97 protein-coding genes (1 of these 97 running past the window's edge) are annotated in these 115,343 nt (G+C 40.8%); 38 read left to right on the forward strand and 59 right to left on the reverse strand.

Annotated features, from left to right (window positions below; all coding sequences use genetic code 11):
* Positions 1–549: 549 nt before the first annotated feature.
* Complete coding sequence (locus QX565_RS06205) at positions 550–1,158, reverse strand: response regulator transcription factor (protein ID WP_025867149.1); 609 nt, start codon at positions 1,156–1,158, stop codon at positions 550–552.
* Positions 1,148–1,852, reverse strand: coding sequence for a hemerythrin domain-containing protein (locus QX565_RS06210; protein ID WP_044095111.1), 705 nt, complete (start codon positions 1,850–1,852; stop codon positions 1,148–1,150). Before QX565_RS06210 ends, QX565_RS06205 begins: the two co-directional genes overlap by 11 nt.
* Before the next feature lie 255 nt (positions 1,853–2,107).
* On the opposite strand from QX565_RS06210, the gene QX565_RS06215 reads away from it, so the two are divergent.
* The 3 genes from QX565_RS06215 (at position 2,108) to QX565_RS06225 (ending at position 4,352) form a co-directional block, all read left to right on the forward strand.
* The gene (locus QX565_RS06215; RefSeq protein WP_289291924.1) at positions 2,108–3,283 is read left to right on the forward strand and encodes a phosphoribosylaminoimidazolecarboxamide formyltransferase; all 1,176 of its coding nucleotides are present in this window, start codon (positions 2,108–2,110) and stop codon (positions 3,281–3,283) included.
* Positions 3,284–3,456: 173 nt separating this feature from the next.
* Positions 3,457–3,963 (forward strand): flavodoxin FldA, encoded by a 507-nt coding sequence (gene fldA / locus QX565_RS06220; RefSeq protein ID WP_221649960.1) that lies wholly within the window; start codon positions 3,457–3,459, stop codon positions 3,961–3,963.
* 26 nt (positions 3,964–3,989) lie between these two features.
* A complete protein-coding gene (locus tag QX565_RS06225; RefSeq protein ID WP_025867146.1) occupies positions 3,990–4,352 on the forward strand; it encodes a DUF2023 family protein in 363 nt (120 codons plus the stop codon).
* Between the two features lie 94 nt (positions 4,353–4,446).
* Here QX565_RS06225 and QX565_RS06230 read toward each other — a convergent pair whose 3' ends face one another.
* Complete coding sequence (locus QX565_RS06230; RefSeq protein ID WP_289291926.1) at positions 4,447–5,349, reverse strand: hypothetical protein; 903 nt, start codon at positions 5,347–5,349, stop codon at positions 4,447–4,449.
* A 316-nt stretch (positions 5,350–5,665) separates the two neighbouring features.
* Here QX565_RS06230 and QX565_RS06235 point away from each other — a divergent pair, with 316 nt between their 5' ends.
* The 6 genes from QX565_RS06235 (at position 5,666) to QX565_RS06260 (ending at position 12,889) form a co-directional block, all read left to right on the forward strand.
* A complete protein-coding gene (locus tag QX565_RS06235) occupies positions 5,666–6,967 on the forward strand; it encodes a porin (protein ID WP_002559812.1) in 1,302 nt (433 codons plus the stop codon).
* Between the two features lie 31 nt (positions 6,968–6,998).
* Entirely contained in the window at positions 6,999–8,231 is a 1,233-nt protein-coding gene (locus QX565_RS06240) for an imelysin family protein (RefSeq protein ID WP_122201557.1), read from the forward strand.
* Positions 8,232–8,328: 97 nt separating this feature from the next.
* Positions 8,329–9,714, forward strand: a complete 1,386-nt coding sequence (locus QX565_RS06245; protein WP_122201606.1) for a di-heme oxidoredictase family protein — start codon at positions 8,329–8,331, stop codon at positions 9,712–9,714.
* Positions 9,715–9,807: 93 nt separating this feature from the next.
* On the forward strand, positions 9,808–10,989 hold the full coding sequence (locus QX565_RS06250) for a porin (RefSeq protein WP_182416631.1): 1,182 nt from the start codon (positions 9,808–9,810) through the stop codon (positions 10,987–10,989).
* Positions 10,990–10,995: 6 nt separating this feature from the next.
* Positions 10,996–11,718, forward strand: a complete 723-nt coding sequence (locus QX565_RS06255) for a hypothetical protein (protein WP_122201555.1) — start codon at positions 10,996–10,998, stop codon at positions 11,716–11,718.
* A 19-nt stretch (positions 11,719–11,737) separates the two neighbouring features.
* Positions 11,738–12,889 (forward strand): Rid family hydrolase, encoded by a 1,152-nt coding sequence (locus QX565_RS06260; RefSeq protein WP_263662339.1) that lies wholly within the window; start codon positions 11,738–11,740, stop codon positions 12,887–12,889.
* Positions 12,890–12,991: 102 nt separating this feature from the next.
* Here QX565_RS06260 and QX565_RS06265 read toward each other — a convergent pair whose 3' ends face one another.
* The 3 genes from QX565_RS06265 to QX565_RS06275 form a co-directional block, all read right to left on the reverse strand.
* Positions 12,992–14,122 carry a cytochrome-c peroxidase gene (locus QX565_RS06265; protein ID WP_195449865.1) on the reverse strand — a complete coding sequence of 377 codons (1,131 nt, stop codon included), beginning with the start codon at positions 14,120–14,122 and terminating at the stop codon, positions 12,992–12,994.
* A 373-nt stretch (positions 14,123–14,495) separates the two neighbouring features.
* Entirely contained in the window at positions 14,496–16,841 is a 2,346-nt protein-coding gene (locus tag QX565_RS06270) for a TonB-dependent receptor (RefSeq protein ID WP_289291933.1), read from the reverse strand.
* A gap of 150 nt (positions 16,842–16,991) precedes the next feature.
* The gene (locus tag QX565_RS06275) at positions 16,992–17,342 is read right to left on the reverse strand and encodes a DUF8478 family putative metalloprotein (protein WP_122201552.1); all 351 of its coding nucleotides are present in this window, start codon (positions 17,340–17,342) and stop codon (positions 16,992–16,994) included.
* A 662-nt stretch (positions 17,343–18,004) separates the two neighbouring features.
* Here QX565_RS06275 and QX565_RS06280 point away from each other — a divergent pair.
* Positions 18,005–18,679: a hypothetical protein gene (locus tag QX565_RS06280; protein ID WP_002559804.1), complete on the forward strand. Its 675-nt coding sequence runs from the start codon at positions 18,005–18,007 to the stop codon at positions 18,677–18,679.
* Positions 18,680–18,692: 13 nt separating this feature from the next.
* Here QX565_RS06280 and QX565_RS06285 read toward each other — a convergent pair whose 3' ends face one another.
* The 3 genes from QX565_RS06285 to QX565_RS06295 are packed head-to-tail and all read right to left on the reverse strand — an operon-like array spanning position 18,693 to position 22,064.
* Positions 18,693–19,505 carry a DUF4846 domain-containing protein gene (locus QX565_RS06285; RefSeq protein WP_025867134.1) on the reverse strand — a complete coding sequence of 271 codons (813 nt, stop codon included), beginning with the start codon at positions 19,503–19,505 and terminating at the stop codon, positions 18,693–18,695.
* Entirely contained in the window at positions 19,505–21,103 is a 1,599-nt protein-coding gene (locus QX565_RS06290) for an aspartate:alanine exchanger family transporter (protein ID WP_002559802.1), read from the reverse strand. Before QX565_RS06290 ends, QX565_RS06285 begins: the two co-directional genes overlap by 1 nt.
* A gap of 55 nt (positions 21,104–21,158) precedes the next feature.
* Positions 21,159–22,064: a cation diffusion facilitator family transporter gene (locus QX565_RS06295; protein WP_221649951.1), complete on the reverse strand. Its 906-nt coding sequence runs from the start codon at positions 22,062–22,064 to the stop codon at positions 21,159–21,161.
* A 740-nt stretch (positions 22,065–22,804) separates the two neighbouring features.
* On the opposite strand from QX565_RS06295, the gene QX565_RS06300 reads away from it, so the two are divergent.
* From QX565_RS06300 to QX565_RS06310, 3 genes are read left to right on the forward strand one after another with little or no spacing between them, the layout of a single operon-like run.
* On the forward strand, positions 22,805–23,044 hold the full coding sequence (locus QX565_RS06300; protein ID WP_025867132.1) for a hypothetical protein: 240 nt from the start codon (positions 22,805–22,807) through the stop codon (positions 23,042–23,044).
* A 9-nt stretch (positions 23,045–23,053) separates the two neighbouring features.
* A complete protein-coding gene (locus QX565_RS06305) occupies positions 23,054–23,827 on the forward strand; it encodes a threonine/serine exporter family protein (protein WP_195348755.1) in 774 nt (257 codons plus the stop codon).
* Positions 23,824–24,339, forward strand: coding sequence for a threonine/serine exporter family protein (locus tag QX565_RS06310; protein ID WP_025867131.1), 516 nt, complete (start codon positions 23,824–23,826; stop codon positions 24,337–24,339). The genes QX565_RS06305 and QX565_RS06310 overlap by 4 nt, the downstream gene beginning before the upstream one ends.
* Before the next feature lie 221 nt (positions 24,340–24,560).
* Here QX565_RS06310 and QX565_RS06315 read toward each other — a convergent pair whose 3' ends face one another.
* From QX565_RS06315 to QX565_RS06325, 3 genes are all read right to left on the reverse strand, one after another.
* Positions 24,561–25,229 carry a bifunctional 4-hydroxy-2-oxoglutarate aldolase/2-dehydro-3-deoxy-phosphogluconate aldolase gene (locus QX565_RS06315; protein WP_002559797.1) on the reverse strand — a complete coding sequence of 223 codons (669 nt, stop codon included), beginning with the start codon at positions 25,227–25,229 and terminating at the stop codon, positions 24,561–24,563.
* Positions 25,230–25,294: 65 nt separating this feature from the next.
* On the reverse strand, positions 25,295–25,654 hold the full coding sequence (locus QX565_RS06320) for a four helix bundle protein (RefSeq protein ID WP_251236999.1): 360 nt from the start codon (positions 25,652–25,654) through the stop codon (positions 25,295–25,297).
* A 50-nt stretch (positions 25,655–25,704) separates the two neighbouring features.
* Positions 25,705–26,730, reverse strand: coding sequence for a sugar kinase (locus tag QX565_RS06325; protein WP_002559795.1), 1,026 nt, complete (start codon positions 26,728–26,730; stop codon positions 25,705–25,707).
* Positions 26,731–27,069: 339 nt separating this feature from the next.
* Here QX565_RS06325 and QX565_RS06330 point away from each other — a divergent pair, with 339 nt between their 5' ends.
* The 5 genes from QX565_RS06330 to ispE all read left to right on the forward strand — a co-directional run bounded on the left by QX565_RS06330 (position 27,070) and on the right by ispE (position 33,571).
* The gene (locus tag QX565_RS06330; RefSeq protein ID WP_221649949.1) at positions 27,070–28,134 is read left to right on the forward strand and encodes a LacI family DNA-binding transcriptional regulator; all 1,065 of its coding nucleotides are present in this window, start codon (positions 27,070–27,072) and stop codon (positions 28,132–28,134) included.
* Positions 28,135–28,178: 44 nt separating this feature from the next.
* Positions 28,179–29,669 (forward strand): UxaA family hydrolase, encoded by a 1,491-nt coding sequence (locus tag QX565_RS06335; protein ID WP_289291947.1) that lies wholly within the window; start codon positions 28,179–28,181, stop codon positions 29,667–29,669.
* A gap of 219 nt (positions 29,670–29,888) precedes the next feature.
* Positions 29,889–31,187 (forward strand): Na+/H+ antiporter NhaC family protein, encoded by a 1,299-nt coding sequence (locus QX565_RS06340; RefSeq protein ID WP_289291949.1) that lies wholly within the window; start codon positions 29,889–29,891, stop codon positions 31,185–31,187.
* 183 nt (positions 31,188–31,370) lie between these two features.
* A complete protein-coding gene (locus tag QX565_RS06345) occupies positions 31,371–32,366 on the forward strand; it encodes a GAF domain-containing protein (protein WP_289291951.1) in 996 nt (331 codons plus the stop codon).
* Between the two features lie 377 nt (positions 32,367–32,743).
* Positions 32,744–33,571, forward strand: coding sequence for a 4-(cytidine 5'-diphospho)-2-C-methyl-D-erythritol kinase (gene ispE, locus QX565_RS06350; RefSeq protein WP_289291953.1), 828 nt, complete (start codon positions 32,744–32,746; stop codon positions 33,569–33,571).
* 70 nt (positions 33,572–33,641) lie between these two features.
* Here the strand turns inward: ispE and QX565_RS06355 are convergent, their stop codons facing one another.
* The 11 genes from QX565_RS06355 to QX565_RS06405 form a co-directional block, all read right to left on the reverse strand.
* A complete protein-coding gene (locus QX565_RS06355) occupies positions 33,642–34,166 on the reverse strand; it encodes a chromate transporter (protein WP_221649945.1) in 525 nt (174 codons plus the stop codon).
* Positions 34,163–34,711, reverse strand: a complete 549-nt coding sequence (locus QX565_RS06360) for a chromate transporter (protein WP_221649944.1) — start codon at positions 34,709–34,711, stop codon at positions 34,163–34,165. Before QX565_RS06360 ends, QX565_RS06355 begins: the two co-directional genes overlap by 4 nt.
* A 299-nt stretch (positions 34,712–35,010) precedes the next feature.
* Complete coding sequence (gene galE, locus QX565_RS06365) at positions 35,011–36,045, reverse strand: UDP-glucose 4-epimerase GalE (protein WP_221649943.1); 1,035 nt, start codon at positions 36,043–36,045, stop codon at positions 35,011–35,013.
* 218 nt (positions 36,046–36,263) lie between these two features.
* Positions 36,264–36,836 carry an electron transport complex subunit RsxA gene (gene rsxA, locus QX565_RS06370; RefSeq protein WP_002562594.1) on the reverse strand — a complete coding sequence of 191 codons (573 nt, stop codon included), beginning with the start codon at positions 36,834–36,836 and terminating at the stop codon, positions 36,264–36,266.
* Between the two features lie 124 nt (positions 36,837–36,960).
* Positions 36,961–37,545 carry an electron transport complex subunit RsxE gene (gene rsxE, locus QX565_RS06375; RefSeq protein ID WP_221649942.1) on the reverse strand — a complete coding sequence of 195 codons (585 nt, stop codon included), beginning with the start codon at positions 37,543–37,545 and terminating at the stop codon, positions 36,961–36,963.
* 17 nt (positions 37,546–37,562) lie between these two features.
* Positions 37,563–38,201, reverse strand: a complete 639-nt coding sequence (locus QX565_RS06380; protein WP_221649941.1) for an RnfABCDGE type electron transport complex subunit G — start codon at positions 38,199–38,201, stop codon at positions 37,563–37,565.
* A complete protein-coding gene (locus tag QX565_RS06385) occupies positions 38,198–39,193 on the reverse strand; it encodes an RnfABCDGE type electron transport complex subunit D (protein ID WP_221649940.1) in 996 nt (331 codons plus the stop codon). The genes QX565_RS06380 and QX565_RS06385 overlap by 4 nt, the downstream gene beginning before the upstream one ends.
* Before the next feature lie 6 nt (positions 39,194–39,199).
* A complete protein-coding gene (gene rsxC, locus QX565_RS06390; RefSeq protein WP_289291962.1) occupies positions 39,200–40,537 on the reverse strand; it encodes an electron transport complex subunit RsxC in 1,338 nt (445 codons plus the stop codon).
* Positions 40,538–40,572: 35 nt separating this feature from the next.
* Positions 40,573–41,472: a Fe-S cluster domain-containing protein gene (locus tag QX565_RS06395; RefSeq protein WP_289291964.1), complete on the reverse strand. Its 900-nt coding sequence runs from the start codon at positions 41,470–41,472 to the stop codon at positions 40,573–40,575.
* Between the two features lie 7 nt (positions 41,473–41,479).
* Complete coding sequence (locus QX565_RS06400; protein WP_289291965.1) at positions 41,480–41,899, reverse strand: SoxR reducing system RseC family protein; 420 nt, start codon at positions 41,897–41,899, stop codon at positions 41,480–41,482.
* A 181-nt stretch (positions 41,900–42,080) separates the two neighbouring features.
* Positions 42,081–43,526, reverse strand: a complete 1,446-nt coding sequence (locus QX565_RS06405) for a DUF3078 domain-containing protein (RefSeq protein ID WP_289291967.1) — start codon at positions 43,524–43,526, stop codon at positions 42,081–42,083.
* A gap of 234 nt (positions 43,527–43,760) precedes the next feature.
* Between QX565_RS06405 and pyrG the strand changes: the two genes are divergently transcribed.
* The 6 genes from pyrG (at position 43,761) to QX565_RS06435 (ending at position 52,822) form a co-directional block, all read left to right on the forward strand.
* A complete protein-coding gene (gene pyrG / locus QX565_RS06410) occupies positions 43,761–45,365 on the forward strand; it encodes a CTP synthase (protein WP_221649936.1) in 1,605 nt (534 codons plus the stop codon).
* Positions 45,366–45,395: 30 nt separating this feature from the next.
* Positions 45,396–47,246, forward strand: coding sequence for a membrane protein insertase YidC (yidC, locus tag QX565_RS06415; protein WP_289291969.1), 1,851 nt, complete (start codon positions 45,396–45,398; stop codon positions 47,244–47,246).
* 127 nt (positions 47,247–47,373) lie between these two features.
* Positions 47,374–48,705, forward strand: a complete 1,332-nt coding sequence (locus tag QX565_RS06420; RefSeq protein WP_289291971.1) for an MATE family efflux transporter — start codon at positions 47,374–47,376, stop codon at positions 48,703–48,705.
* 76 nt (positions 48,706–48,781) lie between these two features.
* Positions 48,782–50,869 carry a dipeptidyl-peptidase Dpp5 gene (gene dpp5 / locus QX565_RS06425; RefSeq protein WP_289291973.1) on the forward strand — a complete coding sequence of 696 codons (2,088 nt, stop codon included), beginning with the start codon at positions 48,782–48,784 and terminating at the stop codon, positions 50,867–50,869.
* A gap of 164 nt (positions 50,870–51,033) precedes the next feature.
* On the forward strand, positions 51,034–52,281 hold the full coding sequence (locus tag QX565_RS06430; protein WP_025867120.1) for a hypothetical protein: 1,248 nt from the start codon (positions 51,034–51,036) through the stop codon (positions 52,279–52,281).
* Between the two features lie 328 nt (positions 52,282–52,609).
* On the forward strand, positions 52,610–52,822 hold the full coding sequence (locus tag QX565_RS06435; RefSeq protein WP_221649931.1) for a DUF6132 family protein: 213 nt from the start codon (positions 52,610–52,612) through the stop codon (positions 52,820–52,822).
* 140 nt (positions 52,823–52,962) lie between these two features.
* Here the strand turns inward: QX565_RS06435 and QX565_RS06440 are convergent, their stop codons facing one another.
* The 4 genes from QX565_RS06440 to QX565_RS06455 all read right to left on the reverse strand — a co-directional run bounded on the left by QX565_RS06440 (position 52,963) and on the right by QX565_RS06455 (position 56,106).
* Entirely contained in the window at positions 52,963–53,469 is a 507-nt protein-coding gene (locus QX565_RS06440) for a flavin reductase family protein (RefSeq protein WP_044095616.1), read from the reverse strand.
* A 75-nt stretch (positions 53,470–53,544) separates the two neighbouring features.
* On the reverse strand, positions 53,545–54,543 hold the full coding sequence (locus QX565_RS06445; protein WP_289291977.1) for an MBL fold metallo-hydrolase: 999 nt from the start codon (positions 54,541–54,543) through the stop codon (positions 53,545–53,547).
* A 135-nt stretch (positions 54,544–54,678) separates the two neighbouring features.
* Complete coding sequence (locus tag QX565_RS06450; protein WP_289291979.1) at positions 54,679–55,758, reverse strand: PspC domain-containing protein; 1,080 nt, start codon at positions 55,756–55,758, stop codon at positions 54,679–54,681.
* Between the two features lie 21 nt (positions 55,759–55,779).
* Entirely contained in the window at positions 55,780–56,106 is a 327-nt protein-coding gene (locus QX565_RS06455) for a PadR family transcriptional regulator (protein ID WP_002562628.1), read from the reverse strand.
* Between the two features lie 273 nt (positions 56,107–56,379).
* On the opposite strand from QX565_RS06455, the gene QX565_RS06460 reads away from it, so the two are divergent.
* Positions 56,380–56,877, forward strand: coding sequence for a GNAT family N-acetyltransferase (locus QX565_RS06460; RefSeq protein ID WP_289291982.1), 498 nt, complete (start codon positions 56,380–56,382; stop codon positions 56,875–56,877).
* Between the two features lie 117 nt (positions 56,878–56,994).
* On the opposite strand, the gene QX565_RS06465 is transcribed toward QX565_RS06460, so the two are convergent.
* From QX565_RS06465 to QX565_RS06500, 8 genes are all read right to left on the reverse strand, one after another.
* A complete protein-coding gene (locus QX565_RS06465; protein WP_289291983.1) occupies positions 56,995–58,197 on the reverse strand; it encodes a T9SS type A sorting domain-containing protein in 1,203 nt (400 codons plus the stop codon).
* 68 nt (positions 58,198–58,265) lie between these two features.
* Positions 58,266–59,843, reverse strand: coding sequence for an FISUMP domain-containing protein (locus QX565_RS06470; protein WP_289291985.1), 1,578 nt, complete (start codon positions 59,841–59,843; stop codon positions 58,266–58,268).
* Positions 59,844–59,872: 29 nt separating this feature from the next.
* Entirely contained in the window at positions 59,873–61,141 is a 1,269-nt protein-coding gene (locus QX565_RS06475) for a DUF4302 domain-containing protein (protein ID WP_289291987.1), read from the reverse strand.
* A 5-nt stretch (positions 61,142–61,146) separates the two neighbouring features.
* Positions 61,147–62,004: a zinc-binding metallopeptidase gene (locus tag QX565_RS06480; RefSeq protein ID WP_195348792.1), complete on the reverse strand. Its 858-nt coding sequence runs from the start codon at positions 62,002–62,004 to the stop codon at positions 61,147–61,149.
* Between the two features lie 12 nt (positions 62,005–62,016).
* A complete protein-coding gene (locus QX565_RS06485; RefSeq protein WP_195348793.1) occupies positions 62,017–63,507 on the reverse strand; it encodes a RagB/SusD family nutrient uptake outer membrane protein in 1,491 nt (496 codons plus the stop codon).
* Between the two features lie 18 nt (positions 63,508–63,525).
* Positions 63,526–67,137, reverse strand: a complete 3,612-nt coding sequence (locus tag QX565_RS06490) for a SusC/RagA family TonB-linked outer membrane protein (RefSeq protein WP_289291991.1) — start codon at positions 67,135–67,137, stop codon at positions 63,526–63,528.
* Between the two features lie 115 nt (positions 67,138–67,252).
* A complete protein-coding gene (locus tag QX565_RS06495) occupies positions 67,253–68,344 on the reverse strand; it encodes a FecR family protein (RefSeq protein WP_221649927.1) in 1,092 nt (363 codons plus the stop codon).
* 123 nt (positions 68,345–68,467) lie between these two features.
* A complete protein-coding gene (locus QX565_RS06500; protein WP_289291992.1) occupies positions 68,468–69,067 on the reverse strand; it encodes an RNA polymerase sigma-70 factor in 600 nt (199 codons plus the stop codon).
* A 470-nt stretch (positions 69,068–69,537) separates the two neighbouring features.
* Between QX565_RS06500 and QX565_RS06505 the strand changes: the two genes are divergently transcribed.
* Complete coding sequence (locus QX565_RS06505; RefSeq protein ID WP_289291993.1) at positions 69,538–70,788, forward strand: phosphatase PAP2 family protein; 1,251 nt, start codon at positions 69,538–69,540, stop codon at positions 70,786–70,788.
* A 352-nt stretch (positions 70,789–71,140) separates the two neighbouring features.
* Here the strand turns inward: QX565_RS06505 and QX565_RS06510 are convergent, their stop codons facing one another.
* The 4 genes from QX565_RS06510 to QX565_RS06525 all read right to left on the reverse strand — a co-directional run bounded on the left by QX565_RS06510 (position 71,141) and on the right by QX565_RS06525 (position 77,113).
* Positions 71,141–72,661 carry a peptide MFS transporter gene (locus QX565_RS06510; RefSeq protein WP_289291995.1) on the reverse strand — a complete coding sequence of 507 codons (1,521 nt, stop codon included), beginning with the start codon at positions 72,659–72,661 and terminating at the stop codon, positions 71,141–71,143.
* A 76-nt stretch (positions 72,662–72,737) separates the two neighbouring features.
* On the reverse strand, positions 72,738–73,217 hold the full coding sequence (gene ybaK / locus QX565_RS06515; protein WP_002562639.1) for a Cys-tRNA(Pro) deacylase: 480 nt from the start codon (positions 73,215–73,217) through the stop codon (positions 72,738–72,740).
* Between the two features lie 367 nt (positions 73,218–73,584).
* The gene (uvrA, locus tag QX565_RS06520) at positions 73,585–76,410 is read right to left on the reverse strand and encodes an excinuclease ABC subunit UvrA (protein ID WP_221649924.1); all 2,826 of its coding nucleotides are present in this window, start codon (positions 76,408–76,410) and stop codon (positions 73,585–73,587) included.
* A gap of 7 nt (positions 76,411–76,417) precedes the next feature.
* Positions 76,418–77,113: a T9SS type B sorting domain-containing protein gene (locus tag QX565_RS06525; protein ID WP_221649923.1), complete on the reverse strand. Its 696-nt coding sequence runs from the start codon at positions 77,111–77,113 to the stop codon at positions 76,418–76,420.
* A 143-nt stretch (positions 77,114–77,256) separates the two neighbouring features.
* Between QX565_RS06525 and QX565_RS06530 the strand changes: the two genes are divergently transcribed.
* Positions 77,257–79,044: a LysM peptidoglycan-binding domain-containing protein gene (locus QX565_RS06530; RefSeq protein ID WP_221649922.1), complete on the forward strand. Its 1,788-nt coding sequence runs from the start codon at positions 77,257–77,259 to the stop codon at positions 79,042–79,044.
* A gap of 1 nt (position 79,045) precedes the next feature.
* On the forward strand, positions 79,046–79,750 hold the full coding sequence (locus QX565_RS06535; protein ID WP_221649921.1) for a porin family protein: 705 nt from the start codon (positions 79,046–79,048) through the stop codon (positions 79,748–79,750).
* 127 nt (positions 79,751–79,877) lie between these two features.
* Here the strand turns inward: QX565_RS06535 and QX565_RS06540 are convergent, their stop codons facing one another.
* The 5 genes from QX565_RS06540 to QX565_RS06560 form a co-directional block, all read right to left on the reverse strand.
* Entirely contained in the window at positions 79,878–80,324 is a 447-nt protein-coding gene (locus tag QX565_RS06540) for a DUF4293 domain-containing protein (RefSeq protein ID WP_289291999.1), read from the reverse strand.
* A gap of 150 nt (positions 80,325–80,474) precedes the next feature.
* The gene (locus QX565_RS06545; protein ID WP_221649919.1) at positions 80,475–80,810 is read right to left on the reverse strand and encodes a DNA-directed RNA polymerase subunit omega; all 336 of its coding nucleotides are present in this window, start codon (positions 80,808–80,810) and stop codon (positions 80,475–80,477) included.
* 15 nt (positions 80,811–80,825) lie between these two features.
* Positions 80,826–81,629: an outer membrane protein assembly factor BamD gene (locus tag QX565_RS06550; RefSeq protein ID WP_007485988.1), complete on the reverse strand. Its 804-nt coding sequence runs from the start codon at positions 81,627–81,629 to the stop codon at positions 80,826–80,828.
* A 181-nt stretch (positions 81,630–81,810) separates the two neighbouring features.
* On the reverse strand, positions 81,811–82,236 hold the full coding sequence (locus tag QX565_RS06555; protein WP_221649918.1) for an ACT domain-containing protein: 426 nt from the start codon (positions 82,234–82,236) through the stop codon (positions 81,811–81,813).
* 27 nt (positions 82,237–82,263) lie between these two features.
* Positions 82,264–83,562 (reverse strand): phenylacetate--CoA ligase family protein, encoded by a 1,299-nt coding sequence (locus QX565_RS06560; RefSeq protein WP_221649917.1) that lies wholly within the window; start codon positions 83,560–83,562, stop codon positions 82,264–82,266.
* A 439-nt stretch (positions 83,563–84,001) separates the two neighbouring features.
* Here QX565_RS06560 and uvrB point away from each other — a divergent pair, with 439 nt between their 5' ends.
* The gene (gene uvrB / locus QX565_RS06565; protein WP_122201535.1) at positions 84,002–86,032 is read left to right on the forward strand and encodes an excinuclease ABC subunit UvrB; all 2,031 of its coding nucleotides are present in this window, start codon (positions 84,002–84,004) and stop codon (positions 86,030–86,032) included.
* Positions 86,033–86,236: 204 nt separating this feature from the next.
* Here the strand turns inward: uvrB and QX565_RS06570 are convergent, their stop codons facing one another.
* A complete protein-coding gene (locus QX565_RS06570) occupies positions 86,237–87,796 on the reverse strand; it encodes a toll/interleukin-1 receptor domain-containing protein (RefSeq protein ID WP_289292003.1) in 1,560 nt (519 codons plus the stop codon).
* A 567-nt stretch (positions 87,797–88,363) separates the two neighbouring features.
* On the opposite strand from QX565_RS06570, the gene QX565_RS06575 reads away from it, so the two are divergent.
* Both QX565_RS06575 and QX565_RS06580 read left to right on the forward strand, forming a co-directional pair.
* The gene (locus tag QX565_RS06575; RefSeq protein ID WP_289292005.1) at positions 88,364–88,837 is read left to right on the forward strand and encodes an alanyl-tRNA editing protein; all 474 of its coding nucleotides are present in this window, start codon (positions 88,364–88,366) and stop codon (positions 88,835–88,837) included.
* Between the two features lie 230 nt (positions 88,838–89,067).
* Complete coding sequence (locus tag QX565_RS06580; RefSeq protein ID WP_025867749.1) at positions 89,068–89,496, forward strand: Hsp20/alpha crystallin family protein; 429 nt, start codon at positions 89,068–89,070, stop codon at positions 89,494–89,496.
* Between the two features lie 102 nt (positions 89,497–89,598).
* Here QX565_RS06580 and QX565_RS06585 read toward each other — a convergent pair whose 3' ends face one another.
* From QX565_RS06585 to QX565_RS06605, 5 genes are all read right to left on the reverse strand, one after another.
* Entirely contained in the window at positions 89,599–90,753 is a 1,155-nt protein-coding gene (locus QX565_RS06585) for an ABC transporter permease (protein ID WP_289292011.1), read from the reverse strand.
* 90 nt (positions 90,754–90,843) lie between these two features.
* Positions 90,844–91,947: an ABC transporter permease gene (locus QX565_RS06590; protein WP_289292013.1), complete on the reverse strand. Its 1,104-nt coding sequence runs from the start codon at positions 91,945–91,947 to the stop codon at positions 90,844–90,846.
* Positions 91,948–91,950: 3 nt separating this feature from the next.
* Positions 91,951–93,411, reverse strand: a complete 1,461-nt coding sequence (locus tag QX565_RS06595) for an ATP-binding cassette domain-containing protein (protein WP_221649910.1) — start codon at positions 93,409–93,411, stop codon at positions 91,951–91,953.
* Between the two features lie 63 nt (positions 93,412–93,474).
* Positions 93,475–94,374: an HlyD family secretion protein gene (locus QX565_RS06600; protein ID WP_289292016.1), complete on the reverse strand. Its 900-nt coding sequence runs from the start codon at positions 94,372–94,374 to the stop codon at positions 93,475–93,477.
* Positions 94,375–94,386: 12 nt separating this feature from the next.
* A complete protein-coding gene (locus QX565_RS06605; protein WP_289292018.1) occupies positions 94,387–95,643 on the reverse strand; it encodes a TolC family protein in 1,257 nt (418 codons plus the stop codon).
* 191 nt (positions 95,644–95,834) lie between these two features.
* On the opposite strand from QX565_RS06605, the gene QX565_RS06610 reads away from it, so the two are divergent.
* Both QX565_RS06610 and QX565_RS06615 read left to right on the forward strand, forming a co-directional pair.
* A complete protein-coding gene (locus QX565_RS06610) occupies positions 95,835–96,725 on the forward strand; it encodes a helix-turn-helix domain-containing protein (RefSeq protein WP_221649907.1) in 891 nt (296 codons plus the stop codon).
* Between the two features lie 141 nt (positions 96,726–96,866).
* Entirely contained in the window at positions 96,867–97,415 is a 549-nt protein-coding gene (locus QX565_RS06615; RefSeq protein ID WP_289292022.1) for a 30S ribosomal protein S16, read from the forward strand.
* Positions 97,416–97,863: 448 nt separating this feature from the next.
* On the opposite strand, the gene QX565_RS06620 is transcribed toward QX565_RS06615, so the two are convergent.
* From QX565_RS06620 to QX565_RS06640, 5 genes are all read right to left on the reverse strand, one after another.
* On the reverse strand, positions 97,864–98,574 hold the full coding sequence (locus QX565_RS06620; protein ID WP_289292024.1) for a DUF3784 domain-containing protein: 711 nt from the start codon (positions 98,572–98,574) through the stop codon (positions 97,864–97,866).
* A 66-nt stretch (positions 98,575–98,640) separates the two neighbouring features.
* Positions 98,641–100,665, reverse strand: coding sequence for a class A beta-lactamase, subclass A2 (gene bla / locus QX565_RS06625; protein ID WP_289292026.1), 2,025 nt, complete (start codon positions 100,663–100,665; stop codon positions 98,641–98,643).
* A 23-nt stretch (positions 100,666–100,688) separates the two neighbouring features.
* Entirely contained in the window at positions 100,689–101,363 is a 675-nt protein-coding gene (locus QX565_RS06630) for an HAD family hydrolase (RefSeq protein WP_025867744.1), read from the reverse strand.
* Positions 101,363–102,556: a glycosyltransferase family 87 protein gene (locus QX565_RS06635; RefSeq protein WP_221649903.1), complete on the reverse strand. Its 1,194-nt coding sequence runs from the start codon at positions 102,554–102,556 to the stop codon at positions 101,363–101,365. Before QX565_RS06635 ends, QX565_RS06630 begins: the two co-directional genes overlap by 1 nt.
* Before the next feature lie 35 nt (positions 102,557–102,591).
* Positions 102,592–103,539 carry a glycosyltransferase family 2 protein gene (locus QX565_RS06640; RefSeq protein WP_289292028.1) on the reverse strand — a complete coding sequence of 316 codons (948 nt, stop codon included), beginning with the start codon at positions 103,537–103,539 and terminating at the stop codon, positions 102,592–102,594.
* 290 nt (positions 103,540–103,829) lie between these two features.
* Here QX565_RS06640 and QX565_RS06645 point away from each other — a divergent pair, with 290 nt between their 5' ends.
* From QX565_RS06645 to QX565_RS06665, 5 genes are all read left to right on the forward strand, one after another.
* Positions 103,830–105,092, forward strand: coding sequence for a TolC family protein (locus QX565_RS06645; RefSeq protein ID WP_289292030.1), 1,263 nt, complete (start codon positions 103,830–103,832; stop codon positions 105,090–105,092).
* A gap of 43 nt (positions 105,093–105,135) precedes the next feature.
* A complete protein-coding gene (locus QX565_RS06650; protein WP_289292059.1) occupies positions 105,136–106,194 on the forward strand; it encodes an efflux RND transporter periplasmic adaptor subunit in 1,059 nt (352 codons plus the stop codon).
* Positions 106,195–106,209: 15 nt separating this feature from the next.
* A complete protein-coding gene (locus QX565_RS06655; protein WP_289292032.1) occupies positions 106,210–109,335 on the forward strand; it encodes an efflux RND transporter permease subunit in 3,126 nt (1,041 codons plus the stop codon).
* A gap of 320 nt (positions 109,336–109,655) precedes the next feature.
* Positions 109,656–110,333, forward strand: coding sequence for a response regulator transcription factor (locus QX565_RS06660; RefSeq protein WP_221649898.1), 678 nt, complete (start codon positions 109,656–109,658; stop codon positions 110,331–110,333).
* Positions 110,334–110,360: 27 nt separating this feature from the next.
* On the forward strand, positions 110,361–111,701 hold the full coding sequence (locus tag QX565_RS06665; RefSeq protein ID WP_289292035.1) for a sensor histidine kinase: 1,341 nt from the start codon (positions 110,361–110,363) through the stop codon (positions 111,699–111,701).
* Positions 111,702–111,703: 2 nt separating this feature from the next.
* On the opposite strand, the gene QX565_RS06670 is transcribed toward QX565_RS06665, so the two are convergent.
* The 4 genes from QX565_RS06670 to QX565_RS06685 all read right to left on the reverse strand — a co-directional run.
* Complete coding sequence (locus QX565_RS06670) at positions 111,704–113,233, reverse strand: MutS-related protein (RefSeq protein WP_289292037.1); 1,530 nt, start codon at positions 113,231–113,233, stop codon at positions 111,704–111,706.
* Between the two features lie 89 nt (positions 113,234–113,322).
* Positions 113,323–113,670, reverse strand: a complete 348-nt coding sequence (gene rbp, locus QX565_RS06675; protein WP_221649895.1) for an RNA-binding regulator — start codon at positions 113,668–113,670, stop codon at positions 113,323–113,325.
* 222 nt (positions 113,671–113,892) lie between these two features.
* Positions 113,893–114,501, reverse strand: coding sequence for a DUF481 domain-containing protein (locus QX565_RS06680; protein ID WP_289292040.1), 609 nt, complete (start codon positions 114,499–114,501; stop codon positions 113,893–113,895).
* A 306-nt stretch (positions 114,502–114,807) separates the two neighbouring features.
* Positions 114,808–115,343, reverse strand: the 3' portion of a protein-coding gene (locus tag QX565_RS06685) for an ABC transporter substrate-binding protein (RefSeq protein ID WP_221649893.1). Its footprint extends 802 nt past the window's final position; only the last 536 of its 1,338 coding nucleotides appear in the window; its start codon lies beyond the right edge, outside the window; its stop codon occupies positions 114,808–114,810.

Consider the following 115,343-nt stretch of genomic DNA (forward strand, 5'->3'; position numbering starts at 1 on the left):
CCTGAAGGTGTAAAGTGAAACAGTAAAACAATCAAGAAACTGTGAAGGAAAACAGTAGATATTAACCAAAATGTGTAAAGTGAATACAGGCATAGTCAAAGTGTACATTTTTGTCATGCAAGAGTGTACACTCTTGTTATATAAAGATGTACACTCTTGCATGACAAAAGTGTACATTCTTATTTTAATTGATTATCAGCACTTTACATCGAAATAATAAAATAAAAAAACGAGCAAATTCTTTTAAAGAATTCCTCGCCTCTGATAAGAAAAGCCATAAGGCTTTTCTTTTGTTTTCCTCTTTTTTCCTGAATTACAATCTTCTTTCTTACCTAAAAAAACTTCAATTACCTATTATTCTATTGTTATCCTTATTAATCTTTTACCTTTTATTTGTACCTATTGAAGCTTTGTTTATACCTTAAATTCTAATACCTTAATTTCTTATTTTTACCTTTTAAACTAATAACAATTTCTCAATTGCACTGCAAAGATACAGCTTTTTTCCGTGTGCGCAAACGGTTTTGCGTTTTATAACACTTTTTAAAGCTATAAATCTTTCACATCACTCAGTTCAACCAACTTATTTACAATAGCATAGATAGTCAAACCGGCAGCGCTATGTATCTGCAGCTTTTTACTGATATTTCTTCTGTGAGTGATTACAGTATGGATAGAAAGAAACAGTTTTTCGGCTATCTCTTTGTTTGTCATCCCCTTCACTACACATACCACAATTTCTTTCTCCCGCTGACTTAGTGTCTCCTGTCCGTCTTCCTCTATATCAGGCTCAATATTCTCCAAACGGGTTATCTTGTTGGAAAGTGTCTCCAGGTCATCAAAAATAGAGATGGAATCGTCGTATTTACTTAGCAGGTTTGCATCAATAAACGAACTGACCAGTGCCACCACCCGAATTCCTTTTCCAGTCGTTTCTTCACGAAATCGCACTACATCAAAATAGTCACCAAATGTTGGGTTTACTACCAATATATCGGGATACTGCGTACGCAGACAGTCATGTAATGCTTCAACAGAAAGAAGTTCTACCGGCTGGACTTTCAGATTAGGCAAACGTTTTAATGCCAGTGTCAACCCACTACGGATAATCACAGAATTTTCTGCAACAGCTATGCGAATTGCTTCGTTATTTTTCATTGTCATTCATCCTCCTTTCCAACTTCAGAATAGCAGGAACAAAAATATAATCTTCTACTTTACAATGAGACTCAAGCCCCTCTTCACAAGCATATATATCAAACAATGCAGCATTAAGCAAATTGGTGTTTGCCTTAGCAGGACAGTATTTAATAATAATATTTTTAAGTTCAGTCAACTTCTCTCCTACCTGATCATGGTGTTTGGAGAATGTACTGATTTGATAATTCTTTGGTGCGTTATTCTCAAGCAGCGCATCTACATACTTGAACACCGTTCTCTCCTCATACTCCATGTGTTTGCGTACTTCCCGCATATATTCGTCGAAGAATTTAAGAATAAGAAAAGATACATCGTTCTCTGAACAATCAATAGCTTCCAGTAGTTTGCGCCGTATAGCAGGCAGACAGAACTCCAAAAAATAAATATGAGCCTGCCGCAAGTAGTCAACCAATGCCGGAATAGACAGACCATCTGTCTCACCATCCATACGCGAAAATCCCTCGGCCATAAAATTCACTACCGCAAGAAACGTCGGACAATCGACTCCATTCATCTCACAAACTTCTTTTACCGTTTTGTCTCCAAAGCCCAAAGACAACCCAAAACGGCTCATAACCTGTAACAGAGAGTAATTATCACTGATAAGATCAATCATCTTATCGGAGGATTTATATTTTTGTAATCTGTCCATCTATACCTATTTTTATATTACGCGTACAAAGGAACGGATATTTTTTCGCGCACGCAATCCCCATTTATAGGTATTTTGGGGATTTAAAAATTAATAATTAAAAATTAAAATGCTTATCTTTGCGACGTTAGTCCGGGAAGAAACCTTGACGGTAAAGTTCATACAAGCCTGTAATAAGGCTCATAATCAGAAAGAATTTATCAAGCTACAACACCGGTCTTTTAATTTTCAATCTTTAATTTTTAATTATAAATCATGGCAAAAGAATTAGAACTGAAATACGGCTGCAATCCTAACCAGAAGCCTGCCCGTATCTTCATGAAAGACGGAGAACTGCCCATCGAAGTATTAAACGGACGTCCCGGATTTATCAATTTACTGGATGCATTCAACAGCTGGCAATTAGTAAAAGAGCTGAAAGAAGCTACCGGACTTCCGGCTGCCACTTCCTTCAAGCATGTCAGCCCGGCAGGTGCTGCCGTAGCGGTAGAAATGAATGAGACGCTAAAGAAGATTTACTTTGCAGACGATCTCCCCCTTTCTCCGCTGGCTACTGCTTATGCCCGTGCCCGTGGTGCAGACCGTATGTCATCTTATGGTGATTTCATTGCTCTTTCTGACACGTGTGATGAAGAGACGGCACGTCTTATCAATCGCGAAGTATCCGATGGGGTTATAGCGCCTGATTACACACCCGAAGCACTGGAAATTCTTCGTAACAAACGCAAAGGTACTTACAATGTTATAAAAATAGACCCGGCATACCGCCCTGCTCCTATCGAGCATAAGGATGTTTTCGGTATCACTTTTGAACAAGGACGCAATGAATTGAAAATAGACGAATCTCTGCTCAAAGAGATGCCGACCCGGAATCAGGAGATTCCTGCCGATGCCAAACGCGATCTGCTTATTGCCCTCATTACATTAAAGTATACACAGTCCAACTCCGTATGCTATGCCAAAGACGGACAGGCTATCGGTATTGGTGCCGGACAACAATCACGTATCCATTGCACCCGCCTTGCCGGAAATAAGGCTGACATCTGGTATCTACGTCAACATCCGAAAGTAATGAACCTCCCCTGGAAAGATAAAATACGCCGTGCCGACCGCGACAATACAATAGACATTTACATCTCTGAAGATTATATGGATGTATTGGCAGACGGCAGTTGGGAACAATTCTTCACCGAAAAGCCGGAAGTACTGACCCGCGAAGAAAAGCGTGAGTGGCTGGATACGCTAACCGGAGTAGCATTGGGTTCAGATGCCTTCTTCCCTTTTGGTGACAATATTGAACGTGCACACAAAAGTGGTGTAAGTTATATTGCACAACCGGGAGGTTCGGTACGCGACGATCATGTGATTGAAACTTGTGATAAGTATAATATTGCCATGGCATTTACGGGTATCCGTCTGTTTCATCATTAATATAATTAATAAGGTGTAAAAGCATCTATCTGGCTCCAACATACTTATTAATAATCAATAGTAACATCCCCATTTATAATGAGAACCAATGTGTTATTCCATTATAAATGGGGATTTTCTATTTCATCCGGCTACCCTATCTTTGCACCATCATAATAAAACAGAAATTGAAAATGAATAAAATTGGTGTATTTTACGGTTCTACTACAGGAACTACAGAAGACGTGGCCCGTCGCATTGCAGAGAAGTTGAATGTCCCTCAGGGAGATATTCATGATGTTTCAGTATTGACTGATGCTCTGGTAAAAGAATATGATGTATTGGTATTGGGTACTTCAACCTGGGGCGCAGGCGAATTGCAGGACGACTGGTATGATGGCGTTAAAGTTCTGAAGAAAGCAGACCTGGCGCATAAGTTTGTGGCACTATTTGGCTGTGGTGATTCCGATTCATACGCCGACACCTTCTGCGATGGAATCGGTATCTTATATGAAGATCTGAAAGCCAGTGGTTGTACATTTGTTGGTGCAGTAGACACTGCAGGGTATACTTTCGATTCATCCGTAGCAGTAGTGAACGGCAAATTTATGGGGCTCCCTATTGATGAAGTGAACGAAGACGGTCAGACAGACGAACGTATCACTCAATGGGTGGAAATACTCAAAAAAGAAATTAACTAATACTTTTTATTATATATACTTGCATTATGGCCACTGAAAGAACAATCCCCGGAGAGGTAAGAATTTTCCTGAATCACATTTATGAATTTAAGAAAGGAGTACGCAACATGGTACTCTATACCATGAATCGTGAATATGAAGAATTTGCAGTGCGCCGACTGGAGAATCAAAACATCAGTTATATGATTCAGAAAGTAGGGCCAAACAAAATCAACCTGTTCTTTGGTAAACCGGAGTGTATGGAGGCTATCCGCCATATCATCATCCGTCCGCTCAATAAACTGACTCCTGAAGAAGATTTTATCTTAGGAGCTATGTTGGGGTATGATATCTGCCAGCAATGCAAGCGATATTGTGGTAAAAAAGGAGGTATTAAGATTGCCGTTTAGTATAGTTTTTTTGTATGTGTTAGCTTATTTGCATGTCTTTTTGGGGAAAGAAGCCGCTTCGTTAGGGAAAGCGGCTTCTTCTTTTATCTACAGATTACCTTTCTTCTGAACATATCAAATTCATTGAAGATATTTTCTCTAATTTATTACCATCCCAAATGTATTCAACAGTAGTTATTGGTAAATTCAGATAATCACGGTTACCATGATAGAACTCGTCTCCATATTTAAAAACAATAAAGTGAATTATGTTATCTTCAACAAAACAACTTCTTCTATCTTTCGACAAACTTAAAGTTTCTTCCAACACCTTTTCATTTGTAACATCGATAAATAACCAATGATAGAAATTCGTAGCAAGCCCTGTTGCATCAATCATAGTAGAAGATAGTATAAGATATTTGACTACATTATTATTTATAGTATAAACAGAAAGTTCATCTTCATTCATCCCGGAAAGCCATTCTTTTATCTTCTCATTCCGCTTAACGAGTTCCATATAATCTCTTACATTTACAAGCTTCATAGACTCTTTTGTTCCACACTTCACTTGTAAAACAGAGTCAATACAAGGTAAAATCATTAATGGAAATGGAATTGTATTGTGCATAAGGGTTATAGGATTTTCATGTCCCAAACAGAATAATGTATCATTCTTTACTTGATAATAATACATCGTAGAATGTTCTTTGCCAATAATTAAATTGTTGATATCTGAATTCTCCTTTAAAAGAGTATCACATCCCATAATATAGATACTATCATTAATAAGACAAGGAGAATGAAAACTCAATTTATATTTAGAATTAATCGTTTTAAGTTCACTGAAATTCCAGATAACATTTTCACCAGATCTTCCTGGATCCTTAAATTCAACTTGCTCTTTTATGATTTCATCTCCACTACGAATACAATTATTCTTATAGGTTATTTGACTAAAAGCCCAAAAAGTAGAAAAAAAAGAGAATGATAATAGTAATAGCAATGATTTTCCCATAGCAACAGTATTTAAGTTACAAGATAAAGTACTCCTTATCATTCAATTGTTAAAGAATATGCTTTACCATTAACAAAGATAACAAAAAACTGAGATACAGACGTAAATCGGCAAAATTATTTATACACATCTACCTCATTTTGTAGCCTTTCTTTATAAAAAAGTCATAAATAACTTCCTTTTCATAATTATTCTGATCTTTTAAATCTTAATTACCTATTTATACTGATAACCGACTATAACATTCATTATTTGTGGGTATTGTCGCCCTTTTTAATCTCATCTACCTTTGCCCCCAGAAAAATTTATATAAAACATGAGAAAATTAACAAGTTTATTTATCCTCTGTTTCCTGATGTCTTTCGGAAAAACAGTTGCACAGGGAAAAGACTCTACTAAGAAAGAAGAAAAGAGTTCTTCTTACACAGAAGAATATAATAAGTTCCGTTTTGGCGGATATGGTGAAATGGTAGCAAGCTACATGGATTACGGACTCAACCGAATGACCGAAAAGGGTAGTGTGAAAGAGAACCGGGGTACAGTTGCAATCCCGCGCTTTGTACTCGCCTTTGACTATAAGTTCTCTCCCACCTGGATATTAGGTGCCGAAATCGAATTTGAATATGGAGGAACAGGAAGCGCACGCGAGATAGAATGGTACGAAGAAAACGGGGAGTATGAAGTTGAAATAGAAAAAGGAGGTGAAGTAGCACTCGAACAATTCCATATTACCAAATTGATTCATCCTGCTTTCAACATCCGCGCCGGACACATGATTGTTCCCGTTGGTCTGACTAACTCACATCACGAACCGGTTAATTTCTTTGGAGTCTATCGCCCCGAAGGAGAAACTACCATACTTCCTTCTACCTGGCACGAAACGGGTATCGCATTCTTCGGTAAAGTATATAAATTTGATTATGAGTTGCAATTAGTAGCCGGACTGGACCCCCAAAACTTCCGTAATACAAACTGGGTAGGTAAAGGACGCCAGGGAGCATTCGAAATTGACAATTTCACAAGTCCTGCATTTGTGGCACGACTCAATTACTCCGGAATACGCGGACTTCGTATCGGCGGTTCTTTCTATTATAACCAAACAGCAAAAAACAGTAGTAAACCAAGCAGAAATATAGGACATAAGTTCCCTGTAACAATTTTTACAGCAGATGCACAGTATAAGAGTCCGAAAAACACTTTCATAGCTCGTGCCAATATGGTTTATGGTAATCTCGGAGAAGCTGCCAGCCTTTCGGAAATCAATCGTAAATCGCCAAAAGCGACCGGATATCCTACCACAGACGTAGCTAAAAATGCAGTAAGCTATGCAGGAGAAGCAGGCTACAACATCGGATCTTTCTTCGGTGAAAAAGCACCGCGCATTTATCCGTTTGTTCGCTACGAATATTATAATCCTATGGAAAAAGCCGGTTATTTGAAAACGCCGGATGCCCGCCTCAAAACCTCTATGTGGACAGTAGGACTAAACTACTATGCACTGCCCAACCTCGTAGTAAAAGCAGACTACAGCAAACGCAGAATTGGCGGTGGTAAATACAACAACGAAAATATAACCTCAATAGGTATTGCCTATGTGGGTTGGTTTGTAAAGAGATAACTTTAATAATAAACAAATAGAAAGTAAAAAGATGAAGACAAGAAATTTATTTCCAATCTTGTTAATGGGACTTACATTAACGTTCAGTGCATGTAGTGATGATGATGAAAAAAAGACGGGTGAAACAGATACCTATGAAAATCCATTCGAAAAATACAAAGCAGAGATTGCAGCAGCCGACACAAAGATCAAGTTGAATGATGATGTACTGGATCCTGCCATTGCCACTTATGTAGATGATGTAGTACTCCCCACTTATGCAATGATGCTGGAGAAAATCACAACGTTCAATACATTGGTACAAGCCATGCAGTATGGTTCATTAAGCAACAACCAGATTGCCGACATATGTGAAGCCTGGAGAGCAGCACGTATTCCATGGGAAGAGAGTGAAGCTTTCCTGTATGGACCCGCAGCTTTGAAAAAACTCGACCCGAGCCTTGATAGCTGGCCATTGGATAAAGACGGTATACAGCAGGTACTTGAAAAAGGAGATTTCTCTCATGTGGATGATGAAGTAGACGATGATGACAATGCTCCTACCAATGCAGCGCAAAACGTACGTGGTTTCCACACTGCCGAATATCTGTTGTTTGCAGATGGTAGTGCCAAAGCGGCTGATGCCTTTACAGAAAATGCAGTATTGTTCCTGAAAGTAGTAGCCAGACACATGCTGAAAGATACTAAAGAACTGTATACAGCATGGAAAGATGGCTTAGGAAGTTCCGATGCTGATGTGCCAACTGCTTATGGTGAAATGATGAAAAGACATAGCAGCACAGATCTCTATAAAACTGCTGCCGCAGCTATCGCCGATATTTTTAATACAGAAGGCGGAATGCCGGCTATTGCCAACGAAGTAGGTGAAGCTAAAATTGGTGATCCGGTTAATGAATGGAATGCCGGTAACAAAGAGGAAGCTGTACTCAAAGTAGAATCATGGTATAGCTGGAACTCATTGGATGATTATGAAAACAACATCATCAGTATCCAGAACGCCTACCTTGGCAAAAGAAACAACGATTATAGCACAGATGCTACTGCCAATAGTTTCTCCAGCGTAGTGAAAAGCCTCAACCCAAAACTGGATGAGCTTCTGAGAGCACAAATCATTACTACCCGCCGGGCTATCAGAAATATCCCTTATCCATTCCGCAGCAACCTGGATCAGAAGGCAGCTATCACAAAAGCTCAGAAAGAGTGTGCCAGCCTGGTAGACGGATTGGAACTTGCCGGTCGTAAAATAGCATCTGCAGCCGAATAAAAACAGTAACTAAAAACATTCTAAAATGAAATTGTTTGTCGATAAACACTATTTGGCAAAAGAGCAACATACATACAAAGCCTGTGCAAGGCTTTGTATGTATGTGTTATTCGGAAGTCTGTCCCTCAGCGGATGTGACAACTCTATGGATGACAAGCTCATACTCAAACCGGACGGAAGTGTAGCATTACCTGCCGAGCTATCAGCCGGATACTCTACGATCTTTGCTACCGCATCAGATGCTTACGACATCAATGCAGACTGGGTAACCGGAGAGTTGGAACACCGGTTCAACCGGGGCAATAATCTATACGACCGAACCAGAGGAACGGATAATTCTTCAGGCGGAGGATTGGGCCCTGTATATGCCGGATACTCATGTTCCAGCTGCCACAAAGGTGCCGGACGTTCAAAACCTTCAACAGCCGTGGGAGGCAGTGAGAACGGATTTTCATCCATGCTGGTTTATATCCTGAGAAAAAACGGAGGGTACTATCCCGAATATGGGCGTGTATTGCATGACCAGGCCATCTATGGCGTAAAACCAGAGGGGAGACTAAAGGTTACCTACACGGAAGAAACCTTCAACTTCCCTGACGGAGAAGAGTACAAGCTACAGACACCTCATTATGAAATTACCGATTGGTATGCCGAGAATATAGCTCCCGAAGATTTGCGTATCAGTGTACGCATCCCCCTACGCCACGTAGGCATGGGACAAATGATGGCACTGGATCTGGACGAGCTGAAACGTCTCGCAGCCAAAAGTAACTATCCGGAATATGGTATTAGCGGACGCCTTAATTATATCACCGAAAGAGGGATAAAACAGATTGGCGTATCGGGCAATAAAGCACAACATGCCGACCTGACCGTAGAACTTGGTTTTTCTTCTGACCTCGGTGTAACCAACGACCGCTATCCGGAAGAAGTATGCCAGGGACAAAGCCAGATGATGGGATTTGCCAATTATGGTATTCAGGTATCCACACAAGATATGGAAGACGTTGACCTCTACATGCAAACCCTCGGTGTACCTGCACGACGGAACGTGACAAATGAAACCGTAAAGAAGGGAGAAGAGATGTTTTATAAAGCCAAATGCCAGTTATGCCACACGCCAACACTGCATACACGCCCCCGAGGCACTGTATTGCTCAATGGTACACAGCTCCCCTGGTTAGGCAGTCAGACCATCCACCCCTACTCCGACTATCTGCTACATGACATGGGCCCCGGACTTGACGACGGTTATCCCAGCGGGTTAGCCGCAGGATGCGAATGGCGTACTACTCCATTGTGGGGTATCGGCCTTCAAGAGGTCGTAAACGGACATACCTACTTCTTACACGACGGACGTGCACGCAACCTGACAGAAGCAATCATGTGGCATGACGGTGAAGGTGCCGCATCACGTATTCTTTTCTCCAGAATGAGTAAAGAAGAACGGAGTGCATTACTCACTTTCATTGAATCTCTCTAAAACAAAAAGACCTAATCAGACAAAAAAGCAACAAAAATGATACATCAAATAACAAAAACAACCGCCATCCTCGCGTTCAGTGCCCTTACTGTAATGCCGGCTATGGCACAAGAGAAAGAAGTAGACGACAAATATGTAGAAAATGATGTCGTATCACTTGCCGGCAAAAAAGGATTCTCATTCAGTACCAGAGCCGGAGACTTTTTACTAAAACCCTATGTACTGGTACAAACTTCGGCGCGCTTCAACCGCTACGATGACGAAGGACTCGAAAACATGTATGCTGACAACATCGCCAATACCGGTTTTGAAGTTCCCAATGCCATTCTGGGTTTCACTGGAAAAGCTTTTGGAAAGATTACCTTCAACCTTTCACTCAATGCAGCCAAAAGTGGAGGTGCGTTATTGCAACAAGCCTGGTTTGATATCGCTTTCAAAGAATCTCTCCGCTTCCGTGTCGGTAAATTCAAAACACCGTTCACGCATGCTTATCTCTCTACACTGGGCGAGACACTCTTCCCCGTTCTTCCCCCATCAGCCAGTACAATAGTCAACCTTCCCTACTCCCTCAACAGCGTGGGACCTACTTTTGCTACCGGTTTTGATCTGGGTGCCGAACTTCACGGACTCATTAATAACCGCTGGAATTACCAGATAGGTATCTTCAACGGAACAGGGATCGATGTAAACACAGCCACCAAAACAATGGGGCGTGACCGTAAATGGCTACCCTCACTTTTGTATGCAGGACGAATAGCATACATGCCTAAGGGTGAGATGCCTGCCACTCAGGGTGATCCGGATAATCTGTATACAGACAAGATGATGATCGGCCTTTCTACCTCATACAACGCCGAAGCCGAATCACAAAGTAGTAACGACTGGCGTGTCGGTGCAGAATTTGCCTGGATAAAAAACAGACTATATCTGGCCGCAGAAGCCTATTATATGAATATGAACTTCACCAAACGCCAGAATATCTCCAATGACTATCACTTCTGGGGAGCTTATGTTCAGGCAGGATACTTCATCACCAATAAGTTACAGGGAGCTTTACGCTATGATCTTTTCGACCGTAATGGTACGGATGTGGACGGTTTACTGAATATGCCTGCCGTAGGTATGAACTATTATTTCTGGGGATCGCACCTCAAACTGCAAGTAATGTACCAGTATATGGGACGTACCAAGCACAACACACAGAATGACCGCGAAGAGGACGGACTGGGTATAGCACGTCATAGTGCCACAGCTATGTTACAATTCACATTCTAAACGACTATGAACAAAATATTCAAATATGGAATAGCTCTTCCCTGTTGTAGCCTCCTGTTGAGTGGTTGCGATGACGGGAAGATCTACCCGGACGACTCTATTGATGCGGGAAGAACAGTCACCATCCAGGTTTCCTTTACCGGTGTGCGTGCCTATCCCGACTATAACATGCTGACATTTGCAGCCTTTGGCGAAGATGCCCATGAACCGCTTCTGACGCAGCGCCTCTCCCGCCCCACCGAAGGCAGGGTAGAAGAATACACACTAATGGGGCTTCCGGAAGGGACAAAAGCCGTCGGCATTGCCCTCGTCAGCAGAGGACAGACATTGATTTATAAATACTGCTCCGTAGATATTGACACATCGGTAAAGGAAACGATTCTTCCGAAAACGACTGTCAACCTGGCCACTTATGACCGGATACAAGAACAGGTGTTCGATGCCCACTGCATCGCTTGCCATGGGAAAAGTTCGGGCCAACCGGCAGGTAATCTGTTTCTCACCGAAGGAAAAAGTTACTCAGCTCTGGTCAACGTAAAAGCCGGGGCTCCCGTAGCCAATGAGAAACCATATGTAACTCCCGGTGAACCGGATAACAGTTTTCTGATGGATATATTATCCGAGAACATATTAAGCCACAACCATACGGACATCTTCAACGGTAGTGAAACCACCGAAGTTAATAATCTCCTTAATGCCTGGATAAACAACGGCGCCAAAGAAGAATAAATTAGAAGAAAGACAAGTTATGAAATACCAACATCACTCTTTTAATGAGAAAGAGGTAGAAGTACAAATAGCTTCGTTCTCAAACGGAAACGAAGTATCCGAATACCACATTATACTACAAGGCACTCAGCCAACTCTCACTTATAAGGAGCAACTGAATAACCTGACAGATGTTTACAACTCACTACTGACGGGAGAGCTTAAAGGTGCCAGTGCCCTGTTTAAGCGTTATTTTCTCAGTGATGCTGCCAATCAGGAGGAGATGCTGTTGGCCATGGCCACCGAATATTCGGACTGTGCCCTCTCCATTGTAGAGCAATCGCCACTGAACGGCACTAAAATTGCTTTGTGGGTATATCTGCAAACGGATGTACAAAGCCGTGCCCTGCCCAACGGATTGTTTGAAGCTGTCCATGGCAATTACCGCCACTTCTGGGGAGGAAGTGCCTTTAATCGTGCAGCAAACTCCGAATATCAGACACGGTTGTTGCTCAATGACTATGTGATGCAACTCATGGAGCAAGGATGCACGTTGGCAGACCACTGCATACGTACCTGGTTCTTCGTACAGAATGTAGATGTCAATTACGCCGGAGTAGTAAAAGCCCGCAACGAAGTATTCGTTACACAAAACCTGACGGAACATACGCACTACATAGCCAGTACAGGCATTGGGGGCCGGCATGCCGACCCGAAAGTAACTGTGCAGATGGATACCTATGCAGTGGATGGTATCTCTGCCGCACAAGTACAGTATCTCTATGCTCCCACACATCTCAACCCGACTTACGAATATGGAGTTAGCTTTGAGCGGGGTACTTGTGTCAAGTACGGTGACCGCCGGCAGGTGTTCATCTCCGGCACAGCAAGTATCAACAACAAAGGAGAAGTGGTACATCCCGGAGATATCCGCCTGCAAACCCACCGGATGTGGGAGAATGTAGAAGTCCTGCTACAAGAAGCCGAATGTACATTTGACGATCTGGCACAAATGATTGTGTATTTGCGCGACACCGCAGATTACCAGATAGTGAAGCAATTGTTTGACGAACGTTTCCCTCAAATACCCAAAGTGATTTTGCTCGCACCAGTCTGCCGTCCGGGATGGCTCATTGAAATGGAGTGCATCGCCACAAAGGCAGACTGGAACGAAAACTTCGCAAACTACTGATGAAAACTGAAAAATAATTCGCTAATATGACAACTGCCAATTAGCGAATTATTTAAAACCATACAATAACCAGGTAAACTGTATGCACAGTTATGCCAATAATCAGTCTTTATTATGCTGGTGGGTAGGTTTATCCCCGTGATGATCATATCCGTCCGTCAACGTTTTCATGAAAGCAACAAGAGCGGCTTCCTCTTCAGGAGTCAATCCCAGGTTACCCAATTCATCTTTATTCACCGTAGCAGGATATTCGGCTGGTGGAAATTCATCACTTACGTCACGTACATTATAGAAATGTACAATCTCTTCAAGTGTTTTAAAATACCCGTTGTGTCCGTATGGCGCTGTCAGTTCCACATTACGAAGCGTAGGTACACGAAACTTTCCGTTCTCCTCCGCCTTTCGGACAATAGCTCCCAATCCAAGGTCTATAGAATCCGGAGTCAGCAGAAAATATTCCTGAGGAATACAGTAATGGGGGTTTTCGGGATTTTTAGGAATGCCCAGATTATCATAAGTATGATCAGTAAACAGCGTACGGCGGGCAATAACATCCCGTTCCAGAATATGGCACTTGGCACAAAGCCCTTTGTTTTCAAAAAGATCAAGTCCCAGTTTCTCCTGTGCAGTAAGCGTATAGTTGCCTTTCTTATATGCGTCAAACCTGGAAGAGAAAGGATTTACCTCTTTTGAAGACTGGTATGCCGCCAATGCATCGGTAATATAGGCATACAGGGAGTCTACGTCTTCCGTCTCACCATAAATGCGTATCAACTGCGGATAATAAGAAGTGCGTTTTACTTTGTCTACCACCATACGCTTGTCATGATTCCCCATTTCAACAGGATTGAGAAAAGGTTCGCTTGCCTGAGCCTGTAATGAAGGCGAACGCCCGTCCCAGAACAGACCGCCTACATAAGTTCCCTCCTTTTCATCGTAATACAGATCGGGAATGAATTTTGAATAAGAGATGGTCATCGCATTGCGTTGAGAGTAGAGCCCTTTCACCGCGCCTTCGGATACGGCACGGGAATCAATGTCTGCAAAACCTTTAGTCAATGTATGGCAAGTGGCACAGGACTGTCCGGCAGGTTCGGAGAGCGTAGCATCATGGAACAACCGGTTGCCAAGTAACTCTTTCTGTTTATAATAATGGGTAGGATCGTGCATGCAGGATGCCAGGCTGAATACGCCCAACAGCAACACAGCATGAAGCAATGGTGTGTGTTTCATAGATGTTTCAGTTATAAATATGTCTTAATAATGGTATACAAAAATATATATTTTATCTGAACTATACAAAAGAAAGGAAATAAGAGATGGGAAAAAGGAGAGAAAAAAGAGGACAATCTAAAATGAGGTCAATCGCTTGCTGAAGGTAATTATAACAGCGTAAACAGTAAAGGCGCAGGCTGCATGTAGTAAAGGCGTTCCCTGCATGCAGTCTGCGCCTTTACTACATGCAGGGAACGTATCAACTGTACAAAAGAAATTTCGCCTCTAAAAGTATAAAGAAAATATGCTACATATATCTAAGATGCACAAAGATGCACTCCATTACCCGGTACACTTCTATGCACAGAAAGCAATGCCGGAAAAATTCTACTTAATAGGTTATTTTCACTCCGGCAAAGTAACTCCTTGGCGTTGCCGGACCATAAATATAGTTGGAGTCGCGGTTTGCCCCACGGTCAAAGTCTTTCTGATATGCCTGAAAGATGTTTTGTACGCCACCATTGAGTTGCAATACCGCTGCTTTATACAATTTAAAGTCGTAAGCTACTTTCACACCAAGATCAAAGAATTTGGGTGTAGTGAGAGCTACTGCAGGACGTTCGGGCATCTCCCCCATCGCTGCATTCTCAGCAGAGATAGCAGCACGCTGTACAAGCATACTACCAGTGTACGTGCCCGATAAAGCAATACTTAACGGCTTTATCGGTGCATAGGTAGCCGTAAAGTATCCGTAAGTATTTGGGGTACGAAACATTTTCTTTTCAGCCGGAGCGTCATCGTCCCATTGATGCGGTTCGTCGTAATGGCTCCGTTGCAAAGTGATACCAGCCTGCAACTGGAATTGTGTCAGATATGCCAGCTTTCCTTCCAAAGTCAGTCCCATGACTTTTGCACCCGGTCCGTTACCGCGTGTCCGTATCAATACTCCATCTCCACGGTCCTCATACGGTCCAAGCACGAAAACATCTTTCAGACTCGTATAAAACCCTTCGACCAGAAAATTCACTTGCCAGGCTCCCAAACGGTGATACATATCGGCAGAGGCACTCAGGCTCTGCGACTTCTCTTCTTTCAATCCTTTAGCGCGTTCAATCATAGACACTGTACCACCCACATTCTCAATATGCAAATCCTCATCAAAGGCTTGTGGAGCACGAAAACCGGAAGCATAACTCAGGCGGAAGTTAATATCCTTCGTCGGATTAAAACGCAGATTGGCACGCGGACTGAAAATGACATGATTCACCAGATTATGCTTATCCAGACGACCTCCGAGAAGAATACCCCACTTATCATTCTTCCATTCGTTCTGGAGAAAGCCACTGTAAATATTCACCGTCTGTTCCGTCTGGCGGTTGTATCCCCACATATTGTCTTTCAGACGGTCACGGTTATATTCCAGTCCGGCAGTGAGATCGGCAGGCATAAAGAGGCAACGCCCGAAACTGTACATATACTGTGCACCCCCCATGGCCGTAAGATCTGTGGTTTTGCCGTAGGCATTCAGGTCTTTCCCACCGCCATAATAACTGTCACGGTCTGTATTCAAAGCCGAAGCGAAAAGGCTCAGGCGATGTTTTTCATCGGGCGAGAAGTAATCGAACTTCAGGCTACCGCCATCAATAGCATGTTCCAATTGTTCGGCTATATTAGCTTCGTGAGGCGGACGATTCAGCAGATCCCCTCCCCGGCGGAACTCCTGTAAATGATGATACTCAAAAGTCAGCTTAGAGTAAGTGCTCGTCTTGAAATAAGAACGGAAACCTACAGTCTGGTTCTTCAGTTTGGGCAACTCCGTATAGCCGTCTCCATCGTAATCATACCCCGAACGATGGCGGTTCTGACCGAAGATATAAACTCCTGCGCGATGATCGTCCGTCACCAGAGAGACATTTAAAGAGGTATTATTATCGAAAGAGTTACCGCCCCCAAATCCGGTAATAGTATGAGACAACTGGCCGGAGTTGCGCAGTGGCTCTTTTGTAATAATGTTAATCGTTCCGGCTATTGCAGACGATCCGAACAAAGCCGAACCACCTCCGCGCATTACTTCTACCCGTTCAATCATACTGGCAGGAATCTGCTCCAACCCATACACCCCCGAAAGAGCACTGAACACCGGACGAGAGTCTATCAGGATCTGTGTATACGGCCCGTCCAGTCCATTGATACGTACCTGCTGAAAGCCACAGTTCTGACAATTGGTTTCTACCCGCACGCCCGGCTGAAAGTTTAACCCTTGCGAGAGAGTACTGGAGTTGGTAGATTCAAACAGTTTCAGATCGACCACATTGACCAATGTAGGTGCCATACGACGGGTTGTTTCGTTACGATTGGCAGAGACAACCACCCCGTCAAGAGCAATAGCGTCTTCTTCCAGTTCGAAATTTTCTTCCAGCGTCTTGCCCTTTTTCAAGGTTACGTCGCGGGTCAGGGTTTTGTATCCCACAGAACTGACTTCCATCCTGAAATTGCCTTCGGGAAGATTCTTCAGAAAATAGTGTCCCGTAGCATCTGTTACCGTACCTATGGTAGTCCCTTTAAGGGCAATCGTAATATATGGTAAGTGCTCGCCGCTATTCTTATCAAGTACATGCCCGATGATATTGGCGTCAGATTTCTTCAACTCAGGGAATTCAGGATGTTCGGGTTGTGTGGCCATTGCTGAGAAAAAAACATAGCATAGGCCAACGAGAATAAAGATATATTTTTTCATTTTCGTTTGTAGTTAGTAGTAACCACCCGGCAATGACAAAGGATGGAGACAGGACAATCGTACAGTCCTTTCCCCAACCACCATCCGGTAGTTACTTATTATTAATAGATGATTAAAAAAGAGGTTCTTTCGCGTTGAGACGGAAAGAGCTTACGATAGATAAAGCGAAGGAGGTGCCCTCAATGACACCACTCCTGCACAAGAAGCATGACGGCCTATACGTTGAGGACACCATAGAAGCGTACACAACAACAATGCCGTAAATGCTGCAAAAACCGGGATAATACCCGCATCTGTAGTTTGAACGTGGGTTAAGAAGTGAATTAGCTGAAACTCAACACTCGTATGTTCATGTTTTGTTCCTTTCTTAAAGGGATGTGAGTGAACGATTGTCACCCCGTTCACCACGTGCGAGTGAGTGAACAGCGTAATGCCTGCCATGTACGAAATAAACAGTACAGGGAGGAACCACTTCAGAATAGACAGGTACAATCGTTTCATCTAAGTTTGTTTTCGGCAAAGATAAGGGGAATAATTATATCAGACAATCCCCATTAATGATGATTTGTCAACAAATACCGACTAACAGGCAGAAAAGCCTGGATTTTCACTATTATTAGGTATTTCATATCTCAAAGAAGCTCCTCATCTTTACAGTGAAATAGTAATAACACTCAGCCTGATGCAAAAGTTGCCAATGTGCTGATGTACCAATTGGCTGCGCTGTTTTATCGCAAGACATTGGTATATTGACATATTATTACAATGAAGAGGTTCCAAGGGTCCCCCTAAACAGTATCATTACGTTTATCCGGTATCGTACTTTGTTTTTCTCAGAAAGGAATGTTCCTTTTCTCGACATGTATTACTGTTTTACATGTACATGTCGTACTGTTCCACATGCACATGTCGTACCGTTCCAAATGTACATGTCGTACTGCTTTACATGTACATCTAAAACAATCTTACACACCGAGACTTCATACGTTCCTCTATGAGACACTTTGCGAGAATTTGCGCTCACCTGTGTTTCAATGTACTATCGCCTGTCGTACCTCCCCGGCCGGGAAGGCCCTATGAAAACTTTTCATACGTTTCTCAACGGATATTAACAGATTAACAGTACATTTGTCGTATCATATTTATTTAATAATAAAACTACAATGAGAACGAAAGACTGGAAAGCGATAAATACCCCCAGGATACTTGTGATAGGAGAAGATTCAAACTTGCAGTGGTCGGAAACCGTAGCAAAGTACGCTATGTTTGCCGATTATTATTTTCGCGGATTTCCGGAAGATCACGGAGAGCGCAGTAGAAACGTGGAGTCACGCAATCTCTTCAACTATGTAATGAGACTCACCGATCATCAGTTAACTCCCGAAGATGTGTACATCACCAATTTGTGCAACGATGATGTAGAACCGGCTCCCAAAGGAAAAAGAACTTTCATACCCGAAGAAAAAGCACAAAAAGGCATCGAACATATCAAATGGATTTTGTCGGAGAATCCTTCCATAAAATGTATATTAGCAATGTCTTTGCAAACAAATTACTGGCTTCAGCAACTCGGTTTCTACGAAGGGGATGCCGATTTTTTACGGGCTGCCGAACCCAGACGCAACGGAAAAGAAAGCCTGTCGCCTTTCTATCAGCCGGTAGACGGTAAAGCATTTACCATGATCTGCGGTAAAGCTTATGACGCTACGGACTTCCCGGTAAAAGTATTCCCTGTGCTTCCTGCAAAAGACTATCCCTTGTCCGATCAGAATCTGGATCGTTATGCAAAAGCTCTGGACCAGGTAGTTAATTACTTTAGAACGAATAAGATATTTTAAACTCCGGAGCTTTTTATTCGTTTCCGGAGATAAAACGTTTTAAATCACTCTTATTGAAGACCCATTCGGGGGTATAGAGTTTGCCGGTAGTTTCGGATGAAAGTTCGTACCACGGAGAGAGTGAACGATTTTGAGGATTAACCAATAAATGTATCTGCTGCGCAGGCATATAGCTTTGTGCCAGCAGATATACTTTTTTCCGGGTTTGCGGATTCACCGCCACATCCATCACAATAACAGCATGCCCGGGAGAACCGCCTTGTATAAATACATCACCGGGAGACAAAGAGGCATAAGGAACAACAACAAGCTCTTTTGACAAGGAAGCCGTACCGGCATACATAAATACTATATCCAGATATTTGCGGAAAGTCTTATAAGAATAATCGGGAGCAGTTGCGGCATACCACTGTACCTTGTTTCCGTTTACTTTAATACGATTACCCTCTGCCCACTTTTTATATTCGGCAGGGAAACCACTGGTGAAGTTAAACTTTATCTCATCATATCGTTTCTGTGCCCACAAATATTCAGCACGCAATCGTATCACAGCGTCAGCACACTGCTGCAAGTCACGATTACCGATCTCCATATCGATCACAGCGTAAGCCGCAGCCTGGTTCCGCTTCACCTGCCCGTTGTAAAGCAACACTTTACTCCCTGCCGGTAATAAAGACAGTGTCCGCAAATATGCTGTAAACGAATGGAGATCACAGGCTTCACGAACATATCCCGCAGGAGGTGTCACACGCCTTTCAATACTTTGCCCGGATACGGACAAAGCAGAAAGCGTAAACACAATGCTTATAAGAAAAAGCGTCTTCATTAATATACAACCGTTGATATAATCTGTATAAAGAGAATAAGAAATACCATTGCAATCGGATAAACCGTAGCATAAGCCACACTTGGGATATTACTGTCTACCATTGAGTCGGCAGCAGCAAGCCCCGGTGTACTGGTCATGCCTCCGGTTATGGTTCCCAATAAGTCGAGTACATTAATTTTAAAAACCAGCCTGCCTACCAATACGGCTACCAGCATAGGCACTATTGTAATAGCTGCCCCTACCCCGAACATCAGCAATCCGCTCTCCTGGAAAGTAGCTACAAGAGTCTTTCCGGCAGAGGTACCGACTTCAGCAAGAAAGAGCAACAACCCTAATTGGCGCAATAACTGATTGGCAGGTCCGGACATTGACCAAAGGATTGGTCCGGTTTTACCTACTGCACTAAGCACCAGAGCCACTATCAGTACACCACCCGTCAATCCCGGAGAGAAAGACAATCCACCGGGGAAGGATATATTGAGCTTTCCAAATAATACGCCAAGTACGATCCCCATCGCAATAGGAAAGAAATCGGTATCCGACAGCTTTTTGGCATCATTGCCCAACAAACGCGCCACTCCCTGTATACCTTCTTTCTCGCCTACCACCATTAACTTATCACCAAACTTCAGCGCAAGATCCGGTGACGGAGAAAGGTCAATACCACTTCGGCGAACACGGGTCACCGTACAACCAAAGTTGCGTTGCAGATTTAAGTCGCCCAACTGTTTGTTTATCATATCTTTCTTAGTGAGCAGCAACGACTCAATCTCTTGAGTCTTATCCAATGGGAGTTCACCCTCTTCACGCTTACCAATCAACACGGCAAGCTGATTCAAAGACTCATCACTCCCCACAGCCTGAATATAATCTCCTTCACGAAGCACCGTGTGGGCAGTAGGGATCGAAATTTCTTCGTCGTGCTTCAGCCGGGAAATAACAGCTCCGGTCATTGCACGGGCATTGATTTGCATCAGGCTACGGCCGAACACACTTGGATTGGTGACGCGATAAATACAGGTTCCCAATTCAGGAAATTGTCCGCGACGTTCTATTTCGAGACGGCGTGCCTCCTGGTCGAGGTTCACCCGCATGATCTTAGGAAGCAGTTTCACAAACAAGATAACTCCGATAACACCGAACGGATAAGCAATACCATAAGCAATGGAGGCCATCGGAGAATTTGTACTGTCAATAGCTACAGCAAGTCCCGGAGTACTGGTCAGTGCACCGGCAATCAGTCCCACAACACTCGGGGTATCAATATCAAAAGCATACTTCAGCCCTACAGCCGTAAGCGAAGCCGAACAGATAATGAGCATCGTAATAAGAATCAGGGTCTTTCCTTTGCTTCGGAAAGAATCAAAAAATCCGGGACCGGCCTGGATACCAATCGTAAATATAAAAAGTACCAATCCGAAGTTACCCAACTCTTTGGGGATAATTACACCAAAATGTCCGAAAAGTAAAGCAATAAAAATGACCGCCGATACATCGAGCGATAGCCCCTTGATCTTGATTCTTCCCAACATGAAGCCTAAAGCAACAATCAGAAAAAGTGCAAAATAAGAGGAGTTCAATAAATCAGTAAGCATAGGTTTTAAAGGGTTTGTTAGTTTAGGGCGGCAAAGGTACGTAAAAAAGCCTCAATCAACAAGTTTCTTCGTCGCAGGTGGCACCTTCACACTCAAACTCAAGCGTAATATGATGAATGCCCGCATCCTCTAATACACGCCTGATGAGATGCTTAGCTTCCTCCATATGATTCATTTCATCCAATACAATATGTACAGTCAATGCAGTTTCAGTGGTACTCAACGCCCAGATATGAAGATGATGATACCCCACAACGCCGGGTTGTGAAAGTATAAGCTGTTCTATTTTCTCCGTATCTATTCCTACAGGTACTCCATCCAATGAAAGCCGAAGACTGTCATGCAACAACCCCCAGGTAGATATAACGATAATAACTGCGATAACCAGCCCGATAACCGGATCGACAATGGTCCAGCCGGTATACATGATGATAATACCCGAAATCACTACTCCTACAGAGACCAGCGTATCAGCAGCCATATGCAGATATGCTCCCTTTACATTCAGATCTTTCTCTTTATCTTTCATGAAAAGCCAGGCAGTGACAGCGTTTATTACAACGCCTGCCCCGGCTGTCCAGGCAATAGCAGCACCCTCTACAGGAGTAGGATGAAGTAGCTTGCCTATACTTTCGGTAATAATGATACCTACAGCAACCAATAGAATTACAGCATTGAGCAGAGAAACCAATACCGTACTCTTTTTATAACCATACGTATAGCGACTATTAGGATGTACTTTTGCCAAACGAAAAGCAAGCATAGCGAGCACAAGGCTCGCTACATCTCCCAAGTTGTGTCCGGCATCGGAAAGCAAACCCAAAGAATCATAATAAAAACCGATGCCGAACTCAACAAGGACAAAAAGTATATTGAGCGTAATTCCTATAATGAACGATTTATTAAGCGACGATAACTGATGTACGTGCTCATGCGAATGATGTTCGTGATTGTGTACCATTATTATATTCTATTTTAGCCTGTTATGAAAAACAGATCTCTATTTAAAAAGGAAACATTTCATATCCTGAATTGGTTCAGGAAAACAAGTAAATAAGAATTCACCTGATAAGCTTATACCCATAAATAAGTATTGTTCTAAGAGGATTCATCATATTTAGGTATTGTCCTTTCTTTGTTTCACACGTAACTTTGCAACGATAAATAATAACAAAACAATGGTTCTTATCTCAAAACCAACTTCCAAACGAACACATTATCGCAGAAACTTGACAATCCTTTTGTTATTTCTCATAATCGGTATTGTTACATTTTGCCTATGCCTTATTTCACACAATGATTCCAACATCCATTGTCACTGTTTACAATGCCTTATGAATCATATCCCTGAAGATGGTGAATACCTTTATAATCGCTACCTGCCTCTTATCAGCCTTCTCTGGATATTACTGATATTCCTTCCGATCTACTTTTTCAGACACAGAAAAAAATAAGCTTCCGGTTGATACAGAAATGAACCGAAAACTTATCCAAAAGAAATTCTCTTCTCTCTTTTGTCTACTGTTTTTTTGATTACCTTTGCCGCCGAAATAGCGCTTTTTCATCTTGAAACAATCGATATTTAGCCGGAATTAAACTAAAATCTAAGAACTGTGTTATAGACATCAGGGACCTAACTCTCTTTGCAGAGAAACAATTGTGTTATTTTAGATTTAAAGATTTAATAAGGAGAAAAGATTTATGTTATCAGGAGAACAAGTGGAAGAAACTTCCAACACAGACAGTTGCCAGGCAACCGCAACATCTCAAGAGGCAATACAAACTGTTACCACCTATACCACCGGCACAGTAGCTACAACACCTGTACGCAGAACATTTGAAGAACAAAAACCATTCATCTTCGGAATTGTAGGTTTCGCGGTATTGTACATTATTACACTTATCATAACCCGGATTGTAAAGAATCAATTAGCACGTTAAAACACCCCCATGGATATCCATCAAGAATTAAAAGAGCTTTCTAAATTCCTGTCGGAGTACTCTACCAGCCTTATGGCTGTAGGAGTACAAACTTCACGTATTGTACGCAACACCGCGCGTATAGCCGAATCATTCGGGTTCCTCTGCGATATGACGATCTTTCAGAAAACGATCATTATGACATTGCGTGACGCCGACAATTCACATTCATACAGTACTGTGAACAAAATAAAGCCTATGGGATTGAACTTTGCCATCAATTCAAAGCTTAGTACCCTTAGCTGGCAAGCTTATGATGAACGACTCTCATTGCCGGAATTGCAACGCCGTTATCTGGACATTGTCAGCAAGCCACGCGAGAGCAAATGGCTGGTACTAATCCTTGTTGCATTTGCCAATGCATCCTTTTGCCGCTTGTTTCAGGGAGACTTTACTTCGATGGGAATTGTATTTGCAGCCACTCTGGTAGGTTTCTTTGTCCGTACCCTACTGATGGAACATCACTGGAACCATCTGGCGGTATTTATAATCTCCGCTTTCGTGGCTTCAATGATTGGCAGTACAGGCTATCTGATGCATTGGGGCAATACTCCCGATATGGCACTGGGTACAAGTGTTCTCTACCTTATTCCGGGGGTGCCATTGATTAACTCCATCATGGACATTATCGACGGGCATGTATTGGCAGGGACTTCAAGATTTATCAACGCTTGTCTGCTTATCATTTGTATAGCGATAGGTCTGTCAATGACTCTTTTATTAACCGGAATCAGCGCCTTATGACAGCACAGTTTATCACAGAGATCATACAAGATGGGGCCTTTGCCGCTATTGCTGCTATCGGGTTTGCCATTATATCCAATCCACCCCGTAAAGCCATATTAATATCCGCTTTACTGGCCGCCATAGGTCACGGATTGCGTTATTTCCTTATGCACACTGCTATGCCTTTGGAGATTGCAACGGCTTCGTTCTTCGCCGCCTTCTCTATCGGTCTGCTGGCTATCCCGTTTGCAAAAGCCATTCATTGCCCGGCAGAAGTTTTTTCGTTCCCATCTTTACTCCCTATGATTCCGGGAATGTTTGCTTATAAGAGTATTCTTGCATTAACTCAATTCATGCAAACAAAAGATGACACCGCTTCATTAAAATACCTGGTGGAGTTTTGCCACAACGGAGCTACCACTATCTTCGTGCTTTTTGCCCTGGTAGTAGGTGCAGCCATACCGGTATTTATCTTCCATCGCCAATCATTCACAGCAACCCGCTTGCTGAAGAAACTGGTGAAGAAATAAACATAATAAAAACAAGCCACCGGAATGATTCACTAACAATGTCATTCCGATGGCTGTCCCCTTTAAACACCTTTAAACAAAATGAAAAAAATATGCCTCAACTAACTAAACTAACTAACCCTTAGAGGCATATTTTAGATTTACGATTGAACGATTTACGATTCTATGATTGAAGTAACCCCAATTATAAACTGTAAATTGTCTAATCGTAAATTTTTTCTTTATTTACGAGCCTCAGCAATGTAACCCAATGCTTCAGCACATTTAGCTGTAACATAAGCCCAATCTTCGGCAGCTACTTTATCTTTCGGGAAGAGTTTAGAACCCATACCTACGCAGAATACGCCAGCCTTAATCCAGGCAGTCAGATTTTCTTTAGTCGGCTCAACTCCGCCGGTCACCATTAATTTAGACCATGACATCGGAGCCATCAGACCTTTTACAAAATTAGGACCATATACATCACCCGGGAATACTTTGCAAAGATCACAACCTACCTCCTGTGCGAAACCTACTTCTGATACCGAACCACATCCCGGAGTATAAGCTACCAGACGACGGTTACAGATCTTAGCGATTTCAGGGTTGAACAACGGACCTACTACGAAGTTAGCACCTAACTGAATATACAGTGCAGCTGTAGCCGGATCAACAATAGAGCCAATACCCATAGCCATTTCCGGACATTCCTTTGCTGCAAATTTCACTATTTCAGCAAATACTTCATGAGCAAAGTCACCACGATTCGTGAATTCGAAAGCACGAACACCACCTTCATAACAAGCTTTTACTACTTTTTTTGCAATTTCTGCATCTTTATGGTAGAATACAGGAACCATGCCGGTTGAACCAATCTTGTTCAGAACCGCTATTTTATCAAATTTTGCCATCTTCTTATTTACAATTTGACGATTTACTATTTACTATTTAAATGTTTTGCACATCAGACAATTTACTATTTATTGAGTTTGGCTTTCATTGTTGTTATAGAACTAACTATAATTTTAAGTAGTTCTTTATTCTCTTCATATAAAGCAGACAATAAATCTGACTTTATCATTTGAATTTCCATAATCAGCTCCAACCAATATAATGTTTCATCTAACTCTTCCTCCACTATTTTCAGTTTATTCAAAAAGTCTTTATCTGACTTACCCAAACATGCAGCTCTATAATTTGCAGCAGGCGATGTTCCCGAACGAATAATCTGATTGCCAATTGCTCGGCCAGCAGGAGTATTAGGTAATTTATCTACTAATTTAATAACACGTACGGCCAAATTTTTCAGCCTCATTTTCATTTCCTCTGCGGTCATTAGCCCTGACATTAAATAGTAAATAGTAAATTGTCCAATAGTCAATCTCTTTATCTTTGCACGCGTCCGCTTGCATCACCTCCTGCCAGCGCTTCTACCTCTTCTACTGATACAAGGTTGAAGTCACCATTGATAGTGTGTTTCAATGCAGAAGCAGCAACAGCAAATTCAAGAGCCTCACCCTGGTTCGGTTTCGTCATCAAACCATGGATGATACCTCCGGAGAATGAGTCACCACCACCTACACGGTCGATGATAGGATCAATATCATAACGCTTTGAAGTATAGAACTCCTGACCATTGTAAATCATAGCTTTCCAACCGTTATGTGTAGCAGAGAAAGACTCACGCAATGTAGAAATTACATATTTGAATCCAAACTCTTTCATCATCTGCTGGAAGATACCTTTGTAACCTTCAGCATCCGTATGTCCTGCTTCAACATCAGCATCCGGCTTGAAACCCAGACAGAGTTCTGCATCTTCTTCATTACCAATACATACATCTACATATTTCATTAACGGCTTCATGATAGACTGTGCTTTTTCTTTAGTCCATAGTTTCTTACGGAAATTCAAGTCTACAGAAACTGTTACGCCATGACGTTTTGCAGCCTCACAAGCCAAACGAGTCAGTTCAGCAGCTTTATCAGAGATAGCCGGAGTGATACCAGACCAGTGGAACCAGTCAGCACCTTCCATAATAGCATCAAAATCAAAATCAGCAGCATCAGCTTCAGCGATAGAAGAATGAGCACGGTCATAGATTACTTTACTTGGACGCATAGAAGCCCCTGTTTCAAGATAATAGATACCTACGCGATCACCACCACGGGCAATAAAGTCTGTCTTTACACCATATTTACGCAATGCATTTACAGCAGACTGACCGATTTCGTGTTTAGGCAATTTTGATACGAAGTATGCATCGTGGCCATAGTTTGCACAGCTCACTGCAACGTTGGCTTCTCCACCACCGTATACTACATCAAAAGAGTCAGATTGAACAAAACGAGTGTTACCTGGAGTTGATAATCTAAGCATGATTTCGCCTAACGTAACGACTTTCTTTCCCATAATTCTATGTTTTAATGAAATAAGTAATTAATATTATTAAGTTTCAATTTATCATCATAAGCCCATTTTGCAGCTTAACACACTGATACTATGCAATATATACAAACAACAAACGTACGCCACATAGCTTTCGTGTGCGGGCACAAAGATACAACAATTTTCGTAATTACAAAAATTGTTATATATTTGTGTCGAAAATATTAATATTATTATTGTGTACGAGCACAATATTGATTTACGATTTGATCATTTACGATTTACGATTGATAAAACTTCGTTCATTCAACCATAAGTCTGATGTCTTTTCAATCGTAAATCGCAAACAGTCAAATCGTAAATATGAATAAGTTGCCTGATAGAATCAGAATCAAAGATATCGCCCGTCTGGCCGATGTATCAGTAGGAACAGTAGACCGCGTCATTCATGGACGTAGCGGAGTTTCCGAATCAAGCCGGAAACGCGTTGAAGAGATCCTAAAACAGTTGGACTATCAGCCCAATATGTATGCAAGTGCATTAGCTTCCAATAAAAAGTATTCTTTTGCATGTCTCCTCCCTCAACATTTAGAAGGGGAATACTGGACAGATGTAGAAAAAGGTATCAGTAAGGCACTTAGTACCTATTCCGATTTCAATACTACAGTAAAAACCACCTATTATGATCCTTATGATTACCAGTCATTCGTTAACGCAAGTGATGCTATTATAGCACAGCATCCGGATGGAGTGATGGTGGCACCTACCGTACGCGAATATACCCGGATTTTCACCGGGCAATTAACAGAACTGGATATACCTTATATATATATAGATTCAAATATTAAGGATATACCCCCACTGGCTTTCTTCGGACAAAACTCACGCCAAAGCGGATACTTTGCTGCACGCATGCTGATGTTACTGGCTGGAGCTGAAAAAGAGATCGTCATCTTCCGCAAAATACATGAAGGTATCGTAGGGTCCAATCAGCAGGAGAACAGAGAAAAAGGATTCAGACAATATATGAAGGAACATCACCCTGCATGTAATATATTAGAACTGGACCTTCATGCCGAACGTAATGATGAAGATGCTCTTATGTTGGACAACTTCTTCCGGGAGCATCCTACTGTGCGCAACGGAATCACATTTAATTCGAAAGTGTACATTGTAGGAGAATATCTGCAAACCCGGGAAAAGAATAACTTCAACCTGATCGGTTATGACCTTCTGGAGCGAAATGTAGCCTGCCTGAAACAAGGAAGCGTGTATTTCCTTATAGCACAGCAACCGGAACTACAAGGATACAACGGTATCAAGGCATTATGCGATCATCTTATTTTCAAAAAAGAGGTAAATTGCATTAACTATATGCCTATTGATCTGTTGACAGTAGAAACAATTGACTATTACAGCAATAAATAAAGAAGGTTCTTCAATCGTAAAAACAGTAAATATAAATAAGCATCATGGAAACAAAGTATCTAAAAATCAACCCAGCTGACAACGTAGCCGTAGCTATCGTTAACCTACCCGCAGGAGAGAAACTTTCAGTGGATGGCATTGAGATAATCCTGAACGAAGATGTTCCGGCCGGGCATAAATTTGCCTTGAAAAACTTTGCTGAAGGAGAGGACGTCATCAAATACGGTTATCCTATCGGGCATGCCAAAATGGTAAAGAAGCAGGGTGATTGGATGAATGAAAATAATATAAAGACCAACCTGGCCGGACTTCTGGAATATACTTATAATCCGGTAGAGGTATCACTCGATATTCCAAAGAAAGATCTGACCTTCAAAGGATATCGTCGTAAAAATGGCGATGTAGGTGTACGTAATGAGATATGGATTATTCCTACTGTAGGCTGCGTCAATGGTATTATCAATCAGTTGGCCGAAGGTTTACGCCGTGAAACGGAAGGTGAAGGCGTGGATGCCATCGTAGCTTTTCCACACAACTACGGTTGTTCGCAATTGGGTGATGACCACGAAAATACAAAGAAAATCCTTCGCGATATGGTACTTCATCCCAATGCAGGTGCAGTGCTTATTGTGGGATTGGGATGTGAAAACAATCAACCGGATGTATTCCGCGAATTTTTAGGTGACTATGACCAGGATCGTGTGAAGTTTATGGTTACTCAGAAAGTGGGTGACGAATACGAAGAAGGTATGGCAATCCTGCGCGAACTTTACGCTAAGGCTTCTAAAGACGAGCGTACCGAAGTTCCTTTGTCAGAACTGCGTGTAGGCTTAAAATGTGGTGGTTCTGATGGTTTCTCCGGCATTACAGCCAATCCATTGTTAGGCATGTTCTCAGACTTCCTTATAGCACAAGGTGGTACAAGTGTATTAACTGAAGTCCCTGAAATGTTCGGTGCCGAAACAATTCTGATGAACCGTTGTCACAACAAAGAGTTATTTCAGGAAACCGTTAAACTAATTAATGATTTTAAAGAATACTTCCTCTCACATGGTGAACCTGTAGGAGAAAACCCCTCACCGGGAAATAAAGCCGGAGGTATTTCTACACTGGAAGATAAAGCACTGGGATGTACACAGAAATGTGGTAAGAGTTATGTAGAAGGTGTATTACCATACGGAGAACGCTTACAGGTGAAAGGTCTCAACTTGCTTTCTGCACCAGGCAATGATCTGGTGGCAGCCACTGCCCTTGCTTCCTGTGGTTGCCATATGGTGTTATTTACTACCGGTCGCGGCACTCCATTTGGTACCTACGTACCTACTATGAAAATCTCTACCAACTCAACTTTAGCTAAAAACAAGCCGGGATGGATTGATTTTAATGCAGGCGTTATCGTTGAAAATGAACCAATGGAAAAGACTTGCGAACGTTTCATTGACTATATTATCAAAGTTGCAAGTGGTGAATTTGTAAACAACGAGAAGAAAGGATATCGCGAAATCGCTATATTCAAGACAGGAGTAACGCTTTAAATCAGAAGTTAGAAGATAGTAGTTAGAAGATAGAAGTTAGGAGTTAGAATAAAAGAGCCGGTAGTTAAATCTATATTAGTATGTAAATCATAAACACGCTGTATAGATTCTGACTACCGGCTACTATATTCCAACTACTATATTCTAACCCCTATTACTCCCATTCTTAACTACTAATTATTATCTTTGCGTTCCCAAAACAAGTACAACCCTATATAAATGAACGAAGAAAAGAATAGTAAGCATATCTCCGGCTGGTGGGCACTCAGCCCGCTATTTGTTTTCCTGTGCCTCTATCTGGTAACCTCCATTATAGTCAATGATTTCTATAAAGTCCCTATTACAGTAGCTTTTCTGGTATCTTCCTGTTACGCTATCGCCATCACACGTGGTTTAAAGCTGGATCAACGGGTCTATCAGTTCTCTGTAGGAGCCTCCAATAAGAATATTATACTGATGATCTGGATCTTTATCCTGGCCGGGGCTTTCGCACAAAGCGCGAAAGAGATGGGAGCCATTGATGCAACAGTAAACCTCACTTTACACATTCTTCCCGACAATTTGTTATTGGCAGGCATCTTTATAGCTTCCTGTTTCATCTCCCTTTCTATCGGAACCAGTGTGGGAACGATTGTAGCTCTTACCCCTGTTGCCACTGGCCTGGCACTGAAAACCGGCATAGATATTCCGTTTATGGTAGCTATCGTTGTAGGTGGTTCCTTTTTTGGCGATAACCTGTCTTTTATTTCCGACACCACCATTGCTTCTACCAAAACACAAGGCTGTGTAATGCGTGACAAATTTCGCGTGAACTCAATGATCGTTGTACCTGCTGCACTTATTGTGCTGATTATCTATATTGTTCAAGGGTTATCAATCACCGCTCCTCCCCAGGTACAAGATATCGAATGGCTCAAAGTCATCCCTTATCTTGTCGTATTGGGTACAGCCATAGCAGGTATCAACGTGATGATCGTTCTCTTGTTAGGCATCATCTCCACAGCCATCATAGGACTTGCTACAGGAAGCTTCGGTATATTCGACTGGTTTGGAGCAATGGGAAACGGTATAACCGGAATGGGCGAGCTCATCATCATCACCCTGCTTGCAGGCGGTATGCTCGAAACAATCCGTTATAACGGAGGAATTGATTTTATCATTGGAAAGTTAACCCGCCATGTCAATGGCAAGCGTGGAGCAGAACTTAGTATCGCCGCCCTGGTCAGTATAGCCAACCTCTGTACAGCCAACAATACAATTGCTATCATCACTACCGGACCTATTGCCAAAGATATCGCCGGCAAGTTCAACTTAGATCGTAGAAAAACAGCCAGTATCCTCGATACATTTTCATGTTTCATACAAGGCATCATCCCTTACGGAGCACAATTACTCATGGCGGCAGGGCTGGCTAAAATTTCTCCAATCAGCATTGTAGGCAATTTGTATTACCCGTTTACTATGGGGACATTTGCATTATTGGCTATCCTTTTTCGCTATCCGCGAAGATATTCGTAGCATTCTTCTAAGAAAAGTCACAAACAGCATCTTCTGATGAAGATAACTTTACGATTTATAGTGTTTTATCACATATGAATCTTAATAAGATCCGAAAGTATTATCTATATTTGTGTTTAAATCTACAGACAACAGGAAGATATGTCAAATCTGAATTCCGATAAACTTCTCAGATTAACCTCCATGGCACAAATTGGATGGTGGGAAGCAAACTTTAAAAACCAAAGATACACTTTATCAGAATTTATAGTAGACCTTTTGGATCTCGAAAGTGATACTATTGAATTCAAAGATCTTCATAATCTTGTTCACGAAGACTACCGGGACAAATTGAAAGAGGCATCTATGACTCTTAAAAATCAGCGTACCTATGAACTGATCTTCCCTCTTTATACTAAATATGGAATAACCTGGGTATTATCTAAAATGGAATTCAACAAGAATATTGAGCAAGATAATCTAAAATCTTTTGGTTACATAAGATGCCTTGATGATATTGAAGTCAATGAAAAGAAACTATCCACAAGAGATGAGCTTAATAAATTACTCTATCGTCAAATCAGTATATCCCATTCTCTATTTTCATTTTTGCAAACAGATGATATCTCCGAAACAGTGCAGAAAATACTGAAAGATATACTAATGCAATTTAATGGAGACCGGACTTATATTTTCGAAATACTTCCGGAGAAAAACATACAAAGTTGCATTTATGAAGTGACAGCGGAAAATGTTTCAAAGGAACAAGAATTTCTTCAAGACCTCCCCATTAACCAGACTTCGTGGTGGAGCCAACAAATATTAAGCAAAAAGGCAATCATTCTGAACACACTCGATGATATGCCTCCGGAAGCTGAATATGACAGGGATATTTTAGAACCACAAAATATAAAATCACTTATGGTGGTCCCACTGTTATCCAAAAAAGGAGTATGGGGATATATGGGCATAGATATCGTTAAACGATATCGTAACTGGAGCAATGCAGATTACCAATGGTTTACCTCTTTGGCAAACATTATCAGCATCTGTATTGAACTGCGTAAATCCGAGCAAAAAGCAAGAGAGGAGCGGCAAGATCTCAACAACTTATACCGCCATATGCCCATGGGTTACCTCCAGATGCAAATTGTCTATAAAAATAATAAAGTAATCGTTCACAAATGGGAGGAGAAATAGGAGTAGAATCAACAGAAGATACAGGTTCTTCTTTCTGGTTTACACACCCTTTATAATATCTTATCAGAGTGAAAATCAAGCAATAAAGAAGTACGTACTTTTGAGGTGTAAAAGTACGTACTTAACACACTGTTAATATGCATTTTAAGTCAACATTAAATACGTACTCTTTCAATTAAAAGAATACATAGTGTACAACACAAGAGTATCTTATCCTTTACTTGTAAGAAATTAATTCCTCAACAGATTAAAACATAGAATATAATAATGAAGAATTTGCTAACTTTGCATCGTCATTCATAAACATCGTAAACGTACCTATGTTATTACCCTCCAATGAGAGTCATAACTGCAGGGAATAAATCGTAAATAAAAAGATGATCACATTTCCAAATGCCAAAATAAACCTGGGACTAAATATTACAGCAAAGCGTCCGGACGGATATCATAATCTGGAAACCGTCTTCTACCCTGTACCTATAGAAGATGCATTGGAAATCCATGTGCTAAATAATAGTACAGATAAGAAGTTTGCTTTGCATCAGGCTGGTATGGAAATAGCAGGAAATGCAGAAAACAACCTTGTGGTAAAAGCCTATTTATTATTGGATAAAGAATTCGATCTCCCTCCGGTAGATATTCATTTATACAAACATATTCCATCGGGTGCCGGCTTGGGGGGAGGATCCTCAGATGCAGCTTTCATGTTAAAACTCTTGAATGAACGATTTGAATTGAAGCTAACAGATGAAAAATTAGAGGAATATGCAGCTACATTAGGAGCCGACTGTGCTTTTTTTATAAAAAATACCCCAACTTATGCAGAAGGAATAGGAAATATCTTCTCCCCTCTTTCACTCTCTTTAAAGGGTTATCAGATTCTGTTGGTCAAACCGGATATCTTCGTTTCCACCCGGGAAGCCTTCTCACTGGTCAGGCCTCATGAACCGGAATATTCATTAAAAGAAATTATAACTCATCCCGTCAGTGAATGGAAAAAACAAATGGTGAATGATTTTGAAGCAAGTGTATTCCCGCAATATCCTGTTATTGGAGAAATAAAAGAAGAATTGTATAAAAATGGAGCGATATATGCCGCTATGAGTGGTTCGGGATCATCAGTCTTTGGATTGTTTGCTCCGGATATCGCAATACCGGATATTAACTTTGGCGAACGAAGTTTTGTATTTAAAGGAAAACTATAAACTTTGAATAAAAAAAATAAGGAACGCAGGTGTACAGTCTGCGTTCCTTATTTTTTTTAATCTGAATCCTTCAATACAGAATAAATCCCATTACTCCCGCCAATAGAATCATCAGAATCGGATGAACCTTATATTTCCAGGTCAGCAAAAAGGCTGCAACAAAGATCAGGATACTTTTGTAATCAATGAAGTTATCCTTATTCATCAATAACAAAGCAGCCGCCCCAATCAAAGCTACAGACATAGGAAGCAACCCCGACATGGCGGCATTGACATATTTGTTGTTTTTGAATTTCACAAAGAAATAAGAGATAAACAATACCATCAGAAAAGAGGGCAGACAGACCGCTACAGTAGCAATAACGGCACCCCATATATTACCTGTTACCGTATAACCTATGTAAGTTGCACTGTTTATGCCGATTGGACCAGGAGTCATTTGCGAGATTGCTACTACATCTGTAAACTGTTGAAGCGTCAACCAATGATAACGCTCTACTATCTCAAACTGAATAAGAGAGAGCATTGCATATCCACCACCAAACCCAAATACTCCAATTTTCAGATAAACACATATCAGTTGCCAGTAAATCATACGCTTCTTCCTTTCAATTTATCTTTTAGCCACAGTGTATATACCAATCCCCCAACGATGCCAGCCAACACAATATATACCGGCGATACACCGGCTTTCCATATCAATACCGTACCTATTGCCGGAGCAATCAACTCCATATATCCCATGCGAATAGCCTTTATAGCCGAAAGACAAGGTACCAGTATCAATGCCACAACAGCCGGACGAATACCATTGAATATTCTGATAACATATGGATTATCCTGAAACTTATCAAAAAACAAAGCAATAATCAGGATAATAACAAATGAAGGCAAAATAGTACCCAAAGCACAAACTAAACTTCCCCAGAAGCCTCTCAATCTATAACCAACAAAGATTGATATATTAACAGCAAAGACTCCCGGCAAAGATTGTGTAATAGCAAACATCTGCATAAAATCTTCCTTAGTCATCCATTGCCGCTTCACTATCTCGCGTTCGATAAGAGGAATCATTGCATATCCTCCTCCTATGGTAAACATCCCTATTTTTACAAAATTGAGAAAAAGTGTCAGATACATATCGTATTCATAAAAGTAATGCTTACAAAGGTAAGAAAAAAAGAAATATCAAAACTAAATAAGATAGGATATAACATAAAACGGTACCACGACTCACGTCGTAGTACCGTCACAACACAAACACAAAATAAAACACGACAAAACTACTATGCAATCTTACCTGTCTATGCCGGGGAGGCATATGTACCGAGTATGGATATTCACATATACATAAATGGCTTCAGGCCGATTTGCACTATATAAACAAATAACTCATGTATTTGTTTATTTCTTGTATGTTAATGTAACATAAACTCTTTTTATTGTATGCCTCTCTCACGGAGTTTCAGCTGCCAGTTCCATGCAGAACGTAAAGTATCTTCAATACTTTCTACAGCTTTCCAACCCAGTTCTTTATTTGCATAATCCGGGTTAGCCCATACTTTTTCGATATCACCGGCACGGCGTCCTACAATCTTATAGTTCAACTTCACACCGGTAGCTTTTTCAAAAGCATTTATTAACTCCAATACAGACAAGCCACGACCTGTACCAATATTGAATACTTCTACTTTCTCTTTTTGTTTTTGCTCAAGAATACGCTTAATAGCAATTACGTGCGCCTTGGCAAGGTCTACAACATTGATAAAGTCGCGGATACAAGAACCGTCAGGAGTATCATAATCGTCACCAAATACGCTCAGTTCCTTACGAATACCGATAGCAGTTTGAGTCAGATAAGGAATCAGGTTTTGAGGAACTCCGTTAGGAAGTTCACCCAACAATGCAGTAGGATGCGCACCTATCGGATTGAAATAACGCAACAGGATAGCATTGATCGGTGCACCGGAAGCTACTGTATCACGAACGATTTCTTCGTTTATCTGCTTGGTGTTACCATAAGGAGATTCAGCTTTCTTGATAGGAGCCTGTTCTGTTACAGGAAGTTCATCTGGCTGACCATAAACAGTACAAGAAGATGAAAATACAATACCACCTACATTATGCTTAGGCATCAATTCAAGCAGATTGATCAAAGAAACAAGATTATTGCGGTAGTAAAGCAATGGCTTCTGAACAGATTCGCCTACTGCCTTGCTGGCTGCAAAATGAATGATTGCTTTAATACCCGGATATTTGGTAAACACGGCATCAAGGCCATTAAAATCCAAGCAGTCAAGTTTTTCAAAAACGGGACGTATACCAGATACTTTCTCGATATTATCAACTACGTCAGCATTTGAGTTTGAGAGGTTATCAATGATGATTACTTCGTATCCACTGTTTTGAAGTTCTACTACAGTGTGAGAACCGATATAACCAGTTCCACCGGTTACTAAAATTCTTTCTTTCATATATTTATACTTGGTTAGTTCTTTCGGTTTTGTCCTTTTGTTCTGTTTGCAAATTTAGAAAAATTAATTTAGAAAAGCAGGATTGGTACAAAAAAAATCACCACAAAATAAAAAAGTTACGAGCTACAAGCCACGAACTATAAATAGCTGTGTATAAAACACAGACATTTAATTATTCGTAACTGTAGCCCGTAACTTATAATGAGTAGCTATAACTACTACACTACTCCGGAGAATCCCATAAATGCCATAGCCAGCAAACCTGCTGTAATCAAAGCAATCGGTGTCCCTTTCATCCCTTCAGGAATCTTCACAAGACTCATCTGTTCGCGTAAACCGGCAAACAGCACAAGAGCAAGTCCGAAACCAAGAGCTGTAGAAAATGCATATACAACACCCGTCAACAGATCAAAGTCTTTCTGGATAACCAAAATAGCAACACCCAGGATACAACAGTTGGTCGTAATCAAGGGAAGAAATACTCCCAGCGCCTGATACAATGCAGGAGATACTTTCTTTAAAATAATTTCTACCATCTGTACCAAAGCGGCGATTACCAGGATGAAAGTAATAGTCTGCAAATAACCGAGTCCGAAAGCATCGAGTACAAACTTCTGAATCAGAAAGGTTACGATAGTAGCAATGGTAAGCACAAATGCTACTGCGGCACTCATACCTAACGCAGTTTCTACTTTCTTGGAAACCCCCAAGAAGGGGCAAATTCCCAGAAACTGTGACAATACGATGTTGTTTACAAAGATTGCCGATATAAATATCAATATATATTCCATAAACCTATTAATTAAAAATTATAAATTAGAATTCAGTAGTTAGTAGATAGAATCTATGCAGTATGTCAGTTACTATGCCGGATGGATTCTAACTACCAGCCACCAACTACTAAATTTAATTTTCTTAGTTTTTCTTCAAACTGTTAATCAATGCAATAAGGTATCCCAATGCAATGAAAGCACCCGGAGCCAATACAAATACCAACATACCGTACTCTTCCGGGAAGATAGCAAAGTCAAATACTTTACCAGTACCCAAGAATTCACGCATAGCACCCAGCAGAGTCAAAGCAAACGTAAAACCAAGGCCCATACCAATACCATCGAACAAAGAGGATACCGGGTTATTCTTAGCTGCAAAAGCTTCGGCACGTCCTAACACAATACAGTTCACAACAATCAACGGAATGAAAAGCCCCAGTGTGGCATACAATCCCGGAACATAAGCCTGCATCACCATCTGCAACAGAGTCACAAAGGATGCAATAACTACGATAAAGGACGGAATACGCACCATATCGGGAATCAGATTTTTGATCAGCGAGATAACGACATTGGAACAAATAAGTACAAACATCGTGGCCAGTCCCATACCCATACCATTAATGGCAGAAGAGGTAGTTCCCAACGTAGGACACATACCCAGCAGGAGCACAAATGTAGGATTCTCTTTGATAATCCCGTTCATCAATACTTTAAAGTTATTCATTTCTTAATACTCCTTTCTTAATTAGCACTGATGGATTCAGCAGGTTCAACAACTTTTTGTGTAGCACCAGTAGTTCCGTTGGTGTCATCATTGCCCTTGTAAGCGGCATAGGCAGCATTCACTGCATTAAGAAATGCACGTGAAGTAATAGTCGAAGCGGTAATAGCATCTATCTGACCACCGTCTTTACTCACTTTCAACGGAGCTTCACCCGGATTCATACCTTTAATGCTTCCTTTGCCACCTTCCTTAAACCAGTCAGCAGCTTTAGAGCCCAATCCCGGAGTTTCTGCATGAGACAGCAAAGAGTAATCATAGATTTTACCATCGGCATCAAAACCTACCAGAACTTTCAGTTCGCCACCAAAGCCCATAGTAGTAGATTCTACAGCAGCACCTACCCACTGACCGTCTTTTTTAGCAGGATAAATAGTATATTCAACCCCATCTATAGTTTGCTTGGTAGCTTCTGTAGTAGGGTCATTATCAAATGCAGGTACAACAACACTAATAGCATCGCTCAATATCTTAGCATTGGCTTCGGCTATCGGTCCTTTGGTAAGTTCATTTACATAAGCCAGTAACGCCACCGAAATAGCAGTAACCCCGGTAAGTACCAGCAACATATTCTTTAATGATGATTCTAATTTTTTCATTTTTTCTTCGCTACCTCCCCAAAGCGTTTAGGTTTGCAATATGTATTTATCAGCGGAGTAAATGCATTCATAATCAAAATAGCGAACGACATACCCTCAGGATAAGCACCAAACAAACGGATAATGACAGTCAGCAGACCGATACATACACCATAAATCAACATACCTTTCTTACTCATCGGAGAAGTAACATAATCCGTTGCCATAAAGATAGCTCCCAACATCAAACCACCGGTAAGTAATTGAAGAACCGGAGATACATACAATGCCGGATTCACCAAATGCATAATGCCGGAGAACACAAATACAGTAACCAGAATAGATACCGGAATGTGCCAGGTAATAATCTTCTTCCACAACATATAAATAAGTCCGAGTAGCAATGCAGCAGCACTTACTTCGCCCAAACATCCGCCATTCTGACCAATAAGAAGAGTCAGAGCATCAGGAAGCTGATCCAGTGAAACACCGGGAGCACCATTGATAATCCCCTTCATAATAGCCAGTGGAGTAGCTCCCGTAGTAGCATCAGCATAAGCTGTAAGCTGGCCTACAACCGGCCATGTAGTCATCTGCACCGGGAATGAGAGCAATAGGAATACACGTCCTGCCAATGCCGGATTAAAAGGGTTATTACCTAAACCTCCGAATGACATCTTGCCTACACCAATAGCAAACAGTGCACCCAAAATGATAATCCAGACAGGAAGGTTAGACGGAAGATTGAAGGCAAGCAACACACCGGTGATGATAGCCGAACCGTCACAAATAGTAGTAGTTTCTTTCTTCAGCAGGTACTTACCGATAGCCCATTCAAAAAAGACACAGGCTACCACAGAAGTAGCTGTAACAATAAGGGCACCCAACCCGAAAAAGAGTAGCGACACGATAAAGGCAGGGAATAATGCAATTAGTACACCATACATATTCTTCTGTATGCTGTCTCCGCCATGAACGTGAGGTGATAGTGATACTATAAATTTATTTTCCATACTTCATTATTTTTTAGCTTGACGTGCACGAATCATAGCCCCTACCTTACCTTTGCCTAAACGACAATAGTCGAGCAACGGACGGTAAGCCGGACAAGTGAACTGGCAGGAGCCACATTCAATACAGTCCATGATTCTCTCAGTTTCCATTCTTTCAAATTCTCCGTTTTCGGCCAATGCAGAAAGCAGATAAGGTTCCAGTCCCATCGGGCAAGCACCTACACACTTCGCACAACGAATACAATTTTGTATCTCGCCACGCTTCGCTTCTTTCTGATTCATAATGAGAATACCGGAACTACCTTTAGCAGTAGGAACGTCAATATTAACCAATGCTTTCCCCATCATCGGACCACCACCGATTACCTTACCTGTATCTTCGGGTAAACCACCACAAGCATCAATCAACTGACGCATCGGTGTACCTACACGTGCCATAAAGTTAGAAGGTTTGGCAAGCGACTTACCGGTAACGGTAATAACACGCTCAAACAAAGGTTTATTTTTCTGCACAGCCTGATAAACAGCAAAAGCAGTACCCACATTCTGCACTACAGCACCGGTAGAGATAGGAAGCGCTCCACTCCCAACCTGGCGTTTGATAACGGCATCAATCAATTGCTTTTCACCTCCCTGCGGATATTGCACTTTCAAAGCTACGACTTCAATGCCGGCATAACCAGAAGCTATTTTGGTCATCAGTTCAATAGCGTCAGGTTTATTATTCTCGATACCAATAAATGCCTTATTCACCTTCACAGCCTTCATCAGGATAGAAACACCTACCATGATTTCTTCAGCATGTTCCAGCATTAGTTGATGGTCGGCCGTCAGATAAGGTTCACACTCTACTGCGTTAATAATAACACATTCTGCCTTGAATGAAGGAGGAGGACACAATTTTACCTGTGTAGGAAAACAGGCACCACCCAAACCAACAATACCTGCATCGGCTATCTTTTTTACAATCTCTTCAGAGCTCAGTTCGCACTCTCTCACCAGTGTTTCACTACGATCGATACTTTCTTCCCATTCGTCTCCTTCTACATCAATGAAAATGGCAGGTTTGGCATAACCGCTTGCATCAACGATCGAGTCAATTTTGGTTACCTTTCCGCTGACAGAAGAATGAATAGCTGCCGAAACAAAACCAGCAGGCTCGGCAATCTTTGTGCCCACTTTCACCACGTCACCTTTAGCCACAACAGGCTTTGCCGGAGCACCAATGTGCTGGCTCAGCAGAATTACCGCTTTTGACGGAACCTCTGCCGTAATGATGGGCTGATGTGCTGAGAGTTTATTTTCCTGTGGATGAACACCACCAATTGAAAATGTCTTCAACATACAATTCTGTATTTTATCTGTTATTATTCTATTATTTACGCTTCGGCTGCGGGAGCTGCTTTAGGAGTCTCCGCTTTGGGAGCCTCTGTTGCAAGAGTCCCTTCAGCCTTTGGTTTACGCGGCGGGAAATTTAACTCAATAATTGTTCCTTGCGGACAAACTTCCACACACTTACGACATGATTTACACTTATTGGGATCAATGTAAGCCAGATTGTTCTCGAGCGTGATAGCTTCGAACGGACAAGTCTTCACACATTTACCACAACCGATACAACTAACAGTACAAGCCTTGCGTGCCACTGCACCCTTGTCTTTATTAACACAAGACACATACACACGACGCGACTTTTTACCTTGCGGACGGATTTCAATAATTGCTTTCGGACAAGCTTTTACACAAGCACCACAAGCGGTACATTTTGCCTCATCTACTTCCGGAAGCCCGGTCTCCGGATTCATGTGGATAGCATCGAACTGGCAAACAGCTACACAGTCGCCACATCCCAGACATCCAAAACTACAACCTGTTTCTCCACCATAAAGAGAAGCAGCTATCGCACAGCTCTTTGCACCGTCGTACAGATTGGTACGAGGACGATTAGCACAGGTTCCGTTACATCTCACCACCGCAACCATTGGTTCGGCTTCACCGGCATCGAGTCCGAGGATAGAGGCCACTTGCGCCATAACATCCTGTCCACCTACAGGACAGAATTTACCTTCGAGCGAACCAGCTTTCACACAAGCGTCAGCAAATCCACTACATCCCGGATAGCCACATCCACCGCAATTGGCTTGGGGCAACACTTCGGACACCTGGGCAATACGCGGGTCTTCATACACGGCAAATTTCTTGGAAGCGGCATACAGAATGGCGGCTGAAACCAGCGCAATGGCTCCCAATGAAATTACTGCAATCAGAATCAAATTCATAAATTAGTTATTTTATTGGTTTTATAGTAAATGAAAATTTCTGTTTCAATCGGTTCTTATTCAACCACAATACACAATAATAAGGAATAAGAAGAGCAAGCGATGTAAGTGACGCATAGAGCTCGTCGTTCATCACTGCCATAAATAAGAAAAGGGAAAGTATTAAAAGTACAAAAGGAAATACGAAAGCCAAAGCAACAGCCATCATCCCCATAGAGGTTTCGCCGGTCACCATTACCTGTTCTCCAATCTGATAAGAAGATGCCGAAGGATCAACAATGTCGATAACCTTCTCTTTACTGTCTGCAGAGGAACAATGCCCTTTGACACTGCATGCCGAGCATGCTGATGTCTGGATAATTCTCACTGAAAGATGAGAACCATTTATGTTTTCCACAATACCTTGATGCTTTATTGTATTAGCCATTTTGCAAACTGAACATTACAAATTGCGGCAAATTTAAGCATTATTTGTGAACTACGAAGCGTTAGGCTGTTTTTTCTATGTGTTAAAGTGTTATTTTTACGTTTTTTGTTATCGCACACAATAAATAACGAAGGGCGACCTATATGGCCGCCCTTCGTTAATATGCTTACAAAAAGTTAACTTACCATTGATAATTGATACCAAAACTGAGCAATTCCTTTACTTGAAAATAGCTACTTCCCTCAGTTGGTTTCGAACTGTCATCATAACGTGCATGTACATAAAGTTTAGTAGACAGATAACGGTTCAGAACAAAGTTTACTGTATTTTCCCACTCTATACGCACCCATTTGTAACTGGTGAGGTAATTTAAACGAGAGTCAAGAGTCACGGAAGGAATGATCGTCCAGGTCAGAGTCGGCTGAAATTGTGAACCAAAATCATTTTTAGAACATTTGCCTTCATCCAGACCGAATTTTGTTTCATTTACTTCACTGTTACCTATATAACGGAGGTTATAAGTCAAAGGAGCCAAGAACAGAGAGAAGTTAAATTTCTTCTTCTTCAATTTATAATCCATACCAATGCTGACTGCCAGATCTGCCGGAGCAAAGAAAGCAGAAACGAGTTCTTCACTATTGGCTTTATAACCATTAGCAAACTGAGTTTTGAATTCAGCGGAAACAGTATAATACCAGTTATGAGCAGCCTGAATACCCAGTTTACTATACAAACGAAGCTGGTCTGTATTCACTAAATATTTATGGTACTTATCCGACGGAGTAGAGTTGAATCCTAATTTAGCTTCCAGCATATTCTCAAACTGCACCTTCTCACGGTCATTGTAATTAGCAAACAGTTTCAAATTGGCAAGCAATGCATTATTGCTTTCTCCTCCTTTATACCAGTTATCCGAAATATAGTTTTGGGTAATCTGCAAAGAACCATTACCACCAGTTACCCACCAGTTAGGTTTACTGATTTTCAGTTCAGCCTCTCCTACTGCAACATCCATCGGCTCTTTATCAAACAAACGAAGCACCTCTGTTTTTGCCTTAGGCTTCACATCTTCACGGAACACCTTTCGGCTTCTGATACGATCTTCTGTTGTGCGAACCAACTGAGGAGCATTCAAGTAAACCCCCATCAATGACTGGTCAACAATCTTGTTGGCGCGTTCCAAAGTCGTGAAACGATCTTTATCATAAGGTAACCAATTAGAATAATCCACAGAAACAGAATCCAGTTTAGGCATCTCCCAATCAATTTTAGAGTAATATGCAATCGGAGAATAATAATATGCCAACGGCACAAAAAGACGATAGTATTTCGGATGAACCGGAATATAACGTTCCGGCACAGCAGGATCATTCAAATAATCTAACTCTCCAATATACTTTTGATACAAATAAGAAACTGTATCCAGTTTATTGGTCTCAGTATTCAATTTCAAAAAGAGATAAGGCTGAAGTCCTTCCGAAAGCGTATCAGGTTTCATGGTCAACAGTGTATCAGCTTTTATTACATTAGTCCTGTTTTTCGACACAGTCCCGACTACATCTTGCGCCACAACAGACGAAGAAAAAATAATCGCCAATGCGAATGATGAGATATAACTATTTTTCATAATTCATGCTATTTGAGCGCAAAAATACATCAAAAACTTCAGAAAACATAGAAAAAGTAAAAAGTTGTTTTCACCAACCTTTTTGTAAGGCTTTAAGGAGGGAATTGCATTTTTTAATAAATTTGTTTCTGTGAATACTTACTACTTCCTCATTTTTTTGTAATTTTGCAGTTTTTAATGCGTTAGATTCTTTAGAATACTACTAGTAAACAAATAATTAAAACAGTTATAGCTGTGGGAGAAACAAAGTATATTTTCGTCACCGGTGGTGTAGCTTCCTCGTTAGGAAAAGGTATTATCTCATCATCCATCGGTAAATTGCTGCAAGCAAGAGGTTATAATGTAACCATTCAGAAGTTTGACCCGTACATCAACATCGACCCGGGAACACTGAACCCTTATGAACACGGAGAATGTTACGTGACTGTAGATGGACACGAAGCTGACCTCGATTTAGGACATTACGAACGCTTCCTAGGAATTCAGACAACAAAAGCCAATAACATTACTACCGGACGTATTTACAAAAGTGTAATTGACAAAGAACGTCGTGGTGACTATTTGGGCAGAACCATTCAGGTAATCCCACATATTACAGACGAAATTAAACGCAACGTCAAACTATTAGGTAATAAATACAAATTCGACTTTGTAATTACCGAAATTGGCGGAACAGTAGGCGATATTGAATCACTTCCTTATGTGGAAAGTATTCGCCAGTTAAAATGGGAATTAGGTAAAGATGCATTATGTGTACACCTTACTTATGTACCTTATCTGGCTGCAGCCGGTGAACTGAAAACCAAACCGACTCAGCATTCGGTAAAAGAGTTACAAAGTGCAGGTATCCAACCGGATATTCTGGTATTACGTACAGAGCACGAACTTACCGCCGGACTTCGTAAAAAAGTGGCATTGTTCTGCAATGTAGATGAGAATGCAGTAGTACAAAGTATTGATGCTCCTACTATCTACGAAGTACCTTTGCTGATGCAGGCTCAGGGATTAGATGAAACAATCCTGAAAAAGATGGGACTTCCTGTTGGAGAAACTCCGGGATTAGGTCCGTGGCGTGCATTCCTCGAACGTCGTCATAAAGCAGAACAGAAAGAACCCGTACATATTGCGTTAGTTGGTAAATACGACTTGCAAGACGCATACAAATCTATCCGTGAAGCGCTTTCACAAGCCGGAACTTACAATGACTGCAAAGTTGAGGTGGATTTCGTAAACAGTGAAACACTTACAGATGACAATGTAGAAGAAGCATTGAAGGGAATGTCCGGCGTAATGATAGGTCCCGGATTTGGCCAACGTGGTATTGATGGTAAATTTGTAGCTATCAAGTATACCCGTACCCACAACATTCCTACATTCGGTATTTGTTTGGGTATGCAGTGCATTGCTATCGAATTTGCCCGTAACGTACTTGGATACAAAGATGCCAACTCACGTGAAATGGATGAGAAAACACCGCACAATGTTATCGACATCATGGAAGAGCAGAAGGCAATCACTAATATGGGAGGAACCATGCGTTTGGGTGCATATGAATGTACATTGGAAAAAGGTAGTAAAGCTTACGAAGCCTATAAAACAGAACACATTCAGGAACGTCACCGTCACCGCTACGAATTCAATAACGACTTTAAAACTGAATATGAAGCAGCCGGCATGAAATGTACTGGTATCAATCCTGAATCAGGTCTTGTAGAGATTGTAGAAATCCCTACCTTGAAATGGTTCGTAGGTACTCAGTTCCATCCGGAATATAGCAGTACGGTATTGAATCCACATCCATTGTTCGTATCATTCATCAAGGCGGCAATCGGAAAATAAAAATAAATCATAATTCATAACTCTAAAAAAATGGATAAGAACACCATTACGGGTCTCGTTTTAATAGCGCTATTATTAGTGGGTTTCAGTTTCTTTAGTCGTCCGAGTGAAGAACAGCTTGCTGCACAAAAGAGATACTACGACTCCATTGCAGTGGTGCAAAAACAGGAGGAAGCTCTAAAAGCTAAAACTGCCGCTGCATTGGCTAATGAAAAAGAAGAAACAACAAGCGTAGATTCTACTTCACTCTTTTTTGATGCCATGGAGGGTAAAGAGTCCTTCACCACCATTCAGAATAATCTGGTAGAAATTACATTTGTCAATAAAGGAGGCCGTGTTTACTCTGCCATGCTGAAAGATTATAACGGGCAAGATGGCAAACCAATCGTATTGTTCAATGGCAGTGATGCTGAGATGAGCTTTAATTTCTACAATAAGAAAGAAACAGTACAAACCAGGGATTACTATTTTGAAGTAGTTAATAAGACCGATAGTAGCATTACGATGCGTCTGGCTGCTGATAAAGACAGTTATATTGATTTTGCTTACACTCTGAAACCAGACAGTTATCTACTTGGATTTACCATCCAGGCAACGGGTATGACTGGCAAACTTGCTTCAACAGACTATGTAGATATCTCATGGTCGCAACGCGCCCGTCAGCTTGAAAAAGGATACACTTACGAAAACCGTCTGGCTGAATTGATGTATAAGGTAGCAAATGATGGAACCGATAACCTCTCAGCTGCCAAGGACGATGAAAAGCAGATTGAAGGCCGCGTAGACTGGGTTGCCTTCAAAAATCAATTCTTCTCTTCCGTATTTATTGCTAATCAGGACTTCGACAAGGTAGTAGTAAAATCAAAGATGGAGAAACAAGGAACCGGTTATATCAAAGACTATTCTGCTGAAATGAATACTTTCTTTGATCCGACAGGTAAACAGGCTACTGATATGTACTTCTACTTCGGACCGAATCATTACAAAACGCTTAAAGCACTTGATAAGGGACGTGATGACAAATGGGAACTCGACAATCTGGTTTATTTGGGGTGGCCTCTGATTCGCTGGATTAATAAGTATATTACAATCAACGTGTTCGATTGGCTTTCGGGCTGGGGACTGAGTATGGGTCTTGTATTATTGCTATTGACCATCATGGTGAAAATTGCAGTATATCCGGCAACTTGGAAAACCTATATGTCATCTGCCAAGATGCGTGTATTGAAGCCGAAAATTGATGAAATCAATAAGAAGTATCCGAAGCAGGAAGATGCAATGAAGAAGCAACAGGAAGTAATGAGCCTGTATAGCCAGTATGGCGTCAGCCCAATGGGAGGATGTCTGCCGATGTTATTACAGTTCCCGATTCTTATGGCATTGTTTATGTTTGTACCGAGTGCTATTGAACTTCGTCAACAGAGCTTTTTGTGGGCACCGGACCTCTCTACGTATGATGCCTTCATTACATTCCCGTTCCATATCCCATTCCTGGGTAATCACCTCAGTTTGTTCTGTTTGCTGATGACAGTAACCAATGTTTTGAACACTAAGTATACTATGCAACAACAGGATACCGGTGCACAGCCTCAGATGGCAGCAATGAAATGGATGATGTATCTGATGCCGATAATGTTCCTTTTCGTATTGAACGATTATCCTTCGGGATTGAACTATTACTATTTCATTTCAACATTGATCAGTGTGGGTACAATGATCGTATTGCGCAAAACAACGGATGAAGACAAGTTGCTGGCTATCCTTGAAGCAAAGAAAAAAGACCCGAAACAAATGAAAAAGACCGGTTTTGCCGCTCGCCTGGAAGCTATGCAAAAGCAACAGGAACAAATGGCAAAAACAAGACAACAACAGAAGAAATAATAAAAATTAATTCTGTATGATGTAGAAAGCCGGGCAAATCCAAAAGGGTATTTGTCCGGCTTTATGCTTGTGCTTCCCGCACGGGAAAGTACGCCAAGCGATAAAACGACTATAAACAAACAAAGAGATGAAAACTAAATATACTTATAAGGAGATATGGATTATCTCCTACCCTATCCTTATCAGCCTTATCATGGAGCAGATGATAGGAATGACGGACACAGCCTTTTTAGGACGTGTCGGAGAGATTGAATTGGGTGCATCTGCCATTGCCGGAATCTATTACCTGGCTATCTTTATGATGGCATTCGGTTTCAGTATCGGAGCACAAATCATGATTGCCCGCCGCAACGGAGAACAACGGTACAACGAAATAGGTCCTATCTTCTATCAGGGAATCTATTTCCTATTAGCATTAGCCGCCGTCATGTTTACCTTATCGATATGCTTTTCACCGCATATACTGAAGAATATTATCTCTTCACCAAACATCTATGAAGCCGCCATCAGTTACATCAACTGGCGTGTATTCGGTTTCTTTTTCTCGTTCATAATGGTGATGTTCCGCGCTTATTTTGTAGGTACTACGCAGACAAAAACCCTAACCCTGAACTCCATTGTAATGGTACTGTCAAACGTTGTATTCAACTATATCCTGATCTTTGGTAAATTCGGTTTTCCAAAACTTGGTATTGCCGGAGCAGCCATTGGCTCATCACTGGCAGAATTGGTATCAGTACTGTTCTTCGTCATCTATACCTGGAAACGGATTGATTGCCGGAAGTATGCACTACACAAGCTCCCGGCCTTTCAATCTAAAACACTGAAAGCTATATTAGGAGTGTCTTTCTGGACTATGATACAAAACCTGCTGTCCATGTCCACCTGGTTTATGTTCTTCCTCTTTGTAGAACATCTGGGCGAACGGGCACTGGCCGTTACAAATATCATCCGCAATGTCTCAGGCATACCATTTATGATGACAATGGCATTTGCTTCTACCTGTGGTTCATTAGTCAGCAACCTGATCGGAGCCGGAGAAATACAATGTGTACAAGGCACCATTCGTCAGCATATCCGCATCGCATATGCTTTTGTATTACCACTGTTGATATTCTTTGCTCTGTTCCCCAACCTTGTACTGAGTATTTACACCGATATTCCGGAACTGCGGGAAGCCTCCATACCATCATTATGGGTACTATGCACGGGTTATCTGATAATGATTCCGTGTAATGTATATTTCCAGTCCGTATCCGGAACCGGTAACACGCGAACTGCATTAGTCATGGAAATGTGTGTGTTAGCTATTTATATTGCATATATCACATACATCATCCTGTATCTGCGAGTAGACGTAGCTATCTGCTGGACAACAGAACATCTGTATGCCACTCTCACGTTGATACTATGCTGGTGGTATATAAAGAAAGGAAACTGGCAGAAAAAGAAAATATAATTCAATTTATCTGTCACCCAATCCATGAATAAAATTTAATCGTTATCTTCGCACATCTTAATTTAACTGAAAAAATATGAGACAAGCCAAACTGTTAGTTATGTCAACAACAATGATGTTAGCAGCCTGCGGTGGAACAAAAGATGCAGGACAGAGCGCAGAAGCACTCATCGGCAAATCGGATATCAAGATTGAAGGAATGCGTATGACACCCGAAGCACTATGGGCCATGGGGCGCATCGGTGAGGTATCCGTATCACCCGACAATCAGAAAATTGTGTATAGTGTAGCTTACTACAGTGTACCGGAAAACAAAAGTAACCGCGAACTTTTCACCATGAAAGCGGACGGAAGTGACAACAAACAGATCACTCACACCCCCTATCAGGAGAATGGAGCCATCTGGATTAAGGATGGAACTAAAATAGCTTTTCTAAGCAATGATAACGGAAGCAGCCAGATTTATGAGATGAATCCGGACGGTAGCGGACGTAAACAACTCACCAACTATGACGGGGATATTGAAGGCTTCTCTATTTCACCGGATGGAAAAAAGATTCTTTTTGTCTCACAAGTGAAAACAGTAAAAAGCACAGCTGATAAATATCCGGATCTGCCCAAAGCATCGGGTATCATCGTTACCGACCTGATGTATAAGCATTGGGATGAATGGGTAACAACTGCCCCACATCCGTTTGTAGCCGATTTTGACGGAAACTCAATCTCCAATATCGTTGATATCCTGGATGGCGAACCTTATGAAAGTCCGATGAAACCCTGGGGTGGTATGGAGCAACTGGCATGGAATACTACTTCAGATAAGATAGCTTATACCTGCCGTAAAAAGACGGGATTAGAATACGCTGTTTCTACCAATTCGGATATTTATGTGTATGACCTGAAAACAAAGCAAACGACTAATATTACCGAAGAGAACAAAGGATATGATACCAATCCGCAGTATTCTCCGGATGGTAAATACATTGCCTGGCAGAGTATGGAACGCGACGGTTATGAAGCAGATCAGAACCGCCTTTTCGTAATGAACCTCGAAACAGGCGAAAAACGGTTTGTCAGTAAAACATTTGAATCAAACGTAGATGCTTTCATCTGGAGTGCAGATGCACAAACGATCTATTTCACCGGCGTATGGCATGGAGAAGTACAGATATATGCCCTCAACCTTGCTGATGATTCTATCAAACCGATCACCGAAGGAATGTATGACTATGATGCTCCTGCCCTTTTCGGGGATAAACTAATTGCCAAACGTCATTCAATGAGTATGGGCGACGAAATTTATGCCATCTCCCTGGACGGAAAAACCACTCAACTGACACAGGAGAACCAACAGATCTACGATCAGCTTGAAATGGGTAAAGTAGAAGAACGTTGGATGAAGACTACAGACGGAAAACAGATGCTGACTTGGGTAATTTATCCCCCTAAGTTTGATCCGAACAAAAAATATCCAACCTTACTCTTCTGTGAAGGTGGTCCACAAAGCCCCGTTAGTCAGTTTTGGAGTTATCGCTGGAACTTCCAGATTATGGCAGCTAATGACTATATCATCGTTGCCCCGAATCGTCGCGGACTTCCCGGCTTTGGTAATGAATGGAACGAAGCTATCAGCGGCGATTATGGCGGCCAATGCATGAAAGATTATTTCACGGCAATCGATGAAATGACAAAAGAGCCGTTTGTTGATAAAGACCGTTTGGGCTGCGTAGGTGCCAGCTTCGGTGGTTTCTCTGTGTACTGGCTCGCCGGACATCATGATAAACGTTTTAAAGCATTTATTGCACACGACGGTATCTTCAACATGGAAATGCAGTATCTGGAAACAGAAGAAAAATGGTTTGCCAACTGGGATATGGGTGGCGCCTACTGGGAGAAACAAAATGCAACAGCGCAACGTACCTTTGCCAACTCTCCACATCTGTTCGTAGACAAATGGGATACCCCTATCCTTTGCATCCATGGAGAGAAAGACTACCGTATCCTTGCCAATCAGGCAATGGCTGCATTCGATGCTGCGGTAATGCGAGGTGTTCCTGCAGAATTACTTATCTATCCGGATGAAAACCACTGGGTACTCAAGCCACAGAATGGTATCTTGTGGCAACGCACATTCTTTGAATGGCTGGATAAATGGTTGAAATAAAGAACCAATCCGATAAATAGTAAAAGTCTCTTTGATTCATCAAAGGGACTTTTTTCATTTTATAAGAAAAAGAACGAGGAATGTGTTTAGCACTAACGTCGTGTCAGGTGTATTTATAATAGATATAATGAAACCCTCTGATTAACTTTACATAAAATAGAACTATGAAAACAATTCTTTTAAAACTACTTCTCATCTGGGCACCTGCTTTCCTACCTCTACTTTCTTATGCACAAAGTAATTATCGTCCCGGACTGATTATTACGATCCAAAACGATACTGTATATGGACAGATAGACTTCCGGACAGATAAGATGAATGCCAAACGATGTGTGTTTAAGCCAGAAAGGAGTTCGGATATTATAACCTATTATCCAAATGATATACAGGGATATAGATTCACGGATGACGGAAAATATTATATTTCATATACGATAGAACTAAAGCACAGTGAAGCACCTCAGCCTGTTTTTCTAGAATACCTTCTTCAAGGTATAAAAAGTCTGTATTATTATGAAACAGAGAATTATGAGTCTATCTACTTTGTAGAGAGTGGTGATAAATTGATAAAAGTAGATGCACCCAAGATCATTACTAAAAGAGAAAATGGCAGCCAATATACTGGTAATGTGAAACGCTATATTCCAATATTACAATATGCCTTTGGAGACTGCCCAGCTTTGGAACATAAAATCAGAAGAACATCATTTACTCATAAAGGCCTGATTGATATTGCAAAAGATTATCATTATGCAATGTGTACCAGCAATGAAGATTGCATTGAATTTGAGACTAAAGAAGACAAACACTCCCTAAGACTGTATGTGACTCCTTATGCCGGAATACAACAATACAGTTTCCCTTCAAGAGGCCCTTGGCATAATTTTAGTAAACCTGATTTATCCTATCTGTTTGGTGTAAACCTGGCATTGAACAGCCGACGTTGGATGAGCTCTTTAAGCGCATCTATGGATATTTCCATTTCTCATTTCAACAGTGTAGAACAAAGATCTTATCAAACCTATAAGATGGTAGATGGCAGTATTTCTGAAACTTATCTTCATCATTATACCAGAAGTAGCTCACTAACATCACTCTCTGCAAAATTAGGTATCCGCTATACATATCCAAAAGGCAGAATACGTCCTTTTATAGAAGCCGGTGGAGCATTTGCAGGTATGATTGGCAGAAAGTTCGGTCCGGAACAGGAAGGAGATTATAGCTCTATAGCAGAAAACGTTGCAGAAGATACAGCTTTAGGATACTATGTCAATGCAGGCTTACAATTCAAACCGGTAAAGCATAGAGATCAATATATTGTATTGCGGGCACAGTTTGAAGCTGCTCACCATGCAGGTCTTGGCCTTCCACTCTACAATGCATGGTCGGGTGCTATAGGATATACTTTTTAATAATGACCTATTGAGGGTAAAGATTATTACTTATTCTTACTATGGTCTTTTACAATGACTTTACATACTCAGGAGACAAGCTATTCTCTTCTGTCAGAACTCCATTTTATAACTGATGAACGGAATTACACTATCAAAATAGAAATCAAGCAAGTTTATACACAACAAAGTTGATCCCTTTTTCTTAATTCTTATCAAATCCATGAATTATTAGCAAATAAATGTTGCTATACAAATATTTTCCGAAGGAAATTTGTTTTAATAGAAAAATAGTTAAGCTGATTACATAACTATATGCTTCAAAACGAAGCTTTAATAACAGAATAATATGATAAGAAATTTCTTTAAAAGCCAGTGGCTTACTTTGACAGGAATAGCAGTTGGTGCATTGGGTGGTTTTCTGTACTGGAAATTTGTAGGTTGCGCCACCGGGAGTTGCCCTATCACATCTTCACCTGTTAATAGTGCTTTATGGGGGGCACTTATGGGTGGACTACTCCTAAGTTCTTTTAAAGTGACAACTAAAGAAAAAACAAAATGAAAAAAATGGCTAAAAGTGGAAAGGAAACAAGGAAAAATAAAAATAGGTTTTAGGTGATTTGATTATTCATTTCTTCTGAGAAGGATGAGGTTGAAAAGTTATACCAACTGCATCCTTCTCAGAAGAATAACAGACCAGTATCAACGCATCCACACGCTCTCTATTTCAACCACATACATTTTGTGAAAACCACCATGTGCACCTCCATACCATTTATCAATCAGTTTCTTATCAAAGAAATTTTCAGGATCAATAGCATCCGCATAGAGCTTTTTACATTCTAAACTCAGACGGGACTGTTCAAAAAACACATTTCCTTGCTCTGTAAACAACGGCTTCAATCCGGTTTCTTTCACTTTATCTACTTCTCTACCTGACTTTGATCCGCAAACGGCATGAATCTTTTTATTTTCTTCTCCCAGAAAAGAGAGGGTGAGATAATCGCCTTTCTCAATAAACTCATACGTATATCGTTCGGGGCGAACAAAGACAAAGGCTACCGGTTTGTTCCACAACCAGCCAATACCTCCCCAACTAGCAGTCATGGTATTAAAACCATCTTTGTTACCGGCTGTCACCAACATCCACTCTTTGCCAATGGCTTCAAAAAAATTCTCCGAAAGCTCTTTTATTTCTACCTTTTTCATTGCTATTTCTATTTGTGCTTCCCGCACAGGGAGGTGCGACAAGCGATGTTCTTTATAAAAATAATAATACAATCTTTACTTCTGTCTTTTCAACTTCACAACCTCTCCAAGTGCAGGAATAACCACATTGACCTTCCGTTTTTTTGCCTCAGCAGCAAATACCTGAGGAGGATCATGAAGTGGCTCATCTGATAAATCGAATGTTCCGTAATGCATCGGGATAGTCAATCCTGCCTGCATCTCTTGTGAAGCCGTCAATGCTTCATGAGGAGAAATATGATTGGGACGCATAAACCAGCGGGGCTTGTAAGCACCAATCCCCACTAATGCATAATCGGGAGCACCGAAAAGTTCCGGTATCTCCGAAAAATGTTGTGAATATCCGGTATCACCACTATAATAAACAGACATACCATCTCCCTGAATCATAAATGCACCCCAAAGGCGCTGTCCGCCATCACGCACCGAACGTTTACTCCAATGCTGGGCAGGCAGAAAAGTGATTTTCAATCCTTCATCCATTATCTGCTGATACCATCCGGCCTCTACCATCTCAATCTCCGGAAACCAGCTTTTTATCAACTCTCCGGTACCCAAGCCGCAGAAAAGTTTCATCTGAGGATTGCTCTTTAATAGACAACCGACACTCTGTTTATCCAAATGATCAAAATGATCGTGACTAATCAACAGATAATCAATTCCGGTAAAAATGTCCGTATTGGCAGGAAACTGACTTCTTCGACGTACAAAGGGAATACTCCCGAATACCGGGTCAAACATAATACGTTTCCCTGCCAGTTGCAGAAAAAAAGAATTATGCCCAAGCCATATCAATGAGTTTCCCGTAACTGCATCCAATGAACGAAGATAGTTTACTCTCGGTTCCCACTTAACGGTACGTTTCTCTTTCCGTTGCGAATTGGGAGACAAACGCCATTTCAACACACTGCCCATTCCGGGCCGAAAACGATGCTGCCGATTGAAGAACCGCCCTTTTACCATTGGATTTCCCCTCCAATAGGGGTTTATAGTGGCCAGACGCTCGTTACGTCTGAAACATATATGCTCACCCATATTTCTCTAAACCAAATAAGATATCACAAACTTAAATAAAAATCATTGACTTACAAATAGAATAAACAAAAAATGTGCCCCGGACACACTAAACGGGGCACATTTTATAAAACTAACTAAATATTTAACAAATGCTTAGATTGAATGGATACCATAAAGCGGAAATTGCCATCCCAAAGCAGAGAGATTTACCAGGAAAATAACCAGTCCGAGTATCCAGAGAACCAGTAAAGACCACTTCAGACCAGTTGCCATCGGTGGCCAATGGAATATTTGCCGAAGGATCGTATAAACGATACACGCCAACGGGATACCCATCAAAACCACACCGGCTAAACTGCCTGCCACCGTCATAAACGGAGAGATAGATGCCAAAGGTGCCCAGTCGACTGCTGGAAGCATTTCATACAGAACGGCTCCCCCACCAATGGCTGCCGCAATGGCAGCAATAACCAATGCCACAAAGACAATAGCAAGTACAAACAACACCGGACTGAAAACAATGGCCAACACTACCAGACAGGCTTTCAAAAAGAATCCTGCAACCGCAACAAACGCATCTCCCAGTTTTTGAAGAAAGGTACGCGGTTTATCTGAATGCATATAGCTATTCACACCATTGGCAACTTTTTCAAAACCATCGGTCACTGTCTTTCCTATATTCTCAACAGTTACCGCTTCGCCACGCATACTAAGCTTCTCTGCCGCAGTACGGGCCTCCGGAATAACAAGCCAGCAAATGATATATACAGGAATTAATGTACCATATCCACAAATAAGAATGACCAGTGCCAACAGACGCAACAAGGTCGGATCCCATCCCAGATAGGCAGCCAGCCCACTCAATACTCCGCCCAACAACTTATCATCCGGATTACGATACAACCGGCGCCGGGTAGTATAGGTATAAGAAGTAGAATTACTTGTTGAAGTTTTCTTTTCTTCTTCATCGGTAGTTCCGAAATCCTCAGGTTTTCCCACACGGGCAATTACCTCTTCTACATCAGTAAGTGTAATCACCTGCGAACCTGCATTCAGTTTTTCCAGAAACAATTCCGAAATACGGTTCTCAATATCATCTACTATTTCTTCGGCACCCTCTTGCTTACGAAAATGAAGTTTGAGGTTGCACAAATAGTTGTCCAGCAATCGGTAGGCATCCTCATCTATATGGAAGACAGTTCCACCTAAATTTACAGTCAATGTCTTTTTCATTGTTATTTCTTTTTAATCGGATTATCTGTTAGCTATATGATTCACAGTTTCATTAAGTTCTTTCCAGGAAGTTTCCAGCTCTCCGAGAAATCCCTCTCCTTTCTCTGTCAGTTTATAATATTTGCGTGGAGGTCCTTGTGTAGATTCTATCCATTCGTAACTTAGTAAATCATCATTCTTCAACCGGGTAAGCAATGGATACAATGTACCCTCTACTACAATCAGCCGGGCTTCCTTCAGCTTCTGGATAATGTCCGAAGCATAAGCAGGCTCTTTATGCAATAACAGCATGATGCAGTACTCCAACATCCCTTTCCGCATCTGCGACTTTACATTATCTACATTCATAAACTTCTTTTTTTAGTTTGACGAAACAAATATATGCATTACTTTAGTACTATGCAATGCAAAGTACTATAAATTAATAATAATTAAGTCATTAACAGTTGTACACCTTATTATATATTCGTTCATCCCAAAGTACGTATTTAAGTCTCTGTTAAAATACTATTTAAGTCTGTCTTAAAATGGATATTAACTCACATTTAAATACGTACTTTTGCAATCATACTTATTTATCTCTTATATTTGCGTTTTATAAAACCAAAATACAATACATATATGTTTACTATCAGAAAAGCTACAACAGCAGATTGCGGGTTGATTCACGATATGGCCTCCATCGTATTTCCCGCTACTTATAAAGAGATCATTTCAGCAGAACAAATGGAATTCATGATGGATTGGATGTACTCTCACGATAATATCCGCAAGCAAATGAAAGAAGAAGGACACATCTACTTCATTGCCTACAAGGGAGAAGAACCTTGTGGATACGTATCGGTACAGCCTCAGGAGGAAAATATATTTCATTTACAAAAGATATACGTGCTCCCCTCTTTTCAAGGACAGCATTTGGGTAGCTTTCTTTTCCGTGAAGCGATAAAATACATTAAGGAAGTACATCCCGCCCATTGCCTGATGGAACTGAATGTAAACCGCAACAACAAAGCATTGCAATTTTATGAACGGATGGGAATGAAAAAGTTGCGTGAAGGAGATTTCCCGATTGGAAACGGGTATTATATGAATGATTACATCATGGGAATGGAAATATAACAGGATTAACTGCCCGATAACAATATATGAAATGCCCCTTTACATTATTTATTATGCATGATAACAATATATGTAAAGGGGCATTTGCTCTAACGTAAAGTAAAACTTGAGAGAGACTTATCTTTTAATGAATTTCTTTATGCTTGTTTTGCCATCTTTTGTAGCAACCTTAACCAGATAAACACCCTTATTAAGAGAAGCTATTGACAGATTATTCACATCTCTTTGTTCCATCACAGGAGTGCCCGAAACAGCATAAACTGTTATGTCGGATATTTCTTTAGAAACAACTTCAGAATCGGTAATATAAAAATCAGAAGTCAGATTTTCCTGGGTAATTCCGGTAATAGCACCATTCAAACTAAAATAAGAAGAACCGATACCTTTTATGGTAGCAGGAGTGGTAGTGATTACTTTCTTATCATAATCAACGGTTAACGCTGTTGCAGTCAACGGCATGGTATAAAGCTCAGTAGCCGGATTTGCAAGAGCATACACATTTACTTTATAGCTCAGACTATTAGTTATGGTAAACTGACCGGTTGTAGCTCTCAATCGGACTGACTTAAATGAGAAAGCCTTATTTGTATATGATCCGCTAATCAGACAATCTTTCAATGTATATTTGGAAGAAGCATTTGCCGCAAAATTAATGATATCTTTACTACCAGCAAGTCCGGCATCAGCATCACCACAATCTATAAAGCTAACTTTCTCCATTGAAAAATCAATCGGAGTTGTTGCATCATTAGAATAATAACCACCACCCTGGCACTTGTAAAAAGTAACATTATTGAAAGTAGCTTTACTAACTTTAGCCTTCTGAAGCATTATAGCTGCATTGGTAGGATTGCCGGTATTCAAGTCATGCACTACAGTATTCTTAACCGAGATAGTTGGAATTTCTGTTTCTCCCAATGCTTTAAGGAAACAGATTGTATAATCATAAACTTCACAATCTTCAACTGTCAAAGAAGATACTTTAACAATGTCTTTCGGAATATTCACTAATATCTTAGAAGGAGTCTTTTCTTCCGATGAACAAAATGCAATAATTCCCTTCATAGAGAAATTAATATCACTTTCTATGGAAAACAATACATTATCCATTTTGACTCTTCCGCTTTTTGCTGATATATTCACATCTTTAGTCAACGTAATACTACTCAATGTAGCATTTTCCAAATCAGCAGTAACCACAACATCACCCCCTGCCTCTACTGCAGTTTTAAAATCGGCAAATGTAGAAACTTCAACAGCATTCAATCTCAAACCACCTATTAATAACAGGCAAAGAATAAAAGTAATCTTTTGTTTCATAATAATTATATTTTAGTTTAGTTATTAATATGCTCCCTTCATACAATGTGAAGGGAGCCCCTGCATATTTACCTCTTAATGCAACGAACAGACATGCCGAACACTTTACCCAAAGGTCCTTGGGTACTATTATCCGTATTATAAGCTGCTCTCATTACATAGACGCTATTTCTACTAAACGGATCTTCTCCCGAATATTCAGTAGTACTCCAGAAGTAGGCTTCATAGCCAAATCTGTCAAATGAATAGGTAAAGTCTGAAGTATCCAACGTTCTCCATCCTGCCGGTTGCATAGAAAAGCCGGTCAGATTATTGGGTGTAACACTTGTAGAAGATTGCCAATACCCATCGGTTGCTTTTAAATAAGCAGTACATTTGATGGCTTTAGTAGGATCGGCACCCGGAACAATATAAGTTTTCAGAGATAAGAAATCCTGCTGAGTAGGTATATCCCATCCTTCCGGAGCAAGTTTATTACTGTTTACAACTGCATTCCAATTATACAAAGCTCCAAATACCTCTTTGTAATTCGTCGGATCATTGTTTACATAACAGAAAGCCCCCTCCGTATCATTCTTCCAATCCGCGCCACTGGTTATTTTATTAATAGGAGATCCATTGCTATATCTTTCGCATTTAAAATTATCTGCAATCCAATATTGAGTACCAATTTTAACAACACGGTATTTGTTATAGTCTAAATCAACCAATATATCTGCCTTAGCACTCGTGTTTCTCTGTAGTTTAGAAGCAGAAGTCGCTACCAGCTTATCTTTTTCAAGATATACTTTTTGTAAAGGACTTCCAGCTGTTCCGGCTGTATAAGTACAACTGTTTTTAGCAATATCCCACACTACATTACCACCGTCTTTCACAGCAAGCCCTTTAGTCAAGTCAGCCTTTCCGGAAACAACCGGATATATTACAACCATCTGTTCGGAAACAGTACTTGTTTTAATAAACTCTTTACATACCTCAGCAATCTGTACATCACCATACATTATTTTCTGTACATAGCTAGCCGAAAAATCAGCAGGTACATCAATAGCATATGCCATACCCGTATTGCTCTGGGTTACAGTGATGTCCTTGCTCAAAGAACCGGCTTTAACAGTAATAACAGCAGATCTTGGTTCACCATCCGTATATTCATCTGCCGAAACGGATAATACATCTCCATTGCGAGATACATTACACCACGTTTTATCAACATTGTAAGTCCATGAATCTGTATTCGTCGTTATGGTTACATTCACAGTTTCTCCACTGGCATCCAGTTCCACTTTATCCGGCACAAATGATAATACTTCATTGGCAGCTGCTTGCTCCACCGCAATACTTTTTGTGATATTACCTGCATATACGGTAACCGTTGTTGTACGTGACTGCACTTTCAAATTATCGTCCACCTCAATAATCAGTAAAGCACCTTCAAACCTTAAACTACACCAATCGTCTTTTTCGGGACGTACAGCTTTCCAGGTAGCCTGATTAGTACTTACAGTTATTATTTCTTCATCAGCCGAAGCTGTAAAGTTCACTGTTTCTTTCGAAACAGACAGTGAAGGTTCGTCTTCCTTCGAACAACTAACGAATGAGACAAGCAGCAACAGCATTACGCCTACCCATTTAAATTCCTTTTTCATAAAATTCTCATTTAGTTTATATCTGTAATTTATTTGTTCACTTTCTCAAACTCCATCCAAACCCAGTTCTTCTTTGTGTTTACCAGATAGAGTTTATTGTCCTTCAATACCACAGAGTGCCCGGTTGAATCAAAAAAGTAAGAGTACATCTGAATGCCAATGATATTATCGTAGATATTGATTACCTCATCTCCAATCCACCCTTCCGGTTCATCTTTCCCATACCTCACAAAGACAGCAATGTCATCTCTCTGCTTTTTTATCTCTTTGGCCAATACAGTTTGAGGTGCATCTTTACCATCAATGCTAAGCAATACGGAGAAACCGGTTTTACCGTCTACATCCATAGTCAGCTGGGCACCGGCATAGTTCGGATATTTATATTTGTATAATTCAACCCAACCCTGAACATCATAACTTCCTCCGATCAGCCTGTAAGTGTTTCCGGCAGCCTGTTGTAAAGTAGGATATACAATTAATGGAGTTTTGGATGTCATCAATGTATCTGTATTCTCGGCTACAAACCTGGCCTTGGCATTGTTCCATACAAAATGCTGAATACTCTTACTATTGACCGTCACCGGAGCAGTTAAATCAAATCCTGTATCTGTAAAGGTAAAAGCAGCAGATGATGTCTTTACCGTTTCTCCCTGCATTTCCTTAAATACCAGTTCTTTCTTATCATCTGATAGCGCCACATCTGCCGTAGCTGCCGTAGGAGACTTCAGACAATGAAAAAACGAATTATTGGAGATCGAGGCAATATCCATTTCACGGATAAGGCGAATCTTATGTTGTTCTCCCACACCTACTTTCTTAAATACCACCCGGTCCTGATTTTTACGTCCTTTGCAAACCAGAGAGTCCTGAGTCAATTCCATAATAATAAACTCAAAGTCACCTTTATACCCCTCACCCAAAGGAGTAGTAGAAGGATCGGCATAAGTATGGATCACTGAGTATGTATCAAATGACAGCATCGGTCCTTCACCCGAATTGAGATTATAGGTGGTAGTAGATTCATCTTCATAGTTGGACCACATATAAACCCTGTCTTTACCCGTAAACTTCATGATGAAGCTAACGTAAGAAACAGCATTAGCCGGTTGGTAATCCAGTCGCCAGCCATTAGGAGCTGTTTGCAGTATATCATCGCATTGCTTTAAGAAAGTCTTCATTCTTTCACTTGCCGATTGTGCAAACACATCATCCACCTCATTTTTGCATGAAGTGAAGAATAGAGCCATGAAAGATAGCATCCATATTCCTCTATTCAGATATTTAGTCAATTTTCTCATAATTCCTAATAGTCTCCTAATACCACATTCTTTATTACTTCATCCATTTTCGCCTGAAAATGATACAAATCAATGTCCCATACATCCTTTAGATACCCCACCACAATTGCTTCTTTTTTGCGTAAAGCAGAACGGGCATCTTCACTTTTGATCGTATTGATCATTATATCCCAGTCTCTTTTATTATTTGTCAGCATAGTAGCTATCATTTCCACAAAGTCTTCATCGGGTGCAGACATGGCATAATTTGTTATAAATCCTCTTTCCTGAGCATATTCATTGGAACGCAGATACCAACTGGAAGAATATCCGGTCGTTATAGTACGATAATCCCGGCTATAAGCTACTTGCTGATGCATTATATGGGCAAATTCATGGTGCATCACATGAATAAACCTCTTCAACTTCGTGACATTCTGCGGACTAAAACTGTTTATTTCGTACAATACCATTTTACGTCCTCCCTCTGCAGTACCTTGTGTTACCGTTTCGTCGGGATTATAACTTGCACTTCCTATCAATAATATTTGTTTCGGTATCAAACCTTTAAGAAAATTGCTGCCTGCCTCTTCCACATAAGGATCAACCCAAACAGTTTTTAAAATTTCAAGGAAAGGTTCTACCTTCTCTTCCTCCGGCGGAACCAGATTCTTGGCAACATCCGTCTCACTATCTTTCCAGCGATAAATCACTTCGACATTATAGGGTTTCGTATAATTTTTATAGATATACAAATCCGTAGGACTCAAATCTTTGAGATTGAATTCAGGAATTTCAATACCTGATTCTCCCAAATCTTCTGAGCATGAGTGAAATAGTCCCATACTCAATGCACAAACCAATAGTAACAATACTCTTTTCATAATCATACGTATTTATCTGGGATTAGGTGTTAAACCATAGGCAATAGCATCACTCGGTACCTGAACGGCTCTACGAAGATCGCGTTTGACCAACACATCCTTTTGACTGGGCATGCCATATGGATAATGAACGATTTCTATGCCAAACCGCTTCACATCAAACCACCGCATGCCTTCCATCACAAACTCCACCCGGCGAAGTTCTACAGCACATTGCACAAATGCTGCCTGCTCCGTATCCATCTCATAGAAAGGATTCAATGGAGCATAATCCGCATAGAACTTTGTTATATCTTCGGCTTTTACGTTTTTAGAAACATCATAAGACAAAGTCCGTTTGCTATAAAAAGCATTGATGTCTGCCAAAGCTTCCGTATACCTTTTCTTCATGGCATAAGCCTCTATACGGTTAAGCAGCACCTCATCTTTAGTAAGAATGGGAATCATGGCATACAAATAACCAGTCGTTGCATTGATGCCTATCTGTTGGAAATACTCCTTCCATTTGAGCATGGTAATCGGATCACCTTTATCTGCCTGCCACTTCTCAAGTACATACGCCCAGGGCAAACCTATCGCATTTACCTTGGCACTACGAAATAGCTTCGACTCCAAAGAACTGTTAAAACCATATCGATAGAACTCCTGGTAACGGGCAATCTTTGTCAAAGATGAAGCCAACAATAAAATAGAGGGCTGCTCGGCAGATGTATATTCTTTCTCACGAACAGAAGTAGACAGTTGTCCATGAGTGATCCAGTCACGCAACTGAGAAGCAACATCTCCTGTACCAAAAACGGCATTAGCATGTTCGATAACCTTGTCCCAATCACCTTTATACAGATAGAATCGACTGGCAAAAGCATGTGCGGCAGCCTTCGTAAAGTGATATTTAGGAACGGTATAAGTGTGATCCTGAATAAGAGAAAGACCTTCTTTCAAATCCTGCTCTATCAATTCGTACACTTTTGCTACACTCTCCCTCTTGTAATCCTTCAACACAACAGTCTCGGGTTCAGTAACGTATGGAACGCCTAAATCTTTATCGGCTGTTGCCGGATCATAATGTTGAGAAAAAATATTCACCAACATAAAATGGCAATAGGCCCTTGCTACCAAAGCTTCACCACGCTGGGCCTGCGTATCCATCCCACCCAGCTTATCCAAAGCTTCCAAAGCATGATTGGCAGCAGCAATAGCTTCATAACATGAACTCCAATAACCTGTAGGAGAATCCTGTAAGGTATACGAAACATCTTTCCACTTAAAAGACTCTTCAACAGCCCTGTCTGATTGAATGGCTACTCCTTTATCTTCGGCATTGTCACTCATAGCCTCGCAGAATTCAACATAAGCTCTGTTTGGATATGCCGAAACCAATAGCTCGGATATAGTTTTGGCATTATCCAGTTCTGTTCTATTATCAGGCACTTTATCCAGGAAATCATTGCATCCGGACAAAAGAACCGCAGCTGAGATAAATATATAATATCGTACTTTCATATCTTGATTTTATCATGGTTAGAAACTTGTTCGCACAGACAAGGTAAATTGTCTCGGAGTAGGCATTGCTACACCACCCGAACGGAAAAATTCAGGGTCCTGTCCGTTCAACTTTTTATCGGAATAAATCAGCCATAAGTTAGAAGCAACGCAACGTAACTGCAAATTATTCATCCCGACCACCTTCATCCAGTTTCCTTTGAAATCATAAGAAAGAGAAATTTCTTTCAAACGAATAAAAGAACCATTGGCAACCCGCGCATCCGAGTAGTTATAAGCATTATAAGCCACATTGAGATTCTCTATATTAGACACTTGCCTTTTCGAAGGAATACCCGGTACGTCGGTATACTTCTCATTTCCTGCCTGCATCCATCTGTTTTTCATCTCTTTCGGCATAGCACTCATATCCGAATATACAGCAGAGAACTCCGGATACAGACGAATCACATTACCAAACTGATAAGTGAAATACACGTTCATCTTCCAGTTTTTGTACGTAAAACCGTTGTCAAATCCACCGGTTACTTTCGGATCAATAGAACCTTCATACTTCAGATGGCCGATATTATTATTTTCCTGAAAATTAATATCAGTAGAAGTCAATTCTCCGTCTTCATTGATAAAGGTGGGAAATCCGTTGCTATCCAATCCTTTGAACTGATACGAAAACAGTCCTCTCACAGGATAACCTTGCAAAGGGCCTCCTTCTTCTTTCACCAGGTCGATGACTCTGGGCATTGATTTTAGATTCGTAATCTCATTATGGTTGAATGAGAAAGTCAGATTAGAAGTCCAGTTGAAATTCTTCGTAACGATGTTCTTTGTATTTAATGTAAATTCTACACCACGGGATTTCATATCTGCATAGTTCGCAGCTTTCATCGCTTCTCCCCCGATTCCGGATGTACGCATATAACCAATCAGGTCGAATCCGTTGCGGAAATAAACGTCTGCGCTCAAACTTATCCGGTTACGCAGGAATCCCATATCAATACCTACATTCGTTTCGTATTGTTTCTCCCAGGTAAGTTCCGAATTCTGCAATGAGCTTATTAAAACCTGATTCTCTCTGTTTCCTTGCGTATCGCGAAAAGTAACCTGATTTCTGAAAATAGCCAAAGCATTGCTGGCTGGTCCCATACTGGCTGTCAATCCATAAGTAGCTCTCAATGTCAATGCAGAAAAAAGAGTCTGGGTTTTCATGAAACTTTCTTCCAAAGCATTCCATGAACCACTGACATTCCAGGTAGGCAACCAACGGGAATCACGCGCACGTCCCAAACGATTCGAACCGTCATAACGTCCGGTTAAGTTCAAAGTATATTTCCCATTATACGAAAAACTGGCAGTTCCAAAGAAGGCAACAAAACGATCATAATTTTCTTCCATTCCATAATAATCAAAACCTCCTACCAATATCTGCTGCAAGATGCGATAGTCAACAGAAGGAACACCCCCCTTATCCCATTGATATCCGTAACCATTATTAAAACCGTTTTTACGGTCGGCAGACTTTACTTCCTGACCAACCATCAAATTAAAAGGGTGCTTCCCAAACAACATTTTATTATAATTGGCCGTTGCCCGGAAGTAGTAACTTAGCATCGTATTATTAGTCGTATTATAAAAACCGCCTTCGGGCATTACCACTTCAGGCAATGCATCCGGGTTATCCGGGTCTTTATAAAGGAACTTATTTTTATCACGAATGGTAGCATCATCTGCTGCACGATAGGCCATTGCCATATTAGAATTACCGTATATTTTATGTTCCTGTGTAGACTTAACATACCTTATTGCGCCCAAAGCATTCAGCTCCAAACTCTTGAAAGGCTTATAATTCAATTCCATTTGCAACTTCAGGTCCATCATATCCATATCAATGAAGTTGGAATTCATTTCATTCAGAATACTAAAAGGAGCATAGTTCATCCGGTAATACTCAGGATCCCCATTAACTGTACGATCTGACATTGTCCTACTCGTATTCAATGCATAACTGAAAGGATTGATATCAAAATCACGTGTATATTCTCCATTCACGGCATCCATGTCACGATCCATGGTTCCCGGAACCCTCTGGTTACGAATTGATCCGCTGGTATTTACTCCGAAAGTCAGGTATTTATTCAAATCAAATGAAGCATTCATGTTGGCAGTATAGCGGTTTACCTTATCTGCATCTGTCCAACCCGGATCATTATAAAAACTAAGAGAAGTATAGAAACGGGAACGTTCATTTCCTGATGAAATACTTAGTGAATGATTACTTTGAAGAGTTGGTTTAAACAAAATACTAAACCAATCTGTATTACGCATCTCTGCTGACTGCAAAAAACGCGAACGGGATTGAGGTGTATTCATCAACCCGAACTGTCCGTTAGTCTTGTCAAACTGGTTAATAAGATCATACATCTGAAAAAATACCCCTCCATTCTCAGCCCGTGAAATTGTAGCATGATCCAGCCAACCTTTCTGCTCCATATCCAGATAGACAGACATCTGATCTTTTGAGTTCATAATATTATATTGCGAGTACGAAGGACGGGTACGCATGGTAAACTCTCCTGTATAACTAATGGATGCAGTGCCTTTCTTACCCCTCTTTGTCGTCACAACAATTACTCCGTTCATTGCACGCGCTCCATAAAGTGCAGTAGCCGAAGCATCTTTCAATATTTGAAAACTCTCAATATCGTCAGCATTCAATCCGGCAACAGCTGAACTGATAAGAGTAGCTGCATTTCCGGAAGACAAATCATCCGGAGATACTTCCACCATATCTTCGAGGACTACCCCGTCAACTACCCATAAAGGGCTTTGGTTACCATATATGGAAGATGCACCACGAACGCGTATCTTCGGAGCGGCACCAAATGTACCGGATACAGACTGTACCTGCACTCCTGCCGTTTTCCCCTGTAGCATTTTACTAATGTCGGTTACTCCGTCAACCTTTGCCTTATCACCCGAAATACGATCGGCAGCTCCAGTAAACAATCTGCGGTCTATCTTCTGGTATCCGGTAACAACAACTTCATCCAATTCCTGAGAATCCGAAAGTAATACTATTTTAGTAAAACCGGGAGCTATATTGAGTTCCTGAGTTTTCATTCCGACGTATGAAACAATAAACCTTCTGGCATTATCAGGAACATCTAATTGGAATTTCCCATCAAAATCTGTAATTGTACCCGTAGAGGTACTTCCTTCTATCTGTATTGTCACGCCTGGCAATACCTCTCCGCTCTCATCGGTAACCTGCCCGGTTATATTTTTGACTTTCTGTTTCGGCTTTTCTGCATTTGTTTTATGCTTAAAAATCTGTATACGCTTATTTTTAACTTCAAAATTCAGATTCTGACCGTCCAAAATAATCTTCAAAGCATCTTCAATGCTTTTATTCTCTAACTGTACAGTGACAATTTTAGATAATTCTACATCATTGACATTGAACCACAATGAAAATTTTGTATCATTTTTCAACTGCTCCAGTGCTTCTTTGACTGTAACATTTTTAAGATTCAGAGATAATGTAACATCCTGAGCCAATAAATTCTTACTACATAATAAAACTATTAAAATAGTACTAATTTTCAGGATGCTATTCAACTTATTTTCATACATTTGTAACATCTTTATATATTAAACAATATGTTTTTATATGCTGAGACCGGAGTCGGGAGTGCGCCAACAGAACCCGACTCTTTGTTTTTATATCTTATTCCTCATAGATTCCCTCCTATTTTCTTGATATTACTATTTTATTATTATCGACAACATAGTGTAAATTGTTACTTTCTGCCATCATTTTCAAAATATCATACAAAGTTTCTTCATTTCTAAAATCTCCATAGAATTTTTCATACTTCAACTTTTCATCTTTTATTTCAATCTGTACATTAAAAACCCTTTCCAGATCACGGACAATCTGAATAAGAGATTCCTCATCAAAAAATAAAGTATTCCGTAGAGTTATATTCGGATTTTCTGTTTTTGTCAGGACCTTATCTACGTTTATTTGTTTCTTATCAATAGGCTCTTCTTTAGGTAAAGTCCACATGGCATACAGATCGGCCTTCACATTTTTCACCTTCATATCCTTTTTTGCCTTATCAAAAATAGCCTGCTGATTAGGAACCAGATGAACTTCTTGTTTCTTATCCTCAATTCCTACATTCAGGCTTCCCTCAACAAGAGTCACTTTAGCACTTTCATCATCCGAATAAGACTTAAAATTGAATTTGGTACCCAATACTTCTACCTGTACCTTACCCGAAAAAACTTTGAATGGCAAATTCCGGTTCTTAGTTACTTCAAAGTAACCTTCGCCGCTTAACTTTACGTCACGGTTATTTTTTCCAAAATTATTTTCATACGAAAGAATACTCCCTGAGTTTAACCAGACGGTTGTACCGTCCGGCAAAACAATTTTTGATTTAGAACCAAACGGAATTTCTATCGTTTGTGTTAGCCGAGTCTGAATATAGTGACTTTGAATGAAATAAAAGGTAGTACCTCCCAAACCAAAAACAAGTAATAAAATAGCCGCATAACGCAAAGTTCTATACAGAGAGAGTGTACGATGCTTCCTGCTTACAGTTCCTATTCTGACCACAAAGCGCTTATAGGCAGATTCAACCGAAGGTCTAAAACGCTTTTTGCTATTCAGAACATGCAGATATTTTTTTAAGATACAATACTCCTCATACTGTTTCTTATTTTCCGGACTGGCATTATACCATTGCCGCAAATAAGTATACTCTTCAGAAGACAGAAGCCCTGAAAGTTGCTTATCAATAAGTTCTTCAATTATATTATTATTTTCACCCATATTAAGTCCTTTTAATAGGGAGACGAGATTTTTAAGATGTAGGGGTAGTGAAATTCTAAAAAAAATTTCAAGAAAAAACAATTATGGAGAATTTAATCACACAAAGAGCTGTATTTTCAGATATTAGTGTCTAAACAAAAAGACAAATGCAACAACTATAGCAAAAAGATAGTCACCAAGCCCTTCTTTTAGTACGGATAGGGCCTTTTTAATATGATATTTAACTGTATTGATAGAGATATTCAGACGTTCTGCTATTTCCTGATTAGAAAGCCCTTCAAACCGGCTCATTTGGAATACAGTCCGGCATTCAATTGGCAATGTTGACACTATCTCTTCTATTTTATCCTCCAGCTCCAATAAAGCTATTTTATCAAACAACTCTTCGTCAGCAATAAAACAAGTTTCATATTCATCAATAGTACTCATGCGCACAACCTTGGTTTCCTGCACATTACTACGCAAATAATCAATACTCCTGTTACGCACCGAACGGATTAAATACCCTTTCAACGAAATATTAATGTCAAGTTGCTTCCGTTTTTCCCATACCGATAGCAATACATCTTCGGTTATACCCTGGCATATATATTCATCCTCTATATATTCATAGGCTATAGCGCACATCAATGCATAATAGAGATCGAACAAACGGCGAAAAGCATTGTGTTCTCCATTCCTTAATTGAATAAGTAATTCGGTTTCTATATGATAAGGATTCATTTAATTGTTTACCTTGCAATTTTATCTTGTGCCACAAAGTTATACGAAATTTAATTTAATATGTAAGAAAACACAGATAAAAAACAAAATAAAGAAACAAATCGCCTAATTTTATCTACAAAGTGAGAGAAACCCACCTAAATAATCAGAAAAAAAATAAAACAATGCAGTACTTTATGATTCTTAGTTTATCAAACCTTCTTTATACAGTAATATGTGTAATAGTCCATAACAAAACATATACCGAATCATCACATATACCAGCATTTTATTTATATACACACCAGTTTATATACTTATAAAGTTTACTGTAATACAACAACTTAAAACTGATAAAAGAAAAAACAATAATACAACACAGATTAGTATACTATCATAGTAAACGATAAATTGAATTTATTTCTGTATAAATTCAGTTTTCTTACAGAATTGCCTTATATCTTTGTAGCGATTAAAACTACTACTAGATTATGAAGCTTATTCTTATATTATTGCTATGCTATATCTGTCCGTTCTTACACTCTGCAAATGAGCCAAATCTGACTGATTCATTGCCATCACTCACTCCATCAGTACCGGCAAACCGCTTCCAGTATACAATGCATAAAATAGCCAATTCACGAGTCTACCAAATGACTTATGTAGGTGTACCACTTGTAATAGGCGGTCTTATTGTGAAAAGTGAAGACGATCATTTTCGTGGATTACGTAACAGCCGTCTGCCCTCTTTCAAACAACATTATGACGATTATCTTCAATACCTCCCCGCTGTAACAATGTTAAGTATGAAGATTGGCGGTGTAAAAGGACGTAGTTCGTGGGGACGCATGCTTGTATCCGATGCTTTTTCTGCCATTATAATGACTTCAATAGTTAACGGATTAAAGACACAGACCAGAGTAACACGTCCCGACAATTCCAACAATCATTCTTTTCCCTCCGGACACACAGCCACGGCCTTTATGACGGCTACTATGATGCATAAGGAGTATGGAGAACGTAGTCCATGGTATAGTATCGGCGCCTACTCAGTGGCTACAGCAACGGGACTTACCCGTATGGCAAATAACAAGCATTGGTTGAGTGACGTATTGGCAGGAGCCGGGTTTGGCATTTTATCAACAGAACTTGGGTATTTTCTGGCTGATCTTATATTCAAAGATAAAGGTATCCATAACTTTTCTACTTCGAGTGATTTTGAATGGAAAATTAATCCTTCTTTCTTTGGCATTTATCTGGGACTCAATGTTGCCCCAGGTACTTACACTCTATCCGATAAAGACCGATTCCACTTTTCATCCGGTAGTACTGCCGGACTGGAAGGAGCCTGGTTTCTCAACCCATATATAGGATTAGGTGGGCGCTTCTCGGCAATCAACATGGCAGTGATATTCAATAATGAGGCACTGGAAGAGTCAACCGATCTTTTAGCTGGGCATGTAGGAATCTATTTCTCATATCCCATCACACCACGCCTACTGGTAGGAAGCAAGGTTCTGGCAGGCTATAGTTACTATTCATCCTGTAACTTGCCTGTAGCAGTGATAGGTAGCAGAGGTGGATTCAGTATGGGGACAGGTGTTTCGTTTACTTTCCTGGCAAAACAAAATCTGGGAGTAAGATTCTTTCTGGATTATAATCTGCTACCTACTCCTGTGAAGTCTGATAAGACATGTACACAGATTATGACATTAGGCAGTGCTGTATCTGTGATTTTTTGAAGAAAGACACAATGATATTTACTATTAAACTGATCAGAAATGAACTCACCACAGAGTAACACAGAGTTTAAATCTTTATTAAAACGCAGATGAACGCAAATTTTCACAAAGGGAAACAAATATATGATAAAGAACTACAGTCTTTTAATCTGTGTTCATCTGTGTTAATCCGCGTTTCATCAGATAAAGACTACTCTGTGGAACTCTGTGTTACTCTGTGGTGAAATACACTCAAAACCGTACAGAAAGGAAGACTGGGTTCACATTATGAACAAGGAGCAAAATAAAAAAAACGAGGATATCTAAAAAGATTAGATACCCTCGCCATATTCTATGGTAATAAAACTATTTCTTATTTAGCCACTCTTTCCAGCCATTTCAGCATAAAGAGCATTGTAATCATCGAAATACTACAAGCCACCACAAATACTGTCCATGTCATCCAAATAGGAATTGTCTCATACAGCACAGCACCGATGAAAAGCAACTGATTACCTATAGCAGTAGCACCAAGCCATCCACCTTGCATGATACCCTGATATTTAGGAGGAGCCACTTTGGAGACAAACGAGATTCCCAACGGAGAAATATACAATTCAGCAACTGTAAGGATAAGGTAAGTCAACATCAACAACAACGGAGTGACTTTCACCGGTGAAGTTCCTACAGCCAGGATTTCTTTATGCAGAGGCAAATCGGCAACATAAGAGCCAATGGCCATTACAACAAATCCCAAAGCTGCTATTCCCATACCGATTGCTATCTTTTTCGGAGTAGACGGTTCACACCCACGCGCACGCTGACGAGCAAATACAGCCATTATCACCGGAGTAAGGAACACCACAAAGAAAGGATTCAACGATTGGAACAATTCAGCCGAGATAGGCATTCCGAAGAGATTAAGATCGGTGTATTCTTTTGCAAAGAATGTCAACGTCAAACCATTCTGATGGAAAGAGAACCAGAAGAAAATAACAACACCAAATACAGCAAACAAAGCATAAATACGCTGCTTTACCTCTTGTGCACTCATCTCTACTACAGTTACAGCAGTATTGCTCTTATCAGCAACAGCTTTCTTACTTGGATCCGGGAAGTTCTTCTTATTCAACATATAGATAAGAAGTGAAACAGCCATTGCTACAATAGCAACAGCAAAAGCATAATGGAAACCGGTAGTAAATACATTCAGATAATCAGCAGCAAAAGTTGTAAGATCGGTTACAGGAGTAGAAGAAGACTCTGAGGCCAATCTGGTATAAGTTTCGATAGCTTCCGGAGTTAAAGTCTGAGCCAACTGCCCATGGCACAAAGCAGGCAGATCGGCATTATAGGCATAACCGAAAGTAGACAACCACCAGTTACGTACACCGATTGCTGCCATCGGAGCAAAAATAGCACCTATATTGATGAACATATAGAACAATGAGAAACCGGAGTCACGCATAGAAGAGTACTGAGGATTGTCGTACATTTGTCCGACCAATGCTTGCAGGTTACCTTTAAAAAGTCCGTTACCAAAAGCAATAACAAACAATCCGATACAGGTGATAGTTAAAAATAAAGTTTGATTGTCAACCGGAGTTTTGGAAGGAATAGCAAGCATCAGATAACCTAAGGCCATCAAAACAATACCTACCATAATCGTTCCTTTGTAGTTTCGTGTTTTATCGGCAATAATACCCCCTACCAAGGCAAGGATGTAAATAGAGAAATAAAACGTTGAATAAATAATCCCTGCGGTCTTTCCATCCAGCCCAAACTTAGCTTGCAGGAAAAGAACAAGGATTGCCATCATAGTATAAAAGCCGAAACGTTCGCCAAGATTGGCCAAAGCGGCTGGGATTAACCCTTTAGGGTGTTTACTAAACATAAGATATAAATATTTAATTAATAATTTGAATTGTCATTTCAAGTATAATTTCTGCAAATATATACTTTTTTTTGAATTATTCAGTGAACAAGACACAAACTTCAGCGCGTGCTTCCTTAATTAAATCGTTAGGAGCCACTTTTATCTGTAACCCCCGCTGGCCGGCACTTACATAAATATACGGAAACTCAAGACAGGTCTCATGAATGTAGGTAGGAAAATGCTTTTTCATCCCGATAGGTGAACAGGCACCACGAATGTATCCGGTAGTAGGAAGAAGTTCCTTCATCGGAATCATATCACAACTCTTGTTGCCGGATACTTTAGCAGCAAGTTTCAGATTCACCTCTTTGTCGCCGGGAACAATACAAACAAAATGCCCGGTCTTATCTCCATGCAAAACAAGAGTCTTAAATACCTGATCGATATTCTCGCCTAAGTTTGCTGCCACATGTACAGCACTCAAATCATCTTCATCTACCTCGTAAGGAATTAGTTCATAAGATATTTTAGCCTTATCTAACAAGCGGGCAGCATTGGTTTTATTTATTTTCATGACTTATTTCTTTCTGTTTATAGATTTCGGAGAACAAAAATAGGAAAAAATTATCCCCCGGCAAAAACGTTGATTCGTTTTTACCGGGGGAAATACACCTTTATAATACTTCAAACGCATATCTCCTGCGTATAGTAACGAAGTATCTTTTTATTTTTTCATAAACTTAAAGGTTTTCACACCATCTTGTCTGACCATTTTCACAGGCTATCCAGTATGGCACCACTATTGGCAGATACCGAGAAACAAATAACAACGATAAAATAAACAATTGATTCTTCATCTTAAGGTATATATTTTCAGTTTTCTTTACCACCAGCAGGCGTACAAGTCCGGTAAAATCCGCTACCGGAAACGGTATTCCTCGCTAAAGGGAAAGTTCCTCGCGAAGAAACTTCGGCGTATATCCTTTCTTGCTCTTCGCAACCTCTTCAGGCGTACCGAAACTGAGAAGTTTTCCTCCTCCCTTTCCACCATCCGGGCCCATATCAATGATATAGTCTGCCATCTTTATTACATCCAGATTATGCTCTATCACAATAACCGTATTTCCCTTATCTACAAGCTTATTCAGTACATTCATCAGCACACGGATATCTTCAAAATGCAGTCCGGTGGTAGGTTCATCAAGGATATAAAGTGTCTTACCGGTATCACGCTTTGAGAGTTCGGTAGCCAACTTCACACGCTGACTTTCACCACCGGAAAGAGTAGTTGACGACTGCCCTAACTTAATATATCCCAAACCAACGTCTTGTATCACTTTTATCTTATTCAGAATTTGTGGCACATTTTCAAAGAATTCAACTGCACGATTGATAGTCATATCCAACACATCGGCTATGGATTTTCCTTTAAAACGTACTTCCAAAGTTTCGCGGTTGTAACGTTTGCCATGACACACTTCGCAGGGTACATATACATCCGGCAGAAAGTTCATTTCAATTGTCTTATAACCATTCCCGGAACACGCTTCACAACGTCCGCCAGACACATTGAACGAGAAACGTCCCGGCTTATAACCACGTATCTTTGCTTCCGGTAATCCTACAAACAAATTGCGAATATCAGAAAAAACACCTGTATAGGTAGCCGGGTTGGAACGTGGTGTACGTCCCAACGGAGATTGATCTACATTGACCACTTTATCAATATTCTCTAATCCTTCAATCGAACCATATTCCAACGGATCCTGAAGAGAGCGATAAAACTTCTGCGAAAGAATAGGCTGCAATGTTTCGTTTATCAACGTAGATTTGCCACTACCCGATACACCGGTCACACAAATCAATTTACCCAATGGGAATTCCACATCCACATTCTTCAGATTATTTCCTTTTGCACCGCGAAGCCATAATGACTTACCATTACCGGGACGGCGTTTGGCAGGAACTTCTATCTTCTGCTGACCATTCAGGTACTGCGAGGTTAATGTAGACGTCTGTAACATCTCCTGTGGCTTACCGGCAAATACCACTTCACCACCCAGACGACCCGCTTTAGGTCCCATATCAATCACATAATCAGAAGCCAACATCATATCTTTGTCATGCTCTACCACAATCACAGAATTACCCATATCGCGCAATTCCTTCAATGAGTTAATCAGACGCAGATTATCCCGCTGATGAAGTCCGATACTCGGCTCGTCCAGAATATAAAGCACATTCACTAACTGTGAACCAATCTGTGTTGCCAATCGAATACGCTGACTCTCACCACCCGATAAACTCACCGAACTACGATTGAGAGATAGATAATCCAACCCTACATCCAACAGGAATTTCAGGCGTGTACGAATTTCTTTCAATATCTCGGCTGCAATCTTCTTTTGTTTATCAGACAGAAACTCATCCACCTTCTGCAACCAGTCATAAAGCTCGCTGATATCCATATTGGAGAGTTCATTGATATTCTTATCATGAATGCGGAAATGCAATGCCTCTTTATTAAGTTTCGCTCCCTTGCATTCAGGACAGACGGTAGTACGGGCAAACTGTTCTGCCCACTTCTGAGCTGTAGCCGAAGCATCTTTCTCCTGCAACATCTGGATATACTTCACTACACCCTCATACGTTACGAAATAATCAGAAGAGGTGCCAATGAGTGAACTCTTTATCTTAATTCGTTCATCCGATCCATACAGCACTTCATCCATAGCATCCTCCGGTAAATCTTTAACCGGAGTTTTCAATGTGGCTTCATACTTTTCAAGCAATGCACCGATTTGCCAGAATATCATTGCATTCTTATATTTGCCCAACGGAGCAATAGCACCTTCATAGATAGACATGTTCCGGTCAGGAATCACCTTATCGATATCAATCTGATTCACTACTCCAAGTCCCTTACACTTTGGGCAGGCTCCTTGCGGAGAGTTAAAAGAGAAATTATGCGGAGCCGGTTCCCTGTAGGACAGTCCGGTTACGGGGCACATTAAACGCTTACTATAGTGACGGAGTTCTCCGGTAGTGACGTCCAATATCATTAGTAATCCGTCACCCTGACGCATTGCTGTGGCAACACTTTGTTTCAGACGTTTATCGTCCTTATCGCCCACTATCATTTTATCAATCACTACTTCAATATCATGATTCTTGTAGCGATCCAACTTCATACCATGCGTCACTTCACGTACCTCACCATCTACACGTACATAAAGATACCCCTTCTTACGTACTTGTTCGAACAGTTCTTTATAGTGTCCTTTACGGGCACGCACCAACGGTGCCAACATATAGATTTTCTTGCCTTTATAATCTCCTAAAATAAGGTCAAGTATCTGCTCTTCGGTATATTTCACCATTTTCTCTCCTGAGAGATAAGAGTAAGCTATTCCGGCACGGGCATAGAGCAAACGGAGATAATCATAGATCTCCGTTGTTGTACCCACTGTAGAGCGGGGATTCTTGTTTGTTGTTTTCTGTTCGATGGAAATCACCGGACTCAATCCGGTTATTTTATCTACATCAGGACGCTCCAGATTACCCAAAAAATTACGGGCATAAGCTGAAAAGGTTTCAATATAACGTCGTTGTCCCTCAGCAAATATCGTATCGAATGCCAAAGAAGATTTACCACTTCCGCTCAATCCGGTAATAACTGTCAGACTGTTACGGGGAATTTCAGCATCAATATCTTTCAAATTATGTACACGCGCACCGTATACATTTATATATTCTGTTTCCTGCATATCCTTTTTACCTCAGTATATTTATATCTCCTTTATGTTTATACACGACTCCATCTGCACCACGTGCTTCTACTACGATAAAATACACGCCTACAGGCACCTGATGCCCACGGGATGTTCCATCCCATCCCTTATCAATGTCCGTCAATCCCCACTGATATAACTTCTGTCCCCAGCGATTGAACACAACAGCATCGAAACTAACAAGTGATTTATACTTCACTTTAAAAATATCATTAATGCCGTCTCCATTAGGTGAAAAAGCATTAGGTATTTTCAATTCCGACTCAGGTACCTGAATGATAAACACATCTGATACCGAAGTTGGTCCGTCTTCTGTTTCCGTATCGCTCACCTGTAACCTGACATAGAATGTCCCCGAAGTAACAAAATCAAAAATGGTTTCTTCTTCATAACGTGGTGACCCGCTTATAGGATCATTAAATGCCTCATCAGATGCAAAATTCCATTCATAACGTAATGTTGGAGAAGGAGACTCAATATTGGCCACAAAACGAAATTTAAGTGGAGCCGACCCCACATATGGTTCTCCACCGGCCTCAAGCGTCTTAGGCTCTGTAGGATCAGTACCATTCTCCAGTAGCAATATAGCCACAGGATTTAACTTAATCTGTGCCCAACCCTCTGAAAAAGGAAAGGCAAGACAGAACAATATTATATAAGATAATCTGTGTAGTGACATAACATCTGCAAAATTAATGTTTCCACTTGAATTATGGTCTTAAAGAAACACAATATTATTTTCTTAACTCAATTATTAGGCAGATATATATCAGAATTTGTACCTTTGTTGCCTGATTTTAAGAACTAATAGTTTAAAAATTGATGAGACCCTTAATAAGCCGAATACTCTTTCTTCTGTTTTTTATAAGCATCTCTTGTATGAGCCTTCATGCTCAGGAGAATCAATCTTACTTCCTTCACACCATTGAAAAGGGACAAAGTTTATATTCCATATCCAGTATGTATGGAGTCAGTCAATCAGATATCATACAGTTAAACCCGGGATGTGAAGAGAAAATCTATGCAGGACAAACAATCCGGATTCCTCAGAAACAAAAAGCATCAAAACAAGATGAAAAGTTCCACACCATTGAAGCTGGAGAAACCTTATATAAACTAACTACAATATATAATGTATCGGCTAAAGCAATCTGTGAAGCCAACCCCGGACTTAGTGCCGAAAATTTCCGTATCGGGCAAGTGATCCGCATTCCTTCTGCCGAAGAAGTTGCCCAAGCCACTGCCACTCCTTTGACTCAGGACGTTGCAACAACTTCTCCATCGACTACCACCGTTCAGGGTCCTGTTCAATCCAGATGCAAAGATATGCATAAGGTAAAACGACGTGAAACCATTTTCAGCGTCAGCCGCGAATACGGAATCAGCGAACAGGCACTGATTGATGCTAATCCGGAACTAAAACAAGGGATGAAAAAAGGACAGTTCCTTTGCATCCCCTACCCTTCGGCAAAACCTGTGGCACCTCAGGAAAATAAAGACATAACTCCTCCTACTGATAAGGAACTATTCCTGGCCAGCAAAGAAGCACCGGAAAAGATAAGCACCATAAAAGCAGCCATATTATTGCCTTTCCTTCAAGATAAGCGCATGGTTGAATATTACGAAGGATTTCTTCTTGCTGTAGACAGCCTGAAACGTACAGGCACTTCTATTGATCTTTATGCTTATAATTGTGGAGACGACAATGCTTCTCTAAATAGCATTCTTGCTAAAGACGAAATGAAAAAGATGAATATTATCTTTGGTCCGTCACAATCAAAGCACACAAAAGCACTGGCAACTTTTGCTAAGAAACATGATATTCGTATGGTTATTCCTTTCTCTTCAAAAGAAGAAGAGGTATTTAGCAATCCGTTTATTTATCAGATTAATACTCCACAATCCTATCTGTATTCAGAGGTATATGAACACTTTATACGTCAGTTCTCCAATGCCAATATAATCATATTGGAAGCTACGACGGTAGATAAAGATAAAACAGAATTTATCAAAGGACTGAAACAGGAACTGACAAACAAAAGAATTCCGGTAAAGACACTCCCCGAATCAGCCACAGCACAAGCGATGAAGGAAGCTCTACGCAGTGATAAAGAAAATATTTTTATCCCTACGTCTGGTAGTGACGTGACACTCATTAAAATCATTCCGCAGCTAACTGTACTGGTAAGAGAAAATCCGGACGCTAACGTACACCTTTTTGGTTACCCGGAATGGCAGACTTATACAAAAGATCACCTGGACAGTTTCTTTGAGCTGGATACATATTTTTACTCTTCGTTTTATACAAACAACATGCTTCCGGCAGCTATCAACTTCATTAACTCTTATCACAAATGGTATAGCAAAGATATGGCCATCAATTATCCTCAATACGGAATGTTAGGATTTGATACGGGATTCTTCTTCCTGAAAGGATTATCCAGATATGGCTCCGAACTGGAAAAGAATCTACCTAAAATGGATCTGACCCCTATACAAACCGGATTTAAATTTCAACGGGTGAACAACTGGGGAGGTTTCATCAACAAAAAGGTATTCTTTGTTCATTTTACAAAGAACTTTGAATTAGTAAAGCTTGATTTTGAATAAGATGACACATATAAAAACAACAATCATAACAGTAGTGTTACTAATAGGCATTGCTTTTCCGGCAATGGCACAGATTGGCGAAATGCGTCACAATTTTGCCATCGGAATAAATGGTGGTGTCAATCTCAACAAAGTAACTTTTCAACGAAAGATCAAGCAAAGCATGCCCATGGGAATCACAGGCGGACTGACTGCCCGTTATATCTCTGAGAAATATTTTGCTATGATTTGCGGTGCACAGGTTGAGCTAAACTTTTCACAACGAGGTTGGGAAGAGGCTTTTGAATTAGCTGACGGCACAAAAGACCTTAGCCGAAGTTATAGCAGGAATATGAATTACATAGATATTCCTTTTTTAGCCCATCTGGCATTTGGCAAAGATTATGGTGTACAGTTCTTTATCAATCTGGGACCACAGGTAGGTTTTTTAATAGGTGAGTCAGAGAAGGCAAGCGGATGGACGGCCGAACAAATTGCCAGTGCAAAAGAATATGGAAAGAAGATAGAAAACAAGTTTGACTATGGAATAACCGGAGGAGGTGGACTTGAAGTAAGAAGTAAAAAAGCCGGTAGTTTTCTGTTAGAAGGAAGATATTACTTTGCGTTATCCGATTTCTACCATACCAGCAAAAAAGACGATTTTGACCGTGCAGCCCACAATACCATATCAATAAAGTTGACTTATCTGTTTGACTTGAAGAAATAATTCAAAAGATACAGCCCCTTAAGATTATCAGAGATTTTAATAATATTAGCCTACTTATAAAAAGATGCCACACCGTCCTACAGAACGATGTGGCATCTTTTTTTTAAAGTATACAATATTGTATGATCTATCTCAACCTATCAGCAGCGTGCACCATTGCTTCATCACGACCGATTGCACGTATGGCTAAATAATTGAGAATAATAGCAATCAATGGAAAACACAACGCCCAATGAAACTGAAAGGAAATTTCATCACTACGAAGCACAAAGAAGAAAGCAAGGAAAGCCATATAATACCCCACCAATAATAAACTATTGAATATAGTCATACGAATCTGCAATATACGGTTCTTAAAAAGAAAGATAGTAGCAAATGCAACAATTGCAGCCAGCATCAATATACAAAAAAGCCCCCATGTAGACTGAAATGTATCACCCATTGTAAGTCCGAGTGGTTTAAAAACACTTACCGCTCCATTTAAATTAATCAAAGAGCCTACAGGCAAACACATACTCGCTATTAACAAGCCCGTAACAAGCAACAAATAAATACTCTGAATACGTTGAATCATATTGTCTTAGTAGTTTTAAAAGTTTATAACGATAAAAAAAATAACCGACAGTAAAAAAATAGCCAAGTAATAATAAGAACACTCTTCCTACTTACTACTTGACTATCTAATTCTTACTACGTTATTCTATTCTTAACTTCTTGCGTTCTTTTACTGCAATTTTTCTTTTTCCTTGGCCGGATTTCTATAATAAATCTTACCTTCGATATACTCTTGTGTAGCAATCAATGCAGGCTTTGGCAATTTCTCATAATAGCGAGAAATTTCAATCTGTTCACGATTCTCAAATACTTCTTCCAGGTTGTCATTATAAGAAGCGAACTCTGCAAGCTTCTTGGAAAGATCACTCTTGATTTCCACACTAATCTGATTGGCACGTTTACCAATGATAGCCACTGTTTCGTAAACATTACCTGTATCAGCACACAATTCCATCATGTCACGCGTAACGGTGTTAGTAGGAGCATTCGTTTTTTTGTAATCCATAAATCTATTTATAATTTAATCTTTAATTACTTTGGTTGATGCATTAAATATCTTTTCGGCTTCCTTCAGATACTTACTTTCCGGAAACTCATTCTTAAAAGCATAATATTCATCGACAGTTTCACGATAACGATCTATCTTTTTCTCTTCTATACTATTAATAGCCATTTCATATTTAGCACGAAGAATCAGAATAGAGAGATCCTCACGATAATCAGTATAAGGATAATCTTTTAGCGCATTCTGAGCAGTGATTACACATGACTCATAATTATTACCCATATAATTACCCAAATTGTAATACAATTTGGCAGACATAAATTCTTTCAGAACAAGCTTATCCTGAAGAGCAAAAATCATATCCTGAGCTTCCTGTTTTTTAGAACTTGCAGGATAATATTCAAGGAATGTCTGCAGTTGCTGAATAGCTGTATAAGTACCAGACTGATCCAGACGCGCCTCCGGGGTATCCAGATAAAGCGCTTTGCCTGCATGATAACTTGCCAATTCAGCAAATGTGCCACGCGGATAAGTATTGGTATAGGTTATAAATGTCTGGGCAGCAGTTGAATAATCTTTCTGATTATAATAACTCATACCTAACATATAAAGAGATTCTTCTGCTTTATCGGTACCTTTCAGAATGGTTATCAGCTCATTCAATAATGTAGCAGAACGCCCATATTGACCTTTAGCGAAGTAGTTTTTTGCCGCCTCATACTTATATTCGTAATCGGTACTTTTTAGCAACTTATTGTACTCTCCACACGAGGAAAGTGTAGCGGCTGCAAGCAGAGTTATAATAATATTCTTCTTCATCCTATTTTAAATAATGCGCAAAGTTACAGAATCATGCGGAATAAACCAATTAATCAATGTTTTTTAATATAAAATAGGAGTTGAAATATAGAATATAGAAGTTAGTAGCTGGCAGTTGGAATCTATGCAGATTAACTATATGCCGCAAAGATTCTAACTACCAGCTACCAATTTCCAGCTTCTAAAGCCTATACAGATCACTTGCTGCCAGCAAATCTACTTTTTTCTCTGTGAGTACACGAATACAATTCTCCATATCATTAGGACGAATCACAACATTTGCCGTATTGTTATTAGCAAACGAATACATGTATTCAATAAATACCCCTTCATCAGATAAAAATCGCAATACTTTGGCAAGTGCACCTGGCACATTAGGGCAACTAATGCCTACTACCTCTGTTATATTCACGGCAAAATGATTCTCTTTCAAAGCCTTATAAGCTCTGTCAGGGTCAGATACTATACCACGCAAAATACCAAAATCAGCATTTTCGGCTATACACAAGGCAGAAAGATTTATATTTTCTTTTGCCAACACTTCAGTCACTTCCGTCAAACGACCAGATTTATTTTCCAAAAAGATAGAAAGTTGTTTTGCTACCATAATATTTGAAATTTAAAAAGTTACAACTCACAATTTTCTATTATCAATCACTCTCTTCGCTTTGCCTACACTACGTTCAATGCTACGCGGTTCAACCAGCTTCACATCTACCCCCAGTCCCAATACGCTTTGCAGACGAGAAGTAAGTTTCTTCTTCAATGCCAGCATTTTATTGATCTCGTCAGAATAAGCGTCTTCACGAACTTCCACCTTCAGCTCCATCGTATCCGTATTATTCTTACGATCAATAATCAACAGATAATGTGGTTCGAATTCCGGCATCTCAAGGATGACAGACTCAATCTGAGTTGGGAATACATTAACTCCACGAATAATAAGCATGTCATCACTACGTCCCAGAATACGATCCATGCGCACTAATGTACGTCCACAAGTACATTTATCATAATGTAAAGCAGTAAGATCTTTTGTACGATAACGCAATAAAGGCATTCCTTCTTTAGTAAGATGAGTGAAAACAAGTTCACCGGTTTGTCCAGGTTCAACAGGTTGCAGCGTATGAGGATCAATTATTTCAGGAAAATAATGATCTTCATTCAAATGTGTACCATGCTGGCATTCACACTCATAACCCACCCCCGGGCCGGCAATCTCACTCAATCCATATATATCATAAGCTTTAATTCCCAGTTTTTCTTCTATTTCACGACGCATATTCTCCGTCCACGGCTCAGCTCCGAAAGCACCGGCTTTCAACTTAAACTCTTCACGGGGAAACCCGGAATCTTTAATCGCATCAGCCAGATAAAGCGCATAAGAAGGCGTGCAACACAACAAAGTAGAGCCAAAGTCATGCATCAGAGTTATTTGTTTCTCTGTATTACCACTTGACATGGGAATAACCGATGCTCCGATATTCTCGGCTCCGGCATGAGCCCCCAGACCACCAGTAAACAAACCATATCCATAAGACACCTGGAAGATATCCGAGCTGTCAGCTCCATAAGCAGTAAAGGCACGTGATAAACATTCCGTCCACGAAGATAAATCTTTGCGGGTATATCCTACAACAGTAGGCTTACCCGTTGTTCCTGAAGAGGCATGAATACGCACAATCTGACTCATCGGAACCGCACATAGTCCGAACGGATAATTATCTCTCAAATCGTACTTGGTGGTAAACGGTAATTTTACAATGTCATCAATGCTGTTAATATCATCCGGAGTAATTCCTAACTCCTGCATCTTTTTGCGATAAAAGGGGGTGTTGTGATAAACGTGCTCCACAATCTTTTTGAGCCGTATACTTTGGATTTTGCGAAGACTCTCACGGTCCATGCATTCGATACTTTCGTTCCAAATCATGTTTCTCGTTGTATTTATATTTGTATTAATCTGTTTTTTCTTTACACAACCCGCTGAGGGAATTAAATAAATAATTGAGTAAATTTCGGCTAAATCAAACAAGAAATAATAAAGTGTACACTTTTACCTCACAACAATGTACACTCTTACCATACAAAAGTGTACAATATTGACCCACCAAAGTGTACACTTTTATAAACATTGATTACCAGCGCTTTACAGTCATCCATTTAGAAGGATAAAAAACGATTCACGAGATAATTCAAACCTTTGTTTCTTTGCAGATTTGCCTCTCCATCAACCATCTTTTAAACAGCTTCACATCAACTCCAGCGATGTTTTATAATAAACTGTTGCAAAGTAAAGGATTTATTTGGAAAAACAATTTGTTTATCTCAACTATTTTCCCGAATATTGCTCCCCCTTTTAAAACAAAAACATGAATTTTGAATTAACATCCGCCTATAAGCCTACAGGCGACCAGCCTGAGGCTATTGCCCAATTAACCGAAGGTATAAAACAAGGATTACCTGCCCAGACCCTATTGGGTGTTACGGGCTCAGGAAAGACGTTTACTATAGCCAACGTCATAGCTAATATCAACAAACCTACATTGATATTGAGCCACAACAAAACGCTGGCTGCCCAGCTATACAGTGAATTTAAAGGATTTTTCCCCAACAACGCTGTGGAATACTATGTTTCATACTACGATTATTATCAGCCGGAAGCCTATCTTCCCAGCTCTGATACGTATATCGAAAAAGATCTTGCCATCAATGATGAAATAGATAAGCTACGGCTTGCCGCCACTTCTTCCCTACTCTCAGGACGTAAAGATGTAGTGGTAGTTTCTTCTGTTTCATGCATCTATGGTATGGGAAATCCATCCGACTTCTATGACAATGTCATAGAAGTGGAACGGGGGCGTATGCTGGATCGTAATGTATTTCTGCGCCGTCTCGTAGACAGCCTTTATGTACGCAATGACCTGGATCTGAATCGTGGTAACTTCCGTGTAAAAGGTGATACAGTAGACATTTATCTGGCCTATTCCGATACCATCCTGCGAGTGACTTTTTGGGGAGATGAAATTGATGGAATTGAAGAAGTAGATCCGATCTCAGGCATAACAATTGCTCCTTTTGAATCATACAAAATATACCCGGCTAATTTATTCATGACAACCAAAGAGGCAACTCTACGTGCTATTCACGAGATAGAAGATGACCTTACCAAGCAAGTAGCCTTTTTCGAATCTATCGGAAAAGAATATGAAGCCAAGCGTCTTTATGAACGGGTGACGTATGATATGGAAATGATTCGCGAGCTGGGGCACTGTTCCGGTATTGAGAACTATTCACGTTATTTTGATGGTCGCAGTGCCGGTACCCGCCCCTATTGCCTGCTCGACTTTTTCCCGGATGACTTTCTAATTGTTATAGACGAAAGCCATGTTAGCGTCCCACAGATACGTGCTATGTATGGTGGTGACCGCGCCCGAAAAATCAATCTGGTAGAATATGGTTTTCGCCTACCTGCAGCCATGGACAACCGTCCTCTTAAATTTGAAGAGTTCCAGGAAATGGCCAAACAGGTTATTTACGTCAGTGCGACTCCGGCCGATTACGAACTGGTGCAGTCCGAAGGTATCATTGTAGAACAAGTAATCCGACCTACCGGTCTGCTTGACCCTGTGATTGAGGTACGTCCCAGCCTCAATCAGATAGATGATCTTATGGAAGAAATTCAGATACGTATCGAAAAAGAAGAGCGTACTCTCGTAACGACTTTAACCAAGCGCATGGCTGAGGAATTAACAGAATATTTGCTTAATAACAATGTGCGATGCAACTATATCCACAGCGATGTAGATACACTTGAGCGTGTAAAAATTATGGACGACCTTCGTCAAGGTGTGTACGATGTATTGATCGGTGTAAACCTTTTACGTGAAGGACTTGATTTACCTGAAGTATCTCTGGTTGCCATTCTTGATGCAGACAAAGAGGGATTCCTGCGCTCCCATCGTTCCCTGACACAAACAGCCGGACGTGCTGCCCGAAATGTAAACGGAAAAGTAATCATGTATGCAGACAAGATGACAGAAAGTATGCAGCTGACAATTGACGAAACCAACCGACGCCGGGAAAAACAGCTTGCTTATAATGAAGCAAATGGCATCACCCCACAACAAATAAAGAAAGCACGTAATCTCGCTGTATTCGGTGGAAACAATACCGAGGAAATGCTAAAAGAAAAACATGTTTATATAGAACCATCAAGCCCGAATGTAGCTGCTGATCCGATCATTCAATATATGACTAAAGCTCAGATGCAAAAGAGCATAGACCGTACACGCAAGTTAATGCAGGAAGCTGCCAAAAAACTGGAATTCATCGAAGCAGCTCAATATCGTGACGAATTACTGAAACTGGAAGATCTTATGAAAGAAAAGTGGGAAGAATAAACAGAAACTCTTAATAAAAATTGAATTCAATAAGCAAAATATTAATCAATGTTATAAAACATGTTTTTTCTCCCACAAAATTTGCTAATATTCGGAAAACCCGTACATTTGCAATGTGTTTTTCATAGTATTAGATTTAAGGTTAACAAAGGTTGGAGCAAGGCGTTGCTCCTTTTTTTATGTCCATACCACATATTCATTCTTTTATTTTGCCTTATTGGCTACTTTTTTTAAGTACTCATCAAGTAGTTTTTTTCGCAATAGTTCATCTAACTGGATAGAGACAGATAATTTTCCATCATTTATACCCAGAAACTGAATGATATAAGGTTCTACTGGTTCTCCTTTGGCAACACTCCTGCTGGTAGTCGATAAAACTTCTTTTCCGGTTTCTCTTTCTTTTGAGTTTTCCGTCAGTGAAGATATCTGTGCATTAACACCCAATTCTGTGAAAGGTATAGAAGTATTTAAGCATTCCGCCCAAGCTCTCCCCAAAGAATGATATTTCTTACTATCAGCAACAAATCCTTTTCCCTGTTCTGCACCACAGTCTGGATAGGAATACCGGGACAAAGAAGTTTCCATTCCATTATAAAGAGAGCTAAACGTTTCTTTTCCTTTTATTATATTTTTGGAGATCGAAGTACTCTTCAACTTAGAGAATCCGGTAGCTTCAATAGTCGTACTACTCGTAAAATCTTCGGCACTACCTGTTATCACCGATTTCAAATGACGCGAAATAGTTAAATTCAATTTTCCCTTTGTACCACTCTTCATCTGAATAGCTACAAACATTTCACCGGTTTTATATTTATACTCCCTCATTATATCATAATTCAAAGAAGATAAAACCATTTTCTGAACAATATCGAATGTCTCTTCTTTGTCAGAAATATTACTATCAATAATCGAGTTTATCTCTTTTCCCTGTGATATTGCCCATAAATAAATGGCACGAACTATCGCCTGTTCACGTGCCTCAGTCTCTTCAAGTCCGGGATCGGAAATGCCAATATGCACCATTCTCTGATTTGAAAAGATCCATTCAGGGATACCACTTTCAACAGGTGCAACAGGAACCGTACCAACATTCAGTGTCGTTGTCGGTTTTGAAGTTACCGGGACCTCTTTTCTATTCTTTGTATGTACCGGCACTACTACAGAGTCCTTTTTAAAAGAATCTGTTTGCAACACTTCAGAAATTTCATCCGGTATCAGATCCTGATTTTTTATCCCCCACCAAAGTCCTCCGACTATTAATAATCCAACTATAGCACAACAAGCTATAATTATCCCCATCTTTATTCTGTGAGGTTGTCCTTCCTTCTTCCGAGGTGTATCCAGTGGAACTACTACCCGATTCTGGCTCTTTAAAAAGGTAGTGAGCGTCTGTATTAAACTACCAAAGCTCTTATTCGGGTTTGGATAAGCATCAATCCAATGTTTACGGGCCAGGTAGTAATCTAACGAATCATTCAACTCTGATTTATCAATCCGAAATGGGATTATTATTTTTCCTTGGTTGAAAGCCTTATCAATTTCATTACCCACATGTGGCGAGTTATTTGAATGGATAGAAAAAATAAGTACCACCAACCGGGCTTCCCGAATGGCATTAACAATTTCAGCAGCATAGGGCTGACCGGGAGTAACATCTCTCGGAGCAATCCAACAACGTATTCCCGCCTGTTCTAAAGCATGACAAAGAGCGGTTGCTACACTTTTATCTTTACTTGAATAGCTAATAAAAACATCGTGTTTCATAATATTACAAACCTGGATCAATTGAGAATTTTACAACTTCAGGAGACAAATATAAGTATTCTCATCCATTCAGAAGAATTTAATCATTAGACTTTTCACTTCCTATTATTAAAGCGCTCTATTATTTCTCAAGACATTGAAACAATCGGAAATTTCTTAATAAAACTTCAATCCAATCCTGCAACTATTAATCAATGTTATAAAACATAGTTTTACTCTTGACAAATTTGCTATATTCCGGAAAGTCCGTATATTTGCATTGTGTTTTTCATAGTATTAGATTTAAGGTTAACAAAGGTTGGAGCAAGGCGTTGCTCCTTTTTTTATGCCTATACGTTTGCTTTCTCTAAAAATAGTAATACATTTGCAATACAGACATTTCCTCCAAACATCCAAGTATTATCATATAAATTCAAAGCTTTATCAAGAGTTATAATAAGACAAAATATATTCTAACATAATTTTATTGATAAAATACATAGATTGTTTCATTCAAATAAAACTATAAATCAATATATAGAATTGGTAAGTTGAAGATATCAAGAATAAAAAGCTATTAAAATAATTATGGAACAACAACCTCAGCTCAACGATCACAATAAACAGGAGTATCCTCCTATGCATTCAGTAGAACACATTCTGAACGCAACCATGGTGAAAACTTTTGGCTGTCCACGTTCGCGAACGGCTCACATAGAAAAGAAAAAAAGTAAATGTGACTACGAACTTTCTTCCTGCCCTACTGACGGACAAATACAGGCTGTAGAAGATAAAGTAAATGAAGTTATCAATCAACATCTCCCTGTAACGATTGAATTCATGCCCAAAGAAAAAGCTAAAGATATCGTAGATCTTAGTAAACTGCCGGAAGATGCAAGTGAAACTCTACGCATTGTCCGTATAGGAGATTATGATGCTTGTGCCTGTATCGGACTACATGTAGAAAATACCTCTGAAATAGATACATTCAAAATCATCAGTCACGATTATGATGAAGAAAAAAAAGTATTGAGGATACGGTTTAAGCTAATAAAACAATAGGAGAAAAAACAAAAATCTATCTATCTTATATAAAATAAACAAAAAATAAGTAACATTATGGCATAAATAGCGAAACTTTGGCGCTTCAATTCTGACAAATAGTCAAATACAAGAACAAAAATGCCTTGGCATATGTTTTGCTTAATTATTAATGAACAACGGTTCCGGAAACGGAACGGAAGTTCATTAATTAACCGAATGTTTAACTAAAAGATAGGAGACTAAAAATTATGATGCCTGTTAGAAGAACTCAGAACTGGTTACCAAGTATTTTTAACGATTTCTTTGATAATGAATGGATGGTAAAAGCAAATGCTACTGCACCCGCTATTAATGTAATCGAATCAGAAAAAGAATACAAAGTAGAAGTGGCTGCTCCGGGGATGACGAAAGAAGATTTCAACATCCGTATCGATGAAGATAATAATCTTGTTATTTCTATGGAGAAAAAAACAGAGAACAAGGAAGAAAAGAAAGACGGTCGCTATCTGCGTCGTGAGTTCTCATACTCTAAGTTCCAGCAAACAATGATTTTGCCTGATAATGTAGACAAAGAAAAGATTTCAGCTCAGGTTGAAAATGGTGTCCTTGCCATTGAACTTCCAAAGCTTAGCGAAGAAGAGATTAAAAAGCCTGAAAGAACCATCGAAATAAAATAATCATTAGACAAACGTTACAACAGATTAAATAAAAAACAGTTTCCCACTAAAAAGGGGAACTGTTTTTTTATAATCAAATGTCTCTATGAAAACAAGTAAAACCTACATCCTCTTTCGATAACTTCGTACAGCCCACACATTAAAGAACAAAACAAATACCAATAATGCTCCCAATTGTGGTAACATATCTGTAAAACCACTCCCCTTCAGATAAACCATACGCATTACCTGCATCAAATACTTCAGTGGATTGAGAATAGTAATCGCTTGCGCCCACTCCGGCATACTGCTAATAGGAGTAAACAACCCACTCATAAGAATAAGGATAAGCATACAAAACCACATAACGAACATAGCTTGTTGCATGGTAGCAGAATGGTTGGAAATAACCAGTCCCAACCCGGACATGGAAAGGACGAAAAGAATAGCAAAGAAGTAAATAACAAGAAAATGCCCGACAGGCAAAATGCCATAAAGTAACCAGGCAAGGATGAAACAAATGGTAAGTACCACAAAACCAATGAGCCAATATGGAAAGAGCTTAGCCAGAATAAAAGTAAATTTACTCACCGGCGTAACATTTATTTGCTCAATAGTACCAACTTCCTTCTCACTAACGATGTTGAGAGCAGGCAAAAAGCCACAAATAAGGGTAAGCAACATCACCATAAGGGCCGGAATCATGAACAATTTATAATTAAGGTTAGGATTGAATAAGTTGAGAGTTGTATAGTTAGTTGAAAGTTGAGAGTTGAAAGTTGAAAGTTGGGAATTCGTCATGACACTTACATCCCCCGACGTATCTCCCCATGCGGGAAACACCACTACCTCAGAAGCATAATTTTGAATGATATTAGAGAGATAAGAACCACCAAGACCACCTTTGGTACCATTCACCGCATTAGCAGCAATGAGAACGTGAGGACTACGCCCCACTGTGCAATCCTTTTCAAAATCACGTGGAATTTCAAGAATAATATCGGCATCACCAGCTTCTACATTCTTCAGCGCCTCATCATACGAGTCAGGAAGTGCTGTCAGACGAAAATAAGTAGAAGCGGAAATCTTATCAACCAACCGGCGAGAAGTAACCGAATGATCATTGTCTACAATATTGAGAGAAACATTCCGTATCTCCAGATTCATAGCCCAAGGCATAAGAATCATAATCATACAAGGAAAAACAAGTATGAGACGCGGAAGAAAGGAGTTACGAAACAACTGCTTGAATTCTTTTTCAATGAGAAACTTTATCATATTCAATAATGTGCCAATATGCCAATGTATCAATTGGCTGGCGCGTTTTAGTAGGTTAATTATATTAGTTAATTCTCACTTGTTGATATATCATTCCAATCTGTTCTTGAACTTTTTAAAACTAACCGTTATCAGTACTGCTGCCATCAATGCCAGGATACCCACTTCTTTCAACACCAATGTAATATCCACTCCTTCAATCATCAGTTTACGAACAGCCTGAATATACCAACGGGCAGGTAATATATCAGAAATAATCTGCAATACCAACGGCATGCTCTCTATAGGAAAAATCATACCGGAAAGAATCATTGTCGGCATCATCAGTATCAACCCCGAAGCAAGCATAGCCGCCACCTGTGTTCGTGTTACAGAAGAGATAAGTAGCCCTAATGCCAACGACACGAATATAAATAACAAAGACACCGTTATCAGCCAAAACAGGCTGCCTGCTACCGGTACATGCAGTACATAGACTGACAATAACAGAATAGTGACCAGGTTGATGAACGACAGCACAAAATAAGGTACCGCCTTTGACAAGATAACAAAAAGTGGTTTTACCGGAGAGACCAACAAAATCTCCATCGTACCGGTTTCCTTCTCGCGAACAATCGAAATGGAAGTCATCATCGCACAAATCAGCATAAGTATAAGCCCCATTACACCAGGCACAAAGTTATAAGTACTCTTCATCTGCGGATTATAGAGCAATTTCACATCCGGCACAATAGTGGCAACCGACATACCCGGAGGCAGCATTTCCTGCTGTACGGAAACAATGATACCGGCAGCATAGTTCGTTCGGGTAGTTGCCATATTGGGATCAGTGGCATCGGCCACAAGCTGTATTTGTGAATCACCGGTATAAATGCCATCAGCAAAACGGGTACTGAATACAATGGCCAGATCGGCATCTCCTTCACGAAAAATCGTTTCCAACTCTTCCGGAGAGTGTATCATGCGCTCCATCCTAAAGTATTCGCTGGTACCGATACGGTCTACAATACGACGAGTCATCACATCATTACTGGGATCAAGCACCACCACCCGCACATTTTTCACCTCTGTAGAGATAGCAAAACCAAAGAGGATAATCTGAACGACAGGCATACCCAAAAGGATTAGCATCGTTCTCCGGTCACGGAAAATATGATAAAATTCTTTTCTTACAAAGGCAAAAAACTGTTTCATAATTTAATCTGCTTTACGAACGGCCTTACGAGCCAATTGTTGAAATACGTCATCCATTGTTTGAGTATGGAACTTCTCTTTGAGCCCACGGGGAGTATCAAGAGCTTCAATACGTCCATCCACCATAATAGAAACACGGTCACAATACTCAGCCTCATCCATATAATGAGTGGTCACAAAGACAGTTATACCACGATCGGCAGCCTGATAGATAAGTTCCCAGAATTGACGGCGGGTAGCAGGATCTACTCCCCCGGTCGGTTCATCCAGAAAAACAATCCTCGGTTCATGGAAAATAGAGACTGAAAAGGCCAGCTTCTGTTTCCATCCCAGGGGGAGGCTTTTCACAAGTGTCTCACGTTCGGCAGTAAAACCAAGGCGCTCCAATAACTCATCCGTTTTATTAGCTATCTCCCTCTCTTTCATACCATATATACCGGCAAAAAGACGAATGTTTTCCCAGACTTTAAGATCCTCGTACAAAGAAAACTTCTGACTCATATAGCCTATATTTTTCTTAATTTCTTCAGACTGAGTGAAAAGATCAAATCCGGCTACCCTACCACTACCGGAAGTCGGTTTACTTAGTCCGCAAAGCATACGCATAGCAGTCGTCTTTCCGGCACCATTAGCACCCAGGAAACCAAAAATTTCACCACGGTTTACCTGAAACGAGATATGATCTACAGCAGTAAACGTACCAAAACGCTTACAGAGATTATCAACTTCGATAACAGTTTCGCCTTTATGACGTAACTCCTCCCGTTCCAATCCCGGTGGACACAGGATATGGGCAAATTGCCGGAGGATGTGTTCCGGAGTATCAATGCCATGTATTTGTCCTTCGTTGATAAATGCGATCCGGTCACACTGACGGGCTTCATCCATGATAGGCGTAGAGGCTATAATAGTAATCCCCTGCTCTTTGAGACGACGCAGCATTTCCCAGAATTCTTTACGGGAAACGGGATCGACTCCGGTAGTAGGTTCATCCAGAAAAAGAATATCCGGTTTATGTATCAAAGCACAGCTCAATGCAAGCTTCTGTTTCATTCCCCCCGACAATGCTCCTGCACGACGTTTCTTAAAAGGTTCTATCTGCTGATAGATATCTTTCACCAAATCATAATTTTCTTCTATTGTAGTGTGAAAAACGGTAGCAAAAAAGTTCAGATTCTCTTCCACCGTCAGGTCCTGGTAAAGTGAAAACCTGCCGGGCATATAGCCTACTTTCCGGCGAATCTCTTTATAATCTTTCACCACGTCCGCCCCACCTACAGTAGCCGTACCTTCATCGGCAAGCAATAAAGTAGTAAGTATACGAAAAAGTGTACTCTTCCCTGCCCCGTCCGGACCAATAAGTCCAAAAAGTTCACCGGGTTTCACAGCAAAAGAAACTCCACGAAGCGCCTCCACCTTCCCATAACGTTTGCTTATATTATCTACCACTACTTCCATCTCCATCTCCTAACTTTTTCTATTTCCCTCAACTTTCAACTCTCATTTTCAACTTTCAACTTTCCATTTTCAATTAAAACATACTCCTCCATACATCCCTATCTTCAGGTACCCGTCATTCTTCACAGCTATTTTCACTGCATATACCAGATTAGCACGTTCATCTTTGGTAAGGATAGTCTTTGGGGTAAACTCCGAACGGTCAGATATCCAGGTAACAACTCCGGGATACTCTTTCCGGATATCATTACCGTAGTCTGAAAACACAGCCACCTTTTGTCCGAGTTTCACCTGTGAAAGCTGTTCAGAGCTTATATAGGCACGAATATACATCTGTTCCATATCCGCCACTTTAAACAAGGGTTTCCCCATAGTAGCCAGTTCACCGGCTTCGGCATATTTGGCAAGAACCGTTCCATTAAGAGGAGATGTAATATGACATTTCATTAATTGATCTTCTATCTGTGCCACCTGAATACCCACCGAAGAACTTTGCCACGTAAGGCTTTGCCGGCTATTGAGCAAGGTTGAACCCTGGGCAATCAATTGCCGTTGAAGTACAGAGAGATGTGCATCCGCATCATCCAGTTGTTTTTGATTCGCAGCTCCCGCCTTCAACAGATTTTCAACACGGTGTTTCTCACGTTCGGCAGTGACAATCTGTTCTTTCAAAGCAGCCACCTGTTTCAGGATATCAGGTCGCTGATCTTCTACTGACTTCACATTAGCTTCCAATTGTATCTTCTTCAGATAAAGCTGAACAGTATCTACAAGTCCCACCTGCTGACCGGCTTTCACTGGTGTGCCTTCTTCTACTTCCAGGCTCAATAATTTACCGGCCGCTTCGGAAGAAACAAGTACTTCGGTTGTTTCAAATGTTCCGGTAGCATCATAATCGGGGCTACCGCTTCCACAAGCAGCAGCTATGAACAGTAGGGAAGAAAATCCTATAAATTTCATTCGTTTCATAACAGGGTTATTTTATAAATTAATGGTATATTTTAGTTTCCAGATATTCATCAGCAATTGAATTTCGTGCAGAGCTTTGGTTTGCCGTGCCATACTCTCTGAAGTAATCTCACGTAACAGATCCGTAACAGTCAGTGTACCGTTTGCCACTTTTGCTTCAGCTGCCAGGCGGATATTAGTGCGCAGACGAATAATCTCTTCATCATCCTGCATCTGTTTCCGCATAGAAACAATGCCACTGTTTTGTTGAGTAGCCTGCAGGCGGGTATTAAAAAGAAAGACATCCCGGTTGTTTTGCAATTGCTGCTTATTGGTCGATATCAGTTTTTTATCATTTCGCAGCGTATATAGACTCCCGAAGTTCCACGACAACCGTACTCCTGCTACATAAAAAGGAGAAAACTCATCTTTCAGCATATTCAATCCGGGGTTGCCATAAGCTCCCTGCACAAAAAACCCGAAACGAGGCATATAACCTGTTTTCAATGCTTCTTCCTGTATTTGCAAATGTTGATTTTGTGCATCAAACCACGTCAGTTCCGGACGGCGTATATCTCCCCAAGGAGATATCTCACTTTCCAAAGGCTTCTTCAACTTGGTGTTTTCCGTCAGATCCTCCCCTGTCAGTAATGCCAGCATCTGTACATAAGCCTGTCTCGAAGCAGAAAGCTCCACCCGCTTCTGACGGGTATTCAACTGTTCCACTTTCACAGCATCAAGATCAGACTGACTGGCTATTCCATTCTCCATATAAGCACTGATCTGCCGGAAACTACGCTCCAGTTCGTCTTGCAAAAGCCGGTTTTGTATAAGCTGTTCGTCCAACAGGAGAATGCTGAAATACAATTGATCTACTCTCTCATTCAGAGCATACATATCTACATTCAACTTCTCCCGGTCCACATCAGAAGACGCAAGGACCATCTCTTTTTTAGTATGTATCTCTCCACCATCCCAAATGTTCTGTTTCAGCTCTAACATTACCTGATATTGATCCTTGGGCTGACCTTTAATATCTATTCCGGGAATTTTCACAGGAAGTTCGGTCACATCACTCTGATAACTGGCCTTTGCCGAAAGGGCAAACTGCGGCAGATATCCTTTCAAAGCATTATTCAGATTGTACTCTTTAGTTTTTTCTATAAGACCATACTGCCTCACTAACGGATAGTTGTCCTGCGTTTTCTGCCGACACTCTTCCAAAGTTATCTGTCCGTACATACACGATACAGCCAGCAGAAATGATAATGAAAGAATCATTCGTTTCATATTCTTCTTCTCTATTAATTTCTTTTTTGCAAAGATAGGCAAATAGAACATGCAACCAGGTTCCAATAGTTTGCAATGATGTCCCATTAGTTCGATAATGAACAGATTTGAATAAAATTCACCTGTAGATTACAATGTAGTCTTATCTTCATATTGTATCTTTGTGAAAAATACAACAACTCCTGTCTGTTATGGAAGAAAAGAATAAGCCTCTCGAACTGGCACTCGACTTACTAAAACATACCCAAATTGCACGTAATAATGAGTATAGGTATATAAATCCCGATTTTGGTATCGTCATTAGTTTTGCCGGATTAGATAGTTATCTCTTTAAAATAGGACAACCCTACCGCACCAAAGAGGGACGGATCATCCGTGCCTTACGAGGAAGGGCCCGTATATCCGTCAATCTGATAGAATACGATGCTTTTCCGGAAATGATAATTGTCACCCCACCGGACTCTATCATTCAGGTGATAAGCTTTTCTCCCGACTATGATTTTCAAGTGATTGTAGCAAGCAACAACTTTTTGTCTGTTCCACACAGAGAAGATCTGACCGATTCATATATGAAACAAGGTATCGTGATAAAACTGACAGATAAAGAATGGAACGAAACGGGAATGTACTTCTCACTGATCTGGGAAACAGTACAAGAATCCACCTTCCGGAAGGAAGTAATACAACATCTGCTTACGGCTCTTCTATATAATATAAGGTATATACAGAAAAAGAACCAAAGCAGCATTAGCCAATTACCATCACACCAGGAAGAATTATTCCGTCGGTTTATTGCCCTGGTCAATGAATACAATAAAAAAGAGCGTACCGTAGGTTTCTATGCAGATAAACTCTGCCTTACCCCCCGCTATCTGAATACCGTTATACGGCAAGTAAGCCAACAGACGGTAATGGAATGGATTAACCAGGCCGTCACGCTCGAAGCTCAGGTCTTACTGAAACATAGTAACTTAATGGTTTATCAAATTGCCGATGAATTAAATTTTCCCAATCCTTCTTTTTTTTGCAAATTCTTCAAAAGAAGAACGGGAATGACACCACAGGAATATCAGAAAAAATAGAAACAGCCCTACATCGGAATCCGCATATTGCAAATAATCAGTAAGATACTTTGCCAGTTCAAACAAAAGCCGTATCTTTGCGCCCGCTATTACGAGTTAGTAGCATTAATTCAAATCATTAATTAAAAACATTTATTTAAAATGGCAACCAAAATCAGATTGCAAAGACACGGACGTAAAAGTTACGCGTTTTATTCAATTGTAATTGCAGACAGCAGAGCACCACGTGATGGTAAATTTACAGAGAAGATTGGTACTTACAACCCGAACACCAATCCTGCTACAGTAGATTTGAATTTCGACGCTGCATTGGCATGGGTATTGAAAGGTGCACAACCTACCGATACTGTACGTAACATCCTTTCTCGTGAAGGTGTTTACATGAAAAAACATCTCCTTGGCGGTGTAGCTAAAGGCGCATTTGGCGAAGCTGAAGCTGAAGCAAAATTCGAAGCTTGGAAAAACAACAAGCAGACAGGACTTGCTACTCTGAAAGCTAAAGAAGATGAAGCTAAAAAAGCAGAAGCAAAAGCACGTTTAGAAGCTGAAAAGAAAATAAACGAAGCAAAAGCGAAAGCATTGGCAGAAAAGAAAGCTGCTGAAGCTGCTGAAAAGGCTGCTGCTGAAGCACCTGCAGAAGAAGCTGCTGCTCCGGCAGAAGAGGCTCCTGCTACTGAAGCTGCTGAATAATAGTAAGCAAATTCACCAAAATGGGATTAAAACTATAAGGTCCTCTCCGGCTTGCCGGGGAGGATTTTTTGTGCTTCCCGCACGGGGAGGTTCGGCAGGCGATGACAGGGAGAGATGTTTATAAAAGATAGTTGCCAAAATAATAAGTAAGTGGGTTTGCTAAAACGAAGATAAAAAAGAGGGCAACAGGAAAAATATTAAAGAGAAAGAAACACATCATTCATTTTCAGCGTTTTAAAACACTATTTATTGGAAGCAAAAGTACGTACTTTAAAACACAAGAAGTACGTACTTAATGGGCAATTAAATACGTACTTTTTCTGTGGTAAAATACGTATTCTTACATCTTAAAAGTACGTACTTCTATCGGTATGAGAAATAGGATTCCGAAAAGGCATTAACATTGTTAATTCATGCCCCTGTTGTTTACAAACCTTATCATCTACTTTTAATGGATCCACTTCTTCAACTCCTTATACAAAGCTTCTGTGATTTCGCTGTTCTTCGAATTAAAGAATATCTCCTTACCTGTATTCTCCGTAAACATAATATAGGGTTTGCTGTGTGAAGAGAGTAATAACAGACAGTTACCTCCGTCTTTCAGCTTGAACCACCCTTTACTTATACCACCAATAGAAAGACCATTAAGACGAAGCCCGATATCAGGAAGAGAGTCTATCAAACAAATTCCGGTTATCTCTTCCAATGTTCTGGACGTGCCATACATTCCCGTAAAAATCAGCTTATCCTCCTTTATCTTTATAGTTGCCGGATTCATACCATATGCTATAAATGCAGCAATCACCGCAATAGTAAGCACACTAATAGCAACCACATACTTCGTACTTTTCCTGGGAGGATTATGATCAAATTTATTTGCCTTGATTATCAGATACGGAATATAGAGTATAGGCAGAAGAATGCAATAACTGGCCCAGTCTGCATGCCCTACCCCAAGGCAGGCATAATAAGTAAGTAAAGGTACGGTTCCCATTCCCACCAGACTATAACACATAAAAGTAGACAACCCTTTGACATCTACATTTTCTTTCTCTTCTTTAGACATTGTATTATATCCTGCAATAAGAATCGGGAAGCGCTTTACGAGTACCCCGAGCCCAATAAGGATGAAAGCTGTAATCAACACTGTAGTTTCCATAATCAAGTTTATTAACTCATTTCCACATCAACGAAAATCCCTTATTTTGTCTCCGAAAGATAAGAATTATTCTTCAGAAAACAGGTAAATTTGCTCTTTTCCTTGCAAATCGACTACCTTGAGTGACTTTGCACGCGAACTACGTAGTTTCAACAAGGCACAAAAGTCATCTTCTACATTATATCCGTTGACCTCTTTCACAACGAATCCTCTTCGTACTCCTATCCGGTAGGCCTTTGAGTTTTCCCACACCAACCCGATTTTGATCCGACCTTCTTCGGGGATAAATGAAATACCGGAAACACCGGTATCAGGCAGCATTACTGACGAAATACCGTCATACGGTATGAAAAGATATTGCTTTCGGGGAAAATCAAGAATCATCTGCCCATAGTTAAGCAAACCGGTTCCGACACGCGAAGTAACCCCTGTATGTGTTTCTGTCATCACATTCCTGAAAGTGACCGGACCGATCTTCATCCAGTCAAACCTCAAACGATAACGCAAAGTATCCCGGCCAGCACCTGTTATGCCAATAGAAGAAGCTCCATAAGCACAGTCCGTCACACACCGTTCTATCTTTTTAGGCATACGATTCTTCAACAGAATAAATACCTCATCGCAAAGGTCATAAAGTTCCGGAGCTCCCGTATCAAAAAGTACTCCGGTCTCCTGCAATCTACGGAATAGCTTTATATCCAGAAGGGGACAGTTTGCTATCACCTTCATCCGTCTCCGTTTTCCTTTCTCTGCCTTAAAATGATTTTTCCTGTCTGTCAGGATCAGGCGTTGGTTTCCGGTATCTATCTTAACCGATAAATTCTGCAAAATCTCACTTCCTATCAGCCCGTCTACTCCTTCACAGTTGAAAAGACTATTCTCATTCATATCCCAAAGGGTAGCCGGATAATGATTGAAATGCAGGTTTCCTAAACGCAACTCCCTTACATCTGCCATGTTTACAGCAATACGTACGCCGTTGGCATCACGTGCACTATCTCCTCTATAAGTATCTTCGCCACTTAACAACTCTTTATTCAGAAGTAAAGAGGAAGCACCGGTATCAAAAAGAAATTTCCGCTCAGTGCCATTTACTGAAGCGGAAATTAAAATACGATTCTGAGAAAACTCAAAAGGGATGGTATCGGCAAAATTCTTTTCGCTGGTATAAGGAATTTTTCGCTCTTTGGGTGCATTGTAATATTCATATACTTTTCGGGATATCTCGGAAATAAGAGCTGCATTCGTTTTGTCATCTTCTCTGGAATCTGTCACAAACACTGCTATACTATATTGCCTCCCATCCGGCAAGCGGACAAATCCCATGTCATTATCTCCCGCTTTCAACCCCGATTCGTTTCTGCCGGAAGAGCCCGTCTTATGCCCAAATACAACCTCCTGGGGTAATCCGGCTTTTAACTTATCGTTTCCTGTAACAGTTCCTATCATTAACTTCTCTAAAAACTCTTTATAGCCGGAATGCCGAAACAATGTTTCTGTACGAAACTTCTCCATCACCTGAACGGCTGCAAGTGGTGTAGTCCAGTTGAGATACTGATATTCAAAAGCTTCATTCAGCTTCTCTTCATTTGCCTCAATCTTAAAATCTTCTATACCCAACGTGCGAACATATTCATCGACCACTCCCGTACCACCTATATAACGAAGCAAAATGTCACAGGCGTTATTATCACTCTCCGATATGCTGTACCGCAATAATTCTCCCACAGAGATATTAAACTCTCCCTCGGGGCGGGCATCTCTCAAAGGACTATAAGTATCGGGCAGCAGATCTGCTTTGCGAACATATATTTCTGTTTCCAAAGGCAACTGCCGTGTATCGAGAGATTTCATCACCGCCAATGCCTGATGAAACTTAAAAACACTCATCAAAGGGTAATGATGCTGATTGTTGTAAGTGAATGTCTCCCGCCCTTCAAACACAACAGCCACTCCTACCTTTGCCTGTTTTCCTTGCAACAAGATGTCAAGCTCTTTTGTCAAAGGATGTTGTGCTCTTACGTAAGGCAATATTAAAAGCAGACACACCATCAGCAAGCCCCGCACAAGAACAGTTCTTTTTGTATCCATTACTCCCTCCTGTTTATTTTCTGTTACTTCAATAAAAGCTCTCCCAAGTCTGCAATGTCCTCCACAATATAATCTGCTCCGGCTTTCGTCAGCTCCTCTCTGTCACCATATCCATAAAGTACACCGATTGAATCAATGCCTACTGCCTTTGCACCTATGATATCATGCTTCCGGTCACCAATCATCACCACACGGTTCAGATCCGTAATTCCGTTCTCATGCAACACATATTCTATCACCTCTGCTTTCGTATGTCGTGAACCATCCAGACCACTGCCACCAACAAAAGAAAAACAACCGTCCAAATGAAAATGTTCCAAAATAAGCCGGGCAAAAACATCCGGTTTGGAAGTTGCCATCATCAACTGATATCCTTGTTGACGGGCCTTTTCCAGAAGTTCGGCAATGCCGGGATACACCTCATTCTCATAAAGCCCTGTCTCCGAATACCGTTCCCGGTATTTTTTCACTGCCTCCTCTGCCTGTGCTTCCGTAAACTGATAGAACTCCATAAAAGAATCTTTCAGCGGAGGGCCGATAAAAGGACACAATTCCCGAAGGTCGTTCACAACAATACCGAAGTGATTGAGTGCATAGTCTACAGAGCGGGTAATGCCCTGCATAGGATCAGTAACGGTACCATCCAGATCGAAGAAGAGATACCGGTATTTAGCGGATAAATTATTATTCTGTTTCATCATCTTTTTGACGGACGAAGATAAGGCAAAAGAGTGGCAAAAACAAATGAAGAGCAAAACGTTATCCAAACCATCCGAAACCAGGTGATTGTGAATATCCAGATATTAAGAGTCGTAGTCAGGAAAAAGAAACGCCACACTACACCTGGGCAGAATAAATCTATCGGCATCAATCCTAACACAATCAGATTACTGTAATACAGTATTTTATCTATCCGGGAAGGCTGACGGCTATAATACCACAACATATATCCCAGGAGTGCTATTACGTAAGTGTGATACTCCGATGAGGTACCGAAAAGAATAACCCATCCCATTAATATACCAAGTGCCTGTACTCTAAATGCAAAATCCTTGTATTTAGACCGGTTTACTAAAACCAAAAAAGCCAATAGAACTATAGCAAAGATCTGAGCTATTGTAGTCCATGCAGGCGGTTGCGAAAAGAATGGCTTCAGATAGAAGAAGGTATGAAAAACACGAAGCGTTTTCTGATGTGCCAACCCGTTAAACCAATGTTCATAATATCCAGACAACTCCATAACAGGTATTTTTATCAATGGTACAAAAATATATAGGGCTGCAATTAATGCAACATACCCGAAGTTTTTCCACACTTTAGGATAAAACAACAACATTCCCAACTGAAAAATGCCATAGATCTTAGTAAATCCGGATAACAATATAATTAAAATAGCCGGCAGATACTTACCACGCTCCAGCAAAGAAAATGAAAAGAGAAAGAAATAAGCAACACTGACATTGTACTGAAATGACAGTAACGTCGTTGCTAAAATAGGCAATGTATACAGGAATATCTTGCATTTTGTCTCCTTGGTATATTTATCCGGTAATGTAAATATAGAAATAAAATAGAGCGTAAAATTCACTAAGTTCCACACAAAAGGCGCAAGCCATGAAGGCAGATAAGCAAACGGGCTAAAGAGTATGTTAAACAAAGGCCCATAAAGAAACACATCGTGTCCTTTTTCTTCCGCCCATGTTGCTCCGTATGGAATAATACCATTCCAGAAGTCTCTGGTGGCATCACTAAATATCATAAAGTTATACTGTCTGCCACGTGCTACTTCCGAAAACGTAAGGGCAGCCGTCAGAATAAAGCCAATTGTAAACCATAGATTAGTCTTTGCAAAAAGATTGCTACCAACTATTTGCTTCTTAAATATGTACATGATTATCTGTGTGTGTTTAAAAGTTGAAAATCAGATCAGTTTGTTTCTTCAATGTTTGTACTGTATTCATTTATATAATAGACAGGCCTTTTCTTCGTTTCAGAAAAGACAATACCTAAATATTCGCCTATAATCCCTAACGCGAGTAACTGAATTCCTCCTAAAAAAAGAATAACACTCATTAATGATGGATAACCTGATACAGGATCTCCCCAAATAGCAGCCCGTACAACAACAGTTATTAAATAGACGAATGCCGTGAAAGATACTATGACGCCAATTAACGATACAATACGCAAAGGAGTTTTGGAAAACGAAGTAAAACCTTTAATTGCCAGATTAGTCAATTTCCAATAATTCCATTTGGTACAACCTGCCGCTCTTGCATCCCGCTCATAATATATAGGTTTCTTTTTAAGGCCAATGTAAGAAAACAGCCCTTTCATATTCCGCTCATTTTCTTTCAATTGCCGCAGAGCATCAATAGCCCGTTTACTAAACATCCTATAATCACCTGTATCTTCTTGGATAGGAATATCCGACATCGTTTTTAATAATCTATAGTATAGCTTGGAAGTGGCTTTCTTTAAAAAGGATTCTCCTTTCCTATTAGAGCGCTTTGCATACACATCGTCATATCCCTGCTTTATTTCCTTAAACATTTCAAGAATCAATTCGGGAGGATCCTGTAAATCGGCATCAATGATGACCAATGCATCACCTCTTATATAGTCAATACCGGCAGCCATTGCAATCTCCTTTCCGAAATTACGTGATAAATCAACCAAAGACACCCGTTTGTCTTTCTTTTGAACCTCCTTCATCAAAAGCAGAGAGTTATCTTTACTGCCATCATTCACAAACAGTATTTCAGATTTACAGGGTAGCTTTGAAAGTACGCAACTCAGTCTCTCATAGAGTAATAAGAAACACTCTTCTTCGTTATAGACAGGTACCAGTACACTTAGCATATTTATATCCATGATGAGTTATTACATTTATTGTTCAGAAGTCTATTATCATAGTGTTTATTTTGACCGAAATATAGATAATATTTCCTAAACTACACAACCTTTTTATCATAAAAAAAATTAACTACCAAACAAATAATTCACTTTATAATAATCTCTTTAACATGTCAATAAAAACTCTGTATACAGAGTAACAAACCTATTTCTAATCACTTTCTAATCTCAGCTAAGTGTTTTATAATCACCTTTAGAGTGCCTTTCGAAGAGAGAGCCTTACTTTTGTCCGCAAATTAAAAGTAAGAATGAAAAGGCTGATTATTATTTTATTTTTCTCTTCTATCTACGGACTCCCGCATGCACAGGAATCTCCTTTGCAGTTATCACTGAAAGATGCAGAAAAGATGTTTCTGGAACGTAACCTGTCATTAATTGCCGAACGATATAATATCGACAAGACACAGGCACAGGTGACTCAGGCACGGTTATTTGACAATCCCGTAATCTCACTGGAACAGAATGTATACAACCGACTGAACGGCAAGTACTTTGATGTAGGAAAAGAAGGAGAAGCCACTGCCGAAATAGAACAGGTTATCAACCTTGCCGGACAACGTAATAAACGGGTACGGCTGGAAAAGGTAAACAAGGAAATAGCCGAACATCAATTTGAAGAAGTATTGCGTACCCTGCGAAGCGAACTGAACAAGACTTTTGTTGAAATATGTTTCTCCACCCGCTCTATCGGAATATACGACAAAGAGATCGAATCTCTCAGCCTGTTGATGAAAGCCTCCAGGGAACAGCAAAATAAAGGTAACATCTCTCTGCTGGAGAGTTCACGGTTGGAATCTTTACTCCTATCGCTCCGTAAAGAGAAGAATGAACAGGAAAACAACCTCGTAAACTTACGTGGTGAGCTAAACTTGTTACTAAGTCTCCCTGCCGGACAGGAGATAGATCTACTGCTGGATGATGATATTCTGAAACAAGTGGATACAGCTGCCGTTCCTTTTGCGGATATGGATAATATGCTTTCTGTCCGTCCTGATCTGAAAATGGCCCATAGCAGTGTTACGGCTGCCAAAGCGAACCTGAAGTTACAGCGTTCTATGGCAGCACCGGAGTTTTCAATCAAAGGTATGTATGACCGCGCCGGAAACTTCATCAACAACTACTTCGCCGTAGGGGTGAGCGTCTCCGTCCCTATCTTCAACCGTAACCAGGGAAACATTAAATCGGCTAAAATCGATATTATGCAAAACGGAAAGGAAGAAGAATATGCCATAGAAAAGGCACGCATGGAGTTATATGCTGCTTATAGCCGGCTACAAAAAGCAGTAGAGTTGTACCGGTCGTCCAATGACGAACTGGAGCACAACTTCGGACGCCTTATCGAAGGAGTAAATGAAAACTTCCGGAAACGGAACATCAGCATGCTTGAATTCATCGACTATTATCAAAGCTACAAAGAAACCTGCCTGCAACTGTATGAGCTCAAAAAAGATGTATTCCTCGCTATGGAGAACTTAAACACAATTGTCGGACAAACTGTATTTAACTATTAGAATCAATATGAACCGTATCTTACTACCCGTTTGCCTCTGCGTCATGATACTGAGTGCTTGTGGCGGACAGACAGAAACTCCCAAAGAAATGTCTCAGGAGCTCTTCCTTACAGACAGTTTACAACACGTAGTATCGGTAGATACTGTACACGCACATGAAGTGACCGACGAGCTGACTCTCAACGGCAGGGTTACCTTCAACCAGGAACAAGTGGCACGTGTATTTCCTATTTTCGGAGGTACAGTGACTGAGGTCTCTGCCGAAATCGGCGATCATGTAAGCAAAGGTGATGTACTTGCCATCATCCGGAGTGGCGAAGTAGCCGATTATGAGAAACAAAAGAAAGAAGCGGAACAACAACTTATCATTGCCCGCCGTAACTTGCAATCTGTACAGGATATGTTTACCTCCGGCATGGCATCAGAACGTGATGTACTGCAAGCCCGTCAGGAACTGAGCAATGCCGAAGCAGAAGAAAAGAGAATCACGGAGATCTTCTCCATCTATCATCTTGCCGGAAAATCGCTTTATCTGGTGAAAGCCCCCGTATCCGGTTTTATTGTAGAAAAGAATATCAATAAAGAGATGCAGATACGTTCGGACCAAAACGATGAGATGTTTACCATCTCCGGGTTGGAGAATGTATGGGTAATGGCAGACGTATATGAGAGCGACATCAGTAAGGTGCACGAAGGTGCTCCGGTACGCATCACTACTCTCGCCTACCCGGACAAAGAGTTCAGCGGAAAGATAGACAAAGTGTACAACATGCTCAACAACGAAAGCAAAACGATGAGTGTACGGGTAAAACTCACCAATGGAGATTATCTGCTGAAGCCGGGCATGTTTACCAATGTATGCGTGATAAGTAAGGCATCCGGTAAGAAACTGCCGCGCATAGACTCACACGCCCTTGTGTTTGAAAATGGAAAGAACTACGTAGTAGCAGCAGCAGACGCCAACGGCAAACTCACCATAAAGGAAGTTGAAGTCTACCGCCAACTGAGCAAAGAGTGCTATCTTTCATCGGGTGTACAAGAGGGAGACCGAATCCTGAATAAAAATGTATTGCTGGTTTACAACGCATTGAATGCAGATTAAAAGGAGGAACAAACGATGCATAAGTTTATTGACAACATTGTAGCCTTCTCACTGAAGAACAAGTTTTTTATCTTTTTCTGCACCACGATAGCCGTCATTGCCGGCGTTGTATCTTTTAAACATACCCCGATTGATGCCTTCCCGGATGTAACGAATACCAAAGTGACCATCATCACCCAATGGCCGGGACGCAGTGCCGAAGAAGTGGAAAAGTTCATCACTATCCCCATTGAGATAGCGATGAATCCGGTGCAGAAGAAAACAGATATACGCTCCACTACCCTCTTTGGACTGTCGGTTATCAACGTGATGTTCGAAGATCAGGTAGACGACTTCACCGCGCGCCAGCAAGTGTACAATTTATTGAATGATGCTGACCTGCCGGATGGGATAACACCGGAAGTACAACCCCTCTACGGCCCTACGGGAGAGATATTCCGCTATACTTTGCGCAGTGATAAGCGAAGCGTACGGGAACTGAAAACCATCCAGGACTGGGTGATTGAACGTAACCTCCGTTCGGTATCGGGCGTGGCGGATATCGTTAGTTTTGGCGGAGAGGTAAAGACGTTTGAAGTAAGCGTCAACCCTCACCAGCTTATTAATTACGGTATCACCGCGCTTGAGCTTTACAACGCCATTGCCAACAGTAACATCAATGTGGGTGGCGACGTGATCACCAAAAGTTCACAGGCATACGTAGTACGCGGCATCGGACTCATCAACGACCTGGAAGAGTTACGGAACATCGTAGTGAAGAATATCAACGGCACTCCTGTGTTAGTACGCCATCTGGCAGATGTACACGAATCCTCCCTACCCCGCCTGGGACAAGTAGGAAGAATGGATGAAGACGATGTAGTACAAGGTATCGTCGTAATGCGTAAGGGAGAAAACCCAGGAGAAGTGATTGATGCTCTAAAGACCAAAATAGAAGATATCAACAAGAATGTATTGCCCAAGGATGTACAGATTGTGCCTTTCTATGACCGCGAAAACCTTGTAAACCTCGCCGTACGAACGGTGACACATAACCTGATTGAAGGAATCCTGCTTGTGACCTTCATTGTACTGATATTCATGGCAGACTGGCGGACTACAGTGGTAGTGGCGGTAGTCATCCCGCTGGCACTGCTCTTTGCCTTTATCTGCCTGCGTGCCATGGGGATGTCGGCCAATCTCTTATCGATGGGAGCTATCGACTTCGGTATTATTATAGACGGTGCCGTGGTAATGGTGGAAGGGGTATTTGTGGCGCTCGATAAGAAAGCACGGGAAGTAGGAATGCCGGCTTTCAACCGTATGTCGAAAATGGGACTGATCCGCCATACAGCCAAAGACAAGGCAAAGGCTGTCTTTTTCTCCAAACTGATTATTATCACAGCCCTTATTCCTATCTTCTCTTTCCAGAAAGTAGAAGGCAAGATGTTCTCACCTCTCGCCTATACCCTCGGTTTTGCCTTGTTGGGTGCATTATTATTCACGCTTACACTGGTTCCGGTGATGTCGTCTATGTTATTAAAGAAGAATGTACGTGAAAAGAACAACTTCTTTGTCCGCTTCATCAACGAGAAAGCGAGCGCCCTGTTCAATAAATGCTATGCGCACCGCAAACTATCCATCGGGTTGGCAAGTATCGTGGCTGTTGTCGGATTGTGGATGTTTACTCTGTTAGGTACTGAATTCCTGCCACAGTTGAACGAAGGTTCTATCTACATCCGTGCTACCCTGCCACAAAGTATCTCGCTGAACGAATCGGTGAAACTCGCCAATCAGATGAGGCGCAAGCTCGCTGCTTATCCTGAGGTAAGGCAAGTGCTTTCGCAGACCGGACGCCCCAACGACGGTACGGATGCAACGGGGTTCTACAATATTGAATTTCATGTAGATATCTATCCGGAAAAGGAGTGGGAAAGCAAACGAAGCAAACTGCAACTGATAGATAAAATGCAGGATGACCTCTCACTCTATCCCGGTATCGACTTCAACTTTTCCCAACCTATCACGGACAATGTGGAAGAAGCCGCTTCGGGTGTCAAAGGGTCTATCGCCGTAAAAGTATTCGGCAAAGACTTGTACAACTCTGAGAAGATAGCAGTAGAAATAGACAAAATACTCGCTACCGTGCAAGGTATCGAAGACTTGGGTGTCATCCGTAACATCGGACAGCCGGAACTGCGCATTGAATTGAATGAGCAGAGCCTGGCACGCTACGGTGTAGCCAAAGAAGATGTACAATCCATCATCGAAATGGCCATTGGCGGCAAGTCGGCTTCATTGCTTTACGAAGACGAACGCAAATTTAACATCATGGTGCGGTACAAACCGGAATACCGCCAAAATGAAGAAGAAATAGGCAAGATACTGGTACCCACCATGAACGGTACCATGATACCCATCAAAGAACTGGCAGAGATAAAGACCATTACCGGCCCTCTGCTGATATTCCGTGATAACCACACCCGCTTCTGTGCCGTGAAATTCTCCGTACGCGGACGGGATATGGGAACTGCCGTAGCCGAAGCACAGAAGAAAGTGAATGCCTCCATACATCTGCCCGAAGGCTATACACTGAAATGGACAGGAGACTTTGAGAACCAGCAAAGGGCTACGAAACGCCTCTCACAGGTAGTTCCGGTAAGCATTGCCATCATCTTTATCATCCTGTTTGTGTTGTTCTCCAACGCCCGGGATGCCGGACTGGTGCTGCTGAATGTACCTTTCGCTGCCGTTGGTGGCATTATAGCATTGCTCATCACGCACTTTAACTTCTCCATTTCGGCGGGTATCGGGTTTATCGCCTTGTTCGGCATTTGCATTCAGAATGGTGTCATCATGATTTCGGATATCAAACATAACATACAGGCACGACTCCCCCTGCCCGAAGCGATCCAGACAAGTATGCGTTCCCGCATCCGTCCGGTAGTGATGACAGCAGCTATGGCAGCCATTGGCCTGATGCCGGCAGCTATGAGCCATGGTATCGGGTCGGAATCACAACGCCCGTTGGCTATTGTCATCATCGGCGGACTGATAGGAGCAACTTTCTTCGCCCTATTCATTTTCCCGCTGATTGTGGAAGTGGTATACGAAAAGATGCTGTATGACAAGGAGGGAAACCTGAATCAGAGGAAGTTATGAGCAGATTCACCACAAAAGGTATGGAAAGGAACGTACCCCGTAGACAAACCTACCGGAGGTCGTAGAGGAGGGATGTTTTACATGTACATGTAAAGCAGCATGACATGTACATGTGGAGCAGTACGACATGCACATGTCGTACTGTATTAGATGTACATGTAAAATAATCCACCCCACCGACAAACGGAAGGTACCTCAGTGACAAACCCTACGTTCCATACGGAACCTCACATCACAAGGTTCAAAAGAAAAAACGCCGTACCCCCTGTGTCCTCTGTTGTGAATCTCGTATATTTGCAAAATACTAAAACAACTCGTTCATGGCAAAGATATTATTGGTAGAAGATGAGATAAACATTGCCTCGTTCATCGAACGCGGATTACGGGAATTCGGGCACACAGTCACCGTAGCCCATGACGGCACTTCCGGCTGGGAACTGTTGCAGAATGAAGCATTCGACTTGCTGATACTGGACATTATCATGCCCGGAACAAACGGATTGGATCTATGCAGGCAATATCGCCAGAGAGAAGGGTATCAGACCCCCGTCGTCATGCTCACGGCATTAGGTACTACCGAAGATATCGTAAAGGGACTCGATGCCGGAGCAGATGATTATCTGGTAAAACCTTTCAGTTTTCAGGAGTTGGAAGCCCGTATCAAAGCATTGCTCCGCCGGGGTAAAGAGAACCCGGCATTACAACTCACCTGCAACGATCTTGTATTGGACTGTAATACCCGTCGTGCCCAGCGGGGAGAGTTCACCATTGACCTCACCGTAAAGGAATACCGCCTTTTAGAGTACTTTATGACACACCAGGGCACCGTTCTCTCGCGCCTTACGCTGTTGAAAGATGTGTGGGACAAGAACTTCGATACCAACACCAATGTGGTAGATGTCTACGTAAACTATCTGCGAAATAAGATAGATAAAGATTTCGAGACGAAACTCATTCATACGGTTGTGGGAATGGGGTACATCATGGGAATACAATAACAAAAAAGATGTAGGGAGGTACAAAAGATGAAAATAGGATCCAGGATAGCACTGTTTTATACCATCATCACCGTAGGAGCCATCACTGCGGTGGTTATGGTATTCTACTTTTTCACCTCCCGGTATATCAATCATCTCTACGACTCTTACCTGATAGAGAAAGCCTATCTGACTGCTCAGAAACATTGGGAAAAAGATGAGGTAGACGAATACAGTTACCGCGAAATTCAGCAGAAGTACAACGAGCTACTGCCACAGGCACAGGAAATATTGCTAAACATAGACAGTGTACCGATGGCTGTAAACGATTCTCTGAACAAATACCTCGACAGCAACCAGCAGGCACGCCTGTTCAAAGATCTCCCGGTCTCCTTCGTTTATGGCAAGCTGAGAGGCGCTGCACTCCACTACCCCGACAATGAAGGCGACTTTATTGTTTTGGTAATGGCAAACAATACCTATGGATACGAGATTCAAAAGCATATCCTTCTGCTCGCCGTATTCCTCCTGCTGATAAGCTGCGGCCTCATCTATCTCCTCGGAAGAATTTATGCCAACCGTATTCTGCGTCCTTTGCAGCACATCCTCAAAGAGCTGAAACGCATTCGCGGAAACAATCTGAATGTACGGATGAAAACCTTCGATAACAAAGACGAACTGGACGAACTTATCAGAACCTTGAATGAAATGCTGGACAGGATAGATACTGCGTTCCGGGCAGAAAAGTCATTCATCAGTAATGCCTCGCATGAACTGAATAACCCGCTCACCGCCATTCAGGGAGAATGTGAAATCAGCCTGCTCAAAGAGCGCTCTGCTACGGAATACATAGACTCGCTGCAACGCATCTCCACAGAAAGCAAACGCATCACCCAACTGATAAAACACCTGCTTTTCCTCTCCCGCCAGGATGAAGATATATTGCAAAACGCCAGGGAAAAGATAGACCTCATTGTGCTCCTGCGCGACTTGTGCCTGCAATATCCACAGGTGACATTCAACACGAATGAGACAGCTGGAAACGTCCATATCACAGCCAACTTCTATCTGCTGCGCATCGCACTGCAAAACATAATAGATAATGCCCGAAAATACTCAAAAGCACAGGTAGACGTCAGTTTAAATATCCGTGAAGGTTGCCCGGTCATAGAGGTAAAAGACTATGGAATTGGCATTCCGGAGGAAGAAATACACCACATATTCCACTCCTTTTATCGGGCAAGTAATACACGCGAATATACAGGTCAAGGAATCGGACTGAGCCTATCTATGAAGATACTATCAGTATATGGTGGTAAAATAATAATAGATTCAGAAGTAAACAGCTACACAAAAGTAACAATAACCTTTCCGGACATATTAAAATAAAATTAAAATCCGGAAATCCGACCTACCACTCCATAGGCTTCTTGTATTACCTCTTGCGGGTAACCGCAAATATCAAGAATGCGTATGGCATTACGTTCTGTCACCGGGCCGGACTTCAGTTTGTAATCAAAAGACAGTATCCCGTCTTCTACACTTTCGCAGAAGTGATACAAGTCATATTCAGCTTTCAACAGAGATGCAAGTTCAATATCATGGGTAGATATAAACACAAGGTTTCTTTGCACCACCAATGCCGAAAGTACTGCTTTGGCTATGGCAATCCGCTCAATTGTATTCGTTCCTTTAAACAATTCATCCAGTAAAAACAGATGGTTTCCTTCCCGGCTCAGATCAATCATCTCCTTAACGGTCTGTACCTCCTGCAGGAAGAAGCTTTTTCCTTCCATTAAACTATCTTCCATATGGATAGCAGAAGCTAACTTCAAATCCGGAAAAGAACAGAAACGATGCGCAAAACAAGTATGCAACGCTCCTGCAGAAAGTAGATTCACTCCTATTGAACGGATAAAACTTGTCTTTCCCGACATATTGGAACCGGTAATCAATACAGACTTGCCATAAAGGATAATGGTATTGGATACACAATTTTCTATCAATGGGTGGTAGATATCCTCTACCTGAAATGAAATCTCTTCAGAACAAGACTCAGGTAATGAGTAGTAGGGCAATTTACTCCGAAACTCAGAAACAGAACATAAAACATCTATCAGCCCGAAAAAGCGGAATACCTGTTCTAACTTCTGCTGTTTACCCTGTAAAAGAAAAAAAGCACGGGATGCAGAGATCGCCTCGGTCAGAAAAAACATGTTAAACAACTCAGTGAATAAATAAACCATAAAAGCCAAATCGCTTTCAAGGCGGATGCTCAGACGGAAAGAAGCTAAACGTTTCCTCAAAGGCATTAAGTCGGCCAACACTTCCGTTATCTCCTTATTAATTGAGAGGCAGAGCGGTCGTTTCGTTAATTTTTCTGACTGCTTCAACAAGTTCAATAACTGTGGCACAGAAAACAAATATGCCTGCATCTCTGTCTTTTTACGATAGTGTAACACAAGGTTTACAAGCAGCCCTGCCAACATTAACCAGAGAAACCCGGCAGAAGAAGTAATATACAACAATCCCAAAGAAAGTGCCGGTATGAATTGCAAAACTCTCAGTAATAAGTAGAAAGAGCGTGAACTGACCGGATGAGTAGCCGAGAACAACGAGACAATCGAGCAGGCATCCACATGATTCAGTTTTTTCAACTCATTTTGGATATCACGGCGCAAAACAGTATCAGCAGAAAGAGAATCAAGCATCTTCTCCTGACCCGCCACTTCCGATGAGCGATTATAGTGCAATATATCATACAGATATTGCCTACCTACGCAAGAGGAAGTATGGTCGGAAAACAGGAAAAAATCATCCAGATTCAAATCCTCCCAGGTCCGTTCGGACAGTAAACCATTCGCATCCGTCGTGGCTCTATACTCATGATAAAGCGCAATGTCTGATAGTGTTTCTCTCATCCTACAAATATATAAAAAGGAAGGCATCCAAAGAATATCTTTGGATGCCTTTTTACTATGCGTACATAGCGTTTCCGCTTTTCGTCAGATTAATATCTGTCACGACCGCCACCGTAGCCACCGCCACGATTACCGCCACCGTAACCACCGCCACGATTGCCACCGCCATTAAAGCTGCGACGCGGAGCAGATTCTGTCTTAGGACGAGCTACAGATACAGCAAGCTTTCTGCCATCTATTTCTGCTTCGTTCAATGCTGCAATAGCCTTATCACCGGCTTCTTCATCTGCCATCTCTACGAAACCATAACCTTTAGAACGGCCAGTCTCTCTGTCAGAAATAACTCTTGCTGAGGCTACTTCTCCATACTCTGCAAACAACTCTGTTAAATCGGAATCGCTAATGTTATAGCTCAATCCTGCAATAAAAATGTTCATCGAAAAAAATAATTAATTCTTAAATAATAAAATGATTTTGTTAGAGAAGTCTTGTTAAGGAGATAAATAACTCTGCAATAATATTGAGAAGGAACCGTATCTTACTTATCAGAAATCTTTAAAACGTGGTAAATATAGACATTAAGTGGGGATTTAGAAAAAAAAAAGGCAATTTCTTTAGAAATAAATGCAAAAAAGGTGGGAATGCATTACAAACAGACCTCAAAAACAGAAAATAAAACTAGTCAGATACATCCATTCCCATTTTCTGAAAACAGTATTGTACTGATAATAAACACCTGTTTTCAACTGAAATTTATTATTAAACTGGTAAGTAACTCCTCCTCCGGCTCCCATTGTGTAAAGACTGCGCGGCGTGCGATACCTATCGGATATATAGTTGGTAGAAAGGTAAAGCGAGAACTTTTTAGTCAGTTTATAACCGGCTTCAGCTTCTGACCGGATACTGTATGCAGAATAAGTTTCTACCGGTAAAGAACCCGACGAAAAATAATCTCCGCGAAAAGTCAATCGCCGGGAAGGTTTCCAAAGAGACAAACTCCTAAGATAATTTGTTTGTGGGAAATGTACCGGAGTCATACCAGGAAGAGAAGGACGCGGCCAATGGGGTACAAAGGGTTTATCGGAACGAAGAATCTCAAAGTCCGACAACTTAGCAGCAGGCAGAGGAGATTTGAAAGTCCCCGGTTTACGCTCGCCGGGGACTGAAATCAAATCATCCAGATGAAGCCCTTCGAACGGGACTTCCTGCGCCACGAGAGTAACAGAACAGAATAGACATAGAATAGTATAGATGCAAATTTCCCTCATGCGGCGTCTGGTTTTGTCTATTAGACGCTCGCATGAGGGAAATGCTGCAAACAAATTAATTAAAAATTGATAATTGATTAAGACTGTGTAGTTATGAGTGTATTTCACTACAGAGTAACACGGAGTTCCACAGAGTAGTATTTATCTGATGAAACGCAGATTAACACAAATGAACGCAGATTAAAAGACTGTAGTTCTTCATCATACATTTGTTTCCCTTTGCGAAAATCTGCGATCATCTGCGTTTCAATAAAGATTTAAACTCTGTGGAACTCCGTGTTACTCTGTGGTGAGTAATATATAAGATTACAACGACTTCTGATTCTTCTTTCTGCGGCTGCGCCGTCTCTGTAATTTATTACGCTGATAACGTTGTATACGCTTGTATATCATCCATCCACTCATTACCCCCACCACTACAAAGATAAAAATAGTAATGCCCACTCCCAGATTGTCCCCTTTGATACGGGACCATATCTCGAGTACATCTTTGGTCTTATCACCAAAATCACGAATCATCGCACAACGTTCTACTACACTACGATCCGGATACTGAATACGGTTGATCTGAATACTATCTGCACCGGGACCAAAGAAATAACTCAAGTCGGAATAATAAGGCAACGCTGTATCTATTTTCTCTTCCATAATCTCGGGAGAGGCAATAGAACTTACGTATCCACAGGCATCCATATTCCGAATAGCAATATCAGGACGACACATGAAATTAATAAAATAACTGGCAGCTTTCGGATTGCGTGCATACTTTGGAATCACCCAACCATCATACCAGATATTGCTGCCTTCCTTAGGCACTACATAATCAAGGTCCACGCCCACCG

Source organism: Bacteroides sp. 41_26, assembly GCF_949740115.1.
In the GTDB taxonomy this organism is placed as follows: Bacteria; Bacteroidota; Bacteroidia; order Bacteroidales; family Bacteroidaceae; genus Bacteroides; species Bacteroides nordii.

Bases quoted from the DNA above. Each gene is read 5' to 3' on its own strand.
- QX565_RS06560 (WP_221649917.1), bottom strand. From the start codon at position 83,562: ATGATTTGGAACGAAAGTATCGAATGCATGGACCGTGAGAGTCTTCGC.
- QX565_RS06615 (WP_289292022.1), top strand. From the start codon at position 96,867: ATGGCAACCAAAATCAGATTGCAAAGACACGGACGTAAAAGTTACGCG.
- uvrA (WP_221649924.1), bottom strand. From the start codon at position 76,410: ATGCAGGAAACAGAATATATAAATGTATACGGTGCGCGTGTACATAAT.
- QX565_RS06505 (WP_289291993.1), top strand. From the start codon at position 69,538: ATGAAGCTTATTCTTATATTATTGCTATGCTATATCTGTCCGTTCTTA.
- rsxA (WP_002562594.1), bottom strand. From the start codon at position 36,836: ATGGAATATATATTGATATTTATATCGGCAATCTTTGTAAACAACATC.
- QX565_RS06400 (WP_289291965.1), bottom strand. From the start codon at position 41,899: ATGGCTAATACAATAAAGCATCAAGGTATTGTGGAAAACATAAATGGT.
- QX565_RS06485 (WP_195348793.1), bottom strand. From the start codon at position 63,507: ATGAAAGTACGATATTATATATTTATCTCAGCTGCGGTTCTTTTGTCC.
- QX565_RS06320 (WP_251236999.1), bottom strand. From the start codon at position 25,654: ATGACCGCAGAGGAAATGAAAATGAGGCTGAAAAATTTGGCCGTACGT.
- QX565_RS06315 (WP_002559797.1), bottom strand. From the start codon at position 25,229: ATGGCAAAATTTGATAAAATAGCGGTTCTGAACAAGATTGGTTCAACC.
- QX565_RS06420 (WP_289291971.1), top strand. From the start codon at position 47,374: ATGAAAACTAAATATACTTATAAGGAGATATGGATTATCTCCTACCCT.
- QX565_RS06605 (WP_289292018.1), bottom strand. From the start codon at position 95,643: ATGAAACGAATGATTCTTTCATTATCATTTCTGCTGGCTGTATCGTGT.
- QX565_RS06210 (WP_044095111.1), bottom strand. From the start codon at position 1,852: ATGGACAGATTACAAAAATATAAATCCTCCGATAAGATGATTGATCTT.
- QX565_RS06540 (WP_289291999.1), bottom strand. From the start codon at position 80,324: ATGATTCAACGTATTCAGAGTATTTATTTGTTGCTTGTTACGGGCTTG.
- QX565_RS06495 (WP_221649927.1), bottom strand. From the start codon at position 68,344: ATGGGTGAAAATAATAATATAATTGAAGAACTTATTGATAAGCAACTT.
- QX565_RS06305 (WP_195348755.1), top strand. From the start codon at position 23,054: ATGGATATCCATCAAGAATTAAAAGAGCTTTCTAAATTCCTGTCGGAG.
- QX565_RS06310 (WP_025867131.1), top strand. From the start codon at position 23,824: ATGACAGCACAGTTTATCACAGAGATCATACAAGATGGGGCCTTTGCC.
- QX565_RS06600 (WP_289292016.1), bottom strand. From the start codon at position 94,374: ATGAAACGAATGAAATTTATAGGATTTTCTTCCCTACTGTTCATAGCT.
- rsxC (WP_289291962.1), bottom strand. From the start codon at position 40,537: ATGTTGAAGACATTTTCAATTGGTGGTGTTCATCCACAGGAAAATAAA.
- QX565_RS06610 (WP_221649907.1), top strand. From the start codon at position 95,835: ATGGAAGAAAAGAATAAGCCTCTCGAACTGGCACTCGACTTACTAAAA.
- QX565_RS06255 (WP_122201555.1), top strand. From the start codon at position 10,996: ATGAACAAAATATTCAAATATGGAATAGCTCTTCCCTGTTGTAGCCTC.
- QX565_RS06530 (WP_221649922.1), top strand. From the start codon at position 77,257: ATGAGACCCTTAATAAGCCGAATACTCTTTCTTCTGTTTTTTATAAGC.
- QX565_RS06620 (WP_289292024.1), bottom strand. From the start codon at position 98,574: ATGGAAACTACAGTGTTGATTACAGCTTTCATCCTTATTGGGCTCGGG.
- QX565_RS06545 (WP_221649919.1), bottom strand. From the start codon at position 80,810: ATGGATTACAAAAAAACGAATGCTCCTACTAACACCGTTACGCGTGAC.
- QX565_RS06475 (WP_289291987.1), bottom strand. From the start codon at position 61,141: ATGAGAAAATTGACTAAATATCTGAATAGAGGAATATGGATGCTATCT.
- QX565_RS06395 (WP_289291964.1), bottom strand. From the start codon at position 41,472: ATGAATTTGATTCTGATTGCAGTAATTTCATTGGGAGCCATTGCGCTG.
- QX565_RS06260 (WP_263662339.1), top strand. From the start codon at position 11,738: ATGAAATACCAACATCACTCTTTTAATGAGAAAGAGGTAGAAGTACAA.
- QX565_RS06345 (WP_289291951.1), top strand. From the start codon at position 31,371: ATGGCACAAATTGGATGGTGGGAAGCAAACTTTAAAAACCAAAGATAC.
- QX565_RS06295 (WP_221649951.1), bottom strand. From the start codon at position 22,064: ATGGTACACAATCACGAACATCATTCGCATGAGCACGTACATCAGTTA.
- fldA (WP_221649960.1), top strand. From the start codon at position 3,457: ATGAATAAAATTGGTGTATTTTACGGTTCTACTACAGGAACTACAGAA.
- ybaK (WP_002562639.1), bottom strand. From the start codon at position 73,217: ATGAAAATAAATAAAACCAATGCTGCCCGCTTGTTAGATAAGGCTAAA.
- QX565_RS06670 (WP_289292037.1), bottom strand. From the start codon at position 113,233: ATGAGAGAAACACTATCAGACATTGCGCTTTATCATGAGTATAGAGCC.
- QX565_RS06490 (WP_289291991.1), bottom strand. From the start codon at position 67,137: ATGTATGAAAATAAGTTGAATAGCATCCTGAAAATTAGTACTATTTTA.
- QX565_RS06360 (WP_221649944.1), bottom strand. From the start codon at position 34,711: ATGTATCTGACACTTTTTCTCAATTTTGTAAAAATAGGGATGTTTACC.
- QX565_RS06575 (WP_289292005.1), top strand. From the start codon at position 88,364: ATGGAACAACAACCTCAGCTCAACGATCACAATAAACAGGAGTATCCT.
- rbp (WP_221649895.1), bottom strand. From the start codon at position 113,670: ATGAACATTTTTATTGCAGGATTGAGCTATAACATTAGCGATTCCGAT.
- QX565_RS06630 (WP_025867744.1), bottom strand. From the start codon at position 101,363: ATGAAACAGAATAATAATTTATCCGCTAAATACCGGTATCTCTTCTTC.
- QX565_RS06225 (WP_025867146.1), top strand. From the start codon at position 3,990: ATGGCCACTGAAAGAACAATCCCCGGAGAGGTAAGAATTTTCCTGAAT.
- QX565_RS06635 (WP_221649903.1), bottom strand. From the start codon at position 102,556: ATGTACATATTTAAGAAGCAAATAGTTGGTAGCAATCTTTTTGCAAAG.
- QX565_RS06510 (WP_289291995.1), bottom strand. From the start codon at position 72,661: ATGTTTAGTAAACACCCTAAAGGGTTAATCCCAGCCGCTTTGGCCAAT.
- QX565_RS06650 (WP_289292059.1), top strand. From the start codon at position 105,136: ATGATACTGAGTGCTTGTGGCGGACAGACAGAAACTCCCAAAGAAATG.
- QX565_RS06590 (WP_289292013.1), bottom strand. From the start codon at position 91,947: ATGAAACAGTTTTTTGCCTTTGTAAGAAAAGAATTTTATCATATTTTC.
- QX565_RS06570 (WP_289292003.1), bottom strand. From the start codon at position 87,796: ATGAAACACGATGTTTTTATTAGCTATTCAAGTAAAGATAAAAGTGTA.
- QX565_RS06380 (WP_221649941.1), bottom strand. From the start codon at position 38,201: ATGAAAAAATTAGAATCATCATTAAAGAATATGTTGCTGGTACTTACC.
- QX565_RS06300 (WP_025867132.1), top strand. From the start codon at position 22,805: ATGTTATCAGGAGAACAAGTGGAAGAAACTTCCAACACAGACAGTTGC.
- ispE (WP_289291953.1), top strand. From the start codon at position 32,744: ATGATCACATTTCCAAATGCCAAAATAAACCTGGGACTAAATATTACA.
- QX565_RS06430 (WP_025867120.1), top strand. From the start codon at position 51,034: ATGAAAACAATTCTTTTAAAACTACTTCTCATCTGGGCACCTGCTTTC.
- QX565_RS06270 (WP_289291933.1), bottom strand. From the start codon at position 16,841: ATGAAAAAATATATCTTTATTCTCGTTGGCCTATGCTATGTTTTTTTC.
- QX565_RS06455 (WP_002562628.1), bottom strand. From the start codon at position 56,106: ATGAATGTAGATAATGTAAAGTCGCAGATGCGGAAAGGGATGTTGGAG.
- QX565_RS06550 (WP_007485988.1), bottom strand. From the start codon at position 81,629: ATGAAGAAGAATATTATTATAACTCTGCTTGCAGCCGCTACACTTTCC.
- QX565_RS06330 (WP_221649949.1), top strand. From the start codon at position 27,070: ATGAATAAGTTGCCTGATAGAATCAGAATCAAAGATATCGCCCGTCTG.
- QX565_RS06440 (WP_044095616.1), bottom strand. From the start codon at position 53,469: ATGAAAAAGGTAGAAATAAAAGAGCTTTCGGAGAATTTTTTTGAAGCC.
- bla (WP_289292026.1), bottom strand. From the start codon at position 100,665: ATGGATACAAAAAGAACTGTTCTTGTGCGGGGCTTGCTGATGGTGTGT.
- dpp5 (WP_289291973.1), top strand. From the start codon at position 48,782: ATGAGACAAGCCAAACTGTTAGTTATGTCAACAACAATGATGTTAGCA.
- QX565_RS06355 (WP_221649945.1), bottom strand. From the start codon at position 34,166: ATGATTTACTGGCAACTGATATGTGTTTATCTGAAAATTGGAGTATTT.
- QX565_RS06405 (WP_289291967.1), bottom strand. From the start codon at position 43,526: ATGAAAAATAGTTATATCTCATCATTCGCATTGGCGATTATTTTTTCT.
- QX565_RS06595 (WP_221649910.1), bottom strand. From the start codon at position 93,411: ATGGAGATGGAAGTAGTGGTAGATAATATAAGCAAACGTTATGGGAAG.
- QX565_RS06555 (WP_221649918.1), bottom strand. From the start codon at position 82,236: ATGGTAGCAAAACAACTTTCTATCTTTTTGGAAAATAAATCTGGTCGT.
- QX565_RS06285 (WP_025867134.1), bottom strand. From the start codon at position 19,505: ATGAAGACGCTTTTTCTTATAAGCATTGTGTTTACGCTTTCTGCTTTG.
- QX565_RS06435 (WP_221649931.1), top strand. From the start codon at position 52,610: ATGATAAGAAATTTCTTTAAAAGCCAGTGGCTTACTTTGACAGGAATA.
- QX565_RS06290 (WP_002559802.1), bottom strand. From the start codon at position 21,103: ATGCTTACTGATTTATTGAACTCCTCTTATTTTGCACTTTTTCTGATT.
- QX565_RS06470 (WP_289291985.1), bottom strand. From the start codon at position 59,843: ATGAAAAAGGAATTTAAATGGGTAGGCGTAATGCTGTTGCTGCTTGTC.
- QX565_RS06465 (WP_289291983.1), bottom strand. From the start codon at position 58,197: ATGAAACAAAAGATTACTTTTATTCTTTGCCTGTTATTAATAGGTGGT.
- QX565_RS06205 (WP_025867149.1), bottom strand. From the start codon at position 1,158: ATGAAAAATAACGAAGCAATTCGCATAGCTGTTGCAGAAAATTCTGTG.
- QX565_RS06340 (WP_289291949.1), top strand. From the start codon at position 29,889: ATGAACGAAGAAAAGAATAGTAAGCATATCTCCGGCTGGTGGGCACTC.
- uvrB (WP_122201535.1), top strand. From the start codon at position 84,002: ATGAATTTTGAATTAACATCCGCCTATAAGCCTACAGGCGACCAGCCT.
- rsxE (WP_221649942.1), bottom strand. From the start codon at position 37,545: ATGAATAACTTTAAAGTATTGATGAACGGGATTATCAAAGAGAATCCT.
- QX565_RS06240 (WP_122201557.1), top strand. From the start codon at position 6,999: ATGAAGACAAGAAATTTATTTCCAATCTTGTTAATGGGACTTACATTA.
- galE (WP_221649943.1), bottom strand. From the start codon at position 36,045: ATGAAAGAAAGAATTTTAGTAACCGGTGGAACTGGTTATATCGGTTCT.
- QX565_RS06645 (WP_289292030.1), top strand. From the start codon at position 103,830: ATGAAAAGGCTGATTATTATTTTATTTTTCTCTTCTATCTACGGACTC.
- QX565_RS06335 (WP_289291947.1), top strand. From the start codon at position 28,179: ATGGAAACAAAGTATCTAAAAATCAACCCAGCTGACAACGTAGCCGTA.
- QX565_RS06500 (WP_289291992.1), bottom strand. From the start codon at position 69,067: ATGAATCCTTATCATATAGAAACCGAATTACTTATTCAATTAAGGAAT.
- yidC (WP_289291969.1), top strand. From the start codon at position 45,396: ATGGATAAGAACACCATTACGGGTCTCGTTTTAATAGCGCTATTATTA.
- QX565_RS06265 (WP_195449865.1), bottom strand. From the start codon at position 14,122: ATGAAACACACACCATTGCTTCATGCTGTGTTGCTGTTGGGCGTATTC.
- QX565_RS06665 (WP_289292035.1), top strand. From the start codon at position 110,361: ATGAAAATAGGATCCAGGATAGCACTGTTTTATACCATCATCACCGTA.
- QX565_RS06445 (WP_289291977.1), bottom strand. From the start codon at position 54,543: ATGGGTGAGCATATATGTTTCAGACGTAACGAGCGTCTGGCCACTATA.
- QX565_RS06580 (WP_025867749.1), top strand. From the start codon at position 89,068: ATGATGCCTGTTAGAAGAACTCAGAACTGGTTACCAAGTATTTTTAAC.
- QX565_RS06525 (WP_221649923.1), bottom strand. From the start codon at position 77,113: ATGTCACTACACAGATTATCTTATATAATATTGTTCTGTCTTGCCTTT.
- QX565_RS06280 (WP_002559804.1), top strand. From the start codon at position 18,005: ATGAGAACGAAAGACTGGAAAGCGATAAATACCCCCAGGATACTTGTG.
- QX565_RS06230 (WP_289291926.1), bottom strand. From the start codon at position 5,349: ATGGGAAAATCATTGCTATTACTATTATCATTCTCTTTTTTTTCTACT.
- QX565_RS06655 (WP_289292032.1), top strand. From the start codon at position 106,210: ATGCATAAGTTTATTGACAACATTGTAGCCTTCTCACTGAAGAACAAG.
- QX565_RS06275 (WP_122201552.1), bottom strand. From the start codon at position 17,342: ATGAAACGATTGTACCTGTCTATTCTGAAGTGGTTCCTCCCTGTACTG.
- QX565_RS06250 (WP_182416631.1), top strand. From the start codon at position 9,808: ATGCCGGCTATGGCACAAGAGAAAGAAGTAGACGACAAATATGTAGAA.
- QX565_RS06245 (WP_122201606.1), top strand. From the start codon at position 8,329: ATGTATGTGTTATTCGGAAGTCTGTCCCTCAGCGGATGTGACAACTCT.
- QX565_RS06680 (WP_289292040.1), bottom strand. From the start codon at position 114,501: ATGAGGGAAATTTGCATCTATACTATTCTATGTCTATTCTGTTCTGTT.
- QX565_RS06480 (WP_195348792.1), bottom strand. From the start codon at position 62,004: ATGAAAAGAGTATTGTTACTATTGGTTTGTGCATTGAGTATGGGACTA.
- QX565_RS06585 (WP_289292011.1), bottom strand. From the start codon at position 90,753: ATGATAAAGTTTCTCATTGAAAAAGAATTCAAGCAGTTGTTTCGTAAC.
- QX565_RS06535 (WP_221649921.1), top strand. From the start codon at position 79,046: ATGACACATATAAAAACAACAATCATAACAGTAGTGTTACTAATAGGC.
- QX565_RS06325 (WP_002559795.1), bottom strand. From the start codon at position 26,730: ATGGGAAAGAAAGTCGTTACGTTAGGCGAAATCATGCTTAGATTATCA.
- QX565_RS06215 (WP_289291924.1), top strand. From the start codon at position 2,108: ATGGCAAAAGAATTAGAACTGAAATACGGCTGCAATCCTAACCAGAAG.
- QX565_RS06385 (WP_221649940.1), bottom strand. From the start codon at position 39,193: ATGGAAAATAAATTTATAGTATCACTATCACCTCACGTTCATGGCGGA.
- QX565_RS06235 (WP_002559812.1), top strand. From the start codon at position 5,666: ATGAGAAAATTAACAAGTTTATTTATCCTCTGTTTCCTGATGTCTTTC.
- QX565_RS06640 (WP_289292028.1), bottom strand. From the start codon at position 103,539: ATGGATATAAATATGCTAAGTGTACTGGTACCTGTCTATAACGAAGAA.
- QX565_RS06660 (WP_221649898.1), top strand. From the start codon at position 109,656: ATGGCAAAGATATTATTGGTAGAAGATGAGATAAACATTGCCTCGTTC.
- QX565_RS06450 (WP_289291979.1), bottom strand. From the start codon at position 55,758: ATGAAAAAGACATTGACTGTAAATTTAGGTGGAACTGTCTTCCATATA.
- QX565_RS06460 (WP_289291982.1), top strand. From the start codon at position 56,380: ATGTTTACTATCAGAAAAGCTACAACAGCAGATTGCGGGTTGATTCAC.